110 protein-coding genes and 2 pseudogenes (2 of these 112 only partly in view) are annotated in these 115,343 nt (G+C 69.6%); 65 read left to right on the top strand and 47 right to left on the bottom strand.

Translation table 11 applies throughout. From position 1 onward, the window contains the following. From ACFYVL_RS33825 to ACFYVL_RS33770, 12 genes are all read right to left on the bottom strand, one after another. Positions 1–799, bottom strand: the 5' portion of a protein-coding gene (locus ACFYVL_RS33825; protein ID WP_389251766.1) for a glycosyltransferase. It extends 476 nt beyond the left edge of the window; only the first 799 of its 1,275 coding nucleotides appear in the window; the start codon lies at positions 797–799; the stop codon falls past the left edge of the window. Positions 800–807: 8 nt separating this feature from the next. Next, a complete protein-coding gene (locus tag ACFYVL_RS33820) occupies positions 808–2,148 on the bottom strand; it encodes an O-antigen ligase domain-containing protein (protein ID WP_389251764.1) in 1,341 nt (446 codons plus the stop codon). Position 2,149: 1 nt separating this feature from the next. Next, positions 2,150–3,685 (bottom strand): right-handed parallel beta-helix repeat-containing protein, encoded by a 1,536-nt coding sequence (locus ACFYVL_RS33815; RefSeq protein ID WP_389251762.1) that lies wholly within the window; start codon positions 3,683–3,685, stop codon positions 2,150–2,152. Next, positions 3,676–5,706, bottom strand: coding sequence for an alginate lyase family protein (locus ACFYVL_RS33810; protein ID WP_389251760.1), 2,031 nt, complete (start codon positions 5,704–5,706; stop codon positions 3,676–3,678). The genes ACFYVL_RS33815 and ACFYVL_RS33810 overlap by 10 nt, the downstream gene beginning before the upstream one ends. Next, positions 5,703–7,898, bottom strand: coding sequence for a bi-domain-containing oxidoreductase (locus tag ACFYVL_RS33805; protein ID WP_389251758.1), 2,196 nt, complete (start codon positions 7,896–7,898; stop codon positions 5,703–5,705). Before ACFYVL_RS33805 ends, ACFYVL_RS33810 begins: the two co-directional genes overlap by 4 nt. Before the next feature lie 20 nt (positions 7,899–7,918). Then, positions 7,919–9,853 (bottom strand): asparagine synthase (glutamine-hydrolyzing), encoded by a 1,935-nt coding sequence (gene asnB, locus ACFYVL_RS33800; RefSeq protein WP_389251756.1) that lies wholly within the window; start codon positions 9,851–9,853, stop codon positions 7,919–7,921. A gap of 4 nt (positions 9,854–9,857) precedes the next feature. Then, a complete protein-coding gene (locus ACFYVL_RS33795) occupies positions 9,858–11,381 on the bottom strand; it encodes a Wzz/FepE/Etk N-terminal domain-containing protein (RefSeq protein WP_389251754.1) in 1,524 nt (507 codons plus the stop codon). Continuing rightward, complete coding sequence (locus ACFYVL_RS33790; protein WP_389251752.1) at positions 11,378–12,763, bottom strand: Wzz/FepE/Etk N-terminal domain-containing protein; 1,386 nt, start codon at positions 12,761–12,763, stop codon at positions 11,378–11,380. The genes ACFYVL_RS33795 and ACFYVL_RS33790 overlap by 4 nt, the downstream gene beginning before the upstream one ends. Further along, positions 12,760–14,025, bottom strand: a complete 1,266-nt coding sequence (locus tag ACFYVL_RS33785) for a glycosyltransferase family 4 protein (protein ID WP_389251750.1) — start codon at positions 14,023–14,025, stop codon at positions 12,760–12,762. The genes ACFYVL_RS33790 and ACFYVL_RS33785 overlap by 4 nt, the downstream gene beginning before the upstream one ends. Positions 14,026–14,056: 31 nt before the next feature. After that, positions 14,057–15,373 carry a nucleotide sugar dehydrogenase gene (locus ACFYVL_RS33780; RefSeq protein ID WP_389251748.1) on the bottom strand — a complete coding sequence of 439 codons (1,317 nt, stop codon included), beginning with the start codon at positions 15,371–15,373 and terminating at the stop codon, positions 14,057–14,059. Between the two features lie 75 nt (positions 15,374–15,448). Next, on the bottom strand, positions 15,449–16,927 hold the full coding sequence (locus tag ACFYVL_RS33775; protein WP_389251746.1) for a sugar transferase: 1,479 nt from the start codon (positions 16,925–16,927) through the stop codon (positions 15,449–15,451). A 616-nt stretch (positions 16,928–17,543) separates the two neighbouring features. Then, positions 17,544–18,314, bottom strand: a complete 771-nt coding sequence (locus ACFYVL_RS33770; RefSeq protein ID WP_389251744.1) for a methyltransferase domain-containing protein — start codon at positions 18,312–18,314, stop codon at positions 17,544–17,546. 294 nt (positions 18,315–18,608) lie between these two features. Here ACFYVL_RS33770 and ACFYVL_RS33765 point away from each other — a divergent pair, with 294 nt between their 5' ends. After that, positions 18,609–19,730, top strand: a complete 1,122-nt coding sequence (locus ACFYVL_RS33765; protein ID WP_389251821.1) for a hypothetical protein — start codon at positions 18,609–18,611, stop codon at positions 19,728–19,730. Between the two features lie 99 nt (positions 19,731–19,829). On the opposite strand, the gene ACFYVL_RS33760 is transcribed toward ACFYVL_RS33765, so the two are convergent. Beyond that, a complete protein-coding gene (locus tag ACFYVL_RS33760; protein ID WP_389251742.1) occupies positions 19,830–20,132 on the bottom strand; it encodes a hypothetical protein in 303 nt (100 codons plus the stop codon). 144 nt (positions 20,133–20,276) lie between these two features. Between ACFYVL_RS33760 and ACFYVL_RS33755 the strand changes: the two genes are divergently transcribed. The 3 genes from ACFYVL_RS33755 to ACFYVL_RS33745 all read left to right on the top strand — a co-directional run bounded on the left by ACFYVL_RS33755 (position 20,277) and on the right by ACFYVL_RS33745 (position 24,187). After that, positions 20,277–22,589 (top strand): ATP-binding protein, encoded by a 2,313-nt coding sequence (locus ACFYVL_RS33755; protein WP_389251740.1) that lies wholly within the window; start codon positions 20,277–20,279, stop codon positions 22,587–22,589. Positions 22,590–22,735: 146 nt separating this feature from the next. Beyond that, complete coding sequence (locus ACFYVL_RS33750) at positions 22,736–23,107, top strand: hypothetical protein (RefSeq protein WP_389251738.1); 372 nt, start codon at positions 22,736–22,738, stop codon at positions 23,105–23,107. A 417-nt stretch (positions 23,108–23,524) separates the two neighbouring features. Next, a complete protein-coding gene (locus ACFYVL_RS33745) occupies positions 23,525–24,187 on the top strand; it encodes a deoxynucleoside kinase (RefSeq protein WP_389251736.1) in 663 nt (220 codons plus the stop codon). Positions 24,188–24,212: 25 nt separating this feature from the next. Here ACFYVL_RS33745 and ACFYVL_RS33740 read toward each other — a convergent pair whose 3' ends face one another. After that, positions 24,213–25,172, bottom strand: coding sequence for a DUF5937 family protein (locus tag ACFYVL_RS33740; RefSeq protein ID WP_389251734.1), 960 nt, complete (start codon positions 25,170–25,172; stop codon positions 24,213–24,215). A 196-nt stretch (positions 25,173–25,368) separates the two neighbouring features. Here ACFYVL_RS33740 and ACFYVL_RS33735 point away from each other — a divergent pair, with 196 nt between their 5' ends. From ACFYVL_RS33735 to ACFYVL_RS33645, 19 genes are all read left to right on the top strand, one after another. Further along, the gene (locus tag ACFYVL_RS33735; RefSeq protein ID WP_389251732.1) at positions 25,369–25,929 is read left to right on the top strand and encodes a TetR/AcrR family transcriptional regulator; all 561 of its coding nucleotides are present in this window, start codon (positions 25,369–25,371) and stop codon (positions 25,927–25,929) included. A 179-nt stretch (positions 25,930–26,108) separates the two neighbouring features. Beyond that, positions 26,109–26,573: an OsmC family protein gene (locus ACFYVL_RS33730; protein WP_389251730.1), complete on the top strand. Its 465-nt coding sequence runs from the start codon at positions 26,109–26,111 to the stop codon at positions 26,571–26,573. A gap of 436 nt (positions 26,574–27,009) precedes the next feature. Then, on the top strand, positions 27,010–28,269 hold the full coding sequence (locus tag ACFYVL_RS33725; protein WP_389251728.1) for a diaminobutyrate--2-oxoglutarate transaminase: 1,260 nt from the start codon (positions 27,010–27,012) through the stop codon (positions 28,267–28,269). Between the two features lie 108 nt (positions 28,270–28,377). Continuing rightward, positions 28,378–28,575, top strand: a complete 198-nt coding sequence (locus ACFYVL_RS33720) for an MbtH family protein (RefSeq protein ID WP_389251726.1) — start codon at positions 28,378–28,380, stop codon at positions 28,573–28,575. Continuing rightward, complete coding sequence (gene sbnA, locus ACFYVL_RS33715; protein ID WP_389251724.1) at positions 28,572–29,684, top strand: 2,3-diaminopropionate biosynthesis protein SbnA; 1,113 nt, start codon at positions 28,572–28,574, stop codon at positions 29,682–29,684. The genes ACFYVL_RS33720 and sbnA overlap by 4 nt, the downstream gene beginning before the upstream one ends. Next, entirely contained in the window at positions 29,677–30,708 is a 1,032-nt protein-coding gene (gene sbnB / locus ACFYVL_RS33710) for a 2,3-diaminopropionate biosynthesis protein SbnB (protein WP_389251722.1), read from the top strand. Before sbnA ends, sbnB begins: the two co-directional genes overlap by 8 nt. Continuing rightward, on the top strand, positions 30,705–30,827 hold the full coding sequence (locus ACFYVL_RS33705; protein ID WP_389251720.1) for a hypothetical protein: 123 nt from the start codon (positions 30,705–30,707) through the stop codon (positions 30,825–30,827). Before sbnB ends, ACFYVL_RS33705 begins: the two co-directional genes overlap by 4 nt. Continuing rightward, entirely contained in the window at positions 30,828–32,390 is a 1,563-nt protein-coding gene (locus tag ACFYVL_RS33700; protein ID WP_389251718.1) for a DUF885 family protein, read from the top strand. Continuing rightward, the gene (locus ACFYVL_RS33695) at positions 32,387–33,637 is read left to right on the top strand and encodes an MFS transporter (RefSeq protein WP_389251716.1); all 1,251 of its coding nucleotides are present in this window, start codon (positions 32,387–32,389) and stop codon (positions 33,635–33,637) included. Before ACFYVL_RS33700 ends, ACFYVL_RS33695 begins: the two co-directional genes overlap by 4 nt. Continuing rightward, positions 33,634–34,473 (top strand): formylglycine-generating enzyme family protein, encoded by an 840-nt coding sequence (locus ACFYVL_RS33690; protein ID WP_389251714.1) that lies wholly within the window; start codon positions 33,634–33,636, stop codon positions 34,471–34,473. The genes ACFYVL_RS33695 and ACFYVL_RS33690 overlap by 4 nt, the downstream gene beginning before the upstream one ends. Before the next feature lie 80 nt (positions 34,474–34,553). After that, positions 34,554–35,636 (top strand): amidinotransferase, encoded by a 1,083-nt coding sequence (locus ACFYVL_RS33685; protein ID WP_389251712.1) that lies wholly within the window; start codon positions 34,554–34,556, stop codon positions 35,634–35,636. Continuing rightward, positions 35,633–36,625 (top strand): cupin-like domain-containing protein, encoded by a 993-nt coding sequence (locus ACFYVL_RS33680; RefSeq protein WP_389251710.1) that lies wholly within the window; start codon positions 35,633–35,635, stop codon positions 36,623–36,625. The genes ACFYVL_RS33685 and ACFYVL_RS33680 overlap by 4 nt, the downstream gene beginning before the upstream one ends. A 176-nt stretch (positions 36,626–36,801) precedes the next feature. Next, a complete protein-coding gene (locus ACFYVL_RS33675) occupies positions 36,802–43,353 on the top strand; it encodes an amino acid adenylation domain-containing protein (protein WP_389251708.1) in 6,552 nt (2,183 codons plus the stop codon). Next, complete coding sequence (locus tag ACFYVL_RS33670) at positions 43,350–51,167, top strand: amino acid adenylation domain-containing protein (RefSeq protein WP_389251707.1); 7,818 nt, start codon at positions 43,350–43,352, stop codon at positions 51,165–51,167. The genes ACFYVL_RS33675 and ACFYVL_RS33670 overlap by 4 nt, the downstream gene beginning before the upstream one ends. Continuing rightward, positions 51,164–54,319: an amino acid adenylation domain-containing protein gene (locus tag ACFYVL_RS33665; RefSeq protein ID WP_389251706.1), complete on the top strand. Its 3,156-nt coding sequence runs from the start codon at positions 51,164–51,166 to the stop codon at positions 54,317–54,319. Before ACFYVL_RS33670 ends, ACFYVL_RS33665 begins: the two co-directional genes overlap by 4 nt. Before the next feature lie 26 nt (positions 54,320–54,345). Continuing rightward, positions 54,346–54,651 (top strand): phosphopantetheine-binding protein, encoded by a 306-nt coding sequence (locus ACFYVL_RS33660; RefSeq protein WP_389251705.1) that lies wholly within the window; start codon positions 54,346–54,348, stop codon positions 54,649–54,651. A gap of 4 nt (positions 54,652–54,655) precedes the next feature. Next, on the top strand, positions 54,656–56,983 hold the full coding sequence (locus ACFYVL_RS33655; protein ID WP_389251704.1) for a penicillin acylase family protein: 2,328 nt from the start codon (positions 54,656–54,658) through the stop codon (positions 56,981–56,983). A gap of 1 nt (position 56,984) precedes the next feature. Further along, positions 56,985–58,739, top strand: a complete 1,755-nt coding sequence (locus ACFYVL_RS33650; protein WP_389251703.1) for an amino acid adenylation domain-containing protein — start codon at positions 56,985–56,987, stop codon at positions 58,737–58,739. After that, a complete protein-coding gene (locus ACFYVL_RS33645; RefSeq protein WP_389251702.1) occupies positions 58,736–59,986 on the top strand; it encodes a cytochrome P450 in 1,251 nt (416 codons plus the stop codon). The genes ACFYVL_RS33650 and ACFYVL_RS33645 overlap by 4 nt, the downstream gene beginning before the upstream one ends. Here ACFYVL_RS33645 and ACFYVL_RS33640 read toward each other — a convergent pair. Beyond that, positions 59,949–60,725 carry a thioesterase II family protein gene (locus ACFYVL_RS33640; RefSeq protein WP_389251700.1) on the bottom strand — a complete coding sequence of 259 codons (777 nt, stop codon included), beginning with the start codon at positions 60,723–60,725 and terminating at the stop codon, positions 59,949–59,951. The genes ACFYVL_RS33645 and ACFYVL_RS33640 overlap by 38 nt on opposite strands. A gap of 185 nt (positions 60,726–60,910) precedes the next feature. Here ACFYVL_RS33640 and ACFYVL_RS33635 point away from each other — a divergent pair, with 185 nt between their 5' ends. From ACFYVL_RS33635 to ACFYVL_RS33610, 6 genes are all read left to right on the top strand, one after another. Continuing rightward, on the top strand, positions 60,911–62,593 hold the full coding sequence (locus ACFYVL_RS33635; protein WP_389251698.1) for an ABC-F family ATP-binding cassette domain-containing protein: 1,683 nt from the start codon (positions 60,911–60,913) through the stop codon (positions 62,591–62,593). Between the two features lie 12 nt (positions 62,594–62,605). After that, the gene (locus ACFYVL_RS33630) at positions 62,606–63,367 is read left to right on the top strand and encodes a 4'-phosphopantetheinyl transferase (RefSeq protein ID WP_389251696.1); all 762 of its coding nucleotides are present in this window, start codon (positions 62,606–62,608) and stop codon (positions 63,365–63,367) included. A gap of 208 nt (positions 63,368–63,575) precedes the next feature. Further along, a complete protein-coding gene (locus ACFYVL_RS33625; protein WP_389251694.1) occupies positions 63,576–64,490 on the top strand; it encodes a mycofactocin-coupled SDR family oxidoreductase in 915 nt (304 codons plus the stop codon). Positions 64,491–64,515: 25 nt separating this feature from the next. Continuing rightward, a complete protein-coding gene (locus ACFYVL_RS33620; protein WP_389251692.1) occupies positions 64,516–66,183 on the top strand; it encodes an amidohydrolase in 1,668 nt (555 codons plus the stop codon). A 407-nt stretch (positions 66,184–66,590) separates the two neighbouring features. After that, complete coding sequence (locus ACFYVL_RS33615; protein ID WP_389251689.1) at positions 66,591–67,265, top strand: ABC transporter ATP-binding protein; 675 nt, start codon at positions 66,591–66,593, stop codon at positions 67,263–67,265. Between the two features lie 35 nt (positions 67,266–67,300). Then, complete coding sequence (locus tag ACFYVL_RS33610) at positions 67,301–69,595, top strand: ABC transporter permease (RefSeq protein WP_389251687.1); 2,295 nt, start codon at positions 67,301–67,303, stop codon at positions 69,593–69,595. A gap of 38 nt (positions 69,596–69,633) precedes the next feature. On the opposite strand, the pseudogene ACFYVL_RS33605 reads toward ACFYVL_RS33610, so the two are convergent. Further along, positions 69,634–69,777, bottom strand: a pseudogene (locus ACFYVL_RS33605) (aldehyde dehydrogenase family protein); the annotation flags it as partial. Between the two features lie 221 nt (positions 69,778–69,998). Here ACFYVL_RS33605 and ACFYVL_RS33600 point away from each other — a divergent pair. The 6 genes from ACFYVL_RS33600 (at position 69,999) to ACFYVL_RS33575 (ending at position 74,511) form a co-directional block, all read left to right on the top strand. Next, on the top strand, positions 69,999–71,765 hold the full coding sequence (locus tag ACFYVL_RS33600; protein WP_389251685.1) for a DUF3987 domain-containing protein: 1,767 nt from the start codon (positions 69,999–70,001) through the stop codon (positions 71,763–71,765). Continuing rightward, entirely contained in the window at positions 71,762–72,241 is a 480-nt protein-coding gene (locus ACFYVL_RS33595) for a hypothetical protein (protein ID WP_389251683.1), read from the top strand. The genes ACFYVL_RS33600 and ACFYVL_RS33595 overlap by 4 nt, the downstream gene beginning before the upstream one ends. Beyond that, positions 72,238–72,555 (top strand): hypothetical protein, encoded by a 318-nt coding sequence (locus tag ACFYVL_RS33590; protein WP_389251681.1) that lies wholly within the window; start codon positions 72,238–72,240, stop codon positions 72,553–72,555. Before ACFYVL_RS33595 ends, ACFYVL_RS33590 begins: the two co-directional genes overlap by 4 nt. Continuing rightward, positions 72,548–73,102 (top strand): hypothetical protein, encoded by a 555-nt coding sequence (locus ACFYVL_RS33585; protein ID WP_389251679.1) that lies wholly within the window; start codon positions 72,548–72,550, stop codon positions 73,100–73,102. Before ACFYVL_RS33590 ends, ACFYVL_RS33585 begins: the two co-directional genes overlap by 8 nt. 10 nt (positions 73,103–73,112) lie before the next feature. After that, the gene (locus ACFYVL_RS33580) at positions 73,113–73,766 is read left to right on the top strand and encodes a hypothetical protein (RefSeq protein ID WP_389251677.1); all 654 of its coding nucleotides are present in this window, start codon (positions 73,113–73,115) and stop codon (positions 73,764–73,766) included. 133 nt (positions 73,767–73,899) lie between these two features. Then, on the top strand, positions 73,900–74,511 hold the full coding sequence (locus ACFYVL_RS33575; protein WP_389251675.1) for a lytic polysaccharide monooxygenase: 612 nt from the start codon (positions 73,900–73,902) through the stop codon (positions 74,509–74,511). Between the two features lie 31 nt (positions 74,512–74,542). Here the strand turns inward: ACFYVL_RS33575 and ACFYVL_RS33570 are convergent, their stop codons facing one another. The 31 genes from ACFYVL_RS33570 to ACFYVL_RS33420 all read right to left on the bottom strand — a co-directional run bounded on the left by ACFYVL_RS33570 (position 74,543) and on the right by ACFYVL_RS33420 (position 102,303). Next, positions 74,543–75,403, bottom strand: a complete 861-nt coding sequence (locus ACFYVL_RS33570; protein ID WP_389251673.1) for an IS5 family transposase — start codon at positions 75,401–75,403, stop codon at positions 74,543–74,545. Between the two features lie 111 nt (positions 75,404–75,514). Beyond that, entirely contained in the window at positions 75,515–75,859 is a 345-nt protein-coding gene (locus tag ACFYVL_RS33565) for a hypothetical protein (protein ID WP_389251671.1), read from the bottom strand. 14 nt (positions 75,860–75,873) lie between these two features. Continuing rightward, the gene (locus ACFYVL_RS33560) at positions 75,874–76,653 is read right to left on the bottom strand and encodes a hypothetical protein (RefSeq protein WP_389251669.1); all 780 of its coding nucleotides are present in this window, start codon (positions 76,651–76,653) and stop codon (positions 75,874–75,876) included. Further along, the gene (locus ACFYVL_RS33555; protein ID WP_389251667.1) at positions 76,653–77,813 is read right to left on the bottom strand and encodes a hypothetical protein; all 1,161 of its coding nucleotides are present in this window, start codon (positions 77,811–77,813) and stop codon (positions 76,653–76,655) included. The genes ACFYVL_RS33560 and ACFYVL_RS33555 overlap by 1 nt, the downstream gene beginning before the upstream one ends. A 58-nt stretch (positions 77,814–77,871) precedes the next feature. Next, complete coding sequence (locus ACFYVL_RS33550) at positions 77,872–80,049, bottom strand: peptidoglycan DD-metalloendopeptidase family protein (protein WP_389251665.1); 2,178 nt, start codon at positions 80,047–80,049, stop codon at positions 77,872–77,874. 122 nt (positions 80,050–80,171) lie between these two features. Then, complete coding sequence (locus tag ACFYVL_RS33545; protein WP_389251663.1) at positions 80,172–80,459, bottom strand: hypothetical protein; 288 nt, start codon at positions 80,457–80,459, stop codon at positions 80,172–80,174. Then, on the bottom strand, positions 80,441–80,821 hold the full coding sequence (locus ACFYVL_RS33540) for a hypothetical protein (RefSeq protein ID WP_389251661.1): 381 nt from the start codon (positions 80,819–80,821) through the stop codon (positions 80,441–80,443). Before ACFYVL_RS33540 ends, ACFYVL_RS33545 begins: the two co-directional genes overlap by 19 nt. A gap of 11 nt (positions 80,822–80,832) precedes the next feature. After that, a complete protein-coding gene (locus ACFYVL_RS33535; RefSeq protein WP_389251659.1) occupies positions 80,833–81,183 on the bottom strand; it encodes a hypothetical protein in 351 nt (116 codons plus the stop codon). 83 nt (positions 81,184–81,266) lie between these two features. Further along, positions 81,267–82,364 carry a collagen-like protein gene (locus ACFYVL_RS33530; protein ID WP_389251657.1) on the bottom strand — a complete coding sequence of 366 codons (1,098 nt, stop codon included), beginning with the start codon at positions 82,362–82,364 and terminating at the stop codon, positions 81,267–81,269. 8 nt (positions 82,365–82,372) lie between these two features. Beyond that, positions 82,373–83,356, bottom strand: a complete 984-nt coding sequence (locus ACFYVL_RS33525) for a hypothetical protein (RefSeq protein WP_389251655.1) — start codon at positions 83,354–83,356, stop codon at positions 82,373–82,375. Continuing rightward, a complete protein-coding gene (locus ACFYVL_RS33520; RefSeq protein WP_389251653.1) occupies positions 83,356–84,582 on the bottom strand; it encodes a hypothetical protein in 1,227 nt (408 codons plus the stop codon). The genes ACFYVL_RS33525 and ACFYVL_RS33520 overlap by 1 nt, the downstream gene beginning before the upstream one ends. Before the next feature lie 110 nt (positions 84,583–84,692). Beyond that, on the bottom strand, positions 84,693–86,420 hold the full coding sequence (locus tag ACFYVL_RS33515; protein ID WP_389251651.1) for a hypothetical protein: 1,728 nt from the start codon (positions 86,418–86,420) through the stop codon (positions 84,693–84,695). Positions 86,421–86,430: 10 nt separating this feature from the next. Then, positions 86,431–87,357 carry a hypothetical protein gene (locus ACFYVL_RS33510; protein WP_389251649.1) on the bottom strand — a complete coding sequence of 309 codons (927 nt, stop codon included), beginning with the start codon at positions 87,355–87,357 and terminating at the stop codon, positions 86,431–86,433. A gap of 227 nt (positions 87,358–87,584) precedes the next feature. After that, on the bottom strand, positions 87,585–91,109 hold the full coding sequence (locus ACFYVL_RS33505; RefSeq protein WP_389251647.1) for a hypothetical protein: 3,525 nt from the start codon (positions 91,107–91,109) through the stop codon (positions 87,585–87,587). Between the two features lie 9 nt (positions 91,110–91,118). Further along, positions 91,119–91,577, bottom strand: coding sequence for a hypothetical protein (locus tag ACFYVL_RS33500; protein WP_389251645.1), 459 nt, complete (start codon positions 91,575–91,577; stop codon positions 91,119–91,121). A 50-nt stretch (positions 91,578–91,627) separates the two neighbouring features. Next, the gene (locus ACFYVL_RS33495; protein ID WP_387901060.1) at positions 91,628–91,954 is read right to left on the bottom strand and encodes a hypothetical protein; all 327 of its coding nucleotides are present in this window, start codon (positions 91,952–91,954) and stop codon (positions 91,628–91,630) included. Positions 91,955–92,073: 119 nt separating this feature from the next. Beyond that, positions 92,074–92,790 carry a hypothetical protein gene (locus ACFYVL_RS33490; protein WP_389251643.1) on the bottom strand — a complete coding sequence of 239 codons (717 nt, stop codon included), beginning with the start codon at positions 92,788–92,790 and terminating at the stop codon, positions 92,074–92,076. 104 nt (positions 92,791–92,894) lie between these two features. Next, on the bottom strand, positions 92,895–93,281 hold the full coding sequence (locus ACFYVL_RS33485; protein WP_389251641.1) for a hypothetical protein: 387 nt from the start codon (positions 93,279–93,281) through the stop codon (positions 92,895–92,897). A 41-nt stretch (positions 93,282–93,322) separates the two neighbouring features. After that, complete coding sequence (locus ACFYVL_RS33480) at positions 93,323–93,625, bottom strand: DUF5403 family protein (RefSeq protein WP_389251639.1); 303 nt, start codon at positions 93,623–93,625, stop codon at positions 93,323–93,325. Next, entirely contained in the window at positions 93,597–93,950 is a 354-nt protein-coding gene (locus ACFYVL_RS33475; protein WP_389251637.1) for a hypothetical protein, read from the bottom strand. Before ACFYVL_RS33475 ends, ACFYVL_RS33480 begins: the two co-directional genes overlap by 29 nt. A gap of 8 nt (positions 93,951–93,958) precedes the next feature. Then, the gene (locus tag ACFYVL_RS33470; RefSeq protein WP_389251635.1) at positions 93,959–94,417 is read right to left on the bottom strand and encodes a hypothetical protein; all 459 of its coding nucleotides are present in this window, start codon (positions 94,415–94,417) and stop codon (positions 93,959–93,961) included. 83 nt (positions 94,418–94,500) lie between these two features. Beyond that, complete coding sequence (locus tag ACFYVL_RS33465; protein WP_389251633.1) at positions 94,501–95,541, bottom strand: P22 phage major capsid protein family protein; 1,041 nt, start codon at positions 95,539–95,541, stop codon at positions 94,501–94,503. 74 nt (positions 95,542–95,615) lie between these two features. Further along, positions 95,616–96,182: a hypothetical protein gene (locus ACFYVL_RS33460; RefSeq protein WP_389251631.1), complete on the bottom strand. Its 567-nt coding sequence runs from the start codon at positions 96,180–96,182 to the stop codon at positions 95,616–95,618. Further along, positions 96,182–97,075 (bottom strand): hypothetical protein, encoded by an 894-nt coding sequence (locus ACFYVL_RS33455; protein WP_389251629.1) that lies wholly within the window; start codon positions 97,073–97,075, stop codon positions 96,182–96,184. Before ACFYVL_RS33455 ends, ACFYVL_RS33460 begins: the two co-directional genes overlap by 1 nt. Further along, a complete protein-coding gene (locus tag ACFYVL_RS33450; RefSeq protein WP_389251627.1) occupies positions 97,050–98,573 on the bottom strand; it encodes a phage portal protein in 1,524 nt (507 codons plus the stop codon). The genes ACFYVL_RS33455 and ACFYVL_RS33450 overlap by 26 nt, the downstream gene beginning before the upstream one ends. An 18-nt stretch (positions 98,574–98,591) precedes the next feature. Then, positions 98,592–100,220, bottom strand: coding sequence for a terminase TerL endonuclease subunit (locus ACFYVL_RS33445; RefSeq protein WP_389251625.1), 1,629 nt, complete (start codon positions 100,218–100,220; stop codon positions 98,592–98,594). Positions 100,221–100,230: 10 nt separating this feature from the next. Further along, on the bottom strand, positions 100,231–100,437 hold the full coding sequence (locus ACFYVL_RS33440) for a hypothetical protein (protein ID WP_389251623.1): 207 nt from the start codon (positions 100,435–100,437) through the stop codon (positions 100,231–100,233). Between the two features lie 11 nt (positions 100,438–100,448). Further along, positions 100,449–100,736, bottom strand: a complete 288-nt coding sequence (locus ACFYVL_RS33435; RefSeq protein WP_389251621.1) for a hypothetical protein — start codon at positions 100,734–100,736, stop codon at positions 100,449–100,451. Positions 100,737–100,745: 9 nt separating this feature from the next. Beyond that, entirely contained in the window at positions 100,746–101,450 is a 705-nt protein-coding gene (locus ACFYVL_RS33430) for a hypothetical protein (RefSeq protein WP_389251619.1), read from the bottom strand. 1 nt (position 101,451) lies between these two features. Beyond that, positions 101,452–101,718, bottom strand: coding sequence for a hypothetical protein (locus tag ACFYVL_RS33425; RefSeq protein ID WP_389251616.1), 267 nt, complete (start codon positions 101,716–101,718; stop codon positions 101,452–101,454). A 243-nt stretch (positions 101,719–101,961) separates the two neighbouring features. Beyond that, positions 101,962–102,303 (bottom strand): HNH endonuclease, encoded by a 342-nt coding sequence (locus ACFYVL_RS33420; RefSeq protein WP_389251613.1) that lies wholly within the window; start codon positions 102,301–102,303, stop codon positions 101,962–101,964. 1,531 nt (positions 102,304–103,834) lie between these two features. On the opposite strand from ACFYVL_RS33420, the gene ACFYVL_RS33415 reads away from it, so the two are divergent. The 30 genes and pseudogenes from ACFYVL_RS33415 to ACFYVL_RS33270 form a co-directional block, all read left to right on the top strand. Beyond that, positions 103,835–104,185 carry a hypothetical protein gene (locus ACFYVL_RS33415; RefSeq protein WP_389251611.1) on the top strand — a complete coding sequence of 117 codons (351 nt, stop codon included), beginning with the start codon at positions 103,835–103,837 and terminating at the stop codon, positions 104,183–104,185. 29 nt (positions 104,186–104,214) lie between these two features. After that, positions 104,215–104,532: a hypothetical protein gene (locus tag ACFYVL_RS33410; RefSeq protein ID WP_389251609.1), complete on the top strand. Its 318-nt coding sequence runs from the start codon at positions 104,215–104,217 to the stop codon at positions 104,530–104,532. A 78-nt stretch (positions 104,533–104,610) separates the two neighbouring features. Then, on the top strand, positions 104,611–104,964 hold the full coding sequence (locus ACFYVL_RS33405; RefSeq protein WP_389251607.1) for a hypothetical protein: 354 nt from the start codon (positions 104,611–104,613) through the stop codon (positions 104,962–104,964). Positions 104,965–104,994: 30 nt separating this feature from the next. Further along, on the top strand, positions 104,995–105,279 hold the full coding sequence (locus ACFYVL_RS33400) for a hypothetical protein (protein ID WP_387901106.1): 285 nt from the start codon (positions 104,995–104,997) through the stop codon (positions 105,277–105,279). 86 nt (positions 105,280–105,365) lie between these two features. After that, positions 105,366–105,635, top strand: coding sequence for a hypothetical protein (locus ACFYVL_RS33395; protein ID WP_389251605.1), 270 nt, complete (start codon positions 105,366–105,368; stop codon positions 105,633–105,635). Then, positions 105,628–105,828, top strand: coding sequence for a DpnD/PcfM family protein (locus tag ACFYVL_RS33390; RefSeq protein WP_389251603.1), 201 nt, complete (start codon positions 105,628–105,630; stop codon positions 105,826–105,828). Before ACFYVL_RS33395 ends, ACFYVL_RS33390 begins: the two co-directional genes overlap by 8 nt. Next, positions 105,825–106,085, top strand: a complete 261-nt coding sequence (locus tag ACFYVL_RS33385) for a hypothetical protein (RefSeq protein WP_389251601.1) — start codon at positions 105,825–105,827, stop codon at positions 106,083–106,085. The genes ACFYVL_RS33390 and ACFYVL_RS33385 overlap by 4 nt, the downstream gene beginning before the upstream one ends. A 35-nt stretch (positions 106,086–106,120) precedes the next feature. Continuing rightward, complete coding sequence (locus tag ACFYVL_RS33380) at positions 106,121–106,246, top strand: hypothetical protein (RefSeq protein WP_389251599.1); 126 nt, start codon at positions 106,121–106,123, stop codon at positions 106,244–106,246. Continuing rightward, the gene (locus ACFYVL_RS33375) at positions 106,236–106,544 is read left to right on the top strand and encodes a hypothetical protein (RefSeq protein WP_389251597.1); all 309 of its coding nucleotides are present in this window, start codon (positions 106,236–106,238) and stop codon (positions 106,542–106,544) included. The genes ACFYVL_RS33380 and ACFYVL_RS33375 overlap by 11 nt, the downstream gene beginning before the upstream one ends. A gap of 81 nt (positions 106,545–106,625) precedes the next feature. Further along, positions 106,626–107,090 (top strand): hypothetical protein, encoded by a 465-nt coding sequence (locus ACFYVL_RS33370; RefSeq protein WP_389251595.1) that lies wholly within the window; start codon positions 106,626–106,628, stop codon positions 107,088–107,090. Positions 107,091–107,128: 38 nt separating this feature from the next. Then, a complete protein-coding gene (locus tag ACFYVL_RS33365; protein WP_389251593.1) occupies positions 107,129–107,803 on the top strand; it encodes a hypothetical protein in 675 nt (224 codons plus the stop codon). Continuing rightward, positions 107,800–107,961, top strand: coding sequence for a hypothetical protein (locus ACFYVL_RS33360; protein WP_387901121.1), 162 nt, complete (start codon positions 107,800–107,802; stop codon positions 107,959–107,961). Before ACFYVL_RS33365 ends, ACFYVL_RS33360 begins: the two co-directional genes overlap by 4 nt. Then, entirely contained in the window at positions 107,958–108,152 is a 195-nt protein-coding gene (locus ACFYVL_RS33355; protein ID WP_389251592.1) for a hypothetical protein, read from the top strand. Before ACFYVL_RS33360 ends, ACFYVL_RS33355 begins: the two co-directional genes overlap by 4 nt. After that, the gene (locus ACFYVL_RS33350; protein ID WP_389251589.1) at positions 108,149–108,406 is read left to right on the top strand and encodes a hypothetical protein; all 258 of its coding nucleotides are present in this window, start codon (positions 108,149–108,151) and stop codon (positions 108,404–108,406) included. The genes ACFYVL_RS33355 and ACFYVL_RS33350 overlap by 4 nt, the downstream gene beginning before the upstream one ends. Further along, positions 108,403–108,669, top strand: a complete 267-nt coding sequence (locus ACFYVL_RS33345; protein WP_389251587.1) for a hypothetical protein — start codon at positions 108,403–108,405, stop codon at positions 108,667–108,669. The genes ACFYVL_RS33350 and ACFYVL_RS33345 overlap by 4 nt, the downstream gene beginning before the upstream one ends. Next, positions 108,656–108,877, top strand: coding sequence for a hypothetical protein (locus ACFYVL_RS33340; RefSeq protein WP_389251585.1), 222 nt, complete (start codon positions 108,656–108,658; stop codon positions 108,875–108,877). Before ACFYVL_RS33345 ends, ACFYVL_RS33340 begins: the two co-directional genes overlap by 14 nt. A 38-nt stretch (positions 108,878–108,915) precedes the next feature. Further along, positions 108,916–109,122 (top strand): hypothetical protein, encoded by a 207-nt coding sequence (locus tag ACFYVL_RS33335; protein WP_389251583.1) that lies wholly within the window; start codon positions 108,916–108,918, stop codon positions 109,120–109,122. Positions 109,123–109,151: 29 nt separating this feature from the next. Then, a complete protein-coding gene (locus ACFYVL_RS33330; RefSeq protein ID WP_389251581.1) occupies positions 109,152–109,364 on the top strand; it encodes a hypothetical protein in 213 nt (70 codons plus the stop codon). 151 nt (positions 109,365–109,515) lie between these two features. Further along, a complete protein-coding gene (locus tag ACFYVL_RS33325; protein WP_389251579.1) occupies positions 109,516–109,824 on the top strand; it encodes a hypothetical protein in 309 nt (102 codons plus the stop codon). Beyond that, the gene (locus ACFYVL_RS33320; protein ID WP_389251577.1) at positions 109,821–110,063 is read left to right on the top strand and encodes a hypothetical protein; all 243 of its coding nucleotides are present in this window, start codon (positions 109,821–109,823) and stop codon (positions 110,061–110,063) included. The genes ACFYVL_RS33325 and ACFYVL_RS33320 overlap by 4 nt, the downstream gene beginning before the upstream one ends. Next, a complete protein-coding gene (locus ACFYVL_RS33315) occupies positions 110,060–110,287 on the top strand; it encodes a hypothetical protein (protein WP_389251575.1) in 228 nt (75 codons plus the stop codon). Before ACFYVL_RS33320 ends, ACFYVL_RS33315 begins: the two co-directional genes overlap by 4 nt. 26 nt (positions 110,288–110,313) lie before the next feature. Next, positions 110,314–110,508 (top strand): hypothetical protein, encoded by a 195-nt coding sequence (locus tag ACFYVL_RS33310; protein WP_389251573.1) that lies wholly within the window; start codon positions 110,314–110,316, stop codon positions 110,506–110,508. Then, on the top strand, positions 110,505–110,681 hold the full coding sequence (locus tag ACFYVL_RS33305; RefSeq protein ID WP_389251571.1) for a hypothetical protein: 177 nt from the start codon (positions 110,505–110,507) through the stop codon (positions 110,679–110,681). Before ACFYVL_RS33310 ends, ACFYVL_RS33305 begins: the two co-directional genes overlap by 4 nt. A gap of 724 nt (positions 110,682–111,405) precedes the next feature. Further along, positions 111,406–112,020 (top strand): hypothetical protein, encoded by a 615-nt coding sequence (locus ACFYVL_RS33300; RefSeq protein WP_389251569.1) that lies wholly within the window; start codon positions 111,406–111,408, stop codon positions 112,018–112,020. Positions 112,021–112,103: 83 nt separating this feature from the next. After that, positions 112,104–112,922: a RecB family exonuclease gene (locus tag ACFYVL_RS33295; RefSeq protein WP_389251567.1), complete on the top strand. Its 819-nt coding sequence runs from the start codon at positions 112,104–112,106 to the stop codon at positions 112,920–112,922. 169 nt (positions 112,923–113,091) lie between these two features. Next, complete coding sequence (locus ACFYVL_RS33290; RefSeq protein WP_389251565.1) at positions 113,092–113,583, top strand: hypothetical protein; 492 nt, start codon at positions 113,092–113,094, stop codon at positions 113,581–113,583. Positions 113,584–113,686: 103 nt separating this feature from the next. Next, on the top strand, positions 113,687–114,430 hold the full coding sequence (locus tag ACFYVL_RS33285) for an AAA family ATPase (protein WP_389251563.1): 744 nt from the start codon (positions 113,687–113,689) through the stop codon (positions 114,428–114,430). 151 nt (positions 114,431–114,581) lie between these two features. Further along, positions 114,582–114,866 carry an endonuclease VII domain-containing protein gene (locus ACFYVL_RS33280; protein WP_389251561.1) on the top strand — a complete coding sequence of 95 codons (285 nt, stop codon included), beginning with the start codon at positions 114,582–114,584 and terminating at the stop codon, positions 114,864–114,866. Positions 114,867–114,923: 57 nt separating this feature from the next. Then, positions 114,924–115,094, top strand: a complete 171-nt coding sequence (locus ACFYVL_RS33275) for a hypothetical protein (protein ID WP_389251559.1) — start codon at positions 114,924–114,926, stop codon at positions 115,092–115,094. 180 nt (positions 115,095–115,274) lie between these two features. Beyond that, a pseudogene (locus ACFYVL_RS33270) lies at positions 115,275–115,343 on the top strand (hypothetical protein) (its annotated part continues 138 nt past the right edge of the window); the annotation flags it as partial.

Here is a 115,343-nt window from a genome sequence, read left to right as displayed (position 1 = left end):
CGGCCCAGGCGGTCACCTCCTGCTCCAGCGGACCGGCGCCCGCCAGCACGAGCGGCACCCCCACCCCGCCGCCCGCCGCGACCTCGTCCCACGCGGCCATCAGGTGCCGTACGCCCTTGGCCTCCGCGAGCCGCCCGAGGAAGAGCAGGTGCTCGCCGCCGTCCGCCCGGCAGGCACCCGGGTCGGGGACGAAGTTGTGCTTCACCGCCAGCCGCTCGGCCGGCATGCCGGAGCGCACCAGCAGGTCGCGCTGCGCCGCGGAGATGCAGAAGAACCGCTCCACCCCGGACCACCAGCGCCGCCGGTTGACCGACATGCCGACCGCGAGCGGCACCGTCGCCAGCCGGGAGCCGCGGTAGCAGCCGTGCCGGACGGCGGGCAGCGGCGCCGGAGCCCCGACGCACTCGGTGCACAGCCGGCCGTCCCGCTGCAGGGTGCCCGGCGGGCAGATCTGGTTGTAGTTGTGCAGCGTCGCGACGGCGGGCACCCCGGCGTCCGCGCAGGCCGCCAGCACCGCGGGCGACAGCAGCGGGAAGACGTTGTGGACGTGCACCACGTCCGGCCGCCCGGCGCGCAGCCGGGCCGCGAGCTCGCTGCGGACCGCCGGGTTCCACGGCACCAGCAGCGGCACCGCCACCTTGCCGAGCAGCGAGCGCCCCGAGATGTCGTCGCTGCGCCGCTCGAACACCTCGACCCGGTGGCCGGCCGTGCGCAGCAGGTCCACCTCTTCGTCGACCACCCGGTTCTCCCCGCTCGGCTGGGCCGAGGAGTAGCGGTTGTGCACCACGAGGACACGCATGTTCCCAGTCACCTCCTTGCCCATCGCGGAACGTGCCGCCGCACGCCCTCGGGCGCCGGCGAAGGAGCGGTCCGCGAGGTCGCGGACGGCTCGAGTACGGGAGCCGTGGCGGGCGTCGCGAGGAGCGAGGCGGCCACGGCCAGATGCAGCAGGTACGCCGACGCGTCCCCGAGACCGGCCTCGGTGTACGAGGAGATCGCGACATAGCTGATCAGGAAGATCGCGCAGGCCCTCGGCAGCGACGGCGGGCGCAGCAGCGCGACACCGCCCAGCACGAGGAAGAGGGTCACCACGACCACGACACCGGTCAGGCCCTGCTCGTCGTAGACGGCCAGCCAGCTGTTGTCGATCGGCAGCCCGCCGAACGACTTGTCGCCCAGGCCCGTGCCGAACAGCTCCTCCACGAGCGTGCGCGGCGCGTCCAGCAGGGCGTCCCAGACCTTCGCCCGGCCGGTGAGGCTGGTGAAGTACTCCTGGGACTGGCCGCGCAGGAACCACGCCTGGAGCGCGGAGGCGAACCCGACCGCGGTCACCGTGGCGCACAGCACCGCCCAGGTGAAGAACCGGCGGGCGGCGGCACTGCTGAGCACCAGCGACAGGATCGCCAGGACCAGCCCGGCGAGCAGCCCGATGGTGGCGGTGCGGGTGTGGGTCAGCGCGAGCAGGACGAGCGAGGGCACGATGATCAGTGCCGCGCTGCGCCCGGTGGTCCTGCGGCCCAGCACCAGCAGCACCGTCAGCCCGATGATCACCGCCGCGTACTGGCCGATCTGCGGCGGCGTCAGCGGCCACAGCGCGCCGACCAGCCGCCCGCCGTACAGCTCCGGCATGGCCGCGCCGGGGGAGATCACCAGCCCCGCGATCACCGAGGAGAACACCACGAAGTACATCCGGATGTGGGTCCTGACGAACGTCAGGCTGCCGTCCCACCAGCGGCTGAGCAGCCACAGCGTGGCGACGAACAGGGTCAGCCTGGCGCACCGGAACAGCGCGCCGAAACCGGACTCCAGGTTCGCGCTGGAGATCAGGCTCGGCAGCAGCAGCAGGGTCAGCAGCAGCACGAAGGCGTTCGCCCGGATGCGCAGCCGCAGATTCAGCGCCAGCGCCAGCGCGAACGCGCCGACCAGCGCCCCCATGGTGACCATCTGGATCAGCGAGCGCGGGATCGGGAAGATGGTCTGCGCCCCCGCGGAACCGAGCGTGTTGAGGCCCAGCAGCCCCCAGACCACCCCGACGGCCTTCGGCGTGCCGGGCGGGCGCATGCCTTCGCCCGGCGTTCCGACCGCGCTGTCCAGCGCCCGGGGCAGCCCGCCCCGCGGCGGGTTGGTCCGCTGTGTCCCCGCCGCCATCTCAACCACCCGCCCGCGGGCCGAAGGTGCTGTTGGTGTCCTGCTGGTACGGCGTGCTCTGCCACTGCGCGGAGTCGAGCTTCTTGTCCGGGTCGTCGGCGACGAAGCTCCACGGCCCCCGGTAGAGGTTGTCGTGCCAGCGGTTGTTCTGCTTGTGCAGGAGCGCGTCGGACACCCGCTTGGCCTTGTACGGCGACCAGTCGGGATAGGTGCCGTAGTTGGAGAGCACCGCCATCCGAGCGCACTCCGTCGTGCACTTGAGGGCGGCGGCGTCCAGCACGAAGCGGTTGTCGTGGATGTCGACGCGCTGGGTCTTCCACCGGCAGTCGGAGTACAGCGGCGCGGTGGCGATCGACGGCTGCGCACAGCGCTTGAGGTCCTTGACCAGCAGCGTGCAGTACCCGGCGGAGGTGTTGGCGGGGCTGTTGCAGAACCGGTTGGCGTTCTCCCACAGGGTGATGCCGTTCCAGTTGTTCTCCAGCACGTTGCCGTAGATCTCCAGCTTGTCCGTGCGGGCCGGGACCCGCGGCTCCCCGCCGGCCTCCGAGATGTAGATCGTCCCGTACGGGAAGTTGTCGCCGCGCTCCGCCAGCTTGCGGGCCTCCGCGACGTTGTTGCGCCGCATCGTGTTGTTCCGGACGACCGCGTTGTAGCTGGTCTCGTACATCAGGGCGGCGCCGTCGTTGGCCTCGAAGAGGTTGTTCTCGAAGAGGAAGTCGTTGTTGTTGTTGTCCGCCCACAGCCCGGTGCCGCGGTTGTCGTGCACCCAGTTGCCGCGGATGTCTGCGCCGTTGACGGCCCAGAACTTCATGCCCCCGGTGCAGCCGCACCCCGGCTTCTTCCGCTCCCAGTCGCCGGTGTTGTTGCCCGTGATCTCGTTGCCCTCGACCACCAGGCCGCGGATGGTGTCGCCGTCCTTGTACGCGTTCATGCCGTACTGGCCGTTGTCGCGCAGGCAGTTGGCACGGACCTGCTGACGGGCGCCGGCCATCAGCCCGGCCCCCGAGTTGTCGCGGATCGTCGAGTGCTCGATCACCCAGCCGTCGGACGAGCTGTTGTTGACCACGCCCTCGTCGTGCGGCGCGACGAAGTTCCGCACGGTCAGGTAGCGCAGGGTGACGTCGGTGGCCTCGCCGCCGAACGCGTACTGGTTGACCTTGCGGCCGTCCAGCACCGCGCCCGGCGCACCGAGGTAGCGGTTGCCCTTCTTCGGGACGACCTGCGCGTACTGCTCCGGCACCAGCCGGTGGGTGCCCGGCCGGAGCCAGAACGTGGTGCCCGCGGGACTGCTCTTGGTCTTGGCGGCCAGGTCGCCGACCACCGCGGGGTCGACCGTCACCGCGCCCGCGGGGGCCGTCGCGGGCCCGGCCGGGGGCTTCGCGCACACCCGGGCCGCGGCCGTGGCGGGTGCCCCGGCCGCGGACGTCCCGCCGGACGGCTTCGCCGGGTCGGCCGTCCCCGAGCAGCCGCTCGCCGCGAGCAGGACCAGGGCCAGGGGCGCCGCCGGTAACGCGCAGTGACGCCACTTCATCCGCACGCGCCTCCCCGGTCGGGCCGGTCCGCGAAGCCGAGCACCGTGGTGAACCGGCCGCCCGGCCCGTCGTCGGTGAAGCCCGTGCCGATCAGCGTGGTGGCGGGCACCTTGCGGCCGAAGCCGGGGGAGTACCAGCCCAGCGGCGGACCGCTCTCGCCGCGGTGCGCCCGCCAGCTCAGCCCGGCGGGCAGCGCGAGCACCGCGGAGCGGTCCTCGCCGTCCACGCTCCAGCCGAGCGCCGCCCGCTCGCCCACCAGGTCCGCGGTGACCGACGGGCCCAGATGGAAGGCCAGACGCACCGGCCTGCGCGGCCCGCGCACCTCGTCCACCACCCGCAACTCCCGTGTGGAGGAAGTCAGTTCCACGGAGCGGCGGTGCACGGATCCCTCGTACCCGTCGTGCTCGGCGCTCCAGCGGGCCACGTCCGGTCCGGCGGTGCCGACGGCCAGGACGCGGCTGCGGGCGTGCCGGGTCCACAGGAAGGGTCCGCCGGAGACGGACTGGTCCTGGCCGTCCAGCTCCAGGGTGTTGTGGCCCAGGGTCGAACGGAAGTACCGCCGCCACTCGGGCTGCCCGTGGTAGCAGTACGTCCCCGGGTCGGCGAGCACGTCGACGCCCTCCTGCCGCACCTCCAGGGACAGCGCGTCGGCGTGCGCGTGCGCGGCGATGGACAGGAAGCCGTGCGGCCCGCCGTCGCAGCGGCACCAGATCCCCGCCGGACCGCGCAGGACGGTCAGCCCCGCGTCGGCGAAGTGCGCCGGGCGGGCGGCCGGACGGGCCACGGCCGGTGCGCCGCGCCCCTCCCGCGCCGGTGAGCCGCCGGGTACGGGCGAGGTGTCCCTCCCGTACGGCCGGATCAGCGCGGCCAGCAGCGGGGTGCGCACATCGGTGCCGGGCACCTCGGGCCACCAGTCGAGCCTGCCGAACACCGCTTCCCCGGTGGCCAGCAGCGAACCCCAGCGGTCGGTGCCGCCGCCGTCCACGACCAGACCGTGGCCGTCGTCGGAGTCCCCCTGGCGCGGCGGGCGCAGCCGGTCGTCCACGACGGCCGCCAGCGCGTCGGTCATCCGCAGCAGCACCAGCCGGACCGTCGCGGGCACCGGCACACCCGCGGCGTCCGCCTCGGCCAGGGCCGCCAGCCCGAGCTCCAGCACCAGCCCGTGGTACTCGCTCGCCAGCTCCCGGTTCAGACCGGAGCGGAAGGTGTTGCTCCGCAGGTGCCGCTCCAGTGAGCGCAGCGCGTTTGCCCGCCAGCGCGCCGACGCGGGGAACCAGCCGAAGGCACAGGCCGCGGCGAACTGCCCGGCCGCCTCCGCGACGACGTGGTTGTTCGCGGACGACCCCCGGCTGGGAAAGGCGGCCAGCCAGCGCTGGTGGTGCCAGATCTGGTTCCTCGCCACCGGGTTGTCCTCGAACAGTCCGGCCGCGCCCGGCCAGCCGTCCAGCAGCCGCCGGACCCACACCCAGGACAGCAGCCGGATGCCCAGCTCGATGCCGCTGATCCAGTGCACCCCGCGCAGCGGCGCGTTGGCCGCCCACCAGTCCCGCAGGTGCTCGGCCACCCGCTCCGCGTACCGGTCGTCCCCGGTGAGCGCGTAGGCGGCGGCCAGCACGGTCAGGTACTGGTGCCGCGACAGCTCCCAGATCTGCTTGATGTCCCCGACCGCCTCCTCGTCGCGGTACGGCAGGCCGAACGCGTACCCCCACGGGGCGCGCCGCCCGGTCTTCGGGTCGTACCACCAGTCCGGGCCGGTCAGGTCGTCGCGCACCACCCCGAAGTACTCGACGTGCCCGGCCATCAGCCGGTCCGCCTCGGCGACCAGACGCTTCGCGGCGTCCGGCGGCACCGCGGCGAGCGTGCCGGCGGGCAGCACGGCGGTGAACCGGGCGCCGCTCACGCGCGGCGCGTCCGGCGGCTCGCCGCGCCACCGCCGCCTGCGCACCGCGTCGCCCGTCCGGCCCGCGATCTCCCGCGGACCCATCCGGGACAGCCGCCGCAGGTACCAGCCCGCGCTCAGGCTCATCGTGTCCTCGCCAGCGTCACCGGCGCACCGCCGGCCAGCGCACGCTGTACGGCGAGGGTGGCCGAGGTGGTGGCCACCAGCGACTCCAGCGGCACCGGCATCGGACCGCCGGAGCGCACGGCCCTGACGAACGCCGCCAGTTCGGCCTCCTGCCCCTTGTCGCGCGCCCTGGGCAGCCGGGAGCTGACCCACCGCCTGCGGCCGGCCCCGCCGTCGGAGTACACCGACGCACGGACGAAGTCGTCGAGCCGCAGGACCTTCCCGTCCGCGATCAGGTCCAGGGTCTCCTTGGGGAAGCCGGAGGCGCCCGTGGTGACGTAGCCGAGGGTGGCGGTGGAGCCGTCCGGGTAGCGCAGCACGACCTGGAGGTCGCCGCTGCCGGGCGCGGCGAGCGCGTACACCGACTCCGGGTCGGCGCCCAGCAGCCAGCTCGCCGTGTCGATGAAGTGCCCGCCCTCGCCCGCGAACCGCGAGCCCTCGGTGCCCTTGCGCAGGTACCAGCTGCCCTCCTGGAGCGAGCCCGCGTTGATCAGGTAGCGCAGGCTCGCCGGGCCGCTCCGGGCGCCGAACCGCTGCTTCGCCTCCCGCAGCACCGGCGCGAACCGGCGGTTGAAGCCCACCTGCAACCGGTCGTTGCCGGACTCCTCCACCGCCGCGAGCACACTCGCCAGCTCCTCCTCGGTGAGGGCCAGCGGCTTCTCCACGAACACCGCCTTCCCCGCCAGGAGCGCCCTGCGGGTCAGTTCGGCGTGCGAACTGTGCCGGGTGACCACGAAGACCGCGTCGAGCGACGCGTCCCCGAGCACCGCGTCGAGGTCCGTCGTCGCCTCGGCGAAGCCGAACTTCCGCTTGGCGTTGGCCGCGGACAGCGCCGTCGTGGTGACCACCGTCGACAGCTCGACGCCGTCGCGCCCCGCCAGGTGCGGCAGCAGCATCGACGTGGCGTAGTTCCCCGCGCCGACGAACGCCAGCCGCACCGGCGACCCCGCGGCCCTGGCCGGGGCGGCCCGGCGGGCGGTGCGCGGCACCTCGGGCACGGACACCGTCGCCTCCTCGGGCGGCGCCGTGTGCCCGGGGTAGCGGAACAGCACGGCGACCGCCTTCAGTTCGCCGTCCTGCAGACTCCGGTAGGTCTCCACCGCGTCCTCGAAGGCGGCGACGTGCGAGACCAGCGGCTCCACGTCGACGCGGCCCCGGGCCACCAGGTCCAGGAAGCACGCCAGGTTCCGGCGCTCGGTCCAGCGGACGTAGCCGATCGGGTAGTCCCGGCCCTCCAGCTCGTACTCCGGGTCGTAGCGCCCGGGACCGTAGGAGCGGGAGAACCGTACGTCCAGCTCCTTCTCGTAGTAGGCGTTCCACGGCAGGTCCAGACGGCACTTGCCGATGTCGACGACCCGGCCCCGGTCGCGGGACAGCCGGGCGGCCAGCTCGACGGGCTGATTGCTGCCGCCGCCCGCCGCCAGGTACACCTGGTCCACGCCGTGCCCGCCGGTGAGTTCGGCCACCGCGCTCTCCACAACGGACGACCCGGGATCGCCGCAGGCCGCCGCGCCCAGGCGCTCGGCCAGCTCGCAGCGCGCCGGGTCCGGGTCCGCCCCGACCACACGGACCCCGGAGGCGGTCAGCAACTGCACCACCAGCTGGCCGATCAGTCCCAGGCCGACGACCAGCGCCACCTCGCCGAGCTGCGGCTCGCCCTGGCGGACGCCCTGCATCGCGATCGAACCGACGGTGCCGAAGGCCGCGTGCCGCGGCGCGAGCCCGTCCGGCAGCGGGACGTACAGGTTCTTCGGCACCCAGTTCAACTCGGCGTGCAGCGCGTGCTCGTTGCCCGCGCAGGCCACCAGGTCACCGGCCTTCACGTCGTCCACCCCGGCACCGACCTGCTCGACCACCCCGCACAGCGAGTAGCCCAGCGGTGTGTACGAGTCCAGCTTGCCCATCACCTTGCGGTACGTGGCGGGCACCCCGTTGGTGGCCACGCTCTGCACGACCTTGGCCACCTGGTCCGGCCGCGAGCGGGCCTTGCCCACCATCGACATGCCGGCCTCGGACACCTTCATCAGCTCGGTGCCGGTGGAGATCAGCGAGTAGGCGCTGCGGACCAGCACCCCACCCGGCTTGCACTCGGGGACCGGCACCTCCAGCAGCGCCAGCTCGCCGCTCCGGTAGTTCTGCACAACCTGCTTCACCACGAACTCCTCTGAAATTCCTAAGCCGACAACCGAGTGCTCTGACCGGATCCGGAGGTCGCTTCGCGATACCAGTGCTCAAGGGTCAGTACGTGCCACAGATGTTTGGAGAAGTCCCGCTGCCCGGCGGCGTCCTCGGCGACCATCCGCGCCAGCGCGTCGCGCCGCAGGAACCCCGAGCGGACCAGCACCCCGTCGTGCACCACCTCCCGCACCAGCGGCGCCAGGTCCCGGCTCATCCAGGCCCGCAGCGGCGCGCTGAACAGGCCCTTGGGCCGGTACACGATCTCCCGGGGCAGGATCGAGGTGGCCGCCTCCTTGAGGACGGCCTTGCCCTGCCGGCCGGCGATCTTGCGGTCGCCGGGGAAGGCGAACGCCGCCCTGACCACCTCGACGTCCACGTACGGCACCCGTACCTCGGTCGACGCGGCCATGCTGGAGCGGTCCGTGTAGGCCAGGTTCAGGCCCGGCAGGAACATCCGGGCGTCGCCCAGGCACATGCGGTTCACGAAGTCGTCGAGGTCGTTGTCCGCGTAGACGTCCTGGTGCTCCTCCAGCACGTCGTCGACCGTGCCGGCCAGATCCGGGTTGATCAGGGAGAGCAGCTCCCGCCGGTCGTACATGGTGTAGCTGCGCCGGAAGGCGGTCTCCTCCGGCAGGTCGGCGAAGGACAGGAAGCGCTTGGCGAAGCGCACCGAGCGGTACCCCCGCCGGGCCGAGGCGACCGGCAGCCGGTCCACCGCCGCCGACACCCCGCGCCGCAGCGGACGCGGCACGCGCTGGTAGCGCAGCGCGAGCACATTGGCCAGGTGCTTGCGGTACCCGGCGAACAGCTCGTCCGCGCCCATCCCCGACAGCATCACCTTGACCCCGGCCTCCCGGGCCGCCGAACAGATCAGGAACGTGTTGATCGCCGCGGGGTCGCCGATCGGCTCGTCCAGGTGGTACGTCATCCGCGGCAGCAGGTCGAGCACGTCCGGGGCGATCTCGATCTCGTGCAGGTCCACCCCGAACCGCGCTGCCACCTGCCGGGCGTACCTCAGGTCGTCCGGCATCGCCTCGAACCGGGCGTCCTCCGCGCGGAACCCGATCGTGTAGGCGGAGATCCCGGGCCGGTCCCGGGCCGCCAGCGCGGTCAGATAACTGGAGTCGAGACCGCCGGAGAGGAAGGTCGCCACCGGCACGTCGGAGAGCAGATGGCGGCGGGTCGACTCCGCCACCACGGCGGCCAGGTCCGGCAGTTCACCGCCGCGGGCGCGCTCCCGTCCCTCGGCGGCGACGTCCTTCAGGTTCCAGTAGCGGCCGCGCTCCACCCGGCCGTCCGGCCGGTACCTCAGCCAGCTCCCCGGCGGCAGCTTCTCCGCCTCCCGGTACGCGCACCGCGAGTCGGGCACCCAGTAGTAGAGGAGGGACGCCACCAGCGCCGCGTGGTCCACCTCCAGCTCCCCGCCGGTCGCCGCGGCGAGCGCCTTCAGCTCGGAGGCGAACACCAGACCCGGGCCGCGCCGCAGCAGGAACAGCGGCTTGATGCCCAACTGGTCCCTTACCAGCACCAGTTCACCGGTGGCCTCGTCGAAGACGCCGAACGCGAACATGCCGCGCAGCCGGGGCAGACAGTCGGTGCCCCAGCGCCGCCAGGACTCCAGCACCACCTCGGTGTCGGAGGTGCCGTGGAAGCGCACCCCGGCGGCCGTCAGTTCGGCGCGCAGCTGGGGCGCGTTGTACAGCTCGCCGTTGTAGGTGAGGACGAGCCCGTCGCGGACCATCGGCTGGGCCCCGGTCTCCGACAGGTCGATGATCGACAGCCGGCGGTGCCCCAGATGCACCTCGCCCTCCGCCAGGGAGTGGCTGTAGCGGCCCGACCCGTCCGGCCCGCGGTGGGCCAGGGTGTCGGTGAGCCGGTCGGTGACGGCCTTCCCGTCCGGCCATCGGTACGTGCCTGCGATGCCACACATGTGCTTACCGCGCCTCCTGATCGTTGTCCGGGACCTGTGCGGCCCGCACCGGCAACCGCTCCGTGTGCCGCAGGCTCGTTCCGTTCGGCGGCCGGGCGGGGCGTTCGCTCCGGCCGCGCAGCGCGGTGTGCAGTCCGTCCCACAGGGTGCCGTCGGTCCGGTCCCGCGGGTCGGGGTCGATCAGCACCACACCGATGACCGGGATGTGCTGGTCCGCGAGCTGGCGGGCCACGGTGTGCAGCCAGGCGGCGCTGCCGTGCCCGGCCCGTACCACCAGCACCGTCCGGGTGCCGAGGTAGCGAAGATCGGTCCACGCCGTGCCGGGCGCCACCGAGCCGACCCCGATCCGCCGCTCCGGGTCCGAGCCGTCCGCGGCGTTCTCGCCGCCGATCACGGGCGGGTCGCCCGGCTTCGGCCGGGTCCCCGCGAGAGAAGTGCCCGGCAGACCGTCGACCACGGCCACCGGCTCGTCCTTCGCCAGCGCCCCGGCGAGGTCCAGGGCGATCCTGCCGGTGGCACGCGCGCAGCCCAGTTCGAGCAGCGACACCGGCTCCACGGAACCGCGCACGGTACGCGCGAGAGTCGCCGTGAGCCGTTCGCGGGCCGCCCGGGTGCGGCGCCGCCGCCACGGCCTGCCCGACCGGCGCGGCAGTTCCGCGACGACGGAGGCACCCAGGTTCGCCGAGATGTCCCGGCGCAGCACGGGCCGGTCCGCCACCACCGTGCCGACCGCGGCCAGCGCGAGACCGGCGAACAGCCCGAGGGCCAGTCCGATGCCCCCGTTGGTGGCGGCGGTCTTGGGCAGTGAACGGTGCACCGGGCGGGGCGCGTCCACGATCTGCGTACCGGCGATCACACCGGGCGTACCGGTGCGCGCCTCCGCGGCGCGCTGGTCGAAGTCGGCGATCCGCGAGTTGAGTTCGGCCCGGCGGGCGTAGAGCGACTCGATGCTCGCCGACGACTTGGGGTCGCTCTGCGGAGCGCGGTCGCCGATCGTCCTGTTGACCTCGGCCAGCTCCACGCGCATCCGGTCCCGCTGCTCCAGCAGGGCGTCCGACTCGGCCTTCGCGGACTCGCGCATGCGCCGCACGTGTTCCGCGATGAACGCGTCGGCCAGCGCCTTCGCCCGGTCCGTCGCCTGCTTGTCGCTGGTTCCCTTCACGTCGATCTGCAGCAGGTTGTTGGTCAGCCCCGCCCCCTGGTAGTCCTGGAGGAAGTCCTCCGGTTTGTCCTTGGACCCCAGGGACCGCAGGGCCTTGTCGGCGATCCTCGTGGTCGAGAGGATCGCGACGTCGGTACGGATCAGCGTGCCCATGTCGTTGGGCTGGTCCTCCCGGTGCGCCACCAGGACCTTGGTCACCGCCGTCGGCGGAGGCGGCATCGCCACCGCCAGCGCCGCACCCGCCACCAGCCCCAGGAGCGCCGTGGCGTACCAGAGGAGCCGGCGCCTGCGCACCGCCACCACCAGAGCCTGGAGGTCGAAGAGCGGCGCGGGCGCCGAGGCCTCCGAAGTCGTGCTCGTCCTCACTGCCCACCCCCCGTCGTACGGCCGCCGACCGCCAGAGCGTCGTCGTCGGCGGACTTCGCGGACCGCGCGGGGCGGTCCTGGACCGTGTCGGCGACGACGAAGCCGACCACCTCGTGCCTGCCGTCCGCGCAGGCGCCGGCGATGCCCGCGAGGTCCTCCGCGGTCCAGCTGCCCGGACTCAGGACGACCAGCGCGCCGGACTCGCCCTCGCGGTCCGGCACCATCGGCCGGTCCACCGCGACCCCCACCACCCGCAGCGCGGGGCACTCCCGGTCCCCGGAGCCCGCGGCCGGGGCGTCCGCGGCCCCGGCGACCAGGTCCCCGGCCGCCCGGCGGGCGGCCTCGTCACCGTCCGGCACCACGACCAGCACCTCCCGGGCGCCGGGCAGCAGGTCCCGCAGCCGCCCGTACACCCGCTGGTGGCGGAGGCGTCTGCCGGCCTCGTCGACGTACCGCTGCGGATGCGGCGCGTCCCACCGGGAGTCCGCGCCGAGCAGCCGGCGCAGCCGGGAGGCGCGGCCGGTGTCGCGCGGCGGGTGCGCGCCGGCGTCCCCGAGCACGTCGACGGAGCCCAGCGGCGTCGAGCCCAGGGCGGCGGAGATCTCCTGCTCGGAGCGCAGCCGCCGGTTCATCCGGGCGGCCACGAGATGGCCGACGACCCCGAGCAGGAGGAACAGCAGCGCGCCGGCCGCGACGAACTGGGTCCGCGTCGGCGGAGTCTGCGCGGCCGGGCGGGGCGCGGGCCCCATGACGACCAGGCCGGCCTTGGCGTTCGCCGGATCGGCCTGGTCCAGCTTCGTCATGGCCTCCTCCAGGGAGGTGCGCAGCCGCTCCAGCGAGGTGCGGGCCTGCACGCTCTCCACGGACCGCCCCGGATCGGCGGCGCCGGCCAGTTCGGTGATGCGTCGGTTGGTCTGCACCACCTGCTGGCGCAGCGCCTCCAGGCCGGTGGGCGCGTCGGCGCTGCCGCCGCCCGCGATGCGCGCGGCGAACCCGACGAACTGCTTGGCCAGTTGGTCGGCGAGCCGCTGTGCCCGCTCCGGGGTCTCGGCCGAGCCCGCGAGCGTGACGATGTTCCCCTCGGTCGCCTTGGCGCTCACCCGTTCCCGCAGTTCCCTGCCCCCGATGCCCTTCCAGTCCAGCTCCGTGGCCGCCCGGTCGACGACCACCGAACTCGTCGCGATGTTCACCTGCGTCAGCAGTCCGCGCTCGTCCCACTGCCCCGGCAGCAGCACGGACGCCGACGCCGTGTACCTCGGCGGGAGCAGCACCGAGGCGCCGAACCCGACGAGTGCGCCCACCACGGTGGCGACGGCCAGCAGCCGCCACCGCCGGCGGAGGATCCGCCCGATCGTGGCCAGGCGTATCGTGTCCTCGCTCAAGGGCGCTGCCTCCCGCGTGCCCGGATCCGGCCGCGCACCGACACCGGAGTGCGGCCACGGCACGCGGCCGCGTAGGCGGCGAGCAGCGAGGCCTGCGAGTTCTCCCAGGAGAGCGGTCCGCGGACCCGCTCCTGGCCGATCCGCCCCATCCGCTCCCGCAGTTCCGGGTCGTCGAGGAGCCGGGTGATCTGCCCGGCGAACCGGGCCTCGTCGTTGGCGGGCGCGTACAGGGCGGCCTCACCGGCGGAGACCCGTGCCTCACGGAGTTCGAAGGAGACGATCGGCCGCCCCATCGCCATGTACTCCAGGACCTTGTTCATGGTCGACACGTCGTTGAGCGGGTTGTGCGGGTCGGGGGAGAGGCAGACGTCCGCGGTGGACAGGTAGCGCACCAGGTCGGCGTCCGGGATGCGCCCGGTGAACTCCACCTGGTCGGCGAGCCCGAGGCGCTCCGACAGCTCCACCATCGCGTCGAAGGCGTCGCCCGATCCGACGAACACCGCGTGCCAGTCCTTGCGGCCGTGCTCGTCGCGCAGCTTCGCCAGGGCCCGCAGGGCGTAGTCGACACCGTCCTGGGGGCCCATCACACCCAGGTAGCACAGCAGATGGGACTTGCCGCGCTTCAACTCCGGCTCGGGTTGGACCGGTTGGAAGCGGTCGGTCTGCGGTGCGCTGCGCACCACGAAGACGTCCTCGGGCCGCCGGCCGCCGCGGCGCACCGCGACGTCCCGGTAGCTCTCGTTCGTGGCGAGCACGATGTCGGCGGACCGGTAGGTGATCCGCTCCAGCGCGCACACGGCGCGGTAGAGCAGGTCCTTGCCGCGGCCGAACCGCGAGAGGTACAGCTCGGGAACCAGGTCGTGCTGGTCGAAGACGAACCGCGCCCCGCGCCGCCGCAGCCACCTCGCCGACAGCAGCAGCAGGTCGGGCGGGTTGCAGGCGTGCACCACGTGGACCGGGCCGACCCGCCGGGCCAGCCTGGCCGTGTGCCACAGCGCCGAGCCGTACTCCCGCAGGTAGCCGGCCGGCCCTCCGGTGGCCGCGCGCAGGGGGTAGCGGTGGATGCGCACCCCGTCGATCTCCGCCTCCGCCTCTCTGTCCCGCTTCTCCCCCCGGGGACAGATGACGTGGACCTCCCAGCCCGCGTCGCGCAGCGTCGTGCACTCCTGCCACACCCGCCGGTCGAACGGCACCGACAGGTTCTCCACCAGGATCAGCGCGCGCCGGGCCGCCCCGGCGCCGCCGTGCGTACCGTCCGGCACTGTGGTGCCTGTGTCGCGTGTTTGACCCGTGTTACCAAGCAAGACCCATGTACCCCGGTTCGGTCCGGCGCGCGTCGGCGTCGGGAAGGCGGATGAGATCGACGATCAGCGGTCCTTCGCCGTGCGGCAGCGCCGCGAGCACGGCCGGGTCCTTGGTGCCGACCAGGCACACGTCGGCGTACCCGAGCACCTCGTCGACGGAGTCGGCGAGCAGCTGCGCGAGGTGCGGCAGCCGGGTCTCGATGTACTCGCGGTTGGCGCCCAGGAGCCGCGAGAGGCTCACATTGGCGTCGTAGATCTTCAGGTCGTACCCCTTGCCGAAGAGCCGCTCCGCCAGTTCGACGAGCGGGCTCTCGCGGAGGTCGTCGGTGCCCGGCTTGAAGGACAGGCCGAACAGGCCCACCCGGCGCTTGCCGGTGCGCTCGACCAGGTCCACCGCGCGTTGCAGGTGATCGGCGTTGGAGGGCAGCACATGGGAGAGGATCGGCACCGAGACGTCGGCCCGCTGTGCCGCGTGGACCAGGCTGCGCAGGTCCTTGGGCAGGCAGGAGCCGCCGAAGGCGAAGCCGGGCCGCAGATAGGCCGGGCTGATGTTCAGCTTGCGGTCGGCCAGGAACACGTCGATCACCTGGTGCGAGTCCACCCCGAGCGCCTGGCACACCGCGCCCAGCTCGTTGGCGAAACCGATCTTGAGGCCGTGGAACGCGTTGTCCGCGTACTTGATCGCCTCGGCCGTCGGCACCGGAACCCGGAACACCTCGCCGGGCAGGGACTCGTACAGCGCGGCCACCGCGTCGCCGCTCGCCCGGTCGAACTCGCCGACGACGGTCTTGGGCGGGTCGAAGAAGTCCCGCACGCTGGTGCCCTCGCGCAGGAACTCCGGGTTGACCGCGACCCCGAAGTCCACCCCCGCCGTGCCGCCGACGGCCTTCTCCAGGATCGGCACCAGCAGGTTGAGGCAGGTGCCGGGGAGCATCGTGCTGCGGAAGACGACGGTGTGCCGTTCCTCCCGGCCGGCCAGTACGGCGCCTATCTGTTCGGTGACCCGCTCCAGATAGGTGGTGCACAGACTGCCGTTGGGTTCCGACGGCGTACCCACGCAGATCAGGGACACGTCGCTGTCCGTGACCGCCTCGCGGACGTCGTCGGTGGCGCGTAACGCCCCCGTCCGCACCACCTCGGCGATCAGCTCGCCGATCCGTTCCTCGACCACCGGGGCCTTGCCGTCGTTGACCAGGTCCACCTTCACCTGGTTCACGTCCACCCCGATGACCTGGTGTCCCATGCTGGCCAGGCACGCGGCCGAAACGCAGCCCACGTAGCCGAGCCCGAAAACGCTGATCCTCATGACCCCTCCCTCCCCTGAGGCAGGCCCTTGCGGCCCGCGGTGCGCGCGGGGGCCGGCCGGCGGCCCCCGCGCATGTCAGTACGCGCCCTGTCCGTGCAGCACCGCACGCAGCGTCTTCCACAAGATCACTGTGTCCAGTGCGAGCGACCAGTCCTCCACGTAGCGCAGGTCGAGGCGGACGGCCTCCTCCCACGGCAGGTCGCTGCGTCCGCTGATCTGCCACAGGCCGGTGAGCCCGGGTTTGACCAGCAGCCGCCGGCGGATGTCCGGGCCGTAGGCGGCGGACTCCTCCGGCAGCGGAGGCCGCGGACCGACGAGCGACATCGATCCGGTGAGTACGTTGAACAGCTGCGGCAGCTCGTCGATGGAGTACCGGCGCAGCACCGCCCCCACCCGGGTCACCCGCGGGTCGCGGCGCAGCTTGAACAGCAGTCCGGCGCCCTCGTTGCGGTGGGCCAGTTCGGCCCGCGCTCCGTCGGCCCCGGCGACCATGGTGCGGAACTTGAAGATGGTGAACTCGCGGCCGTCCTTGCCGACCCTGCGCTGGCGGTAGAACGCCCCGCCCCGGCTGTCCGCCAGCACGAGCAGTCCCGTGAGCACCATCAGCGGCGCGAACAGCAGCAGCAGGACCGCCGCGCCCAGCCGGTCGACGATCGCCTTGACCACCCGGTGGCCCCCGGTGAAGGCCGGCATGCTGACCCGCAGCAGCGGGATGCCGAGCACCGCGTCGACGTGCAGCCGCGGACCCGCCACCTCCATCAGGACGGGCGCCACGACCATCTCGGCGTCACTGCCCTCCAGGTTCCAGGCCAGCCGCTGCAACCGGTCGGGAGTCCAGTGCGGGTCCGGGGTGACCGCGACGACCCGGTAGCCGTCGCGCCGTACGTGACCGGCGACGTCCGTCAGCGGGCCGACCACCGGCACCCCGTCCAGCCGCCCGCCGTCGAGCCCCGGGCCGCCGGTGGTGCACACCGCGTCCACCCGCCAGCCCAGGTGCGGGAACTTACGGGTGCGGGTGATCAGGTCGCGTACGGTCTCGGGGCTTCCGGCCGCGAGGACCGGCCGCAGACAGCGCCCTTCCTTCCGCTGCTTGTGCAGCCACAGGCGCAGCAGATACCGCACGGTCATGGTGATGAGCGCTATCGCGGGCAGCGCGACGAAGATCCAGAGTTTGATGTTGCGCGAGGTGAGGGCGATTCCGCCGAGCGCCAGCACGACGGTCGCCGTGAACAGCGAGCGTCCGAGCCTGCGGAACTCCTCGGCGCCCTGACCGAGAACGGCCGGTGCCCAGGACCTGCTCACCGTGAGCGCCCCCAGCACCAGCAGTTCGGTGCCGAAGGCGAGAATGATCCACTTCTCGTGCCAGTTCGCCGCGTCCTGGGCTCCGAAGAAGTTTCCGATGGCCATCACCACGACGGCGGTGGCCACGGTGTCGCTGGTGATCACGGTACGGCGGTACCGCTGCTCCCAGTCGATCGCGGGTTGGTCGATCGCCCCGTTCGCCAGACGCCCGCGCGCCGACGGAAACGGGCTGACTAAATCGCCTCGCTGCACAGGACCCCCCAGGTCGTCAGTGGTTCGACGCATTGGCCTAACACTGCTCCTCCCCCCCCAGGAGACCCCCCGGCCTCCGCACCGTTCGCGAGAGGCCCCCGCCCCCGCGCCGCGCTGTCCTGCTCCTCCCGTGCGGGCATCCACGCCCGCACGGGACCACACCGGTCCACCGCCCCGCACCGCACGGCCCACCCCGGCGGCAACGGGCCCCGGAGACCCTGCCGGACGTCGAGGTGCGCGGGGATCCGTCGCAACTGCGGTGTTCCCCCCGGGCCGGGTGGGGCCCTTGGGCGCCCCCGACCGATCACCCCGACGCCTGGCGCCGGTGCCGTCAATGCCGGTCCTGCACAGTGCTGAACGGATAGATCGTCGTGCTCGCTTCATGCCCGATCACCTGAAGCACGGTCAATCTAGACCATCGGCGACGGGATGGAGAGAGGATGTGAGAAATCTGTGCTGAGCCTTTGGGGACGGATCCACTGAATGGTCACCTCATGTGCGAATACGACGAGGCGGGTCTGGTTGCTGACCAGTGCTGACGGATCCGTCACGGTGCCCGGTTCTGCGGTCAACTCCCCACCGCAGAAACGGTGTTGGGCCAGTCGGCCCGTGTGGCTCAGGTGTCCTTGCGGAAGACCAGCACCTCGGTCGTGGCGACGCCCAGCGGGGCCGTGAAGCCGGCCTCCAGGCGGCAGCCGAGGCTCGCGAAGAGGTCCACGCACATCCGGCGGGGCAGGGCGGCCGGGTAGGGGCCGTGCCCCTCGCCGCCCTGCTTCGCCCAGTCGTGCACCGCGTCCGGTTCCAGGCAGGTCTCCGTCATGACGTCGAAGACGATCCGCCCGCCGGGGCGCACGACCCGTCCCATTTCGAGGAAGTACCGGGCGGCGCAGAGGAAGGTCACGCTGTTGAAGACCTTGTGCGCCTGCACGAGATCGACGCTGCCGTCGGGCGTCGGGGCGAGGCTGGACCCCGCGGTCGGCAGGGCCACCACCCCGAAGGTCTCCACCAGATGGGCGGCCCACGGCGCCGCTGTCTCGTAGATCTCGTAACGGCTCGGTGTGCACTCCTTCATCGTGCGTTCCAGGTACCGCCCGGACCCGGGGCCGATCTCCAGCACGGTGTCCGGGCTGTCGGCGTACACGCCCAGGGCCCGGAGCCGGTCGATGGTGGCCCCGGTGGCGCCGGGTGTTCCGTTCATCACCTCGTCGAGGTAGTCGCCGACCGGCATGTGGGCCGCCCGTGCGGCCCGCATCGTCGCTTCGAACGGAAGGAAGTCCTCCACTCCCGCTCGGTTGTTGGTGCTGCGCACAATGTCGTATCCCGCACGTCCCAGGAGTCGCTTGACCCCCGACTTCACCACTGACGTGCTCCTGCTTGGTGCCCTCATCAGGCACGCCCCCCCAGGTCGTCTCTGCCCGAAGTGTCAGCATAAGAGCGCGGACGCGGGTGTGCAGGGGGAAGCCGGATCCCGGAGGGGCCTGTCTCGGCCGAATCTTTTCGAGTACCCAACTCGCCGTAAAATTAACGGACTTCATGGTTTACCCGGGGCGGCGGGCTGGTGCGTCGGCCTGCTCGGTGTCCGGGCGCGGGGTGGTGCCCGTACCCCCGGAGGTCGTAAACGATCATGACCGCCTATTCTGATCCGAACCGACGGATACGGGACAAGGCGGGGGACTTCGGGATGACCTATCGGCGCGCGGCGATACCGGCACTGGCCGGAAGCGTTCTCTTCACACTGCTGCTCTGGTGGGCGGGAGCGAGCGCGCAGACGCTGCGCCTGGGCGGCACCTCGCACCTGCTTGACGCCCCGTCACTCACGGAACTGGCGCGCCGGCTCCTGCCCTGGTCCTACGACGCTCCCGGGGAACTCCCCGGAACGCCCGGATCCGGGGACCCGGGCGTGGGCGGCGCCGCTTACGGCGACCTGTACGCGACCGGGATGCAGATCAGGTTCGTCGCCGTCCTCGCCCTCTTCCTCGCGGGCGCGCTGCTCCTGATCCGCCGCATTCCGCCGACCCGGGGCCGCACCCCGGCCACCGTGCTCGCGCTCTGGGCCTGGGGACCGGTAGCGGCGACCCTGGCCGTCACCGTGTCCGCCCCGTGGCTGATCGCCTCCCAGGGGCGCGGCAGCTTCCGGATCCTGCCCAGGCTGGCCGACACGGTCGCGTCCGGCGGCCCGGTCGTGGTGGCGGCGGCGCTGGTCACCGCTCTGCTCACGACGCTCCTCGCGCGCGTCACCGCCAAGGGGGAGCGGCCCGCGCCCCGCCGCGAGGTGCCGCCGCGCGCGGCGAGGCGGGCCGCGACCGCGGGCACCGCGGTGGTCGCGCTCTCGCTGGTGGTCCTCTCCTACCAGCCGGTGGCCGCCCGCATCCAGACGTCGTTCGGCGGGGCGGGGATGCTCTCCGAGCCGGGCGACCTGCTGCGCCAGTGGCTGCTGCTCGGCGGTTGGTCGGCGCCGTCCACCGGTGCGACGGGCTCCTGGCTGCTGGACCGCGCCGCCGACCTGCTGGTGCTCGTGGTGGTGTGGTGGACGCTGCGGCTGCTCCCCGGGCTGCTCACCCGCACCACCGTCCCGGCCATGGCGGCGGGCGCGGTCTGCGGGATCGTACTGGGGCTGCTGGCGAGCCAGGTCGCGCACATGGTGCTGGACGACACGGGAGCGGTGTGGGGCCCCGCCCATCTGCTGTCGGGGCTCGGTGCCGGCGTACCGGCCGCCCTCACCTTCGGGGTGCTGGCGGGGCCGGCCGCGCTGACCGTACTGCGGCCGGCCAGGGGCGGTGACACCGCGGCAGCGTCGAGGTGAACGGATGGCCGGGGGCCGCACACGCGGTGCGTCCCCCCACCACGCGTCCCGCCCCTGCCCCTTCGCCTCACCAGAACCGTTGGTGGGAGCAGCTTCGCCTCACCAGAACCGCTGGCAGGAGCAGCGGATCTCCACCGTGCCCTCCGTGGTCCAGGTGTCGCCGTCGAAGCCGAAGTGGCGCTCGGTCACCGTGTCCCGGCCGACACTCGCCGAGCAACTCGTCCCGGCGTGCAGCGACTTGTCGTGACGGCAGCCACGGCAGGTGTCGGTGGTGTTGGGGCGCCAGTCGTCGGGGTAGAAGCCCCGGCAGTCGCAGTCGCTCTTTGCACCGTCGCAACGGCCCTCCAGATGCACCGTCCACAGGTGGCCGCACCGGCATCCGGCCACACGCTCTTCCCTCATGTCCACTCCCTTGTTCCCCGGAGAGGGAATTGGGCCCCGCGCAGGGAACCGTACGGGGTGGGACCGGAGTCCAGCCGGTGAAAGCGGTGCAACGGCTGCGGGGGAGGCCGGACCCACCGGCCTCCGTTCAGCAGGAAGGGACCCGTGGAAGATCATTTCGCTGCGGCCGTGCGCAGGTTCCGGTTGCGTGCCGGACTGACCCAGGAAGCCCTGGCCGAACGTTCCGGCGTCTCGGTCAGCACCATCCGCGGCATGGAGACCGGCAGACGCCGCAACCCCCAGTTCGCCTCGCTGCGCCAACTGATCAGCGCACTCGGCCTCCAGCCGTCGGAACAGGACGAACTGCTGGCCGCGGCGCGCGCGGCCGACGGCCCGGCCGGCGAGAGCGAACCGGCCGGGACCCCGGTGCCCGCGGCCCCGCACGCGGAGCCCCCCGCGCCGCGCCAACTGCCCGCCCCGCCCGCGCCGTTCCTCGGCCGCCACCAGGAGCTGGAGCGGCTCGACGCGACCCTGCGGCCCGGTCCGGACACCTCGGCCACCATGGTCATCTCGGCCATCGCCGGTGCGGGCGGGGTCGGCAAGTCCTGGCTCGCCCTGCACTGGGCCCACCGCAACGCCGAGAGGTTCCCCGACGGTCAGCTCTTCGTCGACCTCCGGGGCTTCAGTCCCGACAGCGACCCGATGGAGCCGTCGGTGGCGGTACGCGGTTTCCTGGACGCACTGGGCGTCGAGCCCGCCCGCGTCCCCGTCGCCCCGCACGCGCAGGCGGCACTGTTCCGCAGCCTGGTGGTCGACAAGCGGATGCTGCTGGTCCTCGACAACGCGGCCGACACCGCCCAGGTCACCTCGTTGCTGCCGGGCGGCGACACCTGCACCGTGGCCATCACCAGCCGCAACCGGCTGTCCGGACTGATCACCGGGCACGGCGCCCGACACCTGTCCGTCGACACCCTCACCGAGACGGAGGCGCGCGGCCTGCTCACCGCCCGGCTCGGCGCCGCCAGGACCGACCCCGAGTCCGCGGCGGTGGACGAACTCGTGCGCCTGTGCGGCGGTTTCCCGCTGGCACTGAGCATCGTCGCGGGCCGCGCCCACACCCATCCGCAGCTGTCGCTGGCCGACCTCGCCGACGAACTGCGCGAGAGCGCCCTGGACGTGCTCGACGACGCCGACCCGGCCGCGAGCCTGCCCGCGGTGCTCTCGCTGTCCCACGACGCGCTGAGCGACGAGGAGGCCGAGGCACTGGGACTGCTCGCGCTCGCCCCGGGCCCCGACGTGGGACTCCCGGCCGCCGCCGCCCTCACCGGCCACGGCCGCGGCCGGACCGCGAACATACTGCGCAGGCTGGAAGCGGCCTCGCTGATCGGCCAGGACGCCGCGGGCCGCTACCGCATGCACGACCTGATCCGCCGCTACGCCACCACCGCCCACCGCCTGCCCGACACCGTACGCACGGCCGCGCTCGGGCGGATCCTCGACTTCTACACCCACACCGCCCACGCGGCCGACCGCCTCCTGGAGGCGCACCGCGACCCCATCGCGCTCGACCCGCCCGCCCCCGGCGCCCACCCCCTGCCGCTGCCCGGCATCGCCGCCGCGATGGACTGGTTCACCGCCGAGCACCGCAACCTGCTCGCCGCCCAGCGCACCGCCGTCGCACAGGACCTGCACCGCACGGCCTGGCAGCTGGCCTGGACGCTGAACAACTTCCACTACCGGCGCGGCCACCGCCACGAGCAGCTCGCCGTGTGGCAGCTCGCGGTCCGCTCCGCGGCCCGGCTGCCCGACCCCGGAGCCCAGATCCTCACCCACCGGCTGCTCGGCCGTGCCCACGTCGTCCTCGGACACCAGCAGGAGGCCATCGACGCCCTGCACCGGGCACTGGCCCTCAGCGAGCAGCACGACGACCGCGCCCTCCAGGCGCATGCCCACTACACGCTCGCGTCGATCTGGCCGGACGACCACAAGGCCCTGGCGCACGCCCGGCGCGCACTGGAGCTTTATGGCGGGTTCGACCGGCCGGTCTGGGAGGCCAACGCGCGCAACGCGGTGGGCTGGTTTGCCGCGCGCCTGGGCGACCACGACACCGGTCGCGAGCACTGCCGGGCCGCCCTCGCCCAGTACGAGGAGCACAGGGACCTGCCGGGCCAGGCGCAGACCCTCGACAGCCTCGGCTACATCGACCACCACAGCGGCCACCACGAGGACGCCGTCGGGCACTACCGCCGGGCCGTCGCCCTCTACCGCGACCTCGGCAACAGCTACGAGGCCGCCGACACCCTCGACCGGCTCGGCCACGCCCACACCGCCCTGGGCGACCGCGACCGGGCCCGCGCGGTGTGGGCCGAGGCCCGGGACCTCTTCGCCCAGCAGGGCCGCGCGCAGGAGGCCGAGCGGGCACGACGGCGGCTCGCCTCCCTCGACGCCGAGGAGGAGGGCCACCGGAACACCGGGTGACCCCCGAGGTCCCACGCCCGGCGCCGCCCGCAGCGACCCGGCTCCGGGAAGCCCGCGGAGTGAATCGTTTCCGCGCGCCCCGCGCAAGGGAAGAAAGGGTTCTGCGCGCCCCGCATCCTTGCCGCGCCGAAGGCGTTGAAACTGGCATGACGCACAATGACGACGAAGTACTGCAGGACGCGGTGGCGCGCTGCCAGGCCGTGGAGCGGGTCCTGGAGGACGCGCAGCGCCGCTACCGGCGGGCCCAGGAGGAATCCGCGCGGGCCGAGGCCGAGCGGGTGCGGGCCGAGCGGGAGGTGGCCCGCGCGGAGTCCACGGTCCTGGCCCTGCTGGCGCAGCAGTCGGTGACCGTGGCCGCGCTGACCGAGATCCTGGAGCGGCAGGCGCCCCGCAGGCGGCTGTGGCTCCAGCCGTCGGCGGCGGACGGGTGGGAAGGAAACCGCCGCCGGCTCCGGGTCGTGGGCCCGGTGGGGGAGGAACCGCACGGCTCCGGGACCCGGGCGCTGCCACCGCAGTAGCGGCGAACATCGGTGCAGAAACGTTTTCCTCGCCTCTCGGCCGCTGCTGGCGCGCGACCGGTGGCGGCCTGTCCCCGGGCGCCGGGGCCGGCCGCGCTCCGGCCGCGCGGGACCGGGTTCCGCCGCAGGTGAGCGGCACATCCGGTACTCCGGCCGAGGGAGCGCGGAGCGTCCTCTATGCTTCAAGGCGGTCGCGGGGCGGAGACTCGTCGCCGCGCGCAGCAGTGACGGAACGGTCGGTCCGGCCGGTTGCGAGGGCGGGGGCGGCCGAGCGCCGGGACCAGGACCGGACGGGGACCACACGTCGCTGATCTTGAAGATCCCGGGGAATCGAGCGGCCGCCGGCACGCGTCCCGGCGGTGCGGGGTGCCCGGCCCACCCGGCCGTGCACAGGTGACCCCCAGGGAGAAGCGAGGAATGTCAGTGATCTGCGTCGGAGGCATGATCGGCATCGGCAAGACGAGTGTCGCCGAACTGATCGCCAAGGAACTGGGCAGCGACGTCTTCTACGAGAGCGTGGAGGACAACCCGATCCTCCCGCTCTTCTACACGGCGAGCCCCGAGGAGATCGAGGCGAAGCGCTACCCCTTCCTGCTCCAGCTCTACTTCCTGCAGACCCGCTTCGCCTCCATCAAGGAGGCGTACAAGAAGGGCGACAACGTCCTGGACCGGTCCATCTACGAGGACTGGTACTTCGCCAAGGTCAATCACGACCTCGGCCGGATAAGCTCCCTCGAAATGCAGGTGTACGAGGGCCTGCTCGACGAGATGATGCGCGAGATCGACGGCCTGCCGTACCGCAAGGCACCCGACCTCATGGTCTATCTCAAGGCGGACTTCGAGACGGTGCTGCACCGGATCGGTCTGCGCGGCCGTGAGTTCGAGCAGGACGAGAACCTCGTCAACTACTACCGGATCCTGTGGTCCGGATACGACGACTGGGTGCACAAGCACTACTCGGCCAGCGAGGTCCTCGTCGTCGACATGAGCGACACCGACGTGGTGAACCGTCCCGAGGACGCGGTCCGCGTGGTGCGGCAGGTCAAGGACGCCCTGGCGGCGGCACGGCCCCGGGTCTAGGAGGCCCCGCCGTCGCACTGCCGGCTCAGCAGCCCTTCAGCATCCCCGAGAGCAGGTGGCTGCCGAGCTGCGTGAGCGTGTGATGCATGCAGTGGCGCTGCCTGGTACTGGCGACGAGACCGGCGCGGCGCAGCACGGAGGCGTGCTCGCTGGCGGACGACAGGGAGACCCCCGCGTGCCGCGCCAACTCGCTGGTGGTGCGCGGCTCCTGGAGAGCCTGGAGCACCGCCGCCCTGGTGTGGCCGAGCAGCGGGGCCAACCGTGCCCCCGGGTCGGCGAGTTGTCCGGGGTGCGGCGCTCGGGCCGGATAGACGAGCACCGGCCACAGGGTCTCGTCCAGGAGCGCGACCGGCCTGTCGCGGCAGAAGTACGAGGGGACGAGCAGCAGGCCCCGCCCCGCCAGGTGCACATCCCGTTCGACGGGGTAGTCGGCGGTCAGGACCGGGGGTTGCCAGTGCAGCATGGGTGCGAAGGTGCGGAGCATCTCCGCGGTGCCCAGACGGCACTGGGCGTCGGTCCGGTGGCGCCGGTCGGCCTCGATGCGGGAGGCGATGTCCGGCCAGCCGGGTGCGAGGACGCCGCGGTGGTACTCGCGCAGCGCGCGGCCCAGACCGTGTAGGGTGCGCGGATTCCCCTCGGACAGCGGCCGGGCCCAGTGGGGCAGCGGGTTGCAGGCCGCCAACAGTCCGATCTCCGCGCGCAGTTGGCCGCGCGGCGTGGCGAGCACCGCGTCGATCCCGCACTCCAGTCCGCCCGAGGCCTCGGCGGGGGTGAGGAAGTCGGGGAAGTAGCCGCGCGGCGGCATCAGCGGCGACAGCAGCCGCAGCGCCCGGACGCTGCGCGCGCACCCGCGGCGGCGCCAGCCGTCGAGCACCGGCTCCCTTCTGTGTTCGCGGAGCTGATGCAGGCTCAGGACGGTTTCCCACAGTGGGTCCGGTTGTTCGGCGATCCTGGTGCGCGCCAGGTCTCCGGCGCTGAAGTGCATACGCAGCACGGCTTTCCCCCGATAGTCCGCTACGGCGTTGGTGTGCTGAACAGGTTCTCCGGGTCTGCTCTGATGTGTCGGAGCAATACGGCCTATGCTGGGACGATAGTGGCGAGAACCGCGGTTCTCAAGCCCGACACGGGAAGGGAGATGAAGTCGTTGTCAAGACTTCGGAGGGAAACGGGGCCGGCGGATCATGGATGACGCGGAGCGTGCCCGTGTGGTCGCGGTGGCCGACGAGCTGTTCTACGGCCACGGTGTGCACGCGGTGACGATGCGGCGCGTCCGCGATGCCGCCGAGGTGCCGCTGAAGCGGCTGTACCAGATGTTCCCGTCCAAGGACGAACTGCTGGCGGCCTGTCTCACCCGCCGCGACCTGACGGCGCGCACGGCGATCGGGCAGCGCGTCGCGGGGATCGACGACCCGTTGGCCAAGGTGCTCGGCCCCTTCGACTTCCTCCATGACTGGTTCCGCCAACCGGGCTTCCACGGCTGTGTGTTCGCCGGTGCTTTCGGGGAGGCGGGCGCCGCGTCACCCGTGGTCGTCACCGCGGTGCAGACGCACAAGCAGGCCCTGCGCGAACTGCTGACCGGCCTGGTGGCGCAGGCGGGCGTACGGGACGCGGAAGCGGCCGGGGCGCAGCTGGCCGTGCTGTTCGACGGGGCCATGGCCATCGCCACTTTCACCGGTGACACCGACGCGGCGCTCCACGCCCGCAGCGCCGCGCGGGCCGTGCTGGACGCGGCGACCACCTGACCGCCGGACGGCCGCCCCGCGGGGTGCGTTCCGGCGGCCGGGGGGACCTGCGCGGGGCCGTACGGACCCCGCTCGTCGTGGCCGGGACTGTCGGGGAGCGGACCGGGCTGTCGGGGAAAGGCGCAGGTCAGAAGCTCCTCCGGTGGCCGCGGGCGGAGCCTGACAGTACTGTCGTGGCCATGAATGATGATGCACTGCGTTCCGTCACCGTCGAGCGGTCCGGCCCGGGGACCTTCACCGCGATCAACGCGCGCGGCGCCACCCTGAGTTTCGGCACCGGCGGCGGTGCCGGCTTCACCCCGGTCGAGCTGTTCCTCGCGGCGATCGGCGGCTGCACCGCGGCCGACGTGGAGGTCGCCACGAGCCGCCACGAGGAACCGACCACGTTCTCCCTGACCGTGACCGGCAACAAGGTCGAGGACGAGGGCGGCAACCGGATGACGGACCTCCAGGTCACCTTTACCGTCGCGTTCCCGGACGGCCCGTCGGGGGACCGGGCCCGCACCATCCTGCCCCGGGCCGTGAAGACCTCGCACGACCGCCTCTGCACGGTCAGCCGCACCGTGGAGGCGGGTACTCCGGTCGGCGTGACGGTGTCCGGCGAGGCCGACGGCGCGCTGCCCGGCGGGGTCAACGGCGCCTGACCCCGGACCCGGCGGCGGGGCGGACCGGCAGTGGCGGCGGGGCGGACCGGACCCGGCCGCGGAGGGGGCCGGAACCAGCAGCGGAGAAAACAGGCCCCGGCGGCGATTTTCGGCTCGGTGGCGAACTCCGCGGTTCACGCAGCGTCATGCCCCGGGTGTTTTCGGCTCGCGCCGCCGCTCGCAAGATCCACGGCGGCGGCGCCGCGCCGTGCCCGCGAGATCGGCGGTGCCGGAGCCGTGCCACCCGTCAGCCCGGCGGCCGAGGAGGCGCGCGGTGGCGCGGAAGCGGGCAGTCCGGCCGCCGCGCGGTGCCGTGAGAAGGCCGCGCGGAGCAATGACGGCGGGTGAGGAAACCCTGCACAACTGTGGTGCGTGTGGCTGGAGTTACACCGTTGACCCGTGTGATCCGCCCTGACTAGCATCCCGTCGTCAGCGGATGGACGCGTATTCCATCTGTGAGGAATGCGAGTCGATTCTGGGGGGTATCGCTATTCTCGGCGTCAGCGAATCGGCCGTCCGAAACTATTGCCGGACCTGGCCCGCGGTTTTCGACCGGGCCGAAGGCAGTTGGCTCACCGACGAGGACGGAAACCGGTACCTCGATTTCTTCGCCGGGGCCGGAGGCGTCAATTACGGGCACAACAACCCCGCATTCAAAGGCGAGTTGGTCGACTATCTGACCGGCAACCGGATCGTGCACTCGCTCGACATGGGCACCGTCGCCAAGCGGGAACTGCTGGCGGCGCTCGACCGGTACCTGCTGGGACCCCGTGGACTCGACTACCGCGTCCAGTTCACCGGACCGACCGGCGCCGCCACCGTCGAGGCGGCGCTGGAGCTGGCGCGCAAGGTCACCGGGCGGCACCTGGTGCTCGGGTTCCGCGACTCCTTCCACGGCATGAGCCTCGGCGCGATGGGCGTGAGCGACAACTCGATCAGCCGATCGGCCCACGGCGTCGCGCCCCACCGTCAAACACCGCTTGTGCACGGCGAGTTGTCCGGTCTGGCCGAGGTGTTCGCCGAACGGCGGCCGGCCGCGGTGATCGTCGAGACGGTGCAGGGGGAGGGCGGTGTCCACGTCGGGTCCGCCGCGTGGCTGCGCGGGCTGTCCGCGCTCTGCCGCGAGCACGGAGTCCTGCTGATCGTCGACGACATCCAGGTCGGCTGCGGCCGAACCGGACCGTTCTTCAGCTTCGAGACGAGCGGCGACGGCGGACCCGGCGTCGTACCGGACCTCGTCTGCCTCTCCAAGTCCCTCAGCGGGTACGGACTTCCGCTCGCCCTCACCCTGATCCGCGCCGACCTCGACATCTGGTCGCCCGGCGAGCACAGCGGCACCTTCCGGGGCCACAACCTCGCCTTCGTCACCGCGGCCAAGGCGCTGGAGACGTACTGGGCCGACGACGCCCTGGAGAAGGACACCCTCGCCAAGGGCGAACTCGTCCGGGGCCGGCTCGCCGAACTGGCCGCCGGAACGCCCTGGGAGGTCCGGGGCGCCGGACTCATCAACGGCCTCGTGCTCCCCACCGGCGAGCAGGCCCGTGCGGTGTGCGCCGCCGCGTTCGCCCGGGGACTGCTCGTGGAGACCGCGGGCGACCGGGGCCGGGTGGTCAAGCTCATGCCGCCGCTGACGACCACCACGGACGAACTGGAGCAAGGGCTCGGCCTGCTCGCCGCGTCCTGCGCCGCCGCGTGACCCCGGACAGCTCCGAGGCCGCGGCACCTTCCGACCGGGCGGCCCGCGCGGCCCGGACAGACCTTTGGGACACCACCGATTCCTGTTCCCGGATGGGGGAGAACAACCATGTTCGACGACGAGAACGCCGAGTACTTCGTGGTGGTCAACGAGGAGGAGCAGTACTCCCTGTGGCCCGCCGACCGGGACCTGCCGGCCGGGTGGCGTGCGGACGGCCCCGCCCGGTCCCGGGCCGCGTGCCTGGACCACATCGAGACGGTGTGGACCGACATGCGGCCCAGGAGCGTCCGGGAAGCGAGCGTGTGAGCGAGGCCGTCGCGGGAGCCGGCGCCACCGGGACCGAGCGGACCGGCGGCCCGCAGGTTGTCTCCGCTCCGTACGAACCGCTCGAATCGCAGGTCTACGTCGATCTGCGGCCGACGTTCGGACGCGAGCTGCTGCTGCGGGTCGAGGGCTTCAACTTCGCGGGCTCCCTGAAGCTGCGGGCCGCGGCCGGACTCGTGGCGGCGGCGGAGCAGAGCGGGCGGATCGGCGCCGACTCGGTCCTCATCGAGTCGTCGTCCGGCAACCTCGGCCTCGCGCTCGCCATGATCGCGGCGAGCAAGGGCCTGCGGTTCGTCTGCGTCACCGACCCGCGGTGCAACCCGAGCACCCTCAACCTGCTGCGGTCGCTCGGCGCCGAACTCGTCGTCGTCACCGAACAGGACACCAACGGCGGCTACCTGCGCACCCGGCTGGAGTACGTACGGGCCCGCAGCGCCGAGGACGACCGCTACGTGTGGCTGAACCAGTACGCCAACCCGGCGAACTGGCTCGCCCACTACGAGACCACGGCGCCGGAGATCGCGAAGGAGTTCCCCGACCTCGACGTGCTGTTCGTCGGCGTGGGCACCGCGGGCACGGCCACGGGATGTGCCAGGTACTTCCGGGACAACGGAGGCAGGGTGAAGGTGATCGCGGTGGACGCCGAGGGCTCCGTCAGCTTCGGCGGCGCCCCGGGGCCGAGGGCCATCCCCGGCCTCGGCGCCAGCGTCCGGCCGCCCCTGCTGGAGCCCGAACTGTTCGCGGACGTCGTGCACGTCGCCGAGGAGGAGACCGTGCGCCGGTGCCGCGAGATGGCGCGCGGCGGGTTCCTGTTCGGCGGCTCCACCGGGACCGTACTCGGCGGCGCGCTGCGCTGGCTCGACGCGCGGGACCCGCGCGGCGCCCTGCGCGCCGTGGCCATCGCCCCCGACCTCGCGGACCGGTACGCCGACACCGTCTACGACGACGCATGGGTCGCCCGGCGCTTCGGCACCACGGCCCCCGCCCTCCACCCGCGTCGCGGAGCCCCAAGCGACACACCGTCAGAACCCTGCCGGAAAAGGCGAAACGACCCGGCGACCGCACCCGACCGGAAGGCACAGCATGGCTGACACCACCGCGCCACCGCCCTTCGTGGTGATCTCCGGCAGGGCCGTCCACGAGGCACTCGAAGGCCGCGAGAAGGAACTGCTCGACCTCGTCGAACACGGCTACCGCCTGCACGGCGACGGCAGCACGGTCAACCCGCCGTCGTACTTCCTCACCTTCCCCGACCGGCCCGCCGACCGGATCATCGCGCTGCCGTCCTCGGTGGGCGGCGACGTCGGGGTCTCCGGCATCAAGTGGATCTCCAGCTTCCCGGCCAACGTCGAGAAGGGAATCCCGCGCGCCTCCGCCGTCGTCGTGCTCAACGACCAGGAGACCGGCTACCCGCTCGCGTGCCTGGAGGGCTCGATCATCAGCGCGGTCCGCACCGCCGCCTCCGCCGCGCTCGCCGCCGTCAAGCTGGGCGCGGGCCGCCCGCGGCCGCGCAGGCTCGGCATCGTCGGCACCGGGCTGATCGCCCGGTTCGTGCACACCTACCTCCGCGCGGCCGGTGTCGCGTGCGAGGAGGTGGGCCTCTTCGACCACAGCGACGAGCACGCCCGGGGCTTCGCCCGGTACCTGGCGGACGCCGGCGCCCCGCGCACCACCGTCCACGACGGCCTGGAGAGCCTGGTGCGCTCGTCGGACCTGCTGCTCTTCGCGACCACCGCGGGAACGCCGTACGTCGAGGACCCCGCCTGGTTCGCGCACCACCCGCTGGTGCTCCACGTGTCGCTGCGCGACCTCGGCCCGGAGGTCGTCCTGGCCGCCTGCAACGTGGTGGACGACGTCGAGCACTGCCTCAAGGCCGCCACCTCGGTGCACCTCGCCGAGCAGGCAACCGGCGACCGCACCCATGTGCACGCCACTCTGTACGACGTGCTGACCGGGGAGTTCACCCCGCCGCAGGACCGCACCGTGGTCTTCTCGCCCTTCGGGCTCGGCGTGCTGGACCTCGTCGTGGCACGCCACGTCCACGACCGCACCGCCGACGGCGTGGTCGTCGACGACTTCTTCCACGAACTGTCCCGCTACGGAGGCCGACGATGATCCTCTCCCAACTGGTCGACGCGGACGAGCTCGACTCCGTGTCCAACGAGGAACTCCAGACGATGCTGCAAGAGGTCGACAACGAGATCGCGTTCGAGGAAGACGACGAGGACGCGTAGGTGTTCACTGCCGACCACGACCGGCCGCCCGCCGCCCCTGACACCCCCGCGGTGTCCGAGGCGGTCGGGACGCTGTTCGCGTGCCACCCGCACAAGGCGAGACTGGCGGGCGCACGCGAGTACGACGGCGTACTGCCCGGCCCCGGACCCGACCCCGCCGCGCTCGCCGCGCTCGGCGCCAGGATCGCCGCGACCGCCCCCGGCGACCGGGAACAGCGCGCCGACCTGAGCGCCGCCGCCCTGCTGGTCGAGGCCGAACGGTACCGGGCCCAGGAACTGCGCGCCGCGCACACCGACCCGCTGGGCCCGCTCGCGGAGACCGACGTCGACGTGTACGAGGACCTGCCGGCCGAGCGGCGTCACGAGGCCGTCGCCGCACACCTGAGCGCCCTGCCGGGATACCTCGACGCCACCGCCGCCCGGCTGGACGACGCCCTGCCCGCCGGGCTGCGGCTGCGCGCGGCCGACCTCGCCCGCGGCCGGGCCGCGCACATCGAGGGCGCGCTCGGCGCCGCGCCGGGCGCCGCACCCGCCGCACGGGCCCTGCGGCGCTACGCCGCGGCGGTGACCGGTAGGAAACCGGCCGCCGCGCTGCTCGGCCCGGAACGCCTCGCGGGACTGCTGCGCACCCAGGAAGGCATCAGGACCCCGGTCGCGGAGCTGCTTGCCGAGGCGCGCGAGGAGGTCGGCCGGCGCGCGGACGAGCTGGACCGGATGTGCCGCACACTGGGCGGCACCGCGGCAGGACTGCTGAGCGCACGGGCGCTGAGCGGCCCGGTGCTGGACACGACGGAACGCGTCGTGCGGCGGCTGCGGGACTTCTGGAGGGCCGCCGACGTGGTCACGGTGGACCCCACCGCGATGCCCGAGCTGCGGCGGATGCGCCAGCTCGACGGCACGGCGGCAGTGGAGATAGTGATCTCCGGACCGCTGGAGGACGTCCGCGGACCGCACGTGCTGTACCTGCCCGACCCGGACCTCACCGCGGACGGACCGAGCGCCCGGGTGTGGCGGCAGTACCTGAACGAGCCGATGCTCGAAGTCATCGCCGTGCACGAGACCTTCCCCGGCCACTACCTGCACGCCAAGGCCAGCGAGCGTTCGCCCAGCGTCGTCCGCACCTGCTTCCGCACCGCCGGGTTCACCGAGGGCTGGGCGCACTACGCCGAGGAACTCGCCGTCGAGCACGGGCTGGCCGACGGCCGCCCCCTGGTGGAACTGGCGCAGCTGCGGGCCGCGCTGGTGTCGGCGTCCCGCCTGCTGATCTTCCTCTCCGTGCACCTGCGCCGGTGGAAGTTCCAGGACGCGGCACGGCACCTGGTGGAGGTGTGCGGCTGGGCACCCCAGGAGGCGGCGCGCGAGGCGCTGACCGTCCCCACCGACCTCGACTCCGCCATGTACTGCCTCGGCAAGCTGGAAGTGAGGCGCTGGCGGGCGGCGGCGGGCGGGGAACTGAAGACCTTCCACGACGGGGTGCTGGGCGCGGGATTCGCCCCGCTGGCGACCGTCGCGGAGTACTGGCCGGCACGTCCGGCCGAAGTCACGACAGGAGCGGGCGCGTGAAGTCGAGGTTGGGCGGGGAGTTCCTCAAGCTGTGGGTGGGACAGGGGGTCAGCCAGTTCGGCACCCAGGTCTCCATGCTGGCGATCCCCACACTCGCCATCCTGGTCTACCAGGCGACACCCTTCCAGGTGAGCGTGATCGGGGCGGCCCAGGTGGTGCCGTTCGCGCTGTTCGCCCTGCCCGCGGGAACGCTGGTGGACAGATGGCCCCGGCGCCTGACCCTCATCGTCTGCGACATCGGCCGCGCGCTCGCCGCGGGCGCCCTGGTGCTCGCCTACCTGGCCGGGTACCGGGAACTGTGGGTCATCTACGTGGTGGCCGCCGTGATGGGCACCTTCACCGTGGTGTTCGACATCGCCTACCTCTCGCTGGTGCCGCAGGTCGTCGGCGCCAAGGGACTGCTCGGTGCCAACGCCAGGCTCAGCGCCACCGACTCGGTCGCGGAAACGGCGGGCCCCGCGATCGGCGGAGCGCTGGTCGCCGCGATCGGCCCGGCGAAAGCCGTGTTCGTCGACTCGGTGTCCTACCTGCTCTCCGTCGTGGCGCTGCTGTTCATGAAGACCGAGGAGACGGCCCGCGAGAAGCCGAAGCTGGACGCGCGCACGATGGTGGCGGAGATCCGCGAAGGACTCCGGTTCGTCGTCAGGCACCCCGTGCTGGCGCGGCTCGCCGTGGCCAACTCGACGTTCGACTTCGGCGTCGCGATCTTCCAGTCCGTCTACCTGGTCTTCCTCTACAAGACGCTGCACTTCTCGCCGTGGCTGGTGGGTGTGCTGGCCGCGGTCACCGGCATCTCGAACGTGCTGGGCGCCATGACGATCTCCCGGGTGGTCGGCCGGTTCGGCCTCGGCCCGACGCTGGTCTGCTCGATCCTGGCGGGCGGGGTGGCGTACCTGTTCCTGCCGCTCTCGCAACTGGGCGCCGCGGTCGCCGTGATCGTGGTCGTCAACGTCGTCGCCGGGTTCACCAACGCCTGGTACGACATCAACCAGTACACGCTGCGCCAGACGGTCACCCCGGACCACCTGCTGGGCCGGGTGAACGCCACGATGCGCATGATCTTCTCCGGCCCCCGGCCGCTCGGCTTCCTGCTGGGCGGCGGGCTGGCCGTGTGGACGAGCGTTCCCACGACGATCTTCCTGGGTGCGCTGGTTTCCACCGTGTCCGCGCTCTTCGTGTTCTTCGGCCCCATCAGGGCCGTGCGCGAGGCGACCGAGGACGAGACCCAGGAAGCGGCGACCACATGAGCGGCACGAACGGGACGGGGGCGATCGGTGTGCGTACGGACTTCGACTGGGTGACCGTGGCGGGCGGACCCTTCACCATGGGGTTCGACCGGGTGCGCCCGGACGGCACCCCGGACCACGCCTCGCCGGCCCACGAGGTCGACGTACCGGAGTTCCGGATCGCCCGCTCGCCCGTGACCGTCGCGGACTTCCGGCGGTTCGTCGAGGCGACCGGCCACCGGACGACCGCCGAGGAGACCGGCCACAGCTGGGTGTGGGTGGGCGGGGCCGACACCACCACACCGGGGCAGGACGACCTGTGGCTGGAGGTGCCGGGCGCCGCCTGGCACGCGCCGCGCGGACCGGGCTCCGACGTGGAGAAGAAGGACGACCACCCGGTCACCCATGTGAGCCGGGCGGACTGCCTCGCGTTCTGCGCCTGGGCCGGCGTGCGGCTGCCCACCGAGGCGGAGTGGGAGAAGGCGGCACGCGGCACGGACCGCCGCACCTACGCGTGGGGCGAGCAGGCGCCGACGCCCGACGTCTGCAACCACAGCATGTTCGTCGGGGACACCACCCCCGTCGGCAGCTACCCCTCGGCCGCCGGCCCGTTCGGCCTGCACGACATCGCGGGGAACGTCTGGGAATGGGTGTCGACCGGATGGCACCCGTATCCGTTCCGCGCCGACAGAACACAGTCGTTGAAGACAAAGGAAGGCCCCCTGCAACTGGGCGTCGTCCGCGGCCACTCCTTCTTCAACGACTGCAATCCCGCCACCCTGCGCGTCACTCTGCGGCTCTATTCGCTGCTGCTCTACACCTGTTACGACGTGGGTTTCCGCGTGTGCGCGAACTGAGCGACGAGCGTTTCCGAGTTTTCCGATTGTTCCGAGCGGTCCGAGTATTCCGCGCTTTCCGAAAGAGAAGAGGGAATCACATGTCCGGTCGTACCGAGGAAGAACTTCCCGTCGTCAATTCCTACACCGAGTGGGATCCGCTGGAGGAGGTCGTCGTCGGCAGCCTCGACGGAGGCGTGTTCCCGACCTGGCAGGAGTCGATGGGACCGACCCTGCCGCACGACTCCGTACGGCTGTTCAAGGAGCGGGGCGGCACACCCCTGCCCGCCGAGCACGCGGCCGCCGCCGAGGAGGAGCTGAACGCGTTCGCCGCGGTGCTCCAGCAGCGCGGCATCACCGTGGTGCGCCCCGAACCCGCCGACCACACACGGACGTTCGGCGCGCCCGAGTGGCAGAGCGGCGGCAACTCCTCGGGCATGCCGCGCGACCTGCTGATCGTCGTCGGGGACACCATCGTCGAGACACCGATGTCGTGGCGCTGCCGCAAGCACGAGGTGGACGCCTTCCGCGGGCTGATCAAGTCGTACTTCCGGCGCGGCGGCGGCTGGCTCGCCGCTCCCCAACCGGAGCTGAGGGATCCGCTGTTCGACGGGGACTTCGACGCGCAGACCCAGACGGGCTGGGCGATCTCGGACTACGAGCCGGTCTTCGACGCCGCCGACTTCATGCGGTTCGGCGACGACCTGGTGGTCCAGCGCAGCCACGTGACCAACGAGTTCGGCATCGCGTGGATGCGCCGTGCGCTGGGCTCCCGCTTCCGGGTGCACGAGGTGCCGGTCAACGACCCGCACGCCATGCACATCGACGCGACGATGGTGCCGCTGGCCCCCGGCAAACTGCTGGTCAACCCCGACCGGTACGTACCGCACCCGCTGTTCGCGGACTGGGAGATCCTGGAGGCGCCGAAGCCGGCGCTGGGCCCGGACTGGCCGATGTACTTCTGCAGCCCCTGGCTGAGCATGAACGTCCTCTCGCTCGACGAGCGGACCGTCGTCGTCGAACGCCAGGAACAGCCGCTGCTGGACGCGCTCACCGACTGGGGCTTCACCTGCGTGCCCGTGGACTTCCGGCACGTCTACAGCTTCGGCGGCTCCTTCCACTGCGCCACGCTGGACGTCCGGCGCCGCGGCCGGGGCGGCACGTACCTGAACGGCACCATATGAGCGGCGCCGACGTGGTGCCCGCGGATCGGGGCACCCACCGCGAACTGCTGCGCGACCGGCTCCGCGCCCGGGGCGTGGACGTGCGCCCGATACCCAGGCTCACCGACGCCGCACCCGCCGACCTGGCGTGGGCGATCGCCCAGGCGCGCAGCCCGATGCTCTTCGCCGGGCTGACCGACGCGTGGCCGGCCCGGCAGAACTGGACACCGGACAGGCTCGCCGCGGCGCACGGCGACACGCGGGTCACCGCGCTGATGGGGCTGCCGACCAGCGGCGTGCTCTACCCCGGCGACCAGCACGACTACGAGCGAGAGCTGACGTTCGGCGAGTTCCTGGCGGCGATGCTCGAACCGGGGCCGCCCTGCTACCTCGCCCACGTACGCATCGAGGAGATCCTGCCGCCCGAGGACCACGACTTCCGGGCACTGCTGAGCCCGGACCAGGAAGCCGTGGACACCCGTGCCTGGATCGGCTCGGCCGGCACCCGCTCCATGCTCCACTCCGACCTGAACGACAACCTCTTCGTGCAGATCTGGGGCGAGAAGGAAGTCGTGCTCATTCCCTGGGACCAGACGCCCGCCGTCTACCCGTTCCCCGACAACCTCGTCAACAGCAGTCTCGACCTGGCCGACGCGGACCTCGCCAGGAACCCCCTGCTGAAGGACGCGACGCTGTACGGGACGGTGGTGCGCCCCGGAGACGTGCTGTTCGTCCCGCGCGGCTGCTGGCACGACTTCCGGGCGCTCGCGCCGTCGGTCTCCGTGAACCACTGGTTCGGGCCGCCGATGCCGTTCCCGGAGTACGCGAAGGTGCTCCTCAAGCTCGGCCCCACGCACTGGGCCGCCGCCGCACGCGATTTCGTGAAGCACGGCGTGCTGGAGCAGCCGGAGCCGATGAAGTTCTTCTTCAGCCCGTCCACCACCGGCAAGCGGCTGTACGACCTGGTACGGCGCGGCGACTTCTCGCACGGCAACTCGAACATCACGTAGCCCACGCGCACCACAGAGCACATGCGCGTGGCGCACACGCCTCACCGAGCACACACGCGCAGCGCGCACGCTTCACCGCGCGCACGCACCACGTCACGCACGCATCACGTCACGCACGCGGCAACGCACACCACCTGCAGCGATCCGGCGGCACAGGCGAGGGGACCGGGTAACCCATGCACGGCAATCTCATCACCACCCTGCACGAGCACGCTCAGCGGCAGGGCCCGGCGCGCGCGCTCGCGTTCGCACCGGAGCCCGGCCTCGGCAGCCCCCGCGCACTCACCTACGGAGAACTGGCCCAGGGAGTCTCGGCCACGGCCGGCGCCCTGCGGGAGAGGCTGGACCCGGGGGAGCGGCTGCTGCTGTTGCTGCCGCCCACCGCCGAGTTCGCCTTCGTGTTCCTGGGCTGCCTCCAGGCGGGCGTCGTCGCGGTGCCGCTGTCGCTGCCCGCCAACGAGTCGGGGCTGGAGCGGGTCGCCTCCGTGGCACGGGACAGCGGAGCCCGCGCGGTGGTGTCCGTCGCGCCGCTGCGGGAACTGCTCGCCGCCACCGCGCTCGGCGCGCTGAACCTGCCCTGGATCGACGCGGAGACACTGGCGGACACCGGCGCCCCGGCGCCCCCGCTCTCCGGCATCCGCTCCGACGGCGTGGCGTTCCTCCAGTACACCTCCGGATCGACCCGGGCGCCCCGGGGCGTCGTCGTCACGCACGGCAACCTCATGGACAACGAGGCCGCGATCAACCGGGCGTTCGGCGTGCGGCCGGACTCGACAGTGGTGAGCTGGCTGCCGCTGCACCACGACATGGGCCTCATCGGCGGCCTGCTGCAACCGCTCTACGCCGGGGCACGGGCGGTGATCCTCGACCCGCTGACCTTCCTGCGCAGACCGGTGTCGTGGCTGGAGACGATCTCGGCGGAGCGGGCGGACGTCAGCGGCGGCCCGAACTTCGCCTACGACCTGTGCGTCCGCAAGTCGACCGAGGAGGAACGCGCGGGCCTGGACCTGAGCACCTGGCGGGTGGCCTTCAACGGCGCGGCCCCGGTACTGCCCGAGACCCTGCGGGCGTTCACCCGCACCTTCGCCGCCAGCGGGTTCCGGGCCGAGGCGCACACTCCGTGCTACGGGCTCGCCGAGGCGACCCTGCTGGTGGCGAGCGCGGAGGCGGGGGAGCCGAGCCGCAGCCGCTCCTTCGACGTGGCGTCGCTTGAAGCAGGCAGCGCCGTACCGGCCTCGGACCGCGCGGTGCGGGAACTGGTCTCCTACCGGCTGCCCGACCACGCCGCCCTGCGCGTCGTCGACCCGGACACCGCGGAGCCGGTGGCCGACGGCCGCACCGGGGAGATCTGCGTGGCCGGCGACAGCAACGGCGCGGGCTACTGGGCGGACCCGGAGTCGGGCCGCGGCACCTTCGGCCTCCCCCTGGCGGGCAGGCCGTTCCTGCGCACCGGCGACCTCGGGTTCGTCCTCGACGGACGGCTGTACGTCACCGGACGCCTCAAGGACCTGGTGATCTTCCGCGGCCGGAACCTGCACCCGGAGGACATGGAGGCCGACGTGGCCGCCGCGCACCCAGCGCTGCGGCCGGGCTGCGGCGCCGTCTTCGGCACGGACGACGACGACGCGCTGGTGGCCGTCCAGGAAGTACGCGCGGGAACGCCCGAGGAGCAGTACCCGCACCTGATCCGGCGCATCCGTGGCGCACTGGCACGGAACTACGGCGTCCGCGCGCACACCGTCGTCCTCGCGCCACCCGGCGCGATCACCAAGACCTCCAGCGGCAAGGTGCAGCGGTTCGCCGCGAAACAGCGGTTCCTCAGCGGCGCACTGCCGCACCTGGCGCGCTCGGACCCGGACGCCGGCACCGGCTCCTCACTGGCCGGGAAGGTCGCCGAGGCGAGCGGCGGCGGGTTCGGCGCTGCGCACCGCCGGGCGCGGGCCGACTGGCTGGCCGAGGCGCTCGCCGCCCACCTGCGCGACCTGCTGGGCACCGACACGGACGTACGCGACGCGCCTGCCTCCCTGGGTGTCGAATCGCTGGTCGCGGTGCGCCTCCAGCACGAGATCGAGGACCTGCTCGGGGTGCGGCTGTCGGCCAGCGCCGTACTGCGCGCCCCGTCGCTGGGCGCGCTCGCCCGCACCGCGCTGGACGCCCCCGCCCACACCGCCGCGGCCACCGCGGCCGGGCAGCCGCGCCTCACCGAGAACCAGCGCGCACTGTGGTTCATCCAGCGCACCGCCCCGCACAGCCACGCCTACAACATCACCCGTGCCTTCACCCTCACCGCGGACGTCGGCCGACTGACCCGCGCACTCAACGCCGTCGTCGCCCGGTACGCCTCCCTGCGGCTGAGGGTCCGCGACGTCGAGGGGGCCCCGGTCGCCGAGGTGCGCCTCGAAGCGGCGGTCGTCCCCGACGTCGTGGACGCGGCGGACTGGACCGGGGCCGAGGTCCAGCGGTGGACGGCCCGGCTGGCGACCACGCCGTTCGACCTCGAACACGACTGGCTGGTACGGGCCGCGATCCTGCTGCGCGGCGACACACAGATCCTGGTGCTGTCCCTGCACCACCTCGTCTGCGACGTCTCCTCGCTGTCGGTGCTGCTGGCCGCGCTCACCGAGGAGTACGCACACGACTCCCACCCGCGGGACACCCCCGCACCGGCCGCCCCCTACAGCGCGCTGCCGGTCGAGCTGGAGGCCGCCGCGCTCGCCCGCGCCGACGCGCTGCACGCGTTCTGGGATGCGGAACTCGACGGCGAACTGCCCGTCCTGGCCCTCCCGTCGGCGACCCACCGCCGGGGCTGGGCGGGGACGACCCTGCCGTTCCGGGTGCCCGCCGACGTGGCGCGGCGGCTCACCGCCTTCGCCCGCCGGGAGGGCCTCACCTCGCACAACGTGCTGCTGGCGACGTTCCAGGCACTGCTGCACCGGATGTCGGGCCGGACCGACCTGGTGGTGGGGGTGCCGGTCGCGGGCCGCACCGATCAGCAACTCGCCGCGCACGTCGGCTACTTGGTGAACACCCTGCCGATCCGCTCCACCTGGCGGCGCGAGGACTTCGGTGCGTTCGCCCACGCCACCCAGCGGCGCGTGCTGGACGCACTGGACCACCAGGAGCTGCCGTTCCCGCTGCTGGCCGGGCGTCTGAACACCGACCGGGGGACCGGCGCACCGCCGGTCTTCCAGGCGATGTTCAGCCACTACACCCGGGCGCTGCCCGGCGGCGCCGAAGCCGCCGGACTCGTGCTCGGCGACCCGTCGGCCGCGCTGCCCCTCGGGGACGGGGAACTCCGCGCCCACCCGGTGCCCGACCCCTCCGCCCAGACCGACATCGCGCTGAACGTCGCGGAACTCGGCGACGGGCTGGAGTGCGGACTCCAGTACGACAGCGCACTGCTGCCCCGGGCACAGGCCCAGCAGTTCGTCGCCTCGTACCTGGCGATGCTGACGGCCCTGGCCGACGACCCCACCGCCGACGTGACACGGCTGCCGCTGCTGGACGCCGACGGCCTGCGCGAGGTGCTCGCGCGCGGCACCGGCCGCACGGTGCCCCGCGAGGACCACTACCTGCGGGCCTTCCAGCGGCACGTCCGCGCCGCACCCGACGCGGTGGCCGTCGACGACGGCACCACCACGCTGACCTGGGCCGAACTCGAACGCCGCGCCAACCACGTGGCCGAGGTGCTGGTCGAGGCGGGCGTGGGCCCGGACAGCCACGTGGTGGTGTGCGCCGAGCGCACCGCCGGTTACGTCGCCGTCGTGCTCGGCATCCACCAGGCGTCGGGCTGCTACGTGCCCGTCTCGCCCTCCGAGGCACCCGTGCGCGCGGCCCGCATGGTCGGCGCGCTCGACGCCGCCGTCGCGATCACCGACGCCCGCGGCAGCGCGCTGGTGGGCCACGGCGCGGTACAGGTGCTCGACATGGCCGAACTGCTGCGCGGCGAGGCCGCGCAGGGCCCGGCGCTCCGGGCGCGTGCCGGCCACGGCGCGTACATCATCCACACCTCGGGCTCCACCGGTGTGCCCAAGCCCGCCGTCGTCACCGTCCGGGGCCTCACCAACCACCTGTGGCAGATGGTCGAGCACTTCGGTCTCGGCCGGCACTTCGGTCTCGGCCGGGAGGACTGCGTCGGCCAGACGGCTCCGGCGTCCTTCGACATCTCCGTGTGGCAGCTCCTCACCGGGGCGGTCGCGGGGGCGCGGACCAGGATCGCCGACGGCGCGTCCCCGGCCCGGCTGGCGGAAGCCGTCGCCGACGGCGGCATCACCGTCCTGCAGACCGTGCCCATGACGATCGCGGCCCTCCTGGACGAAGGCCTGCACCGCGGCCCCCACCGGCTGCGCGCGGTCGTCTCCACGGGGGAGGAACTGACCCGGGACATCGCGCGCCGCTGGCACACCGCGTGCCCGTCCGTCGCCCTGTTCAACGCCTACGGTCCCGCCGAGTGCGCCGACGACGTGACCATCGGCACGGTCGTCCCGCAGGACGACGGCACCCGCCCGGTGCCGATCGGGGCGCCACTGCCGAACACCTCGGTACACGTGCTGGACGCCGCCCTGGCCGCCGTCCCGTCCGGCGTCACCGGAGAACTGTGCGTGGGCGGCGATGGCGTCGGGCGCGGCTACCTGAACGACCCGCGCCGCACCGCGACCGCGTTCGTGCCCGACCCCTTCGGGGAGCCGGGCACCCGGCTGTACCGGACCGGCGACCTGGGCCGGCGCACCGCGGACGGCGAACTGGAGTACCTCGGCCGGGCCGACCGGCAGGTCGCGGTGCGCGGCCTGCGCATCGAACCGGGCGAGATCGAGGCAGCGCTGCGCGAACTGCCCGGCGTGGTGGACGCGGCGGCGAAGACCCACGAGACCCCCTACGGCGTCTCCCTGGTGGCGCACCTGGCCTATGCCCACGACCCCAACGTCACTGACGCGCCGTCAGTATCCCTGCAGAACAACGGGATCGAGGACGCCGGAACGGGGCGGGAACTGGACGCCGACGCGTACACCCGCATCCGTCTCGCGCTCGGCGACCGGCTGCCCCGCCACATGATCCCCTCGGTGTGCGTACGGTGGCCGAGCCTGCCCCGGAGCGCCAACGGCAAGGTCGACCACGCGGCACTGAGCTACCGCCCGACCGCGCCGCAGCAGGCCGCCGAGGTCCGCGAGGACCAGGTCGCCGCCGCCGTACGGGCCGCCTGGTGCGCGGTGCTGGAGCGCCCGGAGATCGGCTGGCGCGACAACTTCTTCCTGCTGGGCGGGCATTCGCTGCTCGCGCTGCAGATGCTCGACCAGGTCTCCCGTACCCTCGCGGTCGCACTCGACGTCGAGTCGGTCTTCGCGCACCCGTGCCTGGACGAGTTCGTCGAAGCGGTACGGCACGCGAGCCCGCGCGCCGGGACCTCGTTCGCCCCGACCGCCACGTCCGTGACCTATCCGGTGCCGGCGAGCGCCGCGCAGCAGCGGTTCTGGTTCCTGCGCGCACTCGACGACCGCAGCGCCGCCTACAACATGCCGGGCGTGCTGCGCTTCACCGGGGCACTCGACCCGGGGCGGCTGGAGCACAGCCTGCGGGCGGTGCTCGCCGCGCACCCCGTGCTGCTGGCCCGGTTCACCGAGGTGGACGGTGTGCCGCACTGGGAGCCCGCGCCGGCCGGGGAGTTCGAGCTGGCGCACGCCGATCTGCGCGGCGCGGTCGCGGAGTTCGGACCCGAGGCGGCGGAAGAGGTGATCGCACAGGAGGCGGCCACCGGGTTCGTCCTGCCCGGGGAACTCCCGTTCAGGGCGCTGCTCGTCCGGAGCGGGGCCGAGGAGTGGCAGCTGGCCGTCACCATCGACCACCTGGTGTGCGACGGCGGCTCCCTGCCCGTCTTCCTGCGGCAGCTGGCCGACCACTACAACGGACGGCCACCCGCCGCCGCCCCGTACACGTACGCGCACTACTGCGTGGACGAGCACGCCTGGCTGGCCTGGGCCGGGGGACTCGCGGACGAATGGCAGGGAGCGCTCCCCGCGCACCCGGTCACCGCGCCCGGTATCGCCGCCGACGGCACGCCCGGCGCAGAAGGGCCGGGCGCCTCCCCGGGCGCGCTCAGGCACTGGTTCGAGGTCGACGCGCGCACGGCCGAAGCCGTCCGGGACCGCGCGGGCAGGACCGGCACCACCCCCTTCATGGTCTTCGCGACCGCGCTCGCCACCCTGCTGGGCGACGGAGGGGCGGAACGGACGGCCGTCCTGGGCACCCTGATCGCGACCCGGGACCACCCGGCGCTCAGGGACGTCGTGGGACCGCTGCTCAACGTGTCGCTGCTGCCCGTCCCGCTCGGCCCGACGGACTCCTTCCACGACGCGCTCAAACACGTGCGGGACAGCTCGCTGCGCGCCTACCGGTCGCGCTACCTGCCCTTCCAGCAACTGGTGCGGGCGCTCGCGGAGGGGACGGACCCGGCGCACCCGCCGTTCGACGTCATGGTCGTGATGCAGCCGCCCGCCGAACCGACACCCGGCTTCGACGGCGTCACCACCGAACTCACCGAGATCGACAACGGCACCTCGCCGTACCCGCTCACGCTCGACATCGAACCCCGCGCGGACGGCTACCGCTGCTCGCTGCGGTACGCCGCCCACACCTACAGCGCACAGGGGATCGCGCGGCTGGCCGAGCGCTGTCTGCGGGCGCTGGCCACCTGCGCGACGAGTCCGGAAGAAGCCATCGAGGGGGAGCGATGACCGCACACGAGCAGCCCGCACACGAGACAACCGCGCACGATGTGATCCGGCGCCTGGACTACCGGGGTGTGAGCCTGCGCCTGGAGGACGGCCGGATCAAGTTCCGGTCGGCGCACGGCGACGTCGCGCCCGAACTGCTCGCGGAGATGAAGGCGCACCGCGACGCACTGAGGAACCTGCTGGCCGCACGGACCGAGTCCCCCTGGCCACCCGCCCCGAGCGGCGACAGCGGCGAACTGACCTGGGGCCAGCGCGGCCTGTGGGCATCCGGCCAACTGGCCGACGAACCAGGCGTCCACCACATCTGCGGCGCGGTCCGGCTGCGCGGCCCGCTCGACGTCGCCGCACTGGAATCGGCCCTCGACGGGGCCCGCGCCGCGCACCCCTCGCTGCGGACGGTCTTCCCGGCCGCCCACGGAACGCCCCGGCAGGAGGTGCTGCCGCACACGGCGCGACCCCTCGCGGTGGAGGACGTCACCGCCGACGACCGGCCGCGCCGGTGCGCCGAACTGGCGGCGGCCCCCTTCGCGCTCGACACCGAACCACCCCTGCGCGTCGCGCTGTTGAGGTCGGCGCCCGACGACCACGTGCTCTTCTTCGCCGTGCACCACCTGATCGCCGACGGCGAGTCCGTGCGGGTGCTCGTCGACGACCTGGCACACCGCTACAACGGGCGCACCCCGCCCGTCGGCCGCTTCGGCATGGTGGACTACGCCGCCTGGCAGCACGCCCGGGTGCGCGACGCGGACCACGGTGCCGCCCGGCGCTTCTGGCGCGACCGGCTCGCCGACCCGGGAGCCGGACTGCTGCCGCTCCCGCGGCCCGCGACCGGACAGGGCGGCGGTGCGCACACGGTGCGGGTCGACGCCCCGACCACGGCCGCGCTCCGCACGCTCGCCCAGGAGTGCCGGGCACGCCCCTTCACCGTCCTGTCGGCCGCGGTGTCCGTCCTGCTGGCACAGGTGGCCGACCGCCGCGAACTCGTCGTCGGCACCCCCGTCGCCCAGCGCGACCGGGCGGGCCTCGACACCCTGATCGGACACCTCGTCGCCATGGTCCCGGTCCGGGTGGACCTCACCGGCCGCCCCGCGTTCCGCGACCTGGTCGCCCGCGTGCGGTCGGCGGTGCTCGCCGCCGTCGACCACGCCGGGCTGCCCGTCGAGGTGGTACGCGACGAACTCGGCGTCCGGCCCGTGACCCGGGACGGCGGCCTGTTCAACGTCGTCGTCACCGACGTCGGCCCGGCCGTCCCCGCACCGCGCTTCGACGGCCTGCAGACGACGCTGCTCGACGTCGACCACAACAGCGCCAAGTACGACCTGAACTTCCTCGTCCAGGACGACGGCGACACCCTGTCGGTGACCGTCGAGTTCCACCGGCGGGCCGTCGCGGACGCCGACGCCGCCGCACTCGCCGGCCTGCTCGGCACGATCGTCCGCCTCGTCGTCGCGGACCCGGACCTGCCGCTCGCCGAACTGCCCCTGGGCGACGGCCACGCCTGGGGCGTGGGTGCCGCACCGGCCCGGGTGCCCGCCGCGGCCGACTCGCTCGCCGCCCGCCTCGCCCGGACGGCCGCCGAGCGCGGCGACGCCGACGCGCTCCGGCACATGGGCGACACCCTCTCCTACCGCGCGCTGGACGCGCGCACCGACGCCGTCGCCCGCGGACTGCGCGCACGGGGCGTGCGCGCCGGTGACGTCGTGGCGGTGCCGCTGCCGCGCGGCAGCGACCTCGTCGTGGCGATGCTCGGCGTGGTGCGCGCCGGAGCCGCGTACCTGGTGCTGGACGAGGCGTGGCCGCAGGCCAGGACCGACGCGGTCACCACGGACGCCGGTGCCCGCCTGCGGATCGACGCCGACACCCTGCGGGCACTGGCCGACGAGGGCGCGGACGCACCGCCGTGCCCGCCGGTGCCGCTGGACGCCGTCGCGTACGTCATCTACACGTCCGGCTCGACGGGCCGCCCCAAGGGCGTGCACGTCACGCACCGCAACGTGCTGAGCCTGCTGGACGGCACGGGCCCCGAGTTCGGTTTCGGCCCGCACGACACCTGGACGCTGTTCCACTCCTGCGCGTTCGACTTCTCCGTGTGGGAGGTGTTCGGCAGCCTCACCACGGGCGGCACCCTCGTCGTGGTGCCGCCGTGGGTGACCCGTGAGCCGGAGGCGTTCGCCCGGCTGTTGGAACGCGAGCGGGTGACCGTGCTGAACCTGACGCCGTCCGCGTTCTCCGTCCTCCTCCCGGTGGCCGCCGAACACCCCGGGCGGGTGCGCGACGTCCGCCTGGTGATCTTCGGCGGCGAGGCGTTCGACCAGGGGCTCGCCCCGCGCTGGTACGAGATCGCGGATGGCGAACTGGTCAACATGTACGGCATCACCGAGACCACGGTGCACGCCTCCTGGCAGCGGATCGCACCCGGCCGCGCCCCCGCCTGGCGGGACGGCGGCATCGGCGGGCCGCTGCCCGGTGGCGCCCTGTACCTCCTCGACCGGGACGGCCGCCCCTGCGCGGACCGCTGCGCCGGGGAGATCCACGTCGGCGGCCCCGGCGTCAGCAACGGCTACCCGGGCCTGCCGCGGCTCACCGCCGAACGCTTCGTGCCCGACCCGTTCAGCCCCGTCCCCGGCGCCCGCATGTACCGCTCCGGCGACCTCGGCCGCAGGCGCGGCAGCGCCCTGCACTACCTCGGACGCCGCGACGGACAGGTGCAACTGCACGGATTCCGCATCGAACTGGCCGAGGTCGAGAAGGCCCTCGCGGCACAGCCCGGCGTCGCGGCGGCGGGCTGTGCCGTGGCCGACGGGCGCCTCGTGGCCGCCGTGACCGCCGCCGATGGCCGGCAGCCGCAGGCCGCCGACGTGCGCCGCGAGGCCCGGCTGGCCCTGCCGCGCCACATGGTGCCCGCCACGGTGTCGGTCGTCGACGCCCTGCCCCTGACGGCCAACGGGAAACTGGACCGAGCCGCCATCGCCGCCCTGCGCCCCGCCCCGTCCCGCCGGGACGCCGTCGCGCCGGCCGGCCCCGCCGAGGAGGCGCTGGCCGAGGCGTACCGGGAGGCACTGGACGTCGACACCGTGTCGACGGCGGACGACTTCTTCGAGCGCGGCGGCGACTCCATGCGGGCGATCCGGCTGGTGGCACTGGCCCGCGAACGCGGCATCCACCTGAGCGTGCGCGACGTCTACACCACACCGGTCCTCGCCGAACTCGCCGCGGCCGGCGGCGCACCCCGGGAGCAGGTCCCGGCGCGCACCGCGCCGTTCGGCCTGCTGCCCGAGCGGGCCGCGAAGGCGTTCGGGGACTCCGTCGAGGACGCCTACCCGATGACCGCGCTCCAGACCGGCATGGTCTACCACAGCGAACTGGAGCCCGCCGCGGCCCAGTACCACATCATGCTGAGCTACACCCTGCGCGCGCCCATGGACCGCGCCCTGTTCCAGGAGGCGTTGGAGACCGTCGTCGGCGCGCACGCCGTGCTGCGCACCGGATTCGACCTCGGCCACCGCACCGCACCGATGCAGGTCGTGCACCGCACCGTCGCACCGCCCCTGCGCTACGAGAACGTCGAGCACCTCGACGCGGCCGGGCAGGCCGCCCACCTGGCAAAACTGCTGCGCGACGAGAGCAGCGACCCGATCGACCTCACGGCGGCCCCGCTCTACCGGTTCGTCGTCGTGGAGTTCTCGCCGGACAGCTTCCAACTGGTCTTCACCCACCACCACGCGATCCTCGACGGGTGGTCGGTCAACCTGCTCTTCGAGGAACTGGCCTCCCGTTACCTGGACCTGCTGGAAGGCCGGCCCGCCCGGCCGGTCGCCGTGCTGCGCAGCGCCTTCGCCGACTACGTGGCCCTCGAACGACAGGCCTGCGACGACCCGGCGATCCAGCGGTACTGGCGCGAGCGGACCACGCCCGAGTCCACCGGCCTCGCCGCGGAACGCACCGGGCCGCCGGACATGCGCCACCTCCCGGTGCCCCTGCCGCACGGCGTCGTCGACGACCTGCACACCGTCGCCGCCGAGGTCGCGGTGCCGCTGAAGTCGCTGCTGCTGGCCGTGCACATGAGGGTGCTCGCGTGGCTGTCCGGCCACCGGAGCGTGGTCACCGGACTCACCACGGCCTGCCGCCCCGAACAGCCCGACGCTGACCGGGTGCTGGGCCTGTTCCTGAACAACCTGCCGCTGCGCACCACCGTCGGCGGGCAGACCTGGGCCGAACTCGCCCACGACGTCCACGCGGCCGAACTGGAGTTGATGCGCCACCGCTGGTACCCGCACGCCGCCATCCAGCAGAGCTACGGCAGCCGCCCCCTGGTGGACACCGGCTTCAACTTCACCGACTTCCACGTCACGCACGACCTCGTGCGCTCCGGCCGGCTGGAGATCACCGGAATCACCGAACAGGAGTCGACGCACTACGCGTTCGGCGCCGACTTCACCGTCGACATGCGCACCGCACAGCTCAGGCTGTCCCTGGAGCACGACGCCTCCGTGGTGCCGGCCGCCACCATGGACCTCGCGGTCCGCGCCTACCGCAGCGCCCTGCTCGCCCTCCTCGCCCGGCCGCACTCCTCCTGCCGGGCCGCGAGCCTGCTCGGCGCCGACGAGGAGAGCCGACTGGTCGCCCGGGGCCGGGGCGCACGCACCCCGGCCACCGGCGCCACCGTCCCCGCCCTGTTCGCCGACCGGGTGCGGGAGAACCCGGCCAAGCACGCGGTCGAGACCGCCGACCGCACCTGGACCTACCGCGAACTGGCCCTGCGCACCGAGTCCTTCGCCCAGCGGCTCACCGCCCTCGGCGTCGGCGCGGGCGACACCGTCGGTGTGCTCCTGCATGCGAACGAGGACCAGGTCGCCGCGTTCCTCGCCACCCAGCACATCGGCGCCGTCTACGTGCCGCTCAACCCGGACGACGGTCGGCTGCACCACGCCCACGTCCTCGACGGCGCTTCGGTCCGCGCGGTCGTCTCGGCGGACAGGTTCCGCGACGCCCTGGCCTGGCTCGCCGGCCACGGCACGCCGCTGCTGGTCGCCGAGGACGTCCCCGACGAACCGTCCGAGGCCGTCCCGGTGACCGCCCTGCCCGCGCGGGCCCCCGCGTACATCGTGTACACCTCCGGCTCGACCGGGAACCGCAAGGGCGTGGTCGTCGGCCAGGACGCCCTCGTCAACCGGCTCCAGTGGGGCCGTGGCCACTTCCGCGCGGCCGAGGTCGACCGGACCCTGATGACCCGCAGCACCGGATTCGACGCGGCCATCATCGAGATGCTGGAAGCGATCGTGGCCGGCGGCACCCTCGTCGCCCTCCCCGACAACGGAGGCCGCGACGCCGACCTGGTGGCCGCCGCCGTGCGCGCCCACCGGATCACCTGCCTGCACGTGGCCCCCAGCCTGCTGCACGCCCTGCTCGACTCGCCGACCTGCGCCGCGGACCTCGCGACGCTCCGGCTGATCCAGTGCGCCGGCGACGTGCTGCCGCGCGCGCTCGCCAACAGGTTCCTGGAGACCTGCCCGGTACGGCTGGTGAACATCTACGGCCTCACCGAGACCGCCATCGACGCCACCGCCTGCGACGTGGCCCCCGGCGGCCGGGGCGACGTACCGATCGGCAGGCCCGTCGGCAACGTCGACCTGTTCGTCCTCGACGCCGACCTCAACCCGGTCCCCGACGGCGTGGCAGGCGACCTCTACATCGGCGGCGCCTGCGTCGCGCACGGCTACGGCGGCGAACCGGGCCTGACCGCCCGCAGGTTCGTACCCGACCCGTGGAGCGACAGCCCCGGCGGACGGCTGCACTGGACGGGCGACCGGGCGCGCCGGGACGCGGACGGCAACATCGCGTTCCTCGGCAGGCTCGACGGACAGCTGTCCATCGGCGGCGTCCGCGTCGACCCGAGCGAGATCGAGAGCCACGCCCGGCTGCACGCCAAGGTGGCCGAAGCGGCGGCCGTGGAGCGCCGGCACGCGGACGGCACGGCGACCCTCGTCCTGTTCGTCCTTCCCGCCGAGGGCGCCGAGCTGGACGGCCGGGAGATCCGCGACCACCTGCGCCCCCGGCTGCCGCGCTCGGCGCTGCCGCACCGCTGCGTGGTCCTGGACGCGTTCCCGGTGACCGCCGACGGCAAGACCGACCGGCGTGCGCTGGCCCGGCTGAGGACCGCCGACCAGGAATCCGCCGCCGCGGTGGCCCCGCGCACACCCCTGGAGCAGGCCGTCGCCGACGTCTGGACGCAGGTGCTCGGGCCGGGGCCGTTCGGTGTGGAGGACGACTTCTTCGAGGTGGGCGGCTCGTCGCTGACCGCCGTACGGGTGGTGAACCGGCTGCGCGCCCAGCACGGCAGCACGCTGCCCCTGGGGGAGTTCATGGACGCGCCGACCGTCGCGGCCACGGCACGCGCCCTCGCCCAGGCGCCCGGGGCGACACCGGCGGGGGCACCGCCGCCCGCACCGGCGGGCGCGCCGGCCGGAGCCGAGGAGCTCCCGCTGTCCCAGGCACAGCACCAGATGTGGCTGCTGGAGAGCAAACTGCCCGGACTGCCCCTGTTCGGCATGCCCGGCGCGGTGGAGATGCAGGGTCCGCTCGACGTGCCCGCCCTGGAGCGGACCTTCGCGGAACTGGTCCGCAGGCACGACGCGCTGCGCACCCGCGTCCGCGTCGACGGCGACGGCCGGCCCGTGCTCCGGGCCGAACCCGAGGTGCCGTTCGCCCTCGCACACGTGGACCTGCGGGAGCACCCCCACCCGGACGCCCGCTGCGAACGGCTCATCGCCAAGGCGGTCCGCGCCCCCTTCGACCTCGCCGTGGCACCACTGCTGCGGGCGACGGTGTACCGCCTGGCAGACGACCGGCACGTGCTCCTCCTCAACGTCCACCACCTCGTCTGCGACGGCTGGTCGCTCGCGGTGCTGTTCGACGAGGCGGGCCGGATCTACCGGAGCCTCACGGCAGATGAGGGCCTGCCGGAGCTGCCTGCCGCGCCGGGCAGTGGCCGGCTGGCACGGGAGCGGGAGAGCCGGCTGCTCGGCGAGGAGGCCGCGCGCCAGCGCGCGTACTGGCTGGAGACCCTGGCCGCACCGTGGGCACGGCTGGGCGGCAAGGGGACGAGCCGCCTCGCCCGGTTCGGCGAGGGCGGCGTCAAGGAGCGGCTGCGGTCGGCGAGCTGCCGGCTGCGCGTCGCGCCCGCCGACACCGCGCGCCTCGCACGGGCCGCCGCGCTGCACGGCACGACGGAGTTCGTCCTCGCGCTGAGCGCCTACGCGGCGACCCTGCGCGCGTGGAGCGACCAGGACGACATCCGGATCGCCACGATGCTCGCCAACCGGATGGGCCGCGCGGTGGAGGACGCCGTCGGCCTGTTCGTGAACACGGCGGTGCTGCGGCTGCACGTCGAGGAGAACGCCTCCCCGGCGGAGCTGGCCGCCCAGAGCCGCCGGGTGTGCGTGGCGGCGCAGCAGCACCAGGAGCTGCCGTTCGAGGAGGTGCTCGACGCGCTGGACGCCGCGTACCCGGACCGCATGCGGGTGGACCCCCTGTTCGAGGCGATGTTCGTGATGCAGGAGGAGTACCGGGAGGCCGATGAGGTCGGGGGCTTGAGGATGAGCCCCTACCGGCCGGACAGCGATCTGTTCTCCGGTGCGATCAGCGCCACCACCTGCGACCTGGTGCTCAACGCCGTACCGCAGGACGGCGAACTGGTACTGGAACTGCGGTACAAGCCGGCGACGCTCGGCCGTGCACAGGCACGGCGGCTGCTGGACGACATCGGCGCCGCCCTGTCGGCGACCGCGGAGTCACTCCTCCAGGAGGCACGATGAACACGGATCTGCCGACGGCGCACACCGGCCTGCTGACGGCGCGCACCGATCCGCCGGCGGCGGGCACCGACCTGCTGGCCGCGTTCCGCCGCGGGCTCGCACAGACCCCCGACGCGGTGGCCGTGACGGAGGACGCGGCGGTACGCAGCTACGCGGACCTCGACCGCGAATCGGCCCGGTACGCGGCGCAGCTGAAGGCGAGGGGCGTCGGTCCCGAGACCGTCGTCGCACTCGTCTCCGACCGCTGCGCACCGTACGTGGCCATGGTGCTCGGGGTGCTGCGGGCGGGCGCCGCCTTCGTCCCCGTAGAGCCGCACACACCCGCCCACCGGGCCCGCCAGATGTGCGAAACGGCGGGCGTGCGCCTGCTGTTCGTACGCCCCGGCCACGAGGAGTACGCGGCCGGACTGGGCCCGCAGGTGCTCACGGCGGCCGACCCGGAACCCCCGGGCGGGAGCGCGGCCGACGCCCCGCCCCCGGGCGCCCCGCACACCGTCAGGCACCCCGGCGGCCTGGCGTACGTCATCTTCACCTCCGGCTCCACCGGCGCGCCCAAGGGCGTCATGGTCGAGGACGCGGGGATGGACAACCACATCGCGGCCAAGGCCGCCGACCTCGCCCTCGGGCCCGCGGACGTCCTCGGGTTCACCGCGCCGCTGTCCTTCGACATCTCGGTGTGGCAGTGCCTCACCGGACTCACCCTCGGCGCGGCCGTCGCGGTCGCCTCGCCGCGCAACATCTCCGAACCCGCCGAGCTGGCCGCCTGGGTGCGGCGGCACGGGGTCACGGTCCTGGAGATCGTCCCGTCGTTCCTGTCCGTACTGGTCGACGAACTCGCCGCGAGCGCCCAACTGCGCGACTCGCTAGGCTCGTTGCGCTACCTGATCGCGACCGGCGAGGCGCTGCCCTCGCACGTCGCCCGCCGCTGGTACGCGCACTGCCCCAACATCCCCGTGGTCAACGCGTACGGCCCCACGGAGTGCTCGGACGACGTCACCCACCACTTCGTCACTGACGAGGAGTGCGCACGCGCACCCTTCCCGCCGATCGGCCGGGAGATCCTGCGCACCCGCATCCACCTGGTGGACGCCGACGGCCGGGCGGTCGAGCCGGGGGAGGAGGGCGAACTGCTGGTCGGCGGCACCGGCGTCGGCCGCGGCTACATCGCCGATCCGGTGCGCACCGCGCTCACGTTCGTGCCGGACCACCTCGGTGACGCCCCGGGCCGGCGGCTCTACCGCACCGGGGACCGGGGCGCCCGCAGGAGCGACGGGGCGATCGACTTCTTCGGCAGGCGCGACCGCCAGGTGAAGGTCCGCGGGCACCGGGTCGAGCTGGGCGACGTGGAGGCGCAGCTGCTCCGGGTGCCCGGGGTGGTCGCGGCGGCCTGCGTACTGTCCGGCGACCGGCTGCACGCGTTCGTCACGGGTCCCGGCGCCGCGCAGGGCGCGCGGGTGCACGAGGAGGTGCGCGCCCTCGCCCCCGGCTACCTGGTGCCGCACCAGGTGACCGTGCTGGAGCGGATGCCCACCAACACCTCCGGCAAGGCCGACCACCGGGCCCTGCGGGAACGCGCCGCGAACGCGGCCCCGCCCGCCGGACAGCCGGACCCGTTGCCGGACACCGTGCGGACGGGGGCCGCCGGAGCACGTCTGGAGGACGTGCGGGCGGTGGTCGCCGAGGCGCTCGGCGTGCCGTCCGTGGGCCCGGACGACGACTTCTTCCGGGCGGGCGGCGACTCGCTGCGCGCCATGACGCTGGTGTCCCGGGTACGCACACGGTTCGACGCCCCCGGCACACCGCTGCGGGCGTTCCTCGCCGACCCGACCCCGCGCGGACTGCACGCCGCGCTGCGCACGGCCGCACCGCACCCGTCCGCACTGACGCCCGGCGCCCTGTCCTCCGGGCAGGAGCGCCTGTGGTTCCTGGAACAGCTGCACAAGCGCAAGGCCCCGCAGCTCGTCCGGCTGGAGCTGACGCTGCGCGGCGACCTGGACCGGCGTGCCCTCCAGCACGCGCTGGACGCCGTCGTGCTCCGGCACGAACCGCTGCGCACCGTCTTCTCCCAGCAGCGCGGCGTCCCGGTGGGCACCGTGTGGGAGAAGGCGGCGGTGACCCTGGAGCACCTCGACGCCGCGGGCGGGACGCCCGCCGGCGCCGACGGCGGCGTGGACGCAGGCGAAGGACTCTCCTCGCGCACCGCCCGCCCGCCCCTGATGACAGCAGCCCTGCGGCGCACCGGCCCCGGCCTGCACGTACTCGCCCTGACGCTGCACCACCTCGTCGCGGACGGCTGGTCGCTCGTCGTACTGGGCCGGGAGATCGCTGAGTACTACCAGCGGTGGCGCGACGGCGACACCGAAGTACCGCTCCCGGCAACGACGTTCGGGCACTGCGTCGGCCAGGAGAAGCAGTGGCTGGAGGGCCCGGAGGCCGCCGAGGCCGAAAGCTACTGGACCGGACAGCTGGCCGGGGCCCGCCCGGTGCTCGACCTGCCGCTGGACCGGGAACGCCCCCGCTCCGCCGACTTCACCGCGCGGCACGTCGTGCACGAACTGACCGAGGCGCAGACCCGCGCCGTCGTCGCACTGGCACGCGACGTGCGGGCCACCCCCTTCATGGCGGTGATGGCCGCGTTCTGCCAGGTGCTGCGCGAGGCGAGCGGCGGCGACGACATCGTGATCGGCATGGACTCGGTGAACCGGTCCTGGCCCGGCAGCGAGGAACTGATCGGCACCTTCGTCAACCAGCTGCCGGTACGGTTCGCCGAGCCGGCAACATCCTTCCGCGACCTGCTGGAACTCGCCCGACGCCAGTGCCTGGGCGCCTACGCGCACGACCGGCTGCCGTTCCACCGCATCGTCGCCGCGGTGAACCCGCCGCGGCAGGCGGGGCGCTTCCCGCTCTTCCAGGTCAAGGTCACCCAGCAGAGCGCCTGGCGCACCGGGGTGACGCTCCCCGACATCGAGGTGACGCCCACGGACCTCGCCGAACCCGAGACCGACCTCGACCTGCTGCTCGACGTGTCGGGGGAGTCGGACCGGCTGCGGCTGGAACTGGTGTACCGGCCCCAGGTGACCGACGCGCGGACCGCGGACCGGTGGCTGACCGCGGTCGCCGACGTACTGCGCGGCGCGGCCGGCCGCCCGTGAACCCACCCCTTGCGGAAGGACCCGAAGTGGCACTGCACGACCACCTCGAAGACACGGCGCCACAGCGTCCGTACACCCCGACGGAAGCCCTGGTCGCGGGCGTCTTCGGCGAACTGCTCGACACCCCGCCCGCCCCACTGGACACGGACTTCTTCGCGCTCGGCGGGCACTCCATGCTCGCCGTGCGCGCCGTCCACGAGATCGCCGGGCGCACGGGGGTCGAACTGGACCTGGAGACGTTCTTCGACCTGGAGACGGTCGCGGACATCGCGGCCGAGGTGGACCGGCTGCGGGCGGCCGGCGCGGACACGGCGCACGAAGGGGAGATCTGAGCCGGTGGCGACGTCGTGTTCCGCCCACCGTCCCCGGTACGGGCGGCTGTGGCGGCTGCCGACCGTGCGGCTGACGGGCACCGTCGCGCTCGCCGGGGCGGCCGTCGCGGTGCTCGCGGGGCGGCTCGCCCCGCCCTGGGCGCCCCTGTCGGCGGTGGCCCTCACGGCGGCCGTCCTGGCGGGCCTGCTCAGGCACCACCGGGCCCGGATCGCCGTCGAGGTGCGCCTGGTACGCGCCCTGATCGAGTCCCGGCCCGACTGCGGCGACGTACACCTGCCCGGCCTCGACGCGCAGGTGCGGGCGACCGTGCGGGCGGACGGGGTCACCCGGATCGAGGCCGCCTCGTGGCCGGACGCGGTGCGCGGGCTCGGGTTCGCCATGGGCCGCGACCGGGGGTTCCACCTGGACCTGATGCGCCGTACCGCCTCCGGGCGGCTCGCCGAGGTGTGGGGCAGGACCGCGGTGCCGGTGGACGAGCACTACCGGCGGCTCGGGTTCGCCAGAACCGCGCGGACCGCGGCCCAGCAGCTCCAGGCACCGGAACGCGCACTGCTCACCGCCTTCGCCGACGGAGTGAACGCGGGCCTGGCGCACCAGCCTTTCGAGAGCCGCTTCCTGTCCTGCCGCCCCCGCCCGTGGACCGTCGAGGACAGCGTGCTCATCGTCCTGTCCACGTTCCACGGCCTGTCCTGGAACGAGGACGACAAGCGCGCCGAGGCCGTGGTCCGGGCGGCCCTGCCCGCGGACGTCGCCGGCTTCCTGCTGCCGGGCGGCGGCGACCTCCCCGAGGGGCTGGCCCGGTTCCGGGGCGACGCCGAGGACCTCGTCACCGTGGACAGGGCCGTCGCCGGGTCCAACTGCTGGGCGGCCGGCGGACTGCTCGCCTGCGACCCGCACCTGCCGCTCACCCTGCCCAACCTGCTGTACGAGGTGGATCTGGCCTGGCCCGGCGGCATCCTGCGCGGGCTCGCCGTACCGGGCCTGCCCGCCGTGCTCACCGGCACCAACGGACACCTCGCCTGGGGCGTCACCAACCTCGCCGCCGACGTCCTCGACCTCGTCCCCGCCGACCGCGCCGAGGAGCGCGTGGGACGCATCCGGGTGCGCGGCGGCTCCCCGGTGGAGTCCCGCACCGCCTGGTGCGGCCCGCTGCCGGTGTCGCCCCGGCCGCTGCTCGGCGAGCGGGTCGCGGTGCGCTGGAGCGGGTACGACCCGCGCGCCTGCGACCTGAGACTCCAGCGCCTCGCCCACGCCAGGAGCGTCGAGGAGGGCATCGAGGTGCTGCAGGACGCCCAGGGCATCGCCCTCAACGTGCTGCTGACCGACACCGGGGGCCGTCTGGCGCACCTGGCGACCGGACTGCTGCCCCGGCGGCCGGGGGAGGGCCATCTGACCGGGGCGCAGCGCCCCCGGTCGGTCGACCCGGCCGACGCGATCCTGGTCTCCGCCAACGACAGCGCGTTCCCCGACGAGCCCCACCGGATCGGCTACGACAGCGACCCCGGCTTCCGCGCCCGGCGCATCCGGCACCTCCTGACGGCGGGCGCCGGGGACCTCGCGGGAGCGGACGGCGCCGACGCCATGCGGGCCCTCCAGCACGACACGGCGGCCGAACTGTACGAGCCGTACCGGCGGATCGCGGTACGCGCGCTGAGCGGACGCGACGAGAGCGCGGCGGCCCTGCTGGCCGCGTGGGACGGCACCGCCGACCCGGAGTCCCGGGCGTTCCCCGTCCTGGTGCGGCTGCGGGCCGTGCTCGCCCGGCGCGTCCTGTCGCCGTTCCTCACCGCCTGCCGGGAACTGGATCCGGAATTCCGCTACGCCTTCCGCTGCGTGGACCGCCCGCTGCTCGCCGTCCTGCGGTCGGACGACGCCTCGGTACTGCCCCCCGGCCTGGTCGAGGAGTGCGTCGCCGAAGCCCTCGGGGCCACCGGCGAGGACGCACTGCCCCGCTGGGGCGACCTCAACCGGGTGGGACTCGACCACCCGCTCGGTGCGCTGGTGCCCTGGGCGGCGCCGCTGCTGGGCGTCCCCGCGACCCCCCAGCCCGGCGCGCTGCACACCGTACGCACCTGCGTCCCCGGGTTCGCCGCCGCCGGACGCGCCGTGCTGTCGCCGCACGGCGAGGCCTCCTTCGACCTGCCGGGCGGCCAGTCCGGCCACCCGCTGAGCGTCCACTTCGACGACCGCCACGCGCGGTGGTCGCACCCCGGCACGGCCGCGCGCCCGCGCGGCACGGCCTGCACGTTCGTGCTCCGGCCCGGAGTGCCCGACGCGACGGAAGTACCGCAAGCACACGGAGTGCCCGAAGAGTTCGGAGAGAGGAACTGACATGTCCACACTGACGACACTCCCGGAGATGTTCGCCGCGCAGGTCCGCGACCGCGGGGACGCGGTCGCGGTCTCGTCCGGCGGCACCGACGTCACGTACGGCGCCCTCGACGCCCGCTCGGGCCGGATCGCCGCCTGGCTCGCCGCGCAGGGCATCGGCGTGGAGGACGTGGTCGCGGTCGAACTCGAACGCGGCCACGACCTGATCGCGGTGATGCTCGGCGTGCTGAAGGCCGGCGCGGCCTACCTCCCGCTGGAGGTCGGCATCCCCGAGGTGCGCCGCGAGAAGCTGGCCGCGGCGGCCGGTGCGGTCGCGGTCGTCGCCGCCACCGGCCGGACCGTGCACGAGGGCCCCCGGCTGCTCGCCCTGGACACCATGGCGGAGCACCCGCCGCTCGCACCACGGCCGGTCCACCCCGACGGCCTGGCCTACGTCAGCTACACCTCCGGGTCGACCGGCCTGCCCAAGGGCGTCGCGGTGCCGCACCGCGCCGTCGCCCGGCTCGTCCGCGGCGGCTTCGCCGACCTCGGCCCCGAGGAGACGTTCCTCCAGCTGGCGCCCGTCTCCTTCGACGCGTCGACGTTCGAGATCTGGGCGCCGCTGCTGACCGGCGGACGGCTGGTCGTCCACCCGCCGGGCCCCCTGGTCGGCGAGGAACTCGCGGCCACCCTCGCCGAGGAGAAGGTCACCACGCTGTGGCTGACGGCCGGCCTCTTCCACCGCATGGTCGACCACCACCTCGACGACCTCGCCGGACTGCGCCAGCTCCTCGCCGGCGGCGACGTGCTGTCGGTCGACCACGTCAACCGGTTCACGGCCCGCCACCCCGCGATCCGGCTGATCAACGGCTACGGGCCGACCGAGAACACCACGTTCACCACCTGCCACACCGTCACCGGCCCCGTCACCGGCTCCGTACCCATCGGCCGACCCATCCGGGGCACCGGCGTACGGACACTCGACAAGGCCCTCAACCCCGCAGGGACGGGCGAACTCCACGTCACCGGCGCCGGACTGGCCCGCGGCTACGTCGGACAGCCGTCCGTCACCGCCGTCAGCTTCGTCCCCGACCCGCACGCGGAGGTGCCCGGCACCCGGATGTACCGCACCGGCGACCTCGTACGGCTGACGGACGACGGCATCGAGTTCCTCGGCCGCGGCGACCGCCAGGTCAAGATCCGGGGATTCCGCGTCGAACCCTCCGAGGTGGAGCGGGAGATCGCCGCCCTGCCCGGAGTGGCGCAGAGCGTCGTGCTCGCCAGTGGCGACAGCACCGGCGAACGCGGGCTCACCGCCTACCTGCTGCCCGCCCCCGACGAGGACGACCCGGAGACGCTGCCCGCCCGCGTGCGCCGGACGCTGCGCACCGCCCTGCCCGCGGCGATGATCCCCGCCGCGTTCATGACCGTCGGGGAATTCCCGGTCACCGCCAACGGAAAGGTCGACCCGGCGGCGCTCCCACGACCCGGCCGCAACCCCCGGGACGCCGACAACGACTACCTCGCCCCGCGCTCCGCGACCGAACAACTGGTGTGCGACCTGTGGGCCGAGGCGCTCGGACTCGACCGGGTCGGCGTCCTCGACGACTTCTTCGAACTGGGCGGCAACTCGCTGCTCGCGATGGACCTGATCAGCCGCACCGAGTTGGTCTTCGACGTGGAGCTGCCCATCCGCGCACTGCTCCACCACCCCAGCGTCGAGGAGTTCGCCGAGGCGATCGGCGAACTCCTCGGCACGGAAGGCGCCGCACGATGAGGATCACCGTCCCCCGGACGCACGTACCGCTCCAGGACATCGACCTGTACGACCCGCTCACCTTCGGCCGGGGCGACCCGCACGCGATCTGGCGCACCCTGCGGCACGAGGAACCCCTCTTCTGGCAGCAGCTCCCGGACGGCCGGGGGTTCTGGTCGGTGACGAAGTACGACGACGTGTGCCGGGTACTGGGCGAGCACGAGACGTTCACCTCCTCGCGGGGCGCGATCCTCAAGATGCTCGGCACCCCCGACCCCGCGGGCGGCCGGCAGATGGCGGTCAGCGACCCGCCCCGGCACACCCACGTCCGCCGCCCGCTCTACCAGCTGATGACACCCTCGGCGCTGCGCCCGCAGATACCCAGGATCCACGAGGCGGTGCGCAAGCTCCTCGCCCCCATGACGTCCGGCGACACCTGGGACCTGGGCGCCGCGATGACGGCCCTGCCCATGATCGTGTCCGGCATCCTGATGGGCCTGCCGGAGGAGGACCATCCCGCCCTGGTCCGCAGCGGCCTGATGACGGTGGCGCCCGACGACCCGGAGTACCAGGTCGAGGGCGGTGTCGAGGCGACGCTGCACCAGGCGCACCACGACCTGTTCGCCTACTTCGCGGACCAGGTGCGCAGGCGCCGCCGCAACCCGCCCAAGGACCTCGCCGACAGCGATCTGATCGGCAGGCTGATGACGCTGCGCGTGGACGGCAGCAGACTCAGCGAGGGCGAGATCGTCTCCAACTGCTACAGCCTGCTGCTGGGCGCCAACGTGAACACCGGGCACGCCGTCTCCGCCGCGGTCCTGCACCTCCTGGACGACCCGGCGCAGTACGAGCGGTGGGCGACCGAGGAGTCACTGCTCAAGCCGGGCATCCGCGAGGCCCTGCGCTGGTCGTCCCCGGTCGTCCACTTCCTGCGGTACGCGGTAAAGGACGTGGAGGTCCGGGGCCGCAGGATCCGCAAGGACGACGGCGTCGTCGCGTGGATACCCTCGGCCAACCGCGACGAGGAGGTGTTCAGCGATCCGTTCCGCTTCGACGTGGGCCGCAGGCCGAACCGGGAGATCGCGTTCGGCCACGGGCCGCACCGCTGCATCGGGGCCGTGGCCGCGCAGATCACCCTGGAGCTGACGTTCCGGGAGATCTTCGCCGCTGTCGAGCGGTTCGAGCAGGCGGGCGAGGTCGCCCACCTGGTCTCCAACTTCACCGCCGGGATCAAGCACTTCCCGCTGAAGGTGACAGCCCGGCGCTGAACAGGTCGAGCAACGCGCGGGGGGCGTGCAGGAAGTCGTAGTGCTCGCCCTCCAGCAGAACCTGACGGCAGTCCCGCGACCACGCCTTCCAGCCACCCATCAGGTCCATCGGGATCTCCCGGTCCTCCGTCCAGCCGACGACCGTGATCCCGGACGGCAGTACCACCGGATCCGCCCGGTGGTACCGCCGGTTGGCCTCCAGGTCCTGCCCGAGCAGCCCGAGCCCGAGCCGCACCAGCCGGGGGTCCGGGGTGCCGCCGAGACTCGTGATCAACTCGCCGAGCTGTACGGCGAGTTCGTCGTCGGTCATGTCCAGGAACCGCCCGTAGGGGCCGTCCTGCGGAGCCACCTGGGAGGAGAGGAACAACTGCCGGGGCACCGGCAGCCCCTCCTCGTGCAACCGGATCGCGAGCTCCACCCCGGGCAGCGCACCCCCGCAGTGCCCGAAGAAGCCGAACGGCCGGTCCAGATGGGGCAGCAGATGCTCCATCAGCGGCCCGGCCAGCTCCTCGTACGTCCCGTAGTGCGGCTCCCGCACCCGGCTCTCCCGGTGCGGGAGCTGGACCAGACACACCTCCACATCACCGATGCGGCGCGGCCAGCGGTGGTACATCGAGGCGCCGCACCCCGAGTAGGGGAAGCAGAAGAGCCTCGCGGCGGCTTCGGGGTCGGGCTTGCGCAGCAGCCACTTGGGTTCCTTGGCGCGGCGTGGCTCGGGGGCACGTCGGGGCTCGGTCATGAGGCCCGAAAGTACCCCCTGCTTCCTTGTGGGGCAGGGGAGTTGACCATGGTTGGCCGGATACCGCGCGAGCCCCGCCCGTACCCCGCGGCACCTGCCGCTGCGCTGTCCCGAAATAGCTTTAGACCCCCGAAGATCTCTTGTTATCGTGCGATCCGGCGACCCGGACGAGGTGGGGAACAGACATGGGGCACATCGACGTCAATCGGGTCTCCTTCCATCTCCCCGACGGGCGACCGCTGCTGTCCGACGTCACCTTCCGGGTCGGCGAGAGCGACCGGGTGGCCCTGATCGGGCCCAACGGCACCGGCAAGACCACCCTGACCCGGATCATCACGGGCGAGATCGCCGCACACGCCGGAGCGGTCACCCACGGCGGACGGGTCGGGGTGATGAGCCAGTTCGTCGGCGGCTACCGGGACGGCCGCACGGTGGAGGACCTGCTGGTGTCCGTGGCCCCGCCCGCCGTGCGCGAGGCCGCCGGGAGGATCGCGGCGAGCGAACTGGCCCTGATCGAGAACGACTCCTACGACGAGCAGATGGCCTACGCCCAGGCCCTCGCCGACTGGTCCGAGGCCGGCGGCTACGAACAGGAGACGCACTGGGACGTCGTGACGACCGCCGCCCTCGGCGTCCCCTGGGAGCGGGCGCGGTTCCGGGCCGTCGACACCCTCTCGGGAGGCGAGCAGAAGCGGCTCGTACTGGAGACGCTGCTGCGCGGCCCCTACGACGTCCTCGTCCTCGACGAACCCGACAACTACCTCGACGTGCCGGGCAAGGAGTGGCTGGAGGAACAGCTGCTGAAGACGGACAAGGCGGTCCTGCTCATCAGCCACGACCGCGAACTGCTGAGCCGGGTGCCCACGAAGATGGTCACCCTGGAGCCCGGCGGGGCCGGTGCCAGGGCCTGGACCTACACCGGGACGTACACCACGTACGACGAGGCGCGCGAACAGCGCAACGAGCGGCTCGACGAACTGCGCCGCCGCTGGGACGAGGAGCACCAGAAGATCAAGGACCTGATCCTGATGTACCGGGAGAAGGCCAAGTACAACTCGGACATGGCCTCGCGGCTGCGCGCCGCCGAGTCCCGCCTCCAGCGGTTCCAGGCGGCGGGCCCGCCCGAGGCGATCCCCGTCCCGCAGAAGATGCGCCTGCGGCTGGAGGGCGGACGGACCGCCAAGCGCGCCGTCATCGCCGCGAACCTGGAACTCACCGGGCTGATGAAACCGTTCAGCACGGAGATCTGGTTCGGCGAACGCGTCGCGGTCCTCGGCAGCAACGGCTCGGGCAAGTCCCACTTCCTGCGGCTGATGGCGTGCGGCGGCACCGACCCCGACGTCGAGCAGCAGCCCGTGAGCACCATCAGGCCCGAACCGGTCGACCACGAGGGCCACGTCCAGCTCGGCTCGCGCGTACGGCCCGGCTGGTTCGCCCAGACCCACCAGCACGCCGACCTCAAGGACCGCACCCTGCTCGACATCCTGCACCGCGGCGACGAACGCCGCGCGGGACTCGACCGGGAGACGGCCGGCCGCGCCCTCGACCGGTACGGCCTCGCCCGCTCGGCGGAGCAGACCTTCGCCTCCCTCTCCGGCGGCCAGCAGGCCCGCCTCCAGGTGCTGCTGCTGGAGCTGAGCGGCGCCACCCTGCTCCTGCTCGACGAGCCGACCGACAACCTCGACCTCCACTCGGTCGAAGCCCTGGAACAGGCCCTGTCCACCTTCGAGGGAACGGTCGTCTCCGTCACCCACGACCGCTGGTTCGCCAAGGGCTTCGACCGCTTCCTCGTCTTCGGCGAGGACGGCCGGGTCCGCGAGGCACCCGAACCGGTGTGGCACGAGGGCCGCGTACGCCGCTCACGCTGAAGGACCGCGGACATGGCGCCCACCGGCCGCCCGAACGACGTCGCGCGGACAGCCCCGTCCGCCCGCACGGGCGCACCGGCACTCCTGGCGGGGCTGCTGCCCGGCCGCACGGAGGTCTGCGAACTGTTCGCCGACCCCCCTGACGTCACCGCGACCCTGTACCCGCAGGAGGCGGCGGCGATCTCCCGGGCCGTGGCCAAGCGCCGGCACGAGTTCGCCGCGGTACGCATCTGCGCGCGCACGGCGATGGCACGACTCGGGGTGGCCCCGGCGCCGATCCTGCCGGGGGAGCACCGGGCACCGGTGTGGCCCGAGGGCATCGTCGGCAGCATGACGCACTGCGACGGCTACCGTGCCGCCGCCGTGGCACGCCGCTCCGAGGTGGCCTCGATCGGAGTGGACGCCGAGCCGCAGGGCCCGCTCCCCGCCGGAGTCGCCGCAGCCGTCCTGCTCGCCGAGGAGCACGACACCGTCCGCACGCTCGCCGACCTTCACCCGGACACCGCGTGGGACCGGCTGGTCTTCAGCGCCAAGGAGAGCGTCTTCAAGGCGTGGTTCCCCCTGATGCGCCAGTGGCTGGACTTCACCGAGTGCGTCATCGCCCCCGACCCCGACCGGGGAACCTTCACGGCCACCCTCCTCGTCCCCGGCCCGGTCGTGGCGGGACAGCGAATCCAGGAGCTCACGGGACGCTGGCGCACCCGCGGCGGCACGGGGACGGGACACCTGGCCACGGCGGTACTGGTGGGCACCCCCGACGCAGCGGGCCCGTAGCGGGGACGGGAAGCGGCAGGACCCCGGGCGGGGGTCGCCCGACGGCGAGGGGACTGATCGGCGACCCCGCGACGCGGGAGTGCGCGCACCGCATGCGGTCCGGACGTCGACCGGCCGGTGGCCAGTTCGGCTGTCGCGCGGTACATCACCAGCAGGACCCCGCACGGCGGCCGTTCCCGCGACGCGTCCGGCAGCAAGGAGCCGCGAAATGTCACACACGAAGTCCCACGGAACGCACAAGAAGCATGCGGACAAGGGGAGTCAGGGAAAGCAGGCAAAGCAGGAAGAACAGTCAAAGCTGGGAAGGAAGCGGCGCCTTGACGGCAAGGTGGCCTTCGTCACCGGCGCGGCCGGAGGGCTCGGCCGCAGCCACGTGCGACGGCTGGCCGAGGAGGGCGCCGACCTGGTCATCGTCGACATCTGCCGTTCGGTCGACACCGTGCCCTACCCGCAGTCCACCCCGAAGGACCTGTCCGACGCGGTCGGGGAGGTGCGGGCGCTGGGCCGCCGCGTCGTGGCGCGGCGGGCGGACGTACGCAACCGGGCCGCCCTCCAGAAGGCGTTCGACGCGGGGCTGGCCAAGTTCGGGCGGATCGACATCGTCGTGGCCAACGCCGGGATCGCACCACTGCTGGTGAAGGACAAGGTGAAGGCGTGGCGCGACGCCATCGACGTCAACCTCACCGGGACCTTCCACACCATCGAGGTGGCGCTCCCGTCGATGGTCGACGCCGGGGAGGGCGGCTCGATCGTGATCGTCAGCTCCACCGCCGGACTGGTCGGCATCGGCGGGGCCAGCAACGGCGGCCTCGGCTACGCCGCGTCCAAGCACGGTGTGGTCGGCCTGATGCGTACGTACTCCAACAACCTCGCCCAGCACAGCATCAGGGTGAACTCCGTGCACCCCACCGGCGTGGCCACCCGCATGGTGGCCGATCCCGCCGTCGTCGAGTTCGTCGCCCAGGACCCGATTCTCTCCAAGGGGGCGTCAAACGCCCTTCCGGTGGCCACGATTGAACCGGTCGACGTGTCGAACGCCGTGCTGTGGCTGGCCTCGGAGGAAGCCCGGTACGTCACCGGCGTCACGCTGCCCGTGGACGCCGGATTCATCAACCGCCGCTGAGTCACCGAACGAGAGGTGCAGCGCCATGACCGACAGGTACGCGGACACGATTCTGGTGGGTGGGCAGGTCAGGACGTCGTCGGGCCGGGCCGAGGGGCTCGCCGTGCGCTCCGGCGTCATCGAGACGGCCGGCGACAGCGAGGAGGTGCTGCGGCGGCGCGGACCGGACACACGGGTCGTGGAACTGGCCGGCCGCACCGTCCTGCCCGGTCTGCACGACCTGCACGTGCACCCGGTCTACGCCGGGATACGAGAGCGCCGCTGCAAGGTCCCGCAGGGTTCGAACCTCGCCGAAACCCTCCGCATCGTCGCCGATCACGTGGACCGCGCCGCCCCCGGCACATGGGTCCTCGGCGGGCGGTGGGACACCTTCGCACTCGGCGTCTCCCCGGACCGGACCATGCTCGACACCGTCGCCCCCGACACCCCGGTCCTCCTGGAGGACACCAGCGGACACAGCTCCTGGGCCAACAGCGCGGCGCTCCGGGCGGCCGGAATCGGCCCCGGCACACCCGACCCGGTGGGCGGCTTCTACGAGAGGGACGCGACGGGCAGCCCGACCGGCATCCAGCGCGAGTCCGCGGTCGAACTGCTCGCCGCCACGGCCCCCCAGCCGCCCGACGAGGACGTCGAAGCGGCGCTGGAGTGGGCCCTCGACGAGATGCTCTCCCACGGCATCACCTCGTTCACCGAAGCAGCGGTCGGCTTCACCGCGGGACCGCAGGCCGAACTGCGCGCCTACACCCGCCTCGCCGCGCGCGGAGTCCTCAGGCAGCGGGTGCGGCTCAGCCTGGTGTGGTTCCCCCACGACCCCTCGTGCGAGGACGTGATCGCCACCCGCAACCTCCACGCGAGCAGCCGCGTCAGGCCCGACTGCGTGAAGGTCTTCCTCGACGGGGTACCGACCGACAGCCACACCGCGGCGATGATCGAACCGTACGCGGACACCGTGGCGGGACGCGACGACGAGGCCACCCGCCACGGAATGCTCGCCATCGCGCCGGACGTCCTCAACCGGGCGGTGACCCGGTTCGACCGGATGGGCCTCACCGTCAAGTTCCACGCGGCGGGCGACGCGGCGGTCAGGGCGGCACTGGACGCCATCGAGGCCGCCCGCGCGGCCAACGGGCCCGGCCCGTACATGCACAACGTCGGGCACTGCACGTTCGTGACGAAGAGCGACATCGAGCGCGCCGCGCGGATCGGCGCCACGTTCGAAGTCTCCCCGTACCTGTGGCGTCCCTCCCCGATCTGCTCCGACATCGCCGCCGCCGTCGGCCCGAAGGCGATCGAACGCATCTGGCCGGTACGGGAGATGCTGGAGGCCCGCATCCTCGTCGTGCCCGGGTCCGACTGGTGCGTCGTGCCGTCGGTGAACCCGTGGTGCGCCATCGAATCGCTCGTCACCCGCCAGGAGCCGGGAGGCAGCACCGAGGGCCTCGGCGAATCCCAGTCCATCACCCTGGAACAGGCCTTCGACCTGTTCACGGTCAACTCCGCCCGCCACGAGGGCATGGCCCCGCGCGTCGGACGGATCGAACCGGGCATGCTCGCCGACGTCATCGTCGTCGACCAGAACCCCTTCGACGTACCGATCACCCAAGTGCACAGCACCGAGGTCCAGATGACCTTCATCGAGGGCGAACAGGTCTTCGACGCCCAGACGCGCCGTCCGCGATCCTCTGCGGGGTGAGCCGACGGGGGCGGGGTGCTGCGAATCGCCTGAAGAAGCTCAAGTCGCCCTCCAGGCATGCGGGGCAGGGAGGGCGTCGTGCCGGGGGCGGTGGCGTCAAGGGTGCCATTGCACCGTCACCCACCCGGTTCGCTTCCCCGGAGCGGGGAGGGCCGTGACCGAACACTGCGCTGTGTAGTCGTGATGCTACGTTCTGAAACGATCTGAACGAAGCCGGGCCACCAGGGTTCGCAGCAGTACACCACCGAGGTGGCGATCCGCGTGTGCCGTGACCGGGGCTTGCTGCACCCCGACAACTGCTTCGTGACCGAGGCCTGCAGCCGCTGGCCGGCCGGTCGACCAACGTGGAGGCCGGGCCGGCCGGTGCGGCCTCCGCCGTACATCCGCACAAGGGAGTTCCCGTCACGATGGACGCCATTCTTCGCGCCCGGAGCGTAGACCTGCTCTACGGATCGCAACAAGCCGTCAGAGGTGTGGACTTCGCCCTGAGGCCCGGGGAGGTCGCCGCGGTCATGGGTGCCAGCGGATCCGGGAAGTCGTCGCTGTTGTACTGCCTTGCGGGAGTGCTTGCCCCGTCGAAGGGATCGGTGTCCTTCGACGGTGTCTCCTTCTCCGAACTCACCGACGACGCGCTCAGCACGTTGCGCCGGGAGCGCTTCGGATTCGTGTTCCAGTACGGCGAGTTGCTGCCCGAGCTGACGATCGAGGAGAACGCCGCCCTTCCCCTGCGCCTCGCCGGGCAGCGCAAGGCCCCTGCGCACGCCGCGGCCGCCGCGGTGCTGGAGCGTCTGGGGCTGGCAGAGCTGAAGCAGCGTCGTCCCTCGCAGGTGTCCGGTGGACAGAGCCAGCGGGTGGCCGTCGCTCGGGCCCTCGTGCACCGGCCGGCCGTGGTGTTCGCGGACGAGCCGACCGGCGCGCTGGACAGCGCCAACGCCGCCGCCGTGCTCGATGAGTTCCTGCATCTGGCGCGCTCGCAGGGCACAGCGGTGGTGATCGTGACGCACGACCCGGACGTCGCCGCACACGCGGACTGCCAGTACACGATGACCGACGGAGCCCTCGTCCAGCGGGTGGCAGCGTGAAGCCCTCGACCCCACGGCCCTCCGGAGCATCCGGCGTGACCACCCTCCTGCTCGGGTTGCGGCTGCTCTGGTCCGGCGAGCGCAAGGGGCGGATCCGATTCCTGCTGATGTCGCTGGGGTGTTCGCTGGGGGTGGCCTGTCTGGCCGCCGTACTGACCATTCCGGCGATTCTCGCCGCGCACGACGGACGTTCTGCCGCCCGCGCACCTCGGGCCGTACCGGAGGTCATGCACGCACGGTCGGCCGCCGACACCCTCTTCGCCACCCGCCAGGACCCCTACGGCGCGAGCCCGTTCACCCGAATCCTCGTCGCCCGCCCTGCCGCAGGACCAGCTCCCGTACCGCCCGGCCTGGACCGGCTGCCTGCCCCGGGCGAGGTCTACGTCTCGCCCCGGCTGCGCGAGATCCTGGCTGCCGAGCCCGGCCTCGCGGGGCTGTTGCCGGGCCGTATCACCGCGACGATCGGGGCCACCGGGCTCGCCGCGCCCGACGAGCTGTACGCCTACCTCGGGCAGAGCCGCGCCCAACTCCCTCGCGACGCAAGACCGCTGGCCTCCTTCGGCTTCTCGTACTCGCCGTCCCCGGCCGTGGACGCCTCCACCCTCGACATCCTGCGCTTCACCCTCGCGTGCCTGGTCCTGCTGCCGCTCACCGTGTTCCTGTCGGTATGCGCACGGCTGTCCGCCGAGTCACGGGCACGCAGGCTGGCCTCCTTGCGGCTGCTCGGGCTCAGCGTCAAAGGCACCTTGCGCGTCAACGCGGTCGAAACCGTCACCGCCGCCCTCATCGGGGCGGTGCTCGGCATCGGCGCGTACTTCCTCGTCAACGAAATCATGGCCCGCGTCGGGCTGCCCGGACTCCAGTGGTACGCAGCCGACGGCCGTCCCTCCGCAGTCACCCTGGCCGTGTGCCTGCTCGCCTGCCCGGCCCTGGCCTGGTTCGTCGGCCGGCACCACGCCCGGGAAGCGGCACTCTCACCGCTCAGCGTCCGCCGCAGCGCACAGCGCAAGCCCCCGGGAAAGTACGGACTGGTCCTGCTGCTCCCCGGCCTGGGCATCATCACCGGCTATTGCGTCCTCGGCGCCCTGGGACGTTCCTCCGAAGGATCCGCCGACGCCGTGCTCGTCCCCGCAGCGGTTCTGCTGACCGGCAGCGGACTTGTCCTCGCGCTCGCTCCGATCACCTCCTGGCTGGCCCGCCGTCTCGCCGGTCGTACCCAGTCCCTCCCGCTCACCCTCGCCATGCGCCGCAACGAGATCGAGCCCGGCAGCTCGCTGCGCGTCGTGACCGGCCTGGTTCTCCTGGTGTTCGCCGCCTCACTCACGCAGGGCGTACTCGTCGAGCTCAGCCAGATCAGCCGCCCCACGTCCCCCACCCAGGAGTACCGACTCGCCTCCGACGACATCGGTGCCGGACAGCGTGCCCGGATGGCTCAGGTGGCAGGCGTACGCGCACAGGCCGTCACCGCCGACTCCTGGATCCCCGACCTGGGCAGTCCCGCACCCCGCATCAGCGCCGTCGTCGCCACCTGCGCGCAACTCGCCGCATTCGCCGACGTGGCCCCCGGCTGCGTCGACGGGAAAGTGCTGCGCCTGACCGACTCCCATACCTCCGTGGACCTCGACGCCCACCGCGGGAAGAGCTACCCCTTCCTCCTTGAGCCGTCGAGGCCCTCAGGACACGCTGCGAAACTACCCGTGGTCCTCCCGGAGGACTCGCTCGCCTTCCACGCCCGCCAGCCCTCCGCCCTCACGAGTGCCGATGTACTCGTCCCGCCCTCCCTCCTCCCGTCGGGCACACGGCTCGCGGACAGTGACTTCCTCCTGGTCACCAGCTCCGAACCCGCGGCGGTGCGCACCGCACTCGACGGCATCGGCGCGCTCGCGCCCACCGCGGACATCGAAGCCATCGGCGTCAACGTGGAGGCCCTGCAACAGATCACCGTCATCAAGAGCCTCCTCGCCTCCGGCATGATCCTCGGCCTCGTCATCGGCGTGGCCGCCTTCGTCGTGTCCGTCGCGGACCGTGCCATGGAACGCCGAAGCCAGGTGACCGCCCTGGCCCTCCTCGGTGCCCGCCCCGCGACCCTGCGCACAGCACAGTGCGTTCAGGTCCTGCTGCCCCTGGCCATCGGTCTCACCGCGGCCCTGATCGCCGGCCGCCTCGCCGAATCCAGCTACCTCATCACCGGCGGCGGGGACATCTTCTGGGACGCCGACGGCCTCCCGCTCCTCCTCGCGAGCACGCTGGGGGTGCTGGTGGTCGCGGGTCTCGCTTCTCTGCCGCTGGTCCGACGGCATGTCGACCCGGAACACATCAGACGCGACTGACCCGCCGCGCCGCACCTCCGGCCAACCGGCCCGAAGCCCTAGAAGAAGCCCACCTTCTTCGGCGAGTACGACACCAGCAGGTTCTTCGTCTGCTGATAGTGGTCCAGCATCATCTTGTGCGTCTCGCGGCCGATGCCCGACTGCTTGTAGCCGCCGAACGCCGCGTGGGCCGGGTACGCGTGGTCCTAGTTACGAGCGACCATACACCCTGTCGAGGGCATAAGCCCAGGTCAGAGGCCCGTCGCTCGTGCGGGGGATTAGTTAGTTTGTTTGATACTTTGCGACCGCCCTCCGTTGGTACGGTCGGCTTGGTCGGCGCTGTTCAAGGCGCTGGCCAGGGCGAGCACCACGCTAGGGGAGGGCTCGACAGGAGCGCCACGGAAGTGGCGGGGAAGGCTGGAAAGTGCCCGACAAGCGCTCAACCGAGACGGTCCGCAGGAACCTCGACAAGGAGGTGCCTGGGATCGGTCAGCCTGGCGCCATCTTTAACCTGGACGACGTGGAGAGCTTCGCCAGTGATGTACAGGGCTGGCTTCAGGCGAACACGGAGATCTCGGAGAAGACGATCAAGAACGCCGATTATGAGGCACTGCTCTCGGAATGGCGAGAGAAGCGGGCCTGGTCGGTACCGGTCGAGACCGAAGGTCAGACCGAGCTTGAAATTCAGACCGAGCCCGAAAAGCAGATGACCCTCGAAGAGGCCCAGGTGGTCGAAGAGGAAGACGAGCCTGCCGTCGAGAACGAGATCGATAAGGCCGTCCACAAGGAAATGGAAGACGAAGTCCGAGAGGATCTGGACCAGCTTCAAGCTGAACTCGACAGCCTTCCGTACGCGGTCCCGGAACCTGGTCCGAAGGGGCGCCCCTGGCTCGGGAAGGATGCCTGGCACGGCATCGCTGGAGAGATCCTGGAGTACGTCAGCCCGGACACCGAAGGTGACCCGGCCGGAATCCTCGCCACCATGCTCAGCTCTTTCTCCTGCCTGGTCGGCCACGACCGCATCGTTCGCGGCTCGGTGAAGCAGCGGGTGAACGTCTGGCACATCCTGATCGGTGAAACCGGTGACGGTCGAAAGGGCACGGCGGCCGACCGTGCTCTGGAAGTGATGGAGCGGATCAACCCTCGCTTCTTCGAGAAGAACACCACGTCGACCCTGAACTCCGGCGAAGGTCTGATCTCGTCTGTCCGTGACGGCATGGACGAAGAGGAGATCGCTCGCCGTGAGGAGAACGGTCAGCTCGTGGACTACGGAGTCGACGACAAGCGGCTGCTCGTCATGAGCACCGAGTTCGCCAGGATCATGGCCAAGACCCACGGCACCACACTGGGCCCAGTTCTGCGTGACGCGTGGGACGGCAAGACCCTGAACAACCACTCGATGGACGCCCTGGTCGCGACCAAGCCCCACATCACGGTCATGGGGCACGTCACGGGTCAGGAATTCGCTGACCGACAGAAGCCGAGCGAGATGGCCGGCGGTACGTGGAACCGCTTCGCCCCGATCTTCGTGCACAAGCCCCACGACATCCCGTGGCCGGTGGAGCCCGACGACTGGGACACGAAGCTGGACCACTTCGCTGACCGTCTGCGTGAGGCCGTCTTCAAGGCCGGTGGCAACGACAGCGTGGTGACCTTCTCCAAGGAAGCCGAGCTGCACTACCGCAGGCACGTCTACCCCGAGTTCAAGGACTCGGACGACGACAGCCCCGTCATGAAGCAGTTCACCCAGCGACGCCTTGCGCACCTGGTGCGAGTGGCCGGTGTGTACGCCCTCATGAACGAGCGGGAAGAGGTGTCGCTCGGAGACCTGAAGGCCGCCAAGGCGTTCGTGGACTACATGATCGAGTCCGCTCGGTTCGTCCTGGAGACCTACCCGCCCAGCGGTTCCGGCTCGACGGCCGGCGGAGGCCGTGACCGCAGCAAGAACATCTCGCTCCCCGAGGACATCGAGATGCTGCGGCACGCGCTGAAGGAGGCCGGGGAGAGCGGGCTGAACCGGACGCACATCACGACCAAGGTCATGAAGTTCCGGCGCTCCGCAGCCGAGATCGACGGAATGATCGAGAAGCTGAAGGCCGTACAGAAGAAGCGCCACAACCCCAAGGGCGGTCGTCCGCTGGATGTGGTCTACCACCCGGAGTTCGCTCCGAAGGAGATCGAGGAAGCGTGAAGTTCATCGTTCGGGAAGAGGGAGACACGCGCTACCTCTTCCCTGACGGGACCGTGGACATGATCGGCTTCGTCCGGTCTCAGGGTCCCCTCCTGATGGCGTACTACGACCCCGAGGGAGACGAGCCTCCGCGGCTCGTGAACCCCGAGGCGATGAACCTGGACGACGCCATCGAGGCCATCGCCAGGGCAGCAGGATGCACCGAGTACACGTACGAGATCGAAGGCGACGAGACCGACCCGGAGCAGCAGGCCGAGGACGAGAGGCAGATCCGCGCCGCGCTCGTCGAGGCCGGACGGATGGGGGCCTCCGTGGCCGAACTCATCCGGGCCACCGAGCACCGCCTCACGGCGGAACAGGTGGTCGACATTGCCCTCCGTCTGGGTGCTGTCGCGGGGAAGTCCTGGACCGGGTGGGGACTCACCAAGGGCAGGCACACGATCAAGTACGCACTGATACAGGAAGACACCGAGTGACACAGCACAACCAGACCGAGTTCGACCGGGTCAGCAGCACCTACGCGACCCAGAGCGACGAGGTCAACTGGCACGAACTTCTGGACCAGATCGAGCGAGTGGCCCGGAAGGAATACCGCACCACCAAGGAAGACCACCAGCGGACCATGGAACTCCTCTGGAACCACCTGGAGGGGAAGAAGACCCGGGGTGGAGTCGGCTGGCTCACAGCCCACTACGAGGAGCTGAAGGACACCCGGGATGACTCCCAGATCGGGATCTTCGTAGCGGTCTACGAGAACGTGGCCGGCCTCGGTGGAGGCGCCAGTGCCTGAAGTTCCGGGAGGAGAGTTCGACTTCCGGATGTGCGAGGTGTGCGGGGTTGTCCTCAACCCCGTCACCGTCCGCGACCCGGAGACCTACGAGAGGATCGGGGAGCCCTGGTACGAGCACCCCGACTGGTACGAGCTGCACTGGCCCGAGGAGCACGAGCCCGTACCCGTGCACGGCACGCCCCTCGTGGCGCACACACCGTGCGACATCTGCCATGGCGACGATCCGCGGTGGGGCTTCCTGCCTCGCACGGACATCCTGGCCGTCCTCCCGGGCGGCGTCGTCCTGGACCACGGTGGCATCTGGTACATCTGCGACGGCTGCAAGCAGGCCGCCACCAGACGCTCCCTGAACAAGATGCTCCAGCGCTGGTGGGACAGCCCCGTCATCAACGCCGAGATGACCCTCGAAGAGAAGAAGGCGCACCGCAGCACGGTCGTCAAAGACCTGTACAAGGCGTTCATCAACTCACACCCGGCAGGCCCGTACGAGCTGCGCCTCCGCAACGACAACCCCCAGGGGAAGCCGCGATCCCGTCGCGGCATGTAAGGACACACTTTTGAGCAATGAGCGCGACCCCGGCAGTCTGATCGTTTCCACGCTGGAGAAGGCGTGGCGAGACATCCAAGCCAGGCACCCCGAGGTGCCGAACGTCATCTTCATCACCGGGACCGGGATGGTGAAGGACGGAGTGAAGTGGGGACACTTCCACGCAGAGCAGTGGATCACCGAGAGCGGCCGAATACACGAGCTGTTCGTCTCCGGTGAGGCCCTGAACCGTGAACCGGTCGAGACCATGACCACGCTGCTCCACGAGGCCGGACACGGCGTCTGCTTCGAGAAGGGCATCAAGGGGACCTCCCGCCGGGGGAAGTACCACAACCAGCGCTTCGTGAAGGAGTGCGAGAGCCTGGGCCTGATGTGGCCCGAGGGGCAGAAGCCGGACACCACGCGGGGCTTCTCCGCTGTCGTCATGAGGCCGGAGACCATCGAGGCGTACGCGACCACGATCGAGGCCCTGAAGGAAGGCCGAGCCGCCTGGAAGGAGCTGGGACTCGCCCCGGCCGACGAGGCGAAGCCGAAGTCCACCAACACCAAACCGAAGGCGGAGTGTGCCTGCCCCGGGCGGTACATCTGGACCGCCGCCAAGACCCTGGAGGAGAACCCCGTGATCTGCGGAGGCTGCGACACCGAGTTCATGATGGTGAGCTAGAGCGTGTCTCCCAGACCCTCGCAGGGCAGGCGCGGGAAGGCAGTTTCAGGCCAACCAGGCGAAAGCTCGCTGAGGACTGCCTGCGCTGGTGGGATGCTGCCCTAGAAGATCATCAAGCTAAGGAGCCTCCCCCATGCCGGTCGACACCCCCGCAACTCGGCAGAACCAGCACCTCATGCCTGGGCAGAACTGGATCGTTGCCGGGAAGTTCCCCCAGAGCACGAGCTCAGGGCAGGCTGACCCGGACGCTCCTGAGGACATCCTGAACAACACGCCGCCTGCTGACGGCAAGTTCGCCAGCTGCGGCAACCCGGTCGCGGTGTTCCTCGACGAGACCACGAACAACGGGAACCCCTGGCCCCGGACACGGGTCATCTCGGGCCAGGCCATGACCGTCAACCTGGCAACCCGCCCGGGGACGCTGGTACGCCGGATCTACATCGTTCCCACCATCCCGGCCTGGAACCCCAAGCAGAAGCTGACCCGTGCCCAGTTCGAGTTCAGCCAGGATGCGACCACCTACCCCTACTACCGACTCTTCAGCGCCACGCCGTACTTCGGCGCCGCGGCCAGCGAGAACATCCTCAACGGCGGGCTCGCCTTCGTGAACGACCAGTTCTCGTTCAGCTTCAACGTGCCGACGCGCCCGAACGGCCCCCACAGCCTCCTGCTGGTCGTCGAGTTCGCAAACAGCGGCGATGCCCTCTACAACGTCATCGACCTGGAGTACGTTTCCTCCCTGTAGGTCGAGCGTCTCGCAGGCTCTGCCCGCTCTGCTATCTCCGGGCCCAGACGAGGATCGCGGCAAGGTGCAACGCGGCCTGGTATGCGACAGCAAGCTTGTCGCACCTCATCGCCAGGCCGCGCCACTGCTTGAATCGGGCAATGCACCGTTCGACGGCATTGCGCTCCTTGTAAGTCTCGGCGTCGAAGTCGGGCGGGCGGCCTCCCGCTCGACCTCGCCGCAGCCGGTGACCGACCTGGTCGGCGGGCTGCGGGATGACTGCCCGGATGCCGCGTTGGCGCAGGTGCCCGCGAATCGCACGGGAGGAGTAGGCGCGGTCCGCCAGCACCACTGAGGGGCGGGTTCTTGGCCGGCCAGCTCCCTTTCGCGGGATCCGAAGCCCGGCCATGACCGCTTCGAAGGCCGGCGCATCGCCAGCTTGGCCTCCGGTGACGTGGAGGGAAAGAGGTCGCGCCCGGCTGTCACTGGCCAGGTGCACCTTGGTACTCAAGCCGCCGCGCGATCGTCCGAGCGCGTGGTCTTCGGGCTCGGATCGACCTGGTGTTTTCCTTCCTTGGGCACCAGCCGCATGCTGGTGAGCTCGGCAGACGGTGGAGTCCACCGAGACTGTCCAGCCCACGTCGCCCTCGGAATCAGCCGCGGCAAGGAGGGCCGTCAGTATCCGCTCCCACGTGCCGTCCACGGCCCATCTGATCAGGCGCTTGTGGGCGGTCTGAAAGGCCCCCAGCTCTTCCGGCAGGTCACGCCACGGCGAACAGGTTCGGTACTTCCACGCGATCGCCTCCACCGTCCGGCGGTGGTCAGCCCACCGCCGTCCACGGACCGGGTTGGCAGGCATCAGCGGCTCGATCCGCTCCCACATCGCATCAGTGATCACTAACCGGACAGACACATCCGATCAACCGACGACCCGGTCAAGGAGACACGCCCTAGCCACCTTGCTGCGTAAATGACAAAAGGCCCCCGGCCGACAGGAGTTGTCCTGCCAGCCGGGGGCTGCCTTTTACTTGGTCAGGGTGTACGTGCCCTGGTCGAGGTCCACCTCGGACACCTTCCGCATGGGAGCGGTGGTGGTCGTCTTGGTGAGGGTGCCGGCGCGCAGCGCCTCGTTCTCCGCCAGGAGCAGCGCGAGCTGTCGCTCGTGCCCCTCCAGCTCCGGAGTCTCCGCAAGGGCCTCCTCCGTCTTCTGGTCCTCGATCCGCTGGACCTGGTGGCCACCGACCACGACGGCCGCCACGACGGCGAGGATCGCCTCCTGGGGCAGTCCGGGTATGTACACCGCCGCGAGGGCGAGGAGCGCTGTGACGATACCCATCACCCGCGCCGGGTTGTTCTTCAGTTCCTCCATGGATGGCTCCTTTCCTAGGCCGCTTCCTGCGGCAATGAGAAGTCGCCCAGAACCCCGGAGGAGTCGACGGCCGCGATGATGGCGGTGATCGACTCGTCCCACTGGAGTTCCGGGCCTTCAGAGTTCGTGTACGCGTACGTGGTCTCGGGGGTCTTCTTGACCCCGGTCGGGCCCTTGTTGGATGTCCAGTGCACCTCGTACTCGGCTGCACCAGGCACGGCATCCCAGGAGACCTGCCAGCGGTTCCACGCGGGCTTGTTGCGCTCCAACTTCACGTTCTTCGGAGCGGGCAGAGTCCCTGCCGGTTTGGGCTCGTCGGGCCGTACGAGGGTGATCCAGGCATCGGGGGACTCGGAGTCCGCAGCACCGGAGGCGTTCCGCGCCCGGACGCGAAGCTGGTACTTCGGCCCCACCTCGTGGTCCCAGAGAGGATTCTCGACGAGGATGAGCTTCGTACGGACGTGGCTCTCCCCGCCGTCGATCCAGGACCCCTTCGCGTGCCCCCACCGGATCGTGTAGCTCTCGGCCTTTCCGCCGGTTGGTGGTGAGTCCCACTCGGCCTTGATGAAGACCTGGCCGTCCTGATTGACCTGGGTCAGGCGCGCGGTCGGCACTCGGCCGGGCTTCTCCAGCACCGGCATGGGTGGGTCGTTGGTGTAGAAATTCGCCCACTCGCCGTCGACCCTGATATAGGCCGCTCGCGGCTTCACCCACTCCGTGCCGTCGAAGTACTTCAGGTCCTTGGTGGCGGACCACTTCGAACCGTCGTGGAACTTGGGAGTGAAGCGCACCATCACTCCACCTCGATCCAGATGTCTCCGTTCTTGAACGCGCCGGTCGGCACGTCCTTCTGCACGATCACGTCGGGCTTCGCTCGCACGTCCCGAAGTGCTTCGTCTGCTGCTACGGACACTTGGGCCAGCTCGGCGTGCGTCACCACGTCGTCCGGGACCTTGACCTTGTCGATCTTCTCGTTGAGCTGGTCGATGGTCGGGGATGTGATCTCCCCGGCCGCCTCAACCCGACCGTCCTCGCCAACGTAGAACAGCACGTCTCCGAACCCGTCCGAACGAGGCTTGTAGAGCCCGATGGGATCACTGCCACTCGTGGTGTTGAACATCAGGTCCAAGTCCCCGCGCATACCTGTCGCGATCCTGACCGAGCCCGAGTCCCTGATCTCGAACCTGCCACCCCGAGCGCTCAGGCCCTTCTCCAGGGTCAGATCCTCGGTGAACGTGTTCGAGCCGGTGAACCGGTGATCCTTTCCAGCGTTGAATCCCTCGCCGTCGAGGCCCTTCTCGCCAGGTGGGCCCTGAAGTCCCTGCGGCCCCCGAGGGCCTGTATCACCCTGAGCGCCCTTCGGGCCGGTAGCGCCGACCTCACCCCTGGCTCCGTCCTTGCCAGGCTCTCCGCGGGGCCCTGCCGGCCCCTGGGGTCCCTGCTGACCTTGTGGGCCTACGTCACCCTTCGCTCCGGTCTCCCCCCGCTCACCACGAGGCCCGGCGGGGCCCTGCTCGCCCTGCGGGCCGACAGGACCACCAGGATCTCCCTTGTCGCCCTTCGGGCCCTGTGGACCTCGCTCGCCGTCCTTGCCCTGGACCGGGAAGACCTTGGAGTCGAGCTGACCGACGTTGATCGTCCGGAAGAAGTCGACACCCTCGGTGTAGGTCTTGCTGATGAAGGACCGGTACACCTCGGTGTCGTGGCCCTCCAGGTCCACCGTCACCCGGTACGGCCACTGCGGAGGGTTCGACCCTTCGAGATCTCCCGGGACCAGGTCGATGGTGAACTTGCCCTCGTTGTCGAGCTTGGCCGTGACGTGCCGAGGTGCGATGTACCCCACGGGCAGAAACGCGCCGCTGGGGATGTAGAACGTGACCTCTCCGGGGACCGGCCGGCCTGTCGGATCGAGGATGGTTCCGGTGACGGTCACCTTCGGAATCTGCTCGTCCAAGGTGCCTCCCTTCAAAGAAGAGGGCCCCTCCGGAGAGGGGCCCTCACGAACATGTTGATCAGCCGATGAAGCGCGCCGGGTCGACCTGCACGCCGTTGGCGATGACCTCGAAGTGCAGGTGCGGCCCGGTCGAGTTGCCGGTGGTTCCGACGTTCCCGATCGGGGCTCCGCCGTTCACCTCCTGGCCCACACCGACGCTGATCGCGGACAGGTGCGCGTACCGGGTCTTGATCCCGTTGCCGTGGTCGACGACCACCGAACGCCCGTAGGCGCCAGCCCACCCCGCGGACTCCACCCGGCCGCTCTTCGCGGCCACGACGGACGTGCCCTGCGGCGCAGGGAAGTCGAGCCCGGTGTGAGCGCCCGAGGACCACATCGAGCCCTTCTGGCCGAACGGCGTGCCCTTCGGGGCCTGTACCGGCTTCACCCAGCCCGAGGACTGCGGAGTGGTCACCGTCTCGTCCTTCGGCTGCTCCACGGAGGGCTTCTGCTCCTGCTTCGGCACGTCCTTCCCGGGGTCGTACGTCGAGGCGTGCTTGCCCTGGCCCCCAGCAAGCTGCGCCACCAGGCGAGCCGATGACAGCTCGAAGAGACCCGGAAGCGACGGGCTGCCGGAGAGCTGCACGCGGTGCGACAGCTCCACCAGAGGCACCGAGGTCAGGTACGTGTACGTCGAGCTACCGAACTTCTCCTTCAGGGTCGAGAAGAACTTCGCCGCCGCGTAGTGCGGGTCGGTCACCTGCGCGACGGACCCCCAGCCCATCGAGGGCCGCTGCTGGAAGAGGCCGGCGGAGTCGCGGTCGCCACCCTTCAGGTTCACGAGGCGGCTCTCCTGGTACGCCGTGGCGATGCCGACGACGGCCGCGCGCTCACCGCGCTGGGCACCAGGGCCGAACGCCTTGATGGCCTCCTCGCGGATGATCCGTGCGTTCTCCAGCTCGGCCGCGTTCAGCGGACGGTCCCAGCCCTTCTGGACACCCTGAGTGGGAAGCGGGAGCAGGCTCTCGACGGAGACGCCGGCATTCGTGATCGGGGGAGTGACCGGAGGCTTCGAGGTCTCGTTGCCTGTGCTCGGCTTCACGTTCGGGGACACCGGCTTCGAGGGCTTCGTCTGCACCGTGTGGTCGCACGTGCAGTTGCACCCCGGCTTGTGGACGGTTTCCTTGTGGTTGGTGATCCCCTTGCCCGGCAGGTGCACGGTCTGACCCGGGAAGATCAGGTCCGGGTTCCCGAATCGCCCGGCGTTGGCCGCCAGGAGTGCCGACAGGGACACCTTGTGCTTCCGCGCGATGTCCCAGAGGGTGTCGCCCTTCTGCACCGTGTACTTCGTGGTCGTACCCGTGGGAGTCGTCGGCTTGCCCTGGTCGGGCTTCACCGAAGGCTTCGACGGCTCCTTGTCCGGCTTCGTAGGAACGACAGGCTTGCCCGTACCACCAGTAGACGGACCAGGCTTCTTGTCGGGCTCAGGCTTCGAAACAACCGGCTTCTCCTTGTCGGGCTTCTTCGACGGGTCGGGCTTGACCGGGTCCGGCTTCTTCGAGGGGTCCGGCTTCGCCGTCTCCTTCTTCGCCGGGATGTTGATCTGCTGACCCTCGCTGATCTTGTTGGGGTCCTTGATGTCGGGGTTCGCCGTCAGCAGCTCCCCGAGGGTCACGCCCAGGAGCGCGCAGATACCGAGGAGGGTCATCCCCTTCTTCACCGTGAACTTGCCCTTGGCCGGGGGCTTCTGGCCGCCGGTCTCAGGCAGGACGGTGGTCTCGTCCGTCGCACCAGCCTTGTACGCGGGGCGTGCGAAGCCGTGGATGCGCGGGTTGGAGATGTCGGTCCACTTCTCGTAGACCCCGTCGCCGTTGAAGTACTGGCCGTTGTACGAGCCCCCGGTGTTGCCACCGATGACCCGTATTCGGTTACCAGAGACCTCGGTGACCATGTCCACGTGCGTGCCGCCGGAGGCGCCGTACATGACCAGGTCGCCCGGCTTGGGGTTGGTGCGGTGGAACCGGCCACGCTGCTTGTAGTAGTTCGTGCAGGTCAGACACGAGGCCGTCAGCGGAATCACGTCGGTGTTGCCGGTCTTCACGGCCAGCCACGAGACCCACGTCTGGCACCAGGGCTGATGCTGAGCCCAGGCGAGGCCCGGGACCTCGGGCGGGTACTTCGTGTAGTTGTTGTTCCCTTCGCGGTACCCGAGCTGGGACCGGCCCTTGTCAATCATCGACTTGGCGGTGTTGGCCATGTCGCCTCCTTTCGTAGCCCCCCTGGGCACGCCAAAGGGGCCGCCCGCCTGGACGACCCCTTCGTTAGTTAGGTTGGTAATTTGGTCCGGCCCTCTCGGGGCTCGGGATTGTGCGGCGCTGCTCAGCCCACAGCCGAATCCGGCTTCGTGGCGGTCGTGTTGGGCGTCAACCCGTTCGACCGGAGCTGATGCTCGAAGTCCGCGGCGACACGGCGCCAGTAGTCAGCAACCTCCTGCATCTCGCGGAGTGCCTTGTTCGCTTCCGTGCGCCACTTCTCAAGATCTTCGATGTGCTGCGCGCGGGCCCGGTTGAACCCGTCGCGCTTCGCCTGCATCGCCTTGAATACGAGGCCCAGGGAGGCGAGACCACCAGCGCCGAAGACGGCCGTGACTATCTCTGCTGCCTGCAACGCGTGCCCTCCTTCCTGAAGTCGCGTAGCTCGCACCGCAAGGTCCAGTAGCGGGCGAGGAGCCAGCCGGCATGAGCGCCCACGACGAGCCCCATGCCGTACCGGCCGTACATGAATGAACAGATCACGTAGACCACGAAGGCCGTGATCCCGAGCGGCGCAGCCGCGTACTCAAGCAGGGGCTTCGCCCGAAAGGCGCCCCACGACATGAGCAGTGCGGACGTAGCGAGGAAGATCGCGAAGACGCTGTCCGTCGCGCGACCTCCCACGTTCACGAGCACCCTCGACGGAACCCACCACGTGATGGCGGCTCCCACAGCGAGGGCCAGGTACGTGAACCCTCTGATCAGGTCAGGCTTCACCGACCGCCTCCCTACTGACCGTTGAAGGTCGCCTTCAAGTAGCCGCCAGTCGTAAATTTCGGATTAGCGCCATTGATAGACACCTTGGCGTACACGTAGATCCGCTCTCCGGCGTTGTAATAGCGCTTTGGCACCGAGTAGACCTTCGTCTTCACCTTCGGGTTAGGGCCTGCCGTGTAGTCCTCCTTGACCACGTCAGTCCAGTTGTTGGCAGCATGGCGAATCGAGATCGTCGAGCGGATGCCTGCATTGAAGGTGCCGTCGCATTCGAGCTGTGCGCTAAACGTGTAATTGCCCTTCACTAGGATTTCCAAGTAGTGGCCCTTGTGGCCGTTTTCCTGGGCATACTCCACTAGCTTCATGCGACTGAGAGTGCCGCCCCAAGGAACCGCAGATTGCGCCCCCGACGGGAACGTTCCTGCCTTGGACTTGAGGTCGGCACTGATTATTTTGGGATCGCGTTCACCGTCTTCGTCAGGTTCGCAAGCTGGGTCTTGAGGTCGTTGATCAGCTTGTCCTGAGCGGTGTCCTTGGCCACCAGCTCGCCGTCCTTCTTGTCGAGCGCGGCGTGCTTCGCCTCCGCAGCCGTCTTGAACTGCCCCAGCTCGTTCACCTTCGCCTCCAGGTCCGGAGGGATCGAGGGCGTCTTCTCCAGCTTGTCGATGCGCACCGAGTGATCAGCGACAGCGGCGTCCGTAGACGACGCACGGGACTCCAGCACGGTCGTACGACGGTCCTGCTCGGCGTCGGACTGCTCGCCCTGCATGACACGGCTGATGACGCTGGAGAACGAGTTGTCGCCACCGGAGTCGAGCACGTGGAACGCGCCGGCCTTCGAGTAGATCACCGCAGCCCCGTCGACCGGAGCGTCCGGAACCTTGTCGGAGTCGTTCAGCGTGACCACGCCCGAGTCGATCTCGACGTTGCCCTCCTGGTCCACGACCGCAACCTTGTACCCGTCCTTGTCGTGCAGGGACAGGATGTCCTTCTCGCCTTCGGGCGGGTGGATGGTTGCTCCGCCGTTCACCACCAGGTCCCCGCTCAGGGTTGCCCCGGAGTTCGCCTCCAAGGTTCCCGGAGCACCCTCGGGGCCCTGCTCACCCTGCGGGCCTGCGGGACCTGTCTCGCCCGTGTCGCCCTTCGGGCCGAGCGGTCCACGATCACCAGGGATGCCCGGCTCGCCGTCGAGACCAGGGGCGCCGGCCGGACCAGCCGGGCCCGTGTAGAACACGGTCGGGGTGTCGATGTTGTTGTAGTCCTGGAGATCCTTGATGTTCCACTCCTCCTGCTCGGTCGGCAAGAAGATGTAGAACCGGCGGACGGCCAGGCCCGCCAACTCCTCGATCACCTCGTAGTGCAGGCCGCCCAGGATCTCCGTGTGGAAGCTGCCCGTAACGTCAAGATCGGTGACCCGAGACGAGCCACCGATCGCTGCCTCATCGAGGCGGTAGAACTGCTTCTCCGGTATCAGGAACCGGATGCGACCCCTGTGGGGCTCGCCCATCGGGCTTAGGTAGGTGCCCGTCACCTTGACCATCTCCATGATCCTCCTTATCCGGGGCCGGGCTCGCGGTTCAGAGTCCGCACGCGAGCGCCCCAGTCGTCCTGGCGGTGAATGCCGCCGGCAGGGTTGTGCTTGAGGTCGAGCAACGTCCCGTTGTCCGCCGTCTTGTAGGTGCTGAACGCAACGTCCGGGGGCCTGATCTGTGCCTTGTCCCGAGTCCTCGAACCGCTTCCGCGGCCGTTCTCTCCGAGCACGTCACCGTTCATCGAACGGGCCCACACCACGAACCAGCGCCGAGAGTCGATCTGCTGGGAAGCGTGAAGCCCGTCGTTCATGTCCATGTGCCGCCACTCCATCTCGAAGCGGTGCAGCTTGTTCGCGGCCCCGGCCTTGAAGTAGAAGTTCGGCCCCAGGCCCGCCACGTCGGAGCGCCACTCCGGGGGCGAGGTGCCGTGCTCGCGGGTGACGCCGATACCCATCTGGAAGTGGGGGGAGCCAGCGAACTCGAACTCCAGGCGAAGCAGGTCCGTCCGGGAGCCATGGGCCTGGATGATGTACCAGGGCCTCCAGCCGTCCGAGTTCACCAGCGCTCGCCACTGGGGGACGTTGATGTTGTACGAGAGTCCTCGGGAGGTCCAGCCGCCGAGGCCGGCGCCCACGCTCAGGCTCGGCCGGGAGACGCCCGTGACGAACGAGCGTCGGCCACTGCCGGAGAAGCCGTGCGTGTGCGACCCAGGACCAGCAGCGGCCCCCACGGAGCCGCCGTTGATGGCGTCGGCCCGGGAGACACCAGGGGTGCCCACGGAGCCCCAGGCGTTCACCGAGGTCGGGTAGTTCACCGACATGCTTCCGCTGTGCTGCTGATGGCGGAGCGGCTGCCAGGCGTTGAGGTACTGCGATGCCGCAACCTGCGTCACCGGGTACCGGTCGATTACGGCGTCCGGGGGAGGGAACTCCAGGTTCTTCAGCCGCCGGTCGAGCGTGGCCAGCGAGTTGTCGAGCCCGCCAGCGTAGGCGCGTTGATTCGCCACTACGTCCACTGTCCCTTCTTGAATAGGGACTCCTGGACGAGCGTCAGCTCGCACCGGTCCGTCCCGTCGCCCTCGACGTGCACGTGGTTCTCAGTGACGACGAAGGACTCCTTGATGACCATGAAGCCTGTGTCGGCCTCGACGTTGATCTTGATTCCGAGGTTCGGGTTCAGGGTCTGCGGGTCCTGGTAGGCACTCGGGTACGTGATGATCCGAGGCACGCGGATGCCCTTGTTGCCGAAGGCGAGCTGGGTCTCCGCACGGGAGTCCAGGGCCTTCGCGTCCGCGATCCGGTCGTACCGGCCGACAACGTCTCGCACAGGCAGTTCACGGCGCAGGATCAGGTTGTCCTTGCGGCGCCGGATCGGGAGGTTGCCGCTGCGCCCGATCGCGTACGACACGTTCGTCATCTGCGTTCCGTCGAAGTAGATCTCCGGGATCTCGCAGTTCACGCGGTCCTTCAGCGTCGGCAGGGGCTTGCCGTCTCGGCCAGTGGCCCACCGCGGAGTCCGGTTCGGGGTGTTCTTCATCCAGCAGCGCAGGTATTCGTCCGGCTGGTCCATGTTGGCTCGCGCCGAGTCCATCGCCAGGAAGAACCCGGACAGGTCGTCTGCCATGTCGAAGATGTCCCGGGCGCTCTCACGCCACTCACCAGGCTGAGCGTTCCAGTCGTATGCCCGCCCTGTGGTCACCAGGTGGTTGGGCTCGACGTTGATGCCCCAGTTCGTGTTCGCCACGATGATCTGCGAGCGGATGAGTTCGATCTGTTCCTTGGACTTCGCGGTGCCCGTGTGATGGCGGGTCTCGAAGAAGCTCATGAAGTCGCGGGCGTTGATCTGAAGCAGACGGGTGTTGAGGTCCATCCGCATGTTCCAGATGATCCCGGACCAGACGAGGTAGCTCTCCTGGCGCGTGTCCCAGTCCTCCGACTTGCGGACGATGCCGATGCAGTACTTGTACGGCTCGATGCCGGCCAGCTTCTTGAGCTCCGGCTGCCACTCGTCCGCGCCGTCGAGCGGGATGCTCACCGCGGCCTGGCCGATGTCGTCGAGCCTGAAGGAGTACTCGATGGACGCGGCCGGGATTCCCTTGGCCACCAGGTACGGGCGGAAGCCCTTGTACTTCAGGCTGTGGGTCTTGTGGAGCTTGTGGGCCGGGTCGTCGTACCGGTAGTCGCCCATCGGCTTCCACTTGTAGATCCGCACCTCGTAGGGGTTCTGAGGCAAGATCTCCTCCCTTCCAGCGCGAAGGGGGCAGCCGAAGCCGCCCCCTCACGCACGAAAGCCGCCTCACCGGGCGGCCTCTTACTTAGTTAGGTTGGTTGTTTGGCGAGGGGTCAGATCACCTGGATCAGCGAGATGCCGGAGTCAGCGGCGTCGGTGATCGTCGCGTCACCACCCACCGAGCGGGCGTACGCGTACACGCCGTCACCGGCCTTCAGGTAGATCAGGCCGCCGCAGGAGATCCGCCACTCGACGTTCGTCTCATGCGTCGAGAACGACTGGCCACCGATGATGCTGTTGTCGCTCTTGCGCTTGACCTCCAGGAAGAACGAGCCCCGGTTCTTGTACTTGGTCAGCGCGTTGATGTTGCAGATGACCTGGTAGGTGCCAGTCACCTTCGCCTTCGCGACACCAGCGTTGTGGTCGAAGTCGGCCTCCGTGGCGTACCACTTGCTCTTGATCGGCACGACCTTCCAGGTGGCACCCACGGCGAGCTTCTTGAACACGCCCCGGCTGAAGAACGGAGCCTTCTTCTCGGCGTTGGTCATCCGCGTCGCGAGCTTCGAGATCTCGCCCTTGTTGCGGTTCACCTCGCCGGTAAGCGCGTCCTGGCCCTTGCGGAGGGCATCCGCGGCCGTCGCCGCCTCGCTGGCCTTGTCGATGGCCTGCTTACCCTGGTCGGCCGCAGCCGTGACCTCGTTGATCACATCCCGCTCACCGACGTACAGACGGCCTTCGCCCTGCACACGGATGTTTCCGGTGTAACCCTCCAGCGAGGTCAGGTCGCCCTTCTCACCCTTCTCGCCCTGGTCACCCTTCAGCCCCTGGGGCCCGACCGGGCCGATCGGACCGACATCACCCTGGGGCCCCTGCGGGCCCATGAGGCCGGTGATCTCCACCCAGGCCGCGACCTGTTCCGCATCCTCGGGCAAGGACTCGTCCTTGATGAACTGCTTCTGCCAGACGGAGCCCGTACCGCTGTGGAGGTACATGTCGCCAGGGGAACCCTCGGAGTCCGAGGGGTCGGACGAGTTGGTGTACCACTTGTCTCCGGACAGCACGCCCATGGACTTCCACACGCCGCTCACGCGCTCGAACAGCTCGTAGTTGAAGGCGTTCTCTGTGTTCGGGTTCGGGGTGTGAGTCCGCTGGATGTAGAAGTTGCCGTCGTAGGCATCGACCGGGGGAGTCTCGGTGCCCTGATGGATCGAGGAGCCGTCCCGGACCCACTTGAAGTCGCCCTGGAGCATCCACCGGCTACCGGTGAGCAGGTCCATGTACTGAGTGCCCGGACGGAAGAACGAGCGCTTGGCCGTGTCCGTCGTCGGCGCCGCCGGAGGCAGGCCCTCACGCGCCGGCCCCGTCTTGGTCACCATGTACTGCTCGGTCTCCGGCTTCAGCCGGTAGTCCTCGATGGCCCAGGTGCTCGGCGTCGGCCTGGTGAAGCGGGCCAGGATCAGGGAACCGTCCTTCGCGTCACCGATCGAGGCGACAATCTGGGGGATCACGTCCACCGGCTTGCCGAGCCCGTTGAACTCCGGGCTCTGCACCTGGAGCACGATGTAGCCCGAGCTGGCCGACGTGGTGAGCGTGAACTGCTTCGGCTCGGTCCGCTCGATCCAGATCATGCCCTGGCGGTTGTCCTTGTTGTTGTCCTTCACCCAGGCCCGGCCGGGCGAGATCAGGACCGTGTTCGTCGCGTCCACGTTGGGGTCGACGTAGAAGGACTCCTGGGTCTCGATGCCCTTCGTGAAGTCCATGATCGAGCCGAACATCCGGCGAAGATCCTTCGCGGCGTACTTGGCTCCGTTGGTGAAGTTGACGTTGGTTACATCTGCCATTGGCGATTCCTTAAATGAACTTGTCGAGGGTCCAGGAGACTTGACCTCGCAGGTAGGGGGCATCGGCGTAGAAGAAGGCGCTGGGGGAGCCCGGATTGCCGGACATGAGGTAACACATGACCGTGCTGCCGGGGTCGACCCGGAACCACTGCGCGAAGGTGAGCTGAGAGGTCACCTCGGTCCGCTTGCCCTGCTGGGTGACGAACGCCTTCCGGCTCTTGGTGTCGAACTCGAACATGTCTGAGGGGCCCAGCTCCAACGGAAGGCGCCCGTACTTCGTGATGCCGATCTTGCCGACCAGATCGCCGGTCGGAGCCTTGCCCGCCAGGTCCTCCACGGCGTAGCCGAGAGGGGGTTTCCGGGCTTCCAGCCACACACCGCCCTGCGCTGGTCCGTAGACCTTCGCGGCCAGGTCCGCGGACTGCATCGAGCCGTTCGCAACGACGGCCGGCACCTGCGCACGCATGTGGGCCGTGTTGGGTATCTCGATCCGATCGGAGGTGGAGAAGTCGAACATCGGCGTACCAAGGTCGGTGATGTCGATGCCGCCCTTGTCCCAGGTGCCCGCCACCATGTCGCGGTGGTAGGTGCCCGTCGCCCGAATCCAGGGGTCGGTGCACTCGAACTGCACGTCGATGATGGGGGAGAGGGTGGAGGCGTACTTCGAGTCGATCGTGACCGAGCGCTTTCGCACCCGGCCGCGGACCTTCGCCGCAGCACCCTGGGCGACACCCGGGATGCGGAAGTGCAACTCCTCCTCGCGCTCCCCGTAGGTGAAGGCGCCGTTGACCTCACCCATCAAGTCAGCGAGCTTGCTCTCGTCCTTCGCGAACACCCGGAAGGACAACTGGATCGTGCGACCACGCATCCAGTCGCGGCCCGGCCATCGGCCGTGCGTGGCGACCATCTCGATGTCGTAGTCCTTGATCTCCGGCATGTCGCCAATGCCAGAGATCTCAAGCGGAATCAGTGGGGAGTCGCCCCCGAGGAGGACCCCCCGATACCAGAGGGTCCACTCCTTCCCGGGGAACGAGTCCACGTGCGCGGAATCTCTCATCGTGGGGTCCTCACGTGGAAGGGGCCGCCCACGAGGAGCGACCCCTTACTTAGTTAGTTTGATTCTTTGGGCGGGCCCCGACCGGACCCGCCCTTGAGCGGCGCTGATCAGCGAGTGATCCGCTTCAACTGCCACGCCACCTCACGGGAGATGGCGACCGGGTCGGCGTTGGTGTTGGCGTTGACCGTCACCGTGTTCTGCGTGACCGGCTCCGCACTACGGCCGCCCTTCTCCGCCAGCGAGTTGATCGCGGACGAGAGAGCCCCACCGCTGCGGTAGGAGCTGTAGAGGGCGTCTTCCGGCAGCGCGTCACGGAACTGGCCGGCATCGAAGGGAGCCGCGGCATACCCGAGCGGGATGTCCGTCCGGGGCTGGGCGGAAGCCTTCGCGTCAGCCGCAGCCTTGTGGATCTCCGTCACGGTCTTCGTGGTGTTCACCTTGACGTTGATCGTGTAGGTCTGCGAGGTCACCGAGTTCAGCGCGGCCTTCATCTGCGATGCGGCGTTGCGGACAGCGGTGACAGCGCCGTTGCAGGCGCCCTGGACCTTGTCCTTGTACGGAGGCCACTTCTCGCCCGCATCCTTCGGGACCGCGCCCAGTGCGCGGGTCGCTTCCTTGCTGTGCGAGTCGATCCGAGACTTGGCCGTCGAAAGCGTGCTCTCGATCTTCTTGGCCAGGTCGTTCCACGCCTGCGTCGAGGTCACGTTCATGTTCGACGTGCCGGTCTTGGCGTCGTTCACGATCTTGTCCCACGTCTGGCGAGAGGACTCGCTCATGCCGTCGTAGGCCGACTTCGAGGCGTCCTTCGCGCCGTCCATGTTGGACTTGATCCCGTCCTTGGCCTTGCTGGACTCCTGGACCTGCTTCGCGGCCTGAGCCTCGGCCTGAGCCTTGATCGCAGCCGAAGCAGCCTCGTTGCTCGCCTTCATCTTCTCGGCCATGGAGGCTGAAGAGTCGGCGGCCACGCGGTTGCTGTTCTCCCACGCGGTCTTCGCCAGCGACGCAGCAACGTCCACTCGCGCCTGGGCGTTCTCGGACGCGGTGCCGATGCCGTTGTTGACCTGCTCCGTGTACTGCTCGATGGACTGCCAGTCCGTGAGGACGCCGTCCTTCATCTGCCCGTGCTCGGTAGCGATCTGGCGGTACATGGCCGCGGCCTGTTCCTGGATCGCGTTGGCCGTCGTGGTCGTCTCCGACCGCATGGTGTCGAACATGGTCTGCGTCTGCGCTGAGACTTCCTCGTTGTCCGAGGTGAACTTGTCCTTCAGCCAACCCCAGGCAGAGCCAAGGGAGTCCATGGCGCCCGGCAGGTCGCCGGTCATGAACTGCGAGGCAGCAGCCATACCCGAGCCCAGTGGCGTCAGCAGGTCGACGAAGCGGGTCAGTCCGTCGATCAGACCGGGGCCGATGGCCTTGGCCAGTCCGGCGAAGGACTCTCCGAGGTTCACGAGGGCGTCGATCATCTCGGGCTTCACCAGCTCGGTCGCGAGGTCTCCGAACACCTCGACCATGCGCTTGATCGACTCGACCACGGACTGATCCGACAGGTTCGTCAGGATCTCCGCGATCACGTCGGCTATGGCGCCCATGATCTCCGGGCTCGCGTTGGCCCAGACGACCATGAACTGTTCGAGGGCGGGCATGACCTTGGACATGGCCTGACCGATGCCGTCGAGCACGGTCGGCAGCACCCGGGCGCCGGCCGCCATGAAGCGGGCCATGGGCTCGGCGCTGTCGGAGAAGGCTTGAGCGATGGCCTGGAAGGCACGACCGAAGTCGTCTCCGTGCCGCGTCGCCTCTTCGACCCAGCGACCCACACCCTGACCGAGCAGACGAAGGCCCTCCTGGACGTGCGTCATGAACTGGTCGAACTCGGTGGTGTCGAGCGCTCGGCCCATCCGGACGCCGAGTTCATCGAAGAAGGCGGCGATGCCGTCTGCGACCTTGCCCAGGGCTGACGCTCCGTTGGACATGTTGACCATGAAGCGGCCGAGGGCCATCACCACAAGATCGATTCCGCGACCCATCTCGCGGATCACGGAGCCGAACTTCTCGCCGTTGGAGGCGAGGAGCTGGATGAAGTTGCCGAAGGTCTTGCCCAGGTTGATGAAGGTGTCCTTCAGGGCCGCCGCGAAGGCGACCATCCCGGAGTCCTTCAGCGCGTTCGTGACGCGCGGTAGCACCTGGTCGATGAAGCCCGTCAGGGAGTCGACGAGGGGCTGAACGAACTTCGAGCCAGCGTCGAAGAACGCCTTCAGGTCGGGCGTGATCTTGACCAGCCACTTCGAGATCCCGCCGAACGCCTTGTCGAAGGCTTCGAACATGGACTTCGCGGCAGGCCGGACGGTCGTCTCAAGGACCGACTTCAGCTCCTTGAACTTGGCCTTCAGCTTGTCCGTGTTGAGGAGCATCAGGCCCAAGGCGCCGACCATGGGCAGCAGCGGAACAGCCGCCAGGGCGAGCGCAGCGACACCGGCCGCAGCCATCGCGACGGCCATCGCGCCGAGCAGGCCGACGATGCCGACAGCGGCACCGACGAGCGAGAGCAGGGCTGCCGTCAGGGCGGAGATGACGCCGATCAAGGCGCCGGCCGCGAACGAGACGAACCCGAGGGTCGCCGTCATCGTGACCAGCGAAATGATGAGCTGCGGGATGTTCGAGGCCATCTGGACCATCGCGCCGGCCATCTTGCTGGAGAAGGACAGCGTGGAGTCCGCGGCGCCCGCCAGGGAGCCGGAGACCTTCGAGGCCAGACTCGCGAACGCGCCCGAACCTTCAGCCGCAGCAGAGGCCGCGGAGGCGCCCACCTTCAGGAAACCACCAGCCAGACCAGCCGCGAGGCTGGCCACACCGGCAACACCGGCACCGATGGACTTGAAGGCGAGCGTGCCCGTACGCCACAAGGCGTTGATCGAGCGGGCCGCCGCGTAGATGAAGTTGTTTCGGATGTTGGTGGTGATGACCACCTCACGCCTGTGCGTCAGCCAGGCCAGACGAGCCGCCACAGCAGCCACACGGCCGTTGTCGAGGTCAGGGTTGATGTCGACCTCACGGCGACGCTCCAGGGCCTTCAGAGCGGCCCTCGCGCGGGCAGCGTCAAGGTTCGCCTGGATGTACACCTGACGGTGGCGGTTCTCGCCGCTCAGGGCCGCCAGGCGCATCCGCGCCTTCGCGTCGTCAAGGTCGGCTTGGAGCTTCACCCTGCGGTCTCGGACCAGGCGCTCCAACTCCAGCTCGGCCTTCACCGAGTCGACCTCGGCCCGGAGCTGGATCTCCTCGTTCTGCAACGCCCGGCGGATCTTCCGCTTCAGGGCGTCGTCGTCGATCCCGACATCGAGTTTGTTGTCCTTGATAACCGCGTCGATGGTCATCTTCCGGTCTCTCGACGCGGACGCCACCTTTGCCTTCGCGGCAGTGGTATCGGCGTCGACCTTGACCTTGATCTCGCGGTCTCGGGACAGGGCTTCGAGTTCCGCCTTCACCTTCGCGGTGTCGGCCTCGATTTCGAGCTTGAGTTTCTTCCCGTTGAACCACGCGATCAGCGCGGCTATCTCGCGCTTGAACTTCGAGGTATCCGGGACCACTCGAATATTGACCGAACCAACAGTCGTGCCGCCGGGTCCGTCAGCCATAGGGCCTCCCTAACTTACCTTGAACGGGGCTCCCTTCTCCTCGGTGGAAGAGGAACGAGCCAGAATTTCTGTGGGAATGGCAAACGTCCTCTGGCCGGTTTCGCCGTACAGTTCGCGGTCCTCGGAAGGCTCCGGAAGTTCTTCGTCGAGAGCGCTGGAGAACGGGTTGTACTTCGTCTCCGATTCCTTGGTGGAACCAGGGCGCCGATACGGATCGGGCTGACGCACACTGCGCGGGTTCTTCACCTTCGACCGCACGAACGAGGTGTGGATCATCTGAAGGGCGTCCAGCATCTCTGCAAGCAGGAAGGTGTTTCGGTCCCAGCCCGCGTCCTTCGTGCCTCCGTCGCAAAGTGCCCGGCTCTTGAACGCCGACTCAAGAGGCAAATGCTCAATGAGCGCGAGACAGTAGCGGGGAGGCAGCTCACCCGTGAACAGTCCATGGATATCGACTCCGTAGAACCGCATCAGGTCGGCTGCAATCTCCCCGCCGTACTCGTCAAGGGCACTGCGGAGGCTTAGGAGTTTCCCGCTTCGCCGTCTTCCATCCAGGCGCCGAATACCTTGTTCCTGGCGCCCATGGGCAGCTTCTCCAGGGCAACCTTCAGAGCGTCCTTCTTGTCGGCCGCAGCCACGAGGCACTTGTCCATCGCGTCGATCTTCCCGGCTTCGGACACCTTGTCGTCCTGGATGATGTCGATGTACTTGAGCACGTTCTTGAAGTCGGCACCCGGAAGATTCTCGAACTTCCGCAGCTTGATGGTCTCGCCCTTGATGCCCTTCAGCTCGACGGCCGGCGCCTTCTCCGCCTCGTCCAGCAGAGCCTTGAAGTCCAGAATTGCCATAAGAGTTCTCCCTCTCTAAAAATGGTCTGTGGGGCCTCCCTCTCTGTGTGGATGTCAAGTGGAACCCCCAGGGAGCGGAAAGGGAGGAACACTCCCTGGGGGTGGATTGGGGCGGAGCCTTACGCGGCGTCCGCGAGCAGGACCGGCGCGCTGGACGTGCCGTCGTCCTCGGCCTTGATGCGGGTCTTCGGGAAGACGCGGCCCAGGCCGTCCTTCGCGGAGCCGGTGACGACCTTGCTGTCCTCGTCCAGCTCCAGGTACGCGCGGCCCTTCACGATCGAGGCCCGCACGGGAACCTCGGTCAGGGCGGACGGGTCGAGCGTGATGGAGTCGGCGCCAATGATGCGGACCGAGGGGTAGTACCAGGCCACGACGTGCTTGCCGTCCGTGCCGATGATGTACAGGGCCTTGTCGGTCGTGGTCGGCGTGTTCGGGATGACGAACTGGCCGTTGTGCACCGCGGAGTCCGAGGCGCCGTAGTACAGCTTCAGGGTCTCGATCGAGATGTCCGCGAGGTTCATGGTCATCGAGTACGACTTCGGGGGCGAGGTCACCTCAAGCGCCGGCACCTGCCAGGTACCCAGGGTCTCGGGGTCGTCGCCCTCGACGGCCATCTCGATGCCGTTCTCCAGCGAGGTGTTGCCGATGGAGACCCACTTCGCGGTGGCGGACTTGTCACCCTCGTCCTTCCAGGTGAAGGAGATGTCCTTGCCGTCAGGCTCGAAGGGGAACGTCGGCGGCGCCGGGGTGTCGACCGGGGCCACGTACACGTAGCCGGTCTTCGGGGCGAGAGCGTAGTGCTTGGGCTTCAGGCTCTCGTCGGTGATGTCGGGCACCAGGGCCCTCCTTTCAGCCCGTGAGGGCATGACGAAGAGGCCGCCCACCAGCCAGTGGTGGACGACCTCTTGGTTAGTTAGTTTGGTGTTTTGGGAGCCCGCCCTCAGCGGTGGCTGTACACGATGTAGCTCGCCACGAACCGATGAACATCGGGGTGGTTGAGCTGCGTATCACCGGACGAGTACAGGGGCCCCGTCACCTCCTTGAAGTACGAGAGGCCCGGGTTCCCCGGCTCCAGCTCTGACCGGAAGCGATCCCGGCAGGCCGACGCCAGAGCGGCCCGAACCTGTCGGGCAAGGAGCGACGCGTCCCGCCTGGTCGACGCGAAGCAGTGGACCGTGAAGACTCCCGAATCAAGGTGGTTGGAGTTTCGAGCGGTTCCGCTGCTCTTGCGGATGACGACCAGGGGGAAGATGTCGAGCCAGTTGTTCGGCATGACGACGCGGACGGCGGCCTCGCGGCCGAACTCCTTCTTCAGGTAGATGTCCACGGCCTCCATGACGATGGCCTCCGAGTCGGGAAGCAGGTACGTCAGTGCAACCCCTCCTCGATGATGTGGATGCCGTCCACCCACTTGAGGGGCGGACCGTTCTTGGTCTTGCGAAGCCAGTGGCCGTAGTTGATCGAGATGATGTTGGGATCGGTGAAGACGATCGCGTAGCCCTTGTCGTGCTCGTCGATCGTGATGTGCTCGATGAGCCAACCCGTCTCGACGTGCCCGGCCGCCTTCGCCATGACCTTGGCTCTCTGCTTGCCGGCCGTCTCCTTGAGCGCGGCCTTCACGCCGGGCAGACCGGCGACGATCTCATTCGTCCGCGGGTGTACCCAGCCCATGACTCCCTCGTCTCTCGATCACGGCGCTGACGAACTGGGTTCGCCGGGAGCCTCGGTGCTTGCGGGGATACTCGCTGACGGTCCACTTCCGGCCCTCGAACTCGACCTCACCCCACCGGAAGGTGGGGAAGTCGCGAGCGAGGATCTTGTACCGGCCGGGCTCGGTCCAGCCCTGCGAGCTGTTGTCGTCGGCGTCGATCGGCTGGGCGAACACGCGAAGCACGTGGCGCTTCCCGCGAACCGGGATCGTGCCGCCGTAACCGTCGTCGCCCTCCGCCAGCTCGTGAACCACCAGCTCCAGGGGAGCGCGGTCGAAGATGCCCATGACGCCTCCTACGAGCTGTTCTCGGCGTCGATGACATCCTTGACGGTCTCGTCGTACGGGAAGGTACGACGGTTGTTGATCGAGACGGCGCGGACCACGTCCAGGGTGCGAACCCCGTACTTGTTGGCCAGCTTCTCGATCAGCATGATCTCTTGCTTGGACGGGGCAAAACCGTTGCTGCCCTGCTCGGCATACCTGTACTGGTACTCGCCAGCACCCTCGCTGACGAAGTTCTCGGGGTTGCGCATCCGCCTCTCCGTCATCGCCAGCGTCACAGCCTTCACGGCCGGGGGCGTTCGCACCTTCCGGTCGAACTCGTCGCAGCCCCACAAGGGGCTCCCGTACGCGCGGACGATGTCCGACGCGTCAGCGATGGCAGCCGCGGCCTGGCGCTTCTCCAGGTCATCAACGAAGGGTCGGCCCATGCGGGCCTCAAGCTCCTGCACCGTCCCCAGAGGCTCACACATGGATACCTCCTCGGTCAGGACGGAGGACCCCAGCCACTTACTTAGTTAGATAGGTAGTTTGGTTGGGGCCCCTCGTCGGGTGCTTACTTCGCCGGGCTGGAGCCAGCCTTCGGCTTGAAGGTGACCTTCTGCGCGCGGATCAGCTTCGGGGTCTCGACGACCTTGCCGTTCTTGTCGCGGGTGCGGTCGGTCACGAAGGTGACGCCCGCGTACGAGGACAGGAAGGAGCGCTCGCTCGCGGTCATCGAGTTGTAGTCGCGAATCCAGCGGATCGCGTAGCCACCGTCAGCGGCCGAGGAACCAGCCGCGACGCCACCGGCCGGGACGGCAGGGGCGCGAGTGACGAGCTGGATCGCGGTCGGGTGGTAGGCGTAGACCTCGAACTCACCGATGCGGTTGTCCTGGACGATCGTGAAGCCGTGCAGGCGGGTGATCGTGGCGTCACGCAGGGCGGAAGCCTCGCCGGCCGCCTGGACCTGGGACAGGTTCGGGTCCGCCAGGAGCAGACCGGCCGCCTGGGCGCCCATGACGAGGAAGCGGCCCGAGGTGGGGATGTTCCGCTGGGTGAGCTGGGTGGCGAGCTGGGCGATGGCGAAGCGGACAGCCTTGCCGGCCTCCTCGTGCTTGCTGAGGTCGATGTCGACGGTGGCCGAGTTCTCGTTCGTCCACAGGGTGGCGCCCGAAGCGTCGTTCTTGCCGGTGCTCAGCAGGTTGGCGATCATGAACTCCAGCTTGTTCACGATGGCCTCGGTCTGCGGCATCGCGACCTGGGACGCGAAGTTGGAGACCGAGAGGGACATCTCGGCGTCGGAGAGATCCACCGCAGAGTAGACGTGACGGTCCAGCTTGACGCCGATGACGGTCTCGTTCAGGGCCTCGGACTTGATCTGACGAGCGGTGTACTGGTCACCCGAGATGGTGCCGTTACCCGCGTCGAGGTCTTCGTCGAAGCCATTCAGCATCGCAGGGCGGCGCACGTTCACGACGTGACCCTTGGCGCCGTCGAAGTCGGCGGACGGGTGCTTCTGCACGGTGCCGGCCAGGACGACGGACTGCTCGATGTTGGCGAGCGCGACGGCGGAGAGCTTTTCCGCCTCGTAAATGTGGTTCTGCGTGTCAGCCATAGAGTGGCCTCCTCCTTGAATCGGGGCATGAAAAAAGCCCCCGGAAAGGGGGCTGGAGTGGTGACGGCGTGGGGTCAGGCGCTGTAGAGCTTCGAGCGCTCACGCGCCACGAACTTCTTCGCGTCGAACGCGACCTCGTTGGGGTCGAGCCCGCCCTTGCCGAGGCCGCCCGAAGGGGCGCCAACGAACGCGGAGAGCTTCTTCGCGTCCAGAGCCATGGCCTCGTAGTCGTCACCGGAAAGGCGGTCGATCAGGGCAGCAGGGATACCGAACTCGGTACCGACCTTCTGCCGGAGAAGCCGCTGCTCGACATCGGCCACACGGCCCGTCGCGGCAGCCAGCTCCTCCTTGAACCGGTCCGCAGAGTCAGCACGATCGGCGGTCTCCGAGTACTTCGCCTTCAGCGACTCGAACTCTGCCTTCAGCGCCTCGTACTGGCCCTTGAAGTCCTCGACCGGAGGAAGCTCCTCCTGAGTGGTGGACTCGGCAGGCTGCTGGCCCAGGTCCCGCATCATGGGGTCCTGGCGCTCGCCGGCCTTCTCCTGGGCCTCCTCGACCACGGTCTCAGTCGTGGTCTCCTCAACGGCCTCCGAGGCGTTCTCGGAAGTCGTGGAAGTCTCTTCGATAATCTCGTCAGCCATCAGTCAATCTCCCTTTGATGTTTAGCCATAAAGCGACGGAACTGCTGCTTGTTTCCGCCGCCGAAGTTCTTCCAAGCGGCCACGGCCGCCTTCACCTCGGGCGGGTACTCGTAGTCGTTGGAGAAGATGGGAACCGCCTCGCACTTACAGTTCGGATGGAATTGCCGAACGTCGGCGTCACCAGCGGTCCACTTGTTTCGGTAGCTCGCGCCTCGGGAGGCGAGCATGATGCAGAAGTAGCAAGCCCCCTCCTCGGGGACGCGCATGTAGCGCAAGGCGCCCGGGTCCTTGAGGACGCCCTCCGCAATGGCGTCGCGGCCTCCGCCCTCGGTCACCTTCTGGGCCTCGCCAGCAAGGCTGTCCGCGATCGACTCCATGAGGAGGTCGTCCAGCTCGTCGAGCGAATCGATGGTGAGGAAGTCCTTGTTGGCTTCCTTCTCGGCCTTCTTCAGCCGCTCGGTCGCCTTGAAGTGGAAGATCGTCGACATGTCCTTGTGGGACTCGCGGTCGTTGTCCTCGCTCCAGGGCGACGGGTCCAGACGGATCGGGTCACCGACCCCGGACACCTTCGGCATGTCGGCGGCGCCGTAGAGGTCGTTCCACAGGCCGTTCATCGTCGGGCGGATGCCGAGGCCGTCATCGACTGTGCGGCCGAGCCAGATGGCCCGCTCCAGCCGGTAGTACGCCTGGCCGGCCTTCTTCGACTTCTTGCGGAGGCCGTTGATCTCGTGGTGCCACTTGGCGACGAACCCCGCAGGGTTCTTGCGAAGAGCCTGCGGGGTCATCGAGGAGACGAGCCGGAGCGTGAGCCGGACGGCCTCAACGCCGAGGGAGTTCTGAGCCGACCGGAAGACCTTGCGGGCCTTGTCAGACTGCTGCTGCCTGCTGTCCATTCTTCACGGTCTCCTCGGGCTGGGGTTTGGCCTTGCCCGCGGACGGCGCGGGCTTCTCCTTCTGATCAGCGCCGCTCAACGCGGCCTTGTCCTTCGAGGCGGGCTTCTTCTCGGAGTCGTCGCTCTCTTCGGCCGGCGCCTGCTCCAGGCGCTCGCGCACGAGGTCAACGTCCTGCTGCGTGAAGCCCGGGATCTTCGTGAGGACCAGGTCCACCGGGACGCCCATCTGCGAGAGCTTGAGCCCGGCGTCAACGGCCTGGGCCAGCGAGCGGTTGCCCTTGTCGGCCCACTGCACTTCGGCATCCTCGATCTCGAAGCCGGTCTGATCACCGGACACCAGGGCACAGAGCCGGAGCACCAGCTCCCAGCTCTCACCGAAGGAGTGCCTGATCTCGTCGATCTTCCGGGTGAACGCCGACTCGGCCGCCGCCAAGGCGTCCGCGGAGAGGTTCGCCAGCTTGCCGGACAGCAGGTAATGAGGCGGGGTCTCCGTGACCGCGCACATGTGCCTTGTCAGCAGCTCGATAGCCTCCAGGAACTCCCCGGTGGGAGCGGAAGGGAGCTGGCCGAACTTGGTGTCGGGGTTCGGGCTGACGAGCATCGTGCTCGGGTCCAGGACCGGCGGGATGTACGTCGGCTGGCCGTCCTCGTCGAGGATCGGCATCCCGTTCTCGTCGACCCGCTCAACCGGCGAGAGGCCGGTGGCCGTGCGGATCGCGAAGCCGGTGTAGTGCTGCGCGATGAGCAGCGACAGCCACATCTGGTTCAGCTTGTCCTGGTACCGGATGATGCCCTCGACCATGCCCTGAGAGCGGCCGAGGAGATCCATCTTCGGTGTGAAGCGCACGACGGGGCAGACGCCGAGACCGTGAGGGCGCTTGCCCTCGATCTTGTACTCCTTGCCGATGGTCAGCTCGTAGACGAACTTGTCGTCGAAGAACCGGCCGCGGGTCGGCTCCTTGTCGGAGTACACGTTGTTCTCGATGAACAGGGCGTACAACGGGAAGGCATCGAAGATCGGGTCGTCATAGCCCGCGAACATCCGGATGGCCGGGTAGGTGCGGATCTCGGGCGTCTTCGGGTCGATGCCCGGCCGCTTCTTCGGATCGGCCGGCGTCACCGAAACGTACGCCTGGCCCGACTCGATCGCGGAGCGGTGAACGAGGGTCTGCCTCTGGTCCATGCGGTTCGACTGCCAGAACGTCCACTCCGGGGGATTGCCCGTCACGTCCGGGCGTCGGTAGCCCTCAACGGAGAGGGCGTTCGACGGCGCGTCCACCAAGAGGGGGATGATGTTGTGGATGCTGCGTCGAACGAGTTCCTTGAACTCCGGGTTTGAGCGCCGTGGGGTATACGGCGCGGCGTGCAGCCCGCGAACGTACTGATCGACCGTGTTTAGGCTCTTGTAGTCCTTCTCGATCATCTTGAGGGACTGCTTTATCCGCTCGTCGATATCAGTGATGTTGACGGGGAGGTTCGAGTCTTGCTCTTCAGCCACGTACTTCCTTCCAGGTGATCAAAAACCTCCAATCACCTGGTACTTAGGTACGGGCTTTGGGGTTGTGTTCTTTCCGGACTCGACCAGACGGCGCCTGGCGATATATGCGGCGAGGGTCGCCGCGTAGGCATCGACCTTGTATTGGGAATCCCGGCTCGCCTTGCCGAAGCCGATGCCGAACTTGTTGTGACGCTTCTTCGCGTTCTCGACGTGACGCTTCAAGCCGAAGTGCCCGTTGTGCTTCACGAGGCCCTGCTCGACCGCACCGACGAACGCCATATTGGCGTCGGTGATCTCACGCTGATTTCCGCGCATGTCGTACGCGACCGCGCTCTTGGCCGTCGAGCGAATGGCGAGCCGCGGGCCGTACTGCTCGGACCACTGATTGACCCAGGTTTCCCAGAAGGCGACATCGCTGAAGAACGCCTGCACCTTGTAGTTCTGGAAGCACCAATCGACCATTCCGGAGACCTGTTCCTTGTCCACCTTCCAGACCTGGGCTTCAGGTCCGTCAGGCTTCTCCCAGATGGCGATGGGCTGGATGAAGGAGTCCCGCACGCGGATGGCCACCAACGCTGTGCTGTCGTCCGCCTCGCCGCCATCGAGCCCCAAGGCGATCTGGTCGCCCCGGCGTAGCTCGCTCGCGACCTCGCAGCGGCCCCAGGCCACCGGGTCGATCAGGGAGTCCTCAGAGGCCGTCACGAGGTTGCAGTACTTCCGAAGGATCTCCTCGTACGTGATCACGCCCGAGTAGCACTGGTCGATGATCGCGTCGATGTCCGCCCAGTAGGCGTCCCCGTAGGCAGCGGCGATGGCGGCCCTGAGCTGCTGCTCGTCCTCGATGTCGAAGTCAGGGTTGGCGGTGCGGGCCTCGTAGTACAGGCCGGTGCGGCGTTGCTTGCCGTCCTGCTGTCGCTGCCACGCGACGTGGACGCGCTCCGCGACGCTGTCCTCTCCGACGATGTAGGCGTTGGTCGCCATGAGGATGCGCCCGCCGACCTTGGCGGCGTTGGCGGTGGCCGTGCCGAAGACGTTGTGGCCGCCGTTCGACTCGTTCCAGTGCCACGTCTCGTCGAAAAATAGGGCCGATGGCCGGCCGCCTTCCGCGGAGCGGTACGAGGCCGTCTTCGCCTCCAGGATTGCGAAGGTCCCGTCCGGGTGCCGCGCGTGGTAGCGCTCCTGGCCCGGGTCGATCCCGTACTTGGCGATGGCGTCCGGGTGGAAGAGCGAGTGGAGCGTGAGCATCACGTTCTTCGTCTGGTCGATGTTGACCGCGAAGAGCTGCACCCAGGGCTCGTCGGCGTGCTTGCCGACCGCCCGGCCCTTGTCGTCGAAGTGCGAGAACTTCGCCGGGCCCAGGAACTCCACAGCTGCGAGCGTCGCGAAGTACGGGCCCTTGCCGGTGCCCTTCGCCAACTGCAACGCGCCCTGTGTGTAGACGAACTTGCCGTGCTCGTCGATCTCGTACCAGCGCAGGATCGTCCGCACCTGCGAGGGGGTGTACTTCCAGTCCTCCCGGAAGTTCTCCCGGGCCCACCGGAGGATTCCCCACCCGAGCGTGCGATGCTCGCAGGCCCGGTTTCCGAACGTCTTGCAAGGACCGCACTGGGGAACGTAGTCGTCCTTGATTGTGAGGACGGCTTCCACGTTCCTCCTTCTACTTGATCTTGCAGCTCTCGAAATGGGGGTACCGGCGGCACACGGCCGCGTGCACCGTCTTGCGCTCCTCGGGGGTGCCGTGCTGCTTCACCCGCCCGAGGGCGACCATCGCGTGGGCCTCGTCGTGGATCGGGTAGCGCCGGCCGGAGAGAGCGAAGCTCGATTCCTTCAGGGCCTTCCGGCCCTTGGCGTTCAGCTCAGCCATGCCTCTCCCTCCTACGCGAAGATGGCTCGCACCATCAGCTCGGCCAGCTTCTTGGCGGCCTCGATGTTCTTGTCCAGGTCGATCGGGTCAGTCTCGTTTTCGCGCTGATCAGCGATCGGGAGAACGGACTCCGCGTACCACTTGTGGTAGCCCTCGTTATGGAGGTGGAGCTGCGTGCCGTAGTCGAGGACGACGGCCGTAGCCACGTGGATCTCGTTCTCCGGCTTGATGTACAGCTCCCACTTGCGCGCGAACACCGAGGTGTCCTGACGCCAGTCGAAGGTTCCGTCCCACGCCATGTGCACCTCCTAGATGGCTGCGGCGTACTCCTCCATCAGCGCGGTGATCTCCGCGTCGATGTTTCGAGATTCGATCTTGGTGAGTTCCATCTGAGCGATCCGCCGGCTGGCCTCCGTCGCGAGGAGCAGCGTGCAGCCCTTCAGGATCACGTCGAGCAGACGGCCGGACATCTTCAGGCCGGCACCGAGGTACCGGGTGATGACCTCCGCCATGAAGAAGGCGAACGCGATGTCGCTGGCCTGGTAGAAGGCCGCCTGGCCGGAGCGCTGAAGGCTCTCGTACCAAGCCGTCGCGAGGGGGTGCCAGTACTCCTCCGGCTCGTGCCAGCGGGCGCCCTCCTGGGGCTCCGTCTCGATGCGGAGCCGCCGCCTGGTGGCCTCCGTCGCAAGGAACTCCTCCAGGCCCTTGATGACCGAGCCGACCATGTCCAGGCTCACCCGGTCCTCGTAGCGGAGCAGTGAGGCACTGGCCGACTCGATGACGATCCGGAGGGTGGCCCAGTCCGAGGGCTCGAAGTACAGGCTCACGGGGGAGTCCGAGAACGAGCGGTAGAGGAGCTGGGCCGCGGGATGCCAGCTCGGGTCGAAGTTGTCCTCCCGGGCCGCGATGTTCCCGTACGTCTTGGGCGTGACCTTCAGGTCCACGTCCTTGTTCCGCCGGCGCCTCTCCTCGGCCCTCTTCGGGGCCGGACCGTTGAACCCCTGCCGGGCCATCTCAGTCCTCCTCGTCGCAGCCGTCGACCGTGAACCGCTCGCCGGACCAGGTGGTCACCGTGCAGTGGAAGTCGTGGCACTGCTCGCAGTAGTCGTCGAATTCGTCGTCGTCCCAGAACTCGTCAGCGCCGAGAGCATCGTCCGAGAACACGTCCTGGTACTCGTCGAGGAGCTGGTACGCCTCGCGCTGCTGTCGCGTCTCCGCCTTCAGCATCCGATCGGCCTTGTCCTCGAAAGCCCGGGAGGGCTTCGCCTTGCTCTTACTCATCGCTCACGCTCTCGGGTCCTCTTTCGTGTCGTTGGGGAACAGCGGGAGCCCCCTGGGAGCAGAGCTACAACCAGGGGGCTCAACCGCAGCATCACGCCCGGGAAGGGCGGGGGAGCGAGCGAGTATCTGACGAATCCAATCCGGACTTCACTCACTCACGAGGGGAGTTTCAATCTCCCCTCACTAATAAAGAGGGGCCGCAAACGCCTTTTCGCGGCATTCGCAGAGTGTGTTCCCGGTCACCTATTCCAGTGCGCCGGGTCGACGACCACGACCAGAACCAAGGCGGTGCCCCTGCCGGGCCTTCCTGCGGCCTTCCGCGGCCTCCAGGGCCGTCTTCCGGTTGTGGTGGAAGGAGCAGAGCACCTGGAGGTTTTCCAGGCGGTTGGAGCCTCCCTGGGAGACCGGGGTGATGTGGTCGACCACCGAGCCCTCCGCGAGGCAGGGGAGGCCAGTGTCGTACCGGGTGTGCTGGCACAGGCCGGAGTCACGCCGCCAGGCCGCCGGCCGAAGGCGGGACCAGTTCCCGCGGTAGGCGGAGCTGGTGGACGACGACCACCCGGAGGTGGGTGGAGTCCAGGTCATCAGCACCTCCGGAGGTTAGTTAGATAGGTAGGTAGTTTGGAGAGGGGCCCTTAAAGGCCCCGCAGGTAGGTTGAGAAATCCTTGAGCTACAGGAGCGTGCCTTTCGGCACGCGACTAATAGAGGCAGCCTTCAAGGGCTGCCTTCTCAGTAATCTCAGGGCAGCCTTCCGAGGCTGCCTTAGCTCTTATCTCTCAGACTCAGGGCCGCCTTTTCGGGCGGCCTGCTCAGCTCAGCCTGAGCGTTCGGTCGTTCGCTCGCTGCGCTCGCTCTCTCCCTCACTTAGATAGAGGTGCCGCGAAAGATAGGGGCGCGGCACGAGGTGTCTAAAGAGTGAGCCAGTTCACATGTATAGCCATGCACTCCCGTCAATCCTGGGCCGTCGACCTGACCGAGCTGGTGGCCGGCGTTTTCCAGGTGTGACCTGGGTCATGCCATCAGGGGCCGCGGGGGAGGTGCCGGCGGAGCCGCGAGGAGTCAGCGGACTGTGAGCACAGCGTGAGATCCAGTCACCCTCTGCACTTCTGGACCCGTACAGGATCGGAGGCGCTATGACGCATCGGTCGGGGCTTTCGTGTGATCGGAGGTACCCCCCTCCCGTACCCACCTTCTTTTTTCTCTGAAATTTTTCACCCCTTAAACCTTGCGTCGATGAAATGTTTTCGATTCAACTTTTTGATTCGAAATTGATTGCTCAACATTCAATCGATCGAAAGAATCGCAATGCAATACTTTGCACATCTATGCACACCATCCATGTCTATGCAGCGTGCACGTACGAGCGTGCGTCGTAGTTGTGTGTGCAACTGTTTGTGATGTGGATTGTTGATGCGGTGAATGATCAGCGTGTGCAACTATGTGCATTGCCTACTGTTGAAGTGCGCAACTATCCGCCCTGATCATGGGTGCGCCTACTGCCAGAACAGGAACCGCGCACGCGCGTGCGCGCGGTATTGATGGCCTGTCGTGCGTGTGGTGACCACGTGGCCCATGTCGGTACGGCCGTGCCTCACAGCAGCGTCACAGCTTGTCATCCACGCATGTGATCCAGGCAACAATGATGGGTAGTGCATGGCGTCTGACCTGCGGTTTTGCATTCCCGATCATGCGACCCAGGTACCCCCCACCCCTATGCATCAGCATCACGCGACTTGTCATCCACACACCGACGTGCGTAATGTTCTCGGTGTCAGCAGGGAACGACGACAGCCGCACGAAGCGGCCGAGTGACCAACGCAGACACGGCGCATGACTAGTGCGCATACAAGGACGGAAACGCGTCAGAAGCGACCGCCCACCATTGACCCCGGCTCACGATCCGGAGGCGGTGGCGGTATCGGACCGACTACGCCCGTGGGACCCCGGAACTCCCTGTCAACCGGTGTAGCGCACTAGTAAGTGCCGCTTAGCAACTCTGTTCGCTGGCAAATCTCGGTAGGGAATTGTCGGCGTTCAAAGTCGCTAAGTGACTTGACATCCACACAACATCAACTGATAACGTGATGTTGCAACAACACGAGAGCGGAACGCATCGTGAACTGTGAAATCTGCGCCATGTGGAACGACATGGACGGAAACCAAATCCTCCGTAAGGCCCGGTTCGTCGGGCAGTGGGGTGACGGTAAGACCCTGCTTCTCTGTGCGGGATGCAAGGCGTCCGGAGCTGGACGTGGCAACGGGAATCCGATCCCGATCGACGACTATCAGGAGACTGTTATGGCCAACCGTGGTGTATCCCTCGTGAAGCTGACCAAGCCTGCGGTTCCCCAGCCGACCGAAGCGGTGCTCGAACTCCGCCGTCTCCGGAATCAGGCGAGCCTTGGGCTCTCGAAGAACGACACGCAGGCCCTGCGTACAGCCATCGCTCTTTCCGCAGCGGCCTGACTTGACATCCACACACTGAGGGAAGTTTCATGAGCATGAAGCGCACGATCATTGCCGGGGTCGGAGCCGCGATCCTCGCGGTAGGGGTCTCTGGGTACGCAGCTTCGGCGCAGGCCGGGCATCAGCGGGACGCCAACGCCATAGCTGTCGAGGTCGTGAACGAGTCCCTGGATGGGGCCTTCGACAAGATCGGGTACACGGTCTGGCAGGAGTGCGGACGGGGTCACAACGCGTGCTCTGCGATCCTCCGGGAGGTCAACTCCATGGGCCTGAACTACGGGGGAGCGGACTACCCGGTGACGTTCTTCGAGGACGGCTCGTGGTCCATCGAGGGCGACGACAACTAGGACGGCAAGGGTTGGGCTGTGCCCTCTCACAGCCCCGGCACTTTACATCCACACGGTAGACTGGAACGGAACACGGACATGCTGACGCTTGAGCGCATCGCGACGGAGACGACGGTTCAGGGTGGCTTCACCTGGGCTCGCGGTAGGAGTAACCCGACCTCCGGGTATGTGGTGGCGAAGCCGGAGTACGGCCGGAAGATCTTCGGGTGGGACGGCTCTACCGGGGTGATTGCTGGCTTCGTGGCTGAGCATCTACTGACCGTGGCTGCCAACGAGCGCATGTGGTACGGGACTTGGGTCTCCGAGGACGTGCTGTACCTGGACCTGGTGGAGATCATCGAGGACCGGGAAGAGGCCATGCGGTTGGGGCGTGAGCGGAACGAGCTTGCGATCTACGACGCGGGGACTCAGTCCGAAATTCCGCTGGTCTGAGACTTGACATCCACACATCAGGAGGGTTCTGTGATCACCCGAGACAACGTGTCGCCGGAGCTGGTGGACAAGCTCAAGACCGTGCTCGATCTGTACTCCGCCAAGCTCCACGGGTGGGACGACGACCGGTACGTGGATGCCGAGTTCCCGGACGCGTTCGCGGCGTCGAGCTTCGCGGACTGTAGCGGCCTCCTGGAGCACGCGTTCATGCAACAGACCTGGGATGACGGGACCGTGAAGCGAGGGGTCTCGCTCTCGAAAACGGTCGTCATCAGCTTCCCGATGTGGGCCTTCGCGAACTACCTGGAGATCTGACGATCTTTGATCGGACACCCGTGCTCGGGTGGTCGGTCATGGACTGTCAGTCCAACACCAACCCAACCAACGACAAGGGATGAACTATGCCTTACGTCAACGAAGTTGAGTGCCCGAACTCCGTCTTCACCTGCCGCCGGGAGAGCTGCGACGGCGTGATGGAAGCCTCTGCCAAGGGGTGGCTGAACTTGGACCGGGGCCCGGACGGTGAGCCGGTGCTCTCGATCTTCGGCTTCTCGGAGGTGGACTACGAGGTGACGTGCTCGGAGTGCGGGACGACCGCCGGGGATGAGCTGGAACACGCTGTGGGCTCGATCCTGGTCGGCACGGACGGTAAGGACTGGTTCCGTGGCTGAGTACCTGGTGACGCTGGTCGAGACCGTGTCGTACGAGGTCCGGGTTACGGCCGAGGACCGGGATGAGGCGGAAGAGCTGGCATCGGATGAGTTGTGCAGCGCTGACGACCTGAACGCGTACTTCGACAGCTCGACGGGCTTCGAGGTGGACGACGTACGGAAGATCAAGGCAAGGAAGCTGGTGGCGGCGTGAACAAGTACACGGTGGTGACCGACTGGAACTACGGGACCGATGGGTACGAGGGCGGGGCTGAACCCTGGGTGGTGCGGGTCGAGGCTGCGGACCGGAGCAGTGCCAGGACGGAGGCCCTGCGGTGGCTCTGGGGGAACTACGCCGGTGATGTCGAAGAGATCCAGGCCGGGGAAGAGTTCGACGAGGACGGGGCTGCGGAAGTGTGGTCCACGATCGCAACGTTCCGGGGCCACCACGAGGAGCTGTCGCCGGTATGAGGTACGAGCTGCGCGGTGAGCTTCTGGAAGAGGTCTTGAGCCTGCACCGGGAGCGGATGGACGAGACGTACGACAACTTCGATGACCTCGTTGACGGGTGTCTGGAGTTCGTCTCCGAGCTGGCGGAGAGCATCGAACGGGAGATGGCCGGTGCGAGTTAACGAGTGGACGGGCATGGTCGAGTGCTCGGACTGCCGGATGGACCTCGCGGCCTACCCGGACGACTACGACCAGGGCCCGGACGATGACGTGTACTGCGGGCACTGCGAGAACGAGCGCCACGAGTGCGAGTTGCCGGACCCGGTGGGCAGGCTCGTTCGGGAGGCCCTGGGGCTTCACCGGGCCCGCATGAACGACGAGTACGAGGACCTGAACGACCACGACGACGCGTGTGTGGAGCTGGTCTCCGAGCTGGCTGAGTGGGCCTTGTCGCTGCGAGAGCTGACCGCGAGCAAGTAGGGACTAAGGTCCCGCCGGCCGGGGGTGGAGTGTGTCCACCGCGGGGCCGTCAACGAACCGAGGAGTAGAGCTGTGGGTGCCATGAAGACGATCGCAACCTTTGCCGAGGAGCACGGGTTCGACGCCGACGACGTGAAGGACTTCGCGGCGGAGTGGATGCCGGTGGTGGACACCGACTGGCCGCTGTGGGGGGTGCTGCACTCCTACCGGGTGATGGAGGAGAACGGCATCCATGAGACGGACACCGAGGCGTTCATGGACTACCTGGCCATCTGTGCGTGGGACGTGGAGGAGGCCGGGAGCAAGTTCGGAGACGCGTACAGCGGCAAGTGGGAGTCCCTGGAGGACTACGCCCGCCAGTCCATCGACGATCACGGGTACATCGGGCTGAAGACCGAGCGGACTCGCGAAGAGGTCTGGGTGAGCTACCGGGACATCCAGCGGTTCTGCCGGGAGAACGACCTGAAGGAGCCGGAAGTCGACCTGGCGACGTGGGAGTGCAACTACACCATCAGCCGCAACGGGCACGTCTTCGAATCCGTCTGACTTGACATCCACACAAGAGCGAAAGAGGATCGAACCGCATGAGCGTCGAGATCTCCGACGAACTCCGCGAGCTCTGCCGACACAGCCCCTGGTACGCCGAGTACCAGTTCCGGGGCGAGGCTGAGCAAGCCGACTGGAACTCCATCGCAGCGATCCGGGACCACGCCGGGCACTTCGTCTCCAACCGGACCCATGGCTACGACTACTACGGCTCGACTGAGTCGTACGCCCGGGGTGTGAGCAACGCCGAGGCCGTCATCGAGGCCCTGGAGGACGAGGACCCGAACCAGATCCACTGGGGCTACGGACCGGCCGAGACCTTCGTCTACAACCCCGAGCACGAGCCGATCCGGAGCCTGGTCGCGGACATCGAGGGTCGGCTCGCCGCCTGGCCGTACCTCAACGAGGACCGGGCGAACGAGATCGAGTGGGACGAGAACCACCCGAACGACCACGAGTGCCATGCCGGAGAGGAGTGCTCGTGCGAGGTGTCGAGCCACGAGTGCAGCGAGCAGATCGGGGGCCTGGCCTACGAGGGTGCGATCGACCTTGAGAGCGAGGAGTACGAGTGCCCTGTGTGCCTGACGGACTTGCCCATCGAGAAGCGCGAGCTGGAGAAGGTGCGGACCGGGATCGCGGAGCGGTTCCACGACGACATGCAGGCAGCAGGACAGATCACCGTGATGGACATCGTGAAGGGGCAGGACGCATGACCGGGGAGTCGATCACCTTCGACGGGCAAGTCATCGAGCCCGGAGGGGTGTTCCACCCCTTCGACGACTACGAGGTGACGTACCTCGGGATCAAGGACAACCGACTCCACCTGCGGGACAGCCACGGGGTCTTCGTGAAAGTGATCAGGCAAGCATGAGTGACAGGCACGTGTGGGAGGTCGTGGTCCCGGACGAGGACGGCCGGGAGTACGTGTACAAGGTGGACACCCATCCGCTGATGAGGGAGCGCACGGTGGCCCTTCAGATGTGGGTGTGGCACTGCCGGGACGGCGGGGACGCGAACCCCACGAAGGTCCGGGCGACGCTGCTGGAGGTCGAGGCCGCGTGAACGATCCGGTCTACGTGTTCATCGCCAGTCGCAGGACCACACCGACACGGATGCGGGTCCTGTGGGAGGTCGAGAAGGAGGACGCGAAGCGGCTGTGCTCCGACCGGCGTACGGCATCGAGCAACCACATGTTGTGTTGGACGGCCCGGCCTGGGGTGCCAGAGGAGGACTGGACATGGGTCGAGGACAACGGGATGTACGACCAGGTGCTGAGCGAACTCGGCATCGAGACAAGGGAGTGGGCGACGGCGTGACCGAGATCGTGGTCGAGGAGGGCCAAGGCGTGGACGCCGGGCTCATCCGGGAGTTCTGGGTGGACGTGGACAGGTACGGGCTGCGGAGCACGCTGTCCTTCGAGGAGGCCGGCGAGCGGGTTCACGTGAAGTGGTACGTGGACTCCGTCGAGCAGGGGCCGAGCTTCGAGGCCGAGTTCGGTATGGACCTGACGGACGAGGAGGCGGGCCGCCTGGTGGCCGCCATCGAGAGGGCCCGGGAGGCTGCACGTGCTCACGCTTGAGCGAATCGAAGAGCTGGTCAACTCCGGTGCGGACATCGTCCTGGACGAGCTTGATCTAGGCGACAGGGATAGGGACCTGTTGGGCCTGGCGGTCGTCTCGATGATCCACCTTCTCCGCGAGGACAAGAGCGGCGCCGAGCTGGACGAGGTGATCCGGTGCCACTACGAGGACACCCCGGAACAGGTCCGGAACTGGTGGGGCTGGTGAAAGGCCGGCCACCGAACCCGAAGCGGATTCGTCACGGGGTGCGGGTCAAGTTCAAGAGCTACCGCCACGTCTTCGACGGCGTGATCGTCGGGGCCGTGTACTCGGACAACCCGATGAAGAAGGCCCACATCACAGCGGTGGTCATCGAGCCGAAGCGGTACGGGCTGGCTCGTCAGACCTACGCGGAGGAGTGCCGGGACCTGGAGGTCGTCCCGCTGGAGAACGTACGGATACGGAGGGACTGAGGGTGTTCACCTTCAACACGCTGCGAGCCATGTACCGAGGCGCGTGGCCGAGTGAGCGGGTCTTCGTGGAGACCAAGCTCGGGACGAAGGCGTACGTCCTGGTGCCCGATGAACGCCACGGAACCGTGGACGTGATCGATGTGGTGTACGGCGCCCTGCTGGAGGGCGTGAAGCCGGAGAACGTGAAGTGGGCGGAGGTCAGGGAGTGGAGCAAGGCGCCGAGTGCAGGGGCTTCTACGTGATCAAGCAGGGCGAGGGGTGGCGGCGCCACTCGGTGGCCTGGTGTCCTCCTGGACCGGCCGGGCTGGAGAGGGCTCGGAGCATCGCCGGAGCCATCAACACGAGGGGCGACGTGGTCGCCCACATCGAGGCTGACGTGAGGCCGACGAGCACGTGAACCCGTGCAAGAAGTGCGGCAGTGAGATCGGCGCGGAGTACGACGAGCACAGCTTCGATTGCGTGCCCTGGTTCACGGAAGCGCCCGAGTACGAGGGCCTGGCGGTCGGGGACGTGCTGAACGTCGCCGTGACCGAGAAGGGCGAGTGGTTCCGGGCCACGGTGCGCAGGACGCACCCGGCCGGCGCCCTGGTGGATGTCGAGGGCTCCGCAATCACGCACGGGGACCCCGAGCTGGTTGTTGCGGACTGGACTCAGTACGTGACGCAGAAGAGCAGGACCGGAGAGGAAGTTTGGTACCGATGAAGATCGACGACCTGAAGACGGGCGACCACATCCGGGTCGCCGGGCACGACACCCGGGGCTGGGACGTGACGCGCGAGGGGTACCTCGTGGCGGAGCCGAAGCGGGTGAAGACGCAGTGGAACCTCAAGAAGGTCGACGCGGTGCGGCTGCACGTGGACCAGGACCCGGCCGCGGGGCCGACGCGGCAGAACTTCGTGACCATCCTCCCAGACACCGAGGTCGAGGAGCTGGACGCGTGAGCGAGTACATCGAGGGCGACCGCGTGCACCTCCGGAACATGGCCGGCGGCGTCATGTTCAACGAGAAGGGCCACCCCATCGACTTCCGGGTGGTGAAGGTCATCGAGTGGGAGAACGGCGGCCACAACTTCGTGCTGCACACCCACGACAGGAACGCGCAGCGCATGTACGGCGGGAGCATCGGGTTCCCCGCGAGGACCCTCAAGAGGGTGGAGCAGGGCTGATGGGCAAGGGCGGAACCGCGAGCGAAGTGAAGCACTTCCAGACGCTCGACGACGGACAGGTGGGCTGCTGGATCTGGAACTGCGGGAAGCCTGCCACCAGGTGGATTGACATGGAGCGGTACGGCATACGTCGGTGGCTGTCCACGGCCTATTGCGACGGCCACGGCCGAGACGAGCTGGACGACCCGGACCACACGATGAGGGAACGCAAGATCAAGTGACGCTCTGCACCAAGGCGCGGGCCATCCGGGACAGCATCAACACGGCTGTCGACGAGGAGCGTTACCGGCGGACGGGCGACCCCAAGTTCAGGGAAGCGGCGCGGGTCGACAAGAGCTGGATCGCACGGAAGATCCAGAACCACATGACGCGCTGCATCGAGTGCGGCCGGTAGCGCAACGAACTCCCTTCGGCGGACGCCGAATTGATCACACAGCACAGCAATCGAGGAGCCCCGTAACCGGGCGCCGGCCGCAGGGCCGGGGTGGGTGGGGGTGAGGCAGAGGCCCACCCCCACATCCACCGACTTGACATCCACACAGTAGCTACGTAGTTTAGGGATTGAGGGCAGGCAATGAAGGTCGCAGTTCTGATCAACCAGGGTCACTTCCGAGTTCACGATTCGAAGTGCCGTGACGTGCTACGGGAAGCGGTCCGATTCCGGGACGACCCATGGGTCATCGACGTAGAGAACCGTTCCGAGGCCAACCACGCCATGTGGTCGGACATCGCGAGCGACTGCGAAGAGCCGGGAACGGCCGCGCACGACAAGCTGGTTGAGGAGTACGCGGAGGTAGAAACCACATATCTCCCGTGCGTCAGGCTGGAGGAACCTAATTGATCATTTGGCTTGCCGCTGCTGCGGCTACGCCCGCGAGTGCGGCGGCCGGGTACAAGTTCGTACGGAACGACGTGCCGGCCGAGACGATCGTGATGGCGCTCTGTGTGGTGCTGGGCTTCACGAGCCTGGCTTTCGCGGCGTCGCCCCTGGTTGGGGTGATGCTCTCGATAGTGATTCTCGGTTGGGCCTCAAAGAGGGCTTAGCCGGTTAGGGCCGGTGCCTGAGAAGGGCTGGTCTCACTTGACAACCACACAGAACGAAACTTACGATCATGAGTATGAGTAAGAACGCGGCTGAGAAGCGGGAAGCGCTTTTCGAGAAGCTGAAGGCTAAGGGGGTGTCCCCGGAAAGACTGCGGTATCTCCGTACGGTCGCTAACGACGGCGCAAGCCCTGAGATCATCAAGCGACTGCGTACCGACATGAAGAAAGAGATGTCCGTGCAGGACATCGCTGACCTCTTCGGCATCAGCCGGCAGGGTGTCTACCACCACATCAAGGGTGACGCCAGTCAGCTTGATCAGGGTGACCGCGGGAACTTGAAGGAGCTGAGGCCGTTCACGGTGCCTCCGCACCAGCAGCAGTGCTCGCTGTACAACTACATCACCGCGCACATGAAGTACGCGCTGAATCCGGACCCGTCGAACTTCACGCCGGTCCGGTGGAGAGAGGTAACCCACTGGTGGGGGACTCTCAACGAGAACGAGATCATCGTTCATGATCCCGAGCAACCAGGAAACGAACTCGCGCAGTGTGGCGGGTGGCGCCTGGAGGACCGGGTGAAGGACGACGGAGACCTGATCGTTCGCCCTCACGGTGAGCCGACCGCACAGCAGCGGAAGGTGTTCAGCCGCAAGGTGATCGAGCAGGGCCTCAAGCAGGGCAACGAGTAACGAACGAGCTGTAGAGGGTCGGGCCCCTTCGGGGGCCCTGCCTTTCCCAAGTCACTTGACATCCACACGGGATGGAGGAACGGTTGAGCACCACCATCGAGGAGCGGGCCGAGGCGTACAAGACGAAGCCCAGGTCCGTGTCGCAGACGAAGCAGTACGAGCAGTGTCCGTACGGCTACTACCTGGCGAGGATCGCCCGGGAGCCGGAATTGCAGGCGGCGTGGCTGGCTCAGGGCGTCGCGGTGCACGCGGCGGCCGAGGAGTGGGAGAAGAGTGGCCGGCGGATGCAGCTCGACGACGCCCAGGCCGTGTACAGCAAGGTCTTCACGCGCATGGCGAACGAGGGCCTGGAGGCCGAGCCGGACGAAGAGGGTTGGCAGGCGAGCGGCCCGTACCCGGGGTTCACGGACCTTGAGCGGCGCTGGTCAATCGGGATGGGGCAGGTCGCGAGTTACGTCGACTGGTACAAAGCCCATCCGGACGAGACCATTTGGAAATCCGCTGACGGGGTGCCAGCTATTGAGCAACGATTTGATATCGAGATCGCTGGCGTAAAGGTGATCGGTTTCATTGATCAAGTTATCGAGCACCCCAGGCATGGTCCTCTGGTTCGAGACATCAAGACCGGCGTCATACCCAAGATGGACGACACGTTCCAGCTTGATGTGTACGCCCTCGCGATGAACAAGCTGTACGACCTCGAATGCAAGGCCGGTGACTACTGGTCAGGGAAATCCGGAAAGCCGAGCCGGGTTCGCAAACTTGACATCCACACGGGCCATCTGGAGGATGTGTTTGGCCGAATGGATGAGGGCGTGAAGTCAGGGGATTTCACCCCGAAGCCGGACCCGGAGAAGTGCGGGCGATGCCCCGTGCAGAGGAGCTGCGCTTACGCAGCCTAGGGACTTTAGTCCCGCATCAGCGGGACCAACGGTTCGAGATCGGGAATCAACCTTTTGTGTAAATTACCGGTCTAGACCATGTAAGAGCTTCGTTAAGCCACCCGCACTCGCCGCAAACTTTGCGCCCCAGATGGGGGCGGACGAGAAACCCTGCCAGGAGCAGCCCCACATGATCCAGAACTTCGCGCACAAGATCACCGCTGACGTTGTCGAGGAGTGCGACACCGATTCGGCGGCCGAGATCGCGGCGGAGCACTGTCCCAACCCCGACGCCACCGTTACCCACCTCGCCATGGATATGGAGCACGCCCGCTTCATGGTCACCGTCGAGCGTCAGATCCTCGACATCGAGGAGATGGTGGTCGAGAAGCATGGCGAGGACGAAAAGCGGGCCACTGCGGCTCTGCGAACCATCGTCGATCGCCTGGACCAGGCCGAGCAGGAGCGGGCGCAGCTCCGTGCCGAGCTGAACCTCTTCCGGTCGTACATCGAGGAGGTGAAGCAGGTGCTGGAGATCCGGACGGAGACCTTTCACCGCATGGGCAAGCAGATCCGTCAGGAGATGGCCGCGACGCGTACGGGCATGGCCCATGCGGCGTTGGATTTCATGAGCGATTCCCGCACCGGCGTCTTCCGCACCGTGAAGAACGACGCCCTCTGACAACCTTGTCGATCACCACCAGAGGAACTGAATGTACACACTGAGTCAATCCATCCGAGCTAAGGGTGACTCTGGGGAGCCCCTTCCCGCGGCCTACAAGAGCATGGAGAAGGCCGGCACCCGGTACATCCGAGGTCAGCTTTCGCTCACCGTGGCTGGTGGCGGCACCGGCAAGAGCGCTTACACCCTGAGCCGCATCCTGCGGGCCGAGAGCGCGATCCCCACGATCTACTTCTCCGCCGACTCGTCGGCAGACATCCAGCTCTCCCGAGCGATCTCGATCCTGACCGGCGTCGAGATGACCGAGTCCATGTCGGCCGTGCGCCGGAACGACATCGGAACGTACGCCGAGCTGCTGGACGAGCACCCCATCCGCTTCGACTACGCGGCCTCGCCCACCATCGACGACATCGAGGACACGGTGTCGGCCTGGTACGAGCTGTACGGCGAGGACGCCCACATGGTGGTGCTGGACAACATCACCAACATCCGCGGCGGGACGCAGGCCAACGACGAGGACCCGTTCGGAGGGCTGGAGAGCCTGATGGACTGGGCCAACGACATGGCCCGGCAGACCGGCGCACACGTGGCCGGCCTCCACCACACCACGGGCCCGCACAACGACGGTCAGAGCCCCATCCCCATGTCCGGAGTCAAGGGACAGATCACCCGCGTCCCCGCGCTCGTGCTCACCCTGCACAAGCCGGAGGAAGACGTACTCGCGGTGAGCACCGTGAAGAACCGGGCCGGGAAGTCGGACGCCAGCGGGCAGACCTTCGTCAGCCTCGGATTCGACGGCAACACCATGCAGATCACCGACGACAAGTTCTCGACCATCACGTACTGACCGGAGAGGTATGGCCGACTGCAAGAAGGGGTTCAAGAGGTGCGACAAGTGCCAGCTCTGTCGAGCTTTGAAGTTCTACACGGGCGCCCGGGGGAGGGTCTGCACTACGTGTCAGCGGAAGGCACGCTCCAGGGCCTCCCACGCATCACGGGTGCAAGCCACGTATGGGTTGAAGCCAGGGGAGTACGACGAGCTGTTCCGGCTCCAGGGCGGCGTCTGCGCCATCTGCCGGCAGTCGCGCACCAAGCGCCTGGACGTGGACCACTGCCACAAGACTGGGGTCGTCCGCGGCCTGTGCTGCGCCAGGTGCAACCGGCAGCTCCTCGCGAAGGGGCTCCGTGACAACCCGGAGATCGCCCGCAACGCGGCCGAGTACCTGGAAGACCCGCCTGCTGTCCGGCTGATCGGGCAGCGCTTTTTTCGCCAGTCAACTTGACATCCACACAGCCTGAAAGGCAAGATGATGATGAAGGCAACACCGCGAGCGAGCTTCATGGTTGGCGTCTCCTCCGCCCTCTCCGACGAGAAGGCCGACGAGATCGCGAAGGTCATCAAGGCCCTGGTGAAGGGCATGACCGAAGCCCCGGTGAAGATCTCCTTCACTCGCCACTTCTCGTACGACGACACCGAGCACCGGAACCCGTTCTCCGGCATCTCGTACTGACCCGCGCTTGACATCCACACGCTAGGAGCGACATGAACGACGAGGCGCAGGGACCGGCCCGCACGGGCAAGAGTCAGCGAATCGACCGCATCGCGGCCGGTGCCCTGGACCCGACTTGGAGTCTGATGAGCCAGTCTCACCGGAGGTTCCCGGTGACGGTTAGTTACTTTGGTAGTTTGCGTGGCCCGCTTCAGCGCCCGGCACGATGACATCGAGCCCGGCCCCATCCGGGAAGTGCTGCGGACCTAT

This window comes from Streptomyces sp. NPDC004111, from assembly GCF_042874215.1.
In the GTDB taxonomy this organism is placed as follows: Bacteria; Actinomycetota; Actinomycetes; order Streptomycetales; family Streptomycetaceae; genus Streptomyces.
Note: the sequence above shows the minus strand (reverse complement) of the source record. Positions and strands in the feature narration are given on the sequence as shown.

Bases quoted from the DNA above. Each gene is read 5' to 3' on its own strand.
- ACFYVL_RS33285 (WP_389251563.1), top strand. From the start codon at position 113,687: ATGGAGAAGGCCGGCACCCGGTACATCCGAGGTCAGCTTTCGCTCACC.
- ACFYVL_RS33480 (WP_389251639.1), bottom strand. From the start codon at position 93,625: ATGGGCTGGGTACACCCGCGGACGAATGAGATCGTCGCCGGTCTGCCC.
- ACFYVL_RS33370 (WP_389251595.1), top strand. From the start codon at position 106,626: ATGAAGACGATCGCAACCTTTGCCGAGGAGCACGGGTTCGACGCCGAC.
- ACFYVL_RS33300 (WP_389251569.1), top strand. From the start codon at position 111,406: ATGAGTAAGAACGCGGCTGAGAAGCGGGAAGCGCTTTTCGAGAAGCTG.
- ACFYVL_RS33685 (WP_389251712.1), top strand. From the start codon at position 34,554: ATGTCCGGTCGTACCGAGGAAGAACTTCCCGTCGTCAATTCCTACACC.
- ACFYVL_RS33760 (WP_389251742.1), bottom strand. From the start codon at position 20,132: ATGAGGGAAGAGCGTGTGGCCGGATGCCGGTGCGGCCACCTGTGGACG.
- ACFYVL_RS33465 (WP_389251633.1), bottom strand. From the start codon at position 95,541: ATGGCTGACACGCAGAACCACATTTACGAGGCGGAAAAGCTCTCCGCC.
- ACFYVL_RS33730 (WP_389251730.1), top strand. From the start codon at position 26,109: ATGAATGATGATGCACTGCGTTCCGTCACCGTCGAGCGGTCCGGCCCG.
- ACFYVL_RS33670 (WP_389251707.1), top strand. From the start codon at position 43,350: ATGACCGCACACGAGCAGCCCGCACACGAGACAACCGCGCACGATGTG.
- ACFYVL_RS33765 (WP_389251821.1), top strand. From the start codon at position 18,609: ATGACCTATCGGCGCGCGGCGATACCGGCACTGGCCGGAAGCGTTCTC.
- ACFYVL_RS33820 (WP_389251764.1), bottom strand. From the start codon at position 2,148: ATGGCGGCGGGGACACAGCGGACCAACCCGCCGCGGGGCGGGCTGCCC.
- ACFYVL_RS33645 (WP_389251702.1), top strand. From the start codon at position 58,736: ATGAGGATCACCGTCCCCCGGACGCACGTACCGCTCCAGGACATCGAC.
- ACFYVL_RS33360 (WP_387901121.1), top strand. From the start codon at position 107,800: ATGACCGGGGAGTCGATCACCTTCGACGGGCAAGTCATCGAGCCCGGA.
- ACFYVL_RS33320 (WP_389251577.1), top strand. From the start codon at position 109,821: ATGAAGATCGACGACCTGAAGACGGGCGACCACATCCGGGTCGCCGGG.
- ACFYVL_RS33675 (WP_389251708.1), top strand. From the start codon at position 36,802: ATGCACGGCAATCTCATCACCACCCTGCACGAGCACGCTCAGCGGCAG.
- ACFYVL_RS33365 (WP_389251593.1), top strand. From the start codon at position 107,129: ATGAGCGTCGAGATCTCCGACGAACTCCGCGAGCTCTGCCGACACAGC.
- ACFYVL_RS33470 (WP_389251635.1), bottom strand. From the start codon at position 94,417: ATGTGTGAGCCTCTGGGGACGGTGCAGGAGCTTGAGGCCCGCATGGGC.
- ACFYVL_RS33745 (WP_389251736.1), top strand. From the start codon at position 23,525: ATGTCAGTGATCTGCGTCGGAGGCATGATCGGCATCGGCAAGACGAGT.
- ACFYVL_RS33740 (WP_389251734.1), bottom strand. From the start codon at position 25,172: ATGCACTTCAGCGCCGGAGACCTGGCGCGCACCAGGATCGCCGAACAA.
- ACFYVL_RS33615 (WP_389251689.1), top strand. From the start codon at position 66,591: ATGGACGCCATTCTTCGCGCCCGGAGCGTAGACCTGCTCTACGGATCG.
- asnB (WP_389251756.1), bottom strand. From the start codon at position 9,853: ATGTGTGGCATCGCAGGCACGTACCGATGGCCGGACGGGAAGGCCGTC.
- ACFYVL_RS33550 (WP_389251665.1), bottom strand. From the start codon at position 80,049: ATGGCCAACACCGCCAAGTCGATGATTGACAAGGGCCGGTCCCAGCTC.
- ACFYVL_RS33430 (WP_389251619.1), bottom strand. From the start codon at position 101,450: ATGGCCCGGCAGGGGTTCAACGGTCCGGCCCCGAAGAGGGCCGAGGAG.
- sbnB (WP_389251722.1), top strand. From the start codon at position 29,677: ATGGCTGACACCACCGCGCCACCGCCCTTCGTGGTGATCTCCGGCAGG.
- ACFYVL_RS33460 (WP_389251631.1), bottom strand. From the start codon at position 96,182: ATGGCTGACGAGATTATCGAAGAGACTTCCACGACTTCCGAGAACGCC.
- ACFYVL_RS33515 (WP_389251651.1), bottom strand. From the start codon at position 86,420: ATGGCAGATGTAACCAACGTCAACTTCACCAACGGAGCCAAGTACGCC.
- ACFYVL_RS33565 (WP_389251671.1), bottom strand. From the start codon at position 75,859: ATGGAGGAACTGAAGAACAACCCGGCGCGGGTGATGGGTATCGTCACA.
- ACFYVL_RS33495 (WP_387901060.1), bottom strand. From the start codon at position 91,954: ATGGCAATTCTGGACTTCAAGGCTCTGCTGGACGAGGCGGAGAAGGCG.
- ACFYVL_RS33635 (WP_389251698.1), top strand. From the start codon at position 60,911: ATGGGGCACATCGACGTCAATCGGGTCTCCTTCCATCTCCCCGACGGG.
- ACFYVL_RS33290 (WP_389251565.1), top strand. From the start codon at position 113,092: ATGATCCAGAACTTCGCGCACAAGATCACCGCTGACGTTGTCGAGGAG.
- ACFYVL_RS33720 (WP_389251726.1), top strand. From the start codon at position 28,378: ATGTTCGACGACGAGAACGCCGAGTACTTCGTGGTGGTCAACGAGGAG.
- ACFYVL_RS33650 (WP_389251703.1), top strand. From the start codon at position 56,985: ATGTCCACACTGACGACACTCCCGGAGATGTTCGCCGCGCAGGTCCGC.
- ACFYVL_RS33530 (WP_389251657.1), bottom strand. From the start codon at position 82,364: ATGGAGATGGTCAAGGTGACGGGCACCTACCTAAGCCCGATGGGCGAG.
- ACFYVL_RS33680 (WP_389251710.1), top strand. From the start codon at position 35,633: ATGAGCGGCGCCGACGTGGTGCCCGCGGATCGGGGCACCCACCGCGAA.
- ACFYVL_RS33395 (WP_389251605.1), top strand. From the start codon at position 105,366: ATGCCTTACGTCAACGAAGTTGAGTGCCCGAACTCCGTCTTCACCTGC.
- ACFYVL_RS33690 (WP_389251714.1), top strand. From the start codon at position 33,634: ATGAGCGGCACGAACGGGACGGGGGCGATCGGTGTGCGTACGGACTTC.
- ACFYVL_RS33780 (WP_389251748.1), bottom strand. From the start codon at position 15,373: ATGAGGATCAGCGTTTTCGGGCTCGGCTACGTGGGCTGCGTTTCGGCC.
- ACFYVL_RS33330 (WP_389251581.1), top strand. From the start codon at position 109,152: ATGTACCGAGGCGCGTGGCCGAGTGAGCGGGTCTTCGTGGAGACCAAG.
- ACFYVL_RS33750 (WP_389251738.1), top strand. From the start codon at position 22,736: ATGACGCACAATGACGACGAAGTACTGCAGGACGCGGTGGCGCGCTGC.
- ACFYVL_RS33435 (WP_389251621.1), bottom strand. From the start codon at position 100,736: ATGGCGTGGGACGGAACCTTCGACTGGCGTCAGGACACCTCGGTGTTC.
- ACFYVL_RS33500 (WP_389251645.1), bottom strand. From the start codon at position 91,577: ATGCGGTTCTACGGAGTCGATATCCATGGACTGTTCACGGGTGAGCTG.
- ACFYVL_RS33440 (WP_389251623.1), bottom strand. From the start codon at position 100,437: ATGGCTGAGCTGAACGCCAAGGGCCGGAAGGCCCTGAAGGAATCGAGC.
- ACFYVL_RS33735 (WP_389251732.1), top strand. From the start codon at position 25,369: ATGGATGACGCGGAGCGTGCCCGTGTGGTCGCGGTGGCCGACGAGCTG.
- ACFYVL_RS33625 (WP_389251694.1), top strand. From the start codon at position 63,576: ATGTCACACACGAAGTCCCACGGAACGCACAAGAAGCATGCGGACAAG.
- ACFYVL_RS33455 (WP_389251629.1), bottom strand. From the start codon at position 97,075: ATGGACAGCAGGCAGCAGCAGTCTGACAAGGCCCGCAAGGTCTTCCGG.
- ACFYVL_RS33420 (WP_389251613.1), bottom strand. From the start codon at position 102,303: ATGACCTGGACTCCACCCACCTCCGGGTGGTCGTCGTCCACCAGCTCC.
- ACFYVL_RS33535 (WP_389251659.1), bottom strand. From the start codon at position 81,183: ATGAAGCTAGTGGAGTATGCCCAGGAAAACGGCCACAAGGGCCACTAC.
- ACFYVL_RS33355 (WP_389251592.1), top strand. From the start codon at position 107,958: ATGAGTGACAGGCACGTGTGGGAGGTCGTGGTCCCGGACGAGGACGGC.
- ACFYVL_RS33640 (WP_389251700.1), bottom strand. From the start codon at position 60,725: ATGACCGAGCCCCGACGTGCCCCCGAGCCACGCCGCGCCAAGGAACCC.
- ACFYVL_RS33770 (WP_389251744.1), bottom strand. From the start codon at position 18,314: ATGAGGGCACCAAGCAGGAGCACGTCAGTGGTGAAGTCGGGGGTCAAG.
- ACFYVL_RS33575 (WP_389251675.1), top strand. From the start codon at position 73,900: ATGCCGGTCGACACCCCCGCAACTCGGCAGAACCAGCACCTCATGCCT.
- ACFYVL_RS33705 (WP_389251720.1), top strand. From the start codon at position 30,705: ATGATCCTCTCCCAACTGGTCGACGCGGACGAGCTCGACTCCGTGTCC.
- ACFYVL_RS33620 (WP_389251692.1), top strand. From the start codon at position 64,516: ATGACCGACAGGTACGCGGACACGATTCTGGTGGGTGGGCAGGTCAGG.
- ACFYVL_RS33410 (WP_389251609.1), top strand. From the start codon at position 104,215: ATGAGCATGAAGCGCACGATCATTGCCGGGGTCGGAGCCGCGATCCTC.
- ACFYVL_RS33810 (WP_389251760.1), bottom strand. From the start codon at position 5,706: ATGAGCCTGAGCGCGGGCTGGTACCTGCGGCGGCTGTCCCGGATGGGT.
- ACFYVL_RS33665 (WP_389251706.1), top strand. From the start codon at position 51,164: ATGAACACGGATCTGCCGACGGCGCACACCGGCCTGCTGACGGCGCGC.
- ACFYVL_RS33630 (WP_389251696.1), top strand. From the start codon at position 62,606: ATGGCGCCCACCGGCCGCCCGAACGACGTCGCGCGGACAGCCCCGTCC.
- ACFYVL_RS33275 (WP_389251559.1), top strand. From the start codon at position 114,924: ATGGTTGGCGTCTCCTCCGCCCTCTCCGACGAGAAGGCCGACGAGATC.
- ACFYVL_RS33560 (WP_389251669.1), bottom strand. From the start codon at position 76,653: ATGGTGCGCTTCACTCCCAAGTTCCACGACGGTTCGAAGTGGTCCGCC.
- ACFYVL_RS33725 (WP_389251728.1), top strand. From the start codon at position 27,010: ATGGACGCGTATTCCATCTGTGAGGAATGCGAGTCGATTCTGGGGGGT.
- ACFYVL_RS33505 (WP_389251647.1), bottom strand. From the start codon at position 91,109: ATGGCTGACGGACCCGGCGGCACGACTGTTGGTTCGGTCAATATTCGA.
- ACFYVL_RS33405 (WP_389251607.1), top strand. From the start codon at position 104,611: ATGCTGACGCTTGAGCGCATCGCGACGGAGACGACGGTTCAGGGTGGC.
- ACFYVL_RS33425 (WP_389251616.1), bottom strand. From the start codon at position 101,718: ATGAGTAAGAGCAAGGCGAAGCCCTCCCGGGCTTTCGAGGACAAGGCC.
- ACFYVL_RS33510 (WP_389251649.1), bottom strand. From the start codon at position 87,357: ATGCCGGAGATCAAGGACTACGACATCGAGATGGTCGCCACGCACGGC.
- ACFYVL_RS33475 (WP_389251637.1), bottom strand. From the start codon at position 93,950: ATGGGCATCTTCGACCGCGCTCCCCTGGAGCTGGTGGTTCACGAGCTG.